This window comes from Dyadobacter diqingensis (assembly GCF_024220585.1).
Classification (GTDB): domain Bacteria; phylum Bacteroidota; class Bacteroidia; order Cytophagales; family Spirosomataceae; genus Dyadobacter; species Dyadobacter diqingensis.
This window is the reverse complement of record NZ_JAMXKF010000004.1, coordinates 1-115,343: the sequence shown is the minus strand read 5'-3', so window position 1 is coordinate 115,343 and position 115,343 is coordinate 1. Positions and strand designations below refer to the sequence as shown.

The 115,343-nt window shown below is 44.3% G+C and carries 93 protein-coding genes (1 of these 93 running past the window's edge); 48 read left to right on the top strand and 45 right to left on the bottom strand.

The window, feature by feature from the left end:
- On the top strand, window positions 1-1,074 hold the 3' portion of the coding sequence (locus M1L62_RS12995; protein WP_254560014.1) for a subtype B tannase. The gene continues 441 nt to the left of window position 1, outside the view; only the last 1,074 of its 1,515 coding nucleotides appear in the window; its start codon lies beyond the left edge, outside the window; it ends in the stop codon at window positions 1,072-1,074.
- Window positions 1,075-1,661: 587 nt separating this feature from the next.
- Here M1L62_RS12995 and M1L62_RS12990 read toward each other — a convergent pair.
- The 6 genes from M1L62_RS12990 to M1L62_RS12970 all read right to left on the bottom strand — a co-directional run bounded on the left by M1L62_RS12990 (window position 1,662) and on the right by M1L62_RS12970 (window position 10,983).
- Window positions 1,662-2,051 carry a carboxypeptidase-like regulatory domain-containing protein gene (locus M1L62_RS12990; protein WP_310589974.1) on the bottom strand — a complete coding sequence of 130 codons (390 nt, stop codon included), beginning with the start codon at window positions 2,049-2,051 and terminating at the stop codon, window positions 1,662-1,664.
- A gap of 1,488 nt (window positions 2,052-3,539) precedes the next feature.
- Window positions 3,540-3,902: a DUF488 domain-containing protein gene (locus M1L62_RS12985; protein ID WP_254560013.1), complete on the bottom strand. Its 363-nt coding sequence runs from the start codon at window positions 3,900-3,902 to the stop codon at window positions 3,540-3,542.
- Window positions 3,903-3,952: 50 nt separating this feature from the next.
- Window positions 3,953-4,078: a hypothetical protein gene (locus tag M1L62_RS29330; protein ID WP_256527689.1), complete on the bottom strand. Its 126-nt coding sequence runs from the start codon at window positions 4,076-4,078 to the stop codon at window positions 3,953-3,955.
- A 206-nt stretch (window positions 4,079-4,284) separates the two neighbouring features.
- The gene (locus M1L62_RS12980; RefSeq protein ID WP_254560012.1) at window positions 4,285-4,662 is read right to left on the bottom strand and encodes a glyoxalase; all 378 of its coding nucleotides are present in this window, start codon (window positions 4,660-4,662) and stop codon (window positions 4,285-4,287) included.
- Between the two features lie 110 nt (window positions 4,663-4,772).
- Window positions 4,773-5,408 carry an outer membrane beta-barrel protein gene (locus M1L62_RS12975; RefSeq protein ID WP_254560011.1) on the bottom strand — a complete coding sequence of 212 codons (636 nt, stop codon included), beginning with the start codon at window positions 5,406-5,408 and terminating at the stop codon, window positions 4,773-4,775.
- A gap of 190 nt (window positions 5,409-5,598) precedes the next feature.
- Entirely contained in the window at window positions 5,599-10,983 is a 5,385-nt protein-coding gene (locus M1L62_RS12970; protein WP_254560010.1) for a S8 family serine peptidase, read from the bottom strand.
- Window positions 10,984-11,234: 251 nt separating this feature from the next.
- On the opposite strand from M1L62_RS12970, the gene M1L62_RS12965 reads away from it, so the two are divergent.
- On the top strand, window positions 11,235-11,540 hold the full coding sequence (locus M1L62_RS12965; RefSeq protein WP_254560009.1) for a hypothetical protein: 306 nt from the start codon (window positions 11,235-11,237) through the stop codon (window positions 11,538-11,540).
- Window positions 11,541-11,806: 266 nt separating this feature from the next.
- Window positions 11,807-13,522: a PQQ-dependent sugar dehydrogenase gene (locus M1L62_RS12960; RefSeq protein WP_254560008.1), complete on the top strand. Its 1,716-nt coding sequence runs from the start codon at window positions 11,807-11,809 to the stop codon at window positions 13,520-13,522.
- An 84-nt stretch (window positions 13,523-13,606) separates the two neighbouring features.
- On the opposite strand, the gene M1L62_RS12955 is transcribed toward M1L62_RS12960, so the two are convergent.
- On the bottom strand, window positions 13,607-14,863 hold the full coding sequence (locus tag M1L62_RS12955) for an Hsp70 family protein (protein WP_254560007.1): 1,257 nt from the start codon (window positions 14,861-14,863) through the stop codon (window positions 13,607-13,609).
- 275 nt (window positions 14,864-15,138) lie between these two features.
- Between M1L62_RS12955 and M1L62_RS12950 the strand changes: the two genes are divergently transcribed.
- Entirely contained in the window at window positions 15,139-16,305 is a 1,167-nt protein-coding gene (locus M1L62_RS12950; protein ID WP_254560006.1) for a Gfo/Idh/MocA family protein, read from the top strand.
- A gap of 92 nt (window positions 16,306-16,397) precedes the next feature.
- Here the strand turns inward: M1L62_RS12950 and M1L62_RS12945 are convergent, their stop codons facing one another.
- Window positions 16,398-16,988, bottom strand: coding sequence for a TetR/AcrR family transcriptional regulator (locus M1L62_RS12945; protein WP_254560005.1), 591 nt, complete (start codon window positions 16,986-16,988; stop codon window positions 16,398-16,400).
- 249 nt (window positions 16,989-17,237) lie between these two features.
- Here M1L62_RS12945 and M1L62_RS12940 point away from each other — a divergent pair, with 249 nt between their 5' ends.
- Window positions 17,238-18,665: a sigma-54-dependent transcriptional regulator gene (locus M1L62_RS12940; protein ID WP_254560004.1), complete on the top strand. Its 1,428-nt coding sequence runs from the start codon at window positions 17,238-17,240 to the stop codon at window positions 18,663-18,665.
- Between the two features lie 2 nt (window positions 18,666-18,667).
- Here the strand turns inward: M1L62_RS12940 and M1L62_RS12935 are convergent, their stop codons facing one another.
- Complete coding sequence (locus M1L62_RS12935) at window positions 18,668-19,540, bottom strand: AraC family transcriptional regulator (protein WP_254560003.1); 873 nt, start codon at window positions 19,538-19,540, stop codon at window positions 18,668-18,670.
- Between the two features lie 137 nt (window positions 19,541-19,677).
- On the opposite strand from M1L62_RS12935, the gene M1L62_RS12930 reads away from it, so the two are divergent.
- Window positions 19,678-20,529: an aldo/keto reductase gene (locus M1L62_RS12930; protein WP_254560002.1), complete on the top strand. Its 852-nt coding sequence runs from the start codon at window positions 19,678-19,680 to the stop codon at window positions 20,527-20,529.
- 92 nt (window positions 20,530-20,621) lie between these two features.
- Here the strand turns inward: M1L62_RS12930 and M1L62_RS12925 are convergent, their stop codons facing one another.
- A complete protein-coding gene (locus M1L62_RS12925) occupies window positions 20,622-21,056 on the bottom strand; it encodes a response regulator (protein ID WP_254560001.1) in 435 nt (144 codons plus the stop codon).
- Between the two features lie 301 nt (window positions 21,057-21,357).
- Here M1L62_RS12925 and M1L62_RS12920 point away from each other — a divergent pair, with 301 nt between their 5' ends.
- From M1L62_RS12920 to M1L62_RS12905, 4 genes are all read left to right on the top strand, one after another.
- Window positions 21,358-21,942: an RNA polymerase sigma factor gene (locus M1L62_RS12920; RefSeq protein WP_254560000.1), complete on the top strand. Its 585-nt coding sequence runs from the start codon at window positions 21,358-21,360 to the stop codon at window positions 21,940-21,942.
- Window positions 21,943-22,041: 99 nt separating this feature from the next.
- Complete coding sequence (locus M1L62_RS12915) at window positions 22,042-23,022, top strand: FecR family protein (RefSeq protein ID WP_254559999.1); 981 nt, start codon at window positions 22,042-22,044, stop codon at window positions 23,020-23,022.
- Between the two features lie 166 nt (window positions 23,023-23,188).
- On the top strand, window positions 23,189-26,752 hold the full coding sequence (locus M1L62_RS12910) for a SusC/RagA family TonB-linked outer membrane protein (RefSeq protein ID WP_254559998.1): 3,564 nt from the start codon (window positions 23,189-23,191) through the stop codon (window positions 26,750-26,752).
- 18 nt (window positions 26,753-26,770) lie between these two features.
- Window positions 26,771-28,549: a RagB/SusD family nutrient uptake outer membrane protein gene (locus tag M1L62_RS12905; RefSeq protein WP_254559997.1), complete on the top strand. Its 1,779-nt coding sequence runs from the start codon at window positions 26,771-26,773 to the stop codon at window positions 28,547-28,549.
- Between the two features lie 108 nt (window positions 28,550-28,657).
- Here M1L62_RS12905 and M1L62_RS12900 read toward each other — a convergent pair whose 3' ends face one another.
- Window positions 28,658-29,245, bottom strand: coding sequence for an RNA polymerase sigma factor (locus tag M1L62_RS12900; protein WP_254559996.1), 588 nt, complete (start codon window positions 29,243-29,245; stop codon window positions 28,658-28,660).
- Between the two features lie 699 nt (window positions 29,246-29,944).
- Here M1L62_RS12900 and M1L62_RS12895 point away from each other — a divergent pair.
- From M1L62_RS12895 to zwf, 13 genes are all read left to right on the top strand, one after another.
- On the top strand, window positions 29,945-30,415 hold the full coding sequence (locus tag M1L62_RS12895; protein ID WP_254559995.1) for a hypothetical protein: 471 nt from the start codon (window positions 29,945-29,947) through the stop codon (window positions 30,413-30,415).
- Window positions 30,416-30,548: 133 nt separating this feature from the next.
- Complete coding sequence (locus tag M1L62_RS12890) at window positions 30,549-30,941, top strand: hypothetical protein (RefSeq protein ID WP_254413468.1); 393 nt, start codon at window positions 30,549-30,551, stop codon at window positions 30,939-30,941.
- A 26-nt stretch (window positions 30,942-30,967) separates the two neighbouring features.
- The gene (locus M1L62_RS12885; RefSeq protein WP_254413467.1) at window positions 30,968-31,474 is read left to right on the top strand and encodes a DUF5309 domain-containing protein; all 507 of its coding nucleotides are present in this window, start codon (window positions 30,968-30,970) and stop codon (window positions 31,472-31,474) included.
- 19 nt (window positions 31,475-31,493) lie between these two features.
- Window positions 31,494-31,997: a CsgE family curli-type amyloid fiber assembly protein gene (locus tag M1L62_RS12880; protein ID WP_254413466.1), complete on the top strand. Its 504-nt coding sequence runs from the start codon at window positions 31,494-31,496 to the stop codon at window positions 31,995-31,997.
- Window positions 31,998-32,026: 29 nt separating this feature from the next.
- A complete protein-coding gene (locus M1L62_RS12875; RefSeq protein ID WP_254413465.1) occupies window positions 32,027-32,440 on the top strand; it encodes a curli production assembly/transport component CsgF in 414 nt (137 codons plus the stop codon).
- 68 nt (window positions 32,441-32,508) lie between these two features.
- The gene (locus tag M1L62_RS12870; RefSeq protein ID WP_254413464.1) at window positions 32,509-33,906 is read left to right on the top strand and encodes a CsgG/HfaB family protein; all 1,398 of its coding nucleotides are present in this window, start codon (window positions 32,509-32,511) and stop codon (window positions 33,904-33,906) included.
- Between the two features lie 45 nt (window positions 33,907-33,951).
- Complete coding sequence (locus tag M1L62_RS12865; protein ID WP_254413463.1) at window positions 33,952-35,454, top strand: carboxypeptidase-like regulatory domain-containing protein; 1,503 nt, start codon at window positions 33,952-33,954, stop codon at window positions 35,452-35,454.
- Between the two features lie 415 nt (window positions 35,455-35,869).
- The gene (gene tkt, locus M1L62_RS12860; RefSeq protein ID WP_254413462.1) at window positions 35,870-37,882 is read left to right on the top strand and encodes a transketolase; all 2,013 of its coding nucleotides are present in this window, start codon (window positions 35,870-35,872) and stop codon (window positions 37,880-37,882) included.
- Between the two features lies 1 nt (window position 37,883).
- Entirely contained in the window at window positions 37,884-38,327 is a 444-nt protein-coding gene (locus M1L62_RS12855; protein WP_254413461.1) for an RpiB/LacA/LacB family sugar-phosphate isomerase, read from the top strand.
- Window positions 38,328-38,353: 26 nt separating this feature from the next.
- Window positions 38,354-39,454: a transaldolase gene (gene tal / locus M1L62_RS12850; RefSeq protein WP_254413460.1), complete on the top strand. Its 1,101-nt coding sequence runs from the start codon at window positions 38,354-38,356 to the stop codon at window positions 39,452-39,454.
- A gap of 9 nt (window positions 39,455-39,463) precedes the next feature.
- Complete coding sequence (locus M1L62_RS12845) at window positions 39,464-40,093, top strand: HAD family hydrolase (protein ID WP_254413459.1); 630 nt, start codon at window positions 39,464-39,466, stop codon at window positions 40,091-40,093.
- Window positions 40,090-41,514: an NADP-dependent phosphogluconate dehydrogenase gene (gnd, locus tag M1L62_RS12840; protein ID WP_254413458.1), complete on the top strand. Its 1,425-nt coding sequence runs from the start codon at window positions 40,090-40,092 to the stop codon at window positions 41,512-41,514. The genes M1L62_RS12845 and gnd overlap by 4 nt, the downstream gene beginning before the upstream one ends.
- A gap of 36 nt (window positions 41,515-41,550) precedes the next feature.
- Window positions 41,551-43,062, top strand: coding sequence for a glucose-6-phosphate dehydrogenase (gene zwf / locus M1L62_RS12835; RefSeq protein WP_254413457.1), 1,512 nt, complete (start codon window positions 41,551-41,553; stop codon window positions 43,060-43,062).
- Window positions 43,063-43,145: 83 nt separating this feature from the next.
- On the opposite strand, the gene M1L62_RS12830 is transcribed toward zwf, so the two are convergent.
- The 5 genes from M1L62_RS12830 to M1L62_RS12810 all read right to left on the bottom strand — a co-directional run bounded on the left by M1L62_RS12830 (window position 43,146) and on the right by M1L62_RS12810 (window position 47,362).
- The gene (locus tag M1L62_RS12830; protein ID WP_254413456.1) at window positions 43,146-43,790 is read right to left on the bottom strand and encodes an HD domain-containing protein; all 645 of its coding nucleotides are present in this window, start codon (window positions 43,788-43,790) and stop codon (window positions 43,146-43,148) included.
- A gap of 262 nt (window positions 43,791-44,052) precedes the next feature.
- Window positions 44,053-44,493 carry a PepSY-like domain-containing protein gene (locus M1L62_RS12825; protein WP_254413455.1) on the bottom strand — a complete coding sequence of 147 codons (441 nt, stop codon included), beginning with the start codon at window positions 44,491-44,493 and terminating at the stop codon, window positions 44,053-44,055.
- A gap of 27 nt (window positions 44,494-44,520) precedes the next feature.
- Window positions 44,521-45,348, bottom strand: a complete 828-nt coding sequence (locus M1L62_RS12820) for an HAEPLYID family protein (RefSeq protein WP_254413454.1) — start codon at window positions 45,346-45,348, stop codon at window positions 44,521-44,523.
- A gap of 74 nt (window positions 45,349-45,422) precedes the next feature.
- Window positions 45,423-46,688 carry a sensor histidine kinase gene (locus M1L62_RS12815; RefSeq protein WP_254413453.1) on the bottom strand — a complete coding sequence of 422 codons (1,266 nt, stop codon included), beginning with the start codon at window positions 46,686-46,688 and terminating at the stop codon, window positions 45,423-45,425.
- On the bottom strand, window positions 46,685-47,362 hold the full coding sequence (locus M1L62_RS12810) for a response regulator transcription factor (RefSeq protein WP_254413452.1): 678 nt from the start codon (window positions 47,360-47,362) through the stop codon (window positions 46,685-46,687). The genes M1L62_RS12815 and M1L62_RS12810 overlap by 4 nt, the downstream gene beginning before the upstream one ends.
- A gap of 387 nt (window positions 47,363-47,749) precedes the next feature.
- On the opposite strand from M1L62_RS12810, the gene M1L62_RS12805 reads away from it, so the two are divergent.
- From M1L62_RS12805 to M1L62_RS12790, 4 genes are read left to right on the top strand one after another with little or no spacing between them, the layout of a single operon-like run.
- Window positions 47,750-49,021 (top strand): TolC family protein, encoded by a 1,272-nt coding sequence (locus tag M1L62_RS12805; RefSeq protein WP_254413451.1) that lies wholly within the window; start codon window positions 47,750-47,752, stop codon window positions 49,019-49,021.
- An 11-nt stretch (window positions 49,022-49,032) separates the two neighbouring features.
- The gene (locus M1L62_RS12800; protein WP_254413450.1) at window positions 49,033-50,112 is read left to right on the top strand and encodes an efflux RND transporter periplasmic adaptor subunit; all 1,080 of its coding nucleotides are present in this window, start codon (window positions 49,033-49,035) and stop codon (window positions 50,110-50,112) included.
- 4 nt (window positions 50,113-50,116) lie between these two features.
- A complete protein-coding gene (locus M1L62_RS12795) occupies window positions 50,117-53,227 on the top strand; it encodes an efflux RND transporter permease subunit (protein ID WP_254413449.1) in 3,111 nt (1,036 codons plus the stop codon).
- Window positions 53,228-53,248: 21 nt separating this feature from the next.
- Window positions 53,249-53,941, top strand: coding sequence for a hypothetical protein (locus tag M1L62_RS12790; RefSeq protein WP_254413448.1), 693 nt, complete (start codon window positions 53,249-53,251; stop codon window positions 53,939-53,941).
- A 77-nt stretch (window positions 53,942-54,018) separates the two neighbouring features.
- On the opposite strand, the gene M1L62_RS12785 is transcribed toward M1L62_RS12790, so the two are convergent.
- The 9 genes from M1L62_RS12785 to M1L62_RS12745 all read right to left on the bottom strand — a co-directional run bounded on the left by M1L62_RS12785 (window position 54,019) and on the right by M1L62_RS12745 (window position 64,700).
- Window positions 54,019-55,452, bottom strand: coding sequence for a hypothetical protein (locus M1L62_RS12785; protein ID WP_254413447.1), 1,434 nt, complete (start codon window positions 55,450-55,452; stop codon window positions 54,019-54,021).
- Between the two features lie 180 nt (window positions 55,453-55,632).
- A complete protein-coding gene (locus tag M1L62_RS12780) occupies window positions 55,633-56,202 on the bottom strand; it encodes a DUF4136 domain-containing protein (RefSeq protein WP_254413446.1) in 570 nt (189 codons plus the stop codon).
- Between the two features lie 106 nt (window positions 56,203-56,308).
- Complete coding sequence (locus M1L62_RS12775) at window positions 56,309-57,823, bottom strand: Do family serine endopeptidase (protein WP_254413445.1); 1,515 nt, start codon at window positions 57,821-57,823, stop codon at window positions 56,309-56,311.
- A 183-nt stretch (window positions 57,824-58,006) separates the two neighbouring features.
- On the bottom strand, window positions 58,007-59,683 hold the full coding sequence (locus tag M1L62_RS12770) for an ArnT family glycosyltransferase (protein WP_254413444.1): 1,677 nt from the start codon (window positions 59,681-59,683) through the stop codon (window positions 58,007-58,009).
- Between the two features lie 259 nt (window positions 59,684-59,942).
- Window positions 59,943-61,196 carry a sensor histidine kinase gene (locus tag M1L62_RS12765; RefSeq protein ID WP_254413443.1) on the bottom strand — a complete coding sequence of 418 codons (1,254 nt, stop codon included), beginning with the start codon at window positions 61,194-61,196 and terminating at the stop codon, window positions 59,943-59,945.
- Complete coding sequence (locus M1L62_RS12760) at window positions 61,193-61,870, bottom strand: response regulator transcription factor (protein WP_254413442.1); 678 nt, start codon at window positions 61,868-61,870, stop codon at window positions 61,193-61,195. The genes M1L62_RS12765 and M1L62_RS12760 overlap by 4 nt, the downstream gene beginning before the upstream one ends.
- A 63-nt stretch (window positions 61,871-61,933) precedes the next feature.
- Window positions 61,934-62,779 carry a ThuA domain-containing protein gene (locus M1L62_RS12755; protein WP_254413441.1) on the bottom strand — a complete coding sequence of 282 codons (846 nt, stop codon included), beginning with the start codon at window positions 62,777-62,779 and terminating at the stop codon, window positions 61,934-61,936.
- 152 nt (window positions 62,780-62,931) lie between these two features.
- Window positions 62,932-63,837, bottom strand: a complete 906-nt coding sequence (locus tag M1L62_RS12750; RefSeq protein ID WP_254413440.1) for a magnesium transporter CorA family protein — start codon at window positions 63,835-63,837, stop codon at window positions 62,932-62,934.
- A gap of 95 nt (window positions 63,838-63,932) precedes the next feature.
- Window positions 63,933-64,700: an Ig-like domain-containing protein gene (locus tag M1L62_RS12745; protein ID WP_254413439.1), complete on the bottom strand. Its 768-nt coding sequence runs from the start codon at window positions 64,698-64,700 to the stop codon at window positions 63,933-63,935.
- A 259-nt stretch (window positions 64,701-64,959) separates the two neighbouring features.
- Between M1L62_RS12745 and M1L62_RS12740 the strand changes: the two genes are divergently transcribed.
- The 4 genes from M1L62_RS12740 to M1L62_RS12725 all read left to right on the top strand — a co-directional run bounded on the left by M1L62_RS12740 (window position 64,960) and on the right by M1L62_RS12725 (window position 70,208).
- Window positions 64,960-65,955 carry a zinc-dependent alcohol dehydrogenase family protein gene (locus M1L62_RS12740; protein ID WP_254413438.1) on the top strand — a complete coding sequence of 332 codons (996 nt, stop codon included), beginning with the start codon at window positions 64,960-64,962 and terminating at the stop codon, window positions 65,953-65,955.
- Window positions 65,956-67,809: 1,854 nt separating this feature from the next.
- Complete coding sequence (locus M1L62_RS12735; RefSeq protein ID WP_254413437.1) at window positions 67,810-68,418, top strand: 2,3-bisphosphoglycerate-dependent phosphoglycerate mutase; 609 nt, start codon at window positions 67,810-67,812, stop codon at window positions 68,416-68,418.
- 57 nt (window positions 68,419-68,475) lie between these two features.
- The gene (locus M1L62_RS12730; protein ID WP_254413436.1) at window positions 68,476-69,315 is read left to right on the top strand and encodes a universal stress protein; all 840 of its coding nucleotides are present in this window, start codon (window positions 68,476-68,478) and stop codon (window positions 69,313-69,315) included.
- Between the two features lie 95 nt (window positions 69,316-69,410).
- Entirely contained in the window at window positions 69,411-70,208 is a 798-nt protein-coding gene (locus M1L62_RS12725; RefSeq protein ID WP_254413435.1) for a TspO-related membrane protein, read from the top strand.
- A 43-nt stretch (window positions 70,209-70,251) separates the two neighbouring features.
- On the opposite strand, the gene M1L62_RS12720 is transcribed toward M1L62_RS12725, so the two are convergent.
- Window positions 70,252-72,171: an IGHMBP2 family helicase gene (locus M1L62_RS12720; RefSeq protein WP_254413434.1), complete on the bottom strand. Its 1,920-nt coding sequence runs from the start codon at window positions 72,169-72,171 to the stop codon at window positions 70,252-70,254.
- Between the two features lie 305 nt (window positions 72,172-72,476).
- Here M1L62_RS12720 and M1L62_RS12715 point away from each other — a divergent pair, with 305 nt between their 5' ends.
- The 3 genes from M1L62_RS12715 to M1L62_RS12705 all read left to right on the top strand — a co-directional run bounded on the left by M1L62_RS12715 (window position 72,477) and on the right by M1L62_RS12705 (window position 74,662).
- Window positions 72,477-73,382, top strand: a complete 906-nt coding sequence (locus tag M1L62_RS12715; protein ID WP_254413433.1) for a helix-turn-helix domain-containing protein — start codon at window positions 72,477-72,479, stop codon at window positions 73,380-73,382.
- Between the two features lie 137 nt (window positions 73,383-73,519).
- On the top strand, window positions 73,520-74,368 hold the full coding sequence (locus M1L62_RS12710) for an SDR family NAD(P)-dependent oxidoreductase (RefSeq protein WP_254413432.1): 849 nt from the start codon (window positions 73,520-73,522) through the stop codon (window positions 74,366-74,368).
- A gap of 48 nt (window positions 74,369-74,416) precedes the next feature.
- Window positions 74,417-74,662, top strand: coding sequence for an Atu4866 domain-containing protein (locus M1L62_RS12705; RefSeq protein WP_254413431.1), 246 nt, complete (start codon window positions 74,417-74,419; stop codon window positions 74,660-74,662).
- Between the two features lie 69 nt (window positions 74,663-74,731).
- On the opposite strand, the gene M1L62_RS12700 is transcribed toward M1L62_RS12705, so the two are convergent.
- A complete protein-coding gene (locus tag M1L62_RS12700; RefSeq protein WP_254413430.1) occupies window positions 74,732-75,589 on the bottom strand; it encodes a sulfotransferase family protein in 858 nt (285 codons plus the stop codon).
- A gap of 3 nt (window positions 75,590-75,592) precedes the next feature.
- Window positions 75,593-76,252 (bottom strand): adenylyl-sulfate kinase, encoded by a 660-nt coding sequence (gene cysC, locus M1L62_RS12695; protein ID WP_310589973.1) that lies wholly within the window; start codon window positions 76,250-76,252, stop codon window positions 75,593-75,595.
- Window positions 76,253-76,596: 344 nt separating this feature from the next.
- On the opposite strand from cysC, the gene M1L62_RS12690 reads away from it, so the two are divergent.
- On the top strand, window positions 76,597-77,925 hold the full coding sequence (locus M1L62_RS12690; protein WP_254413428.1) for an acetyl-CoA hydrolase/transferase family protein: 1,329 nt from the start codon (window positions 76,597-76,599) through the stop codon (window positions 77,923-77,925).
- A gap of 135 nt (window positions 77,926-78,060) precedes the next feature.
- On the opposite strand, the gene M1L62_RS12685 is transcribed toward M1L62_RS12690, so the two are convergent.
- Entirely contained in the window at window positions 78,061-78,588 is a 528-nt protein-coding gene (locus tag M1L62_RS12685) for a DUF4199 domain-containing protein (RefSeq protein ID WP_254413427.1), read from the bottom strand.
- Between the two features lie 120 nt (window positions 78,589-78,708).
- Entirely contained in the window at window positions 78,709-79,287 is a 579-nt protein-coding gene (locus M1L62_RS29520; RefSeq protein ID WP_305882362.1) for a helix-turn-helix transcriptional regulator, read from the bottom strand.
- A gap of 97 nt (window positions 79,288-79,384) precedes the next feature.
- Here M1L62_RS29520 and M1L62_RS12675 point away from each other — a divergent pair, with 97 nt between their 5' ends.
- Entirely contained in the window at window positions 79,385-80,572 is a 1,188-nt protein-coding gene (locus tag M1L62_RS12675) for an esterase (RefSeq protein WP_254413426.1), read from the top strand.
- A 20-nt stretch (window positions 80,573-80,592) separates the two neighbouring features.
- Here the strand turns inward: M1L62_RS12675 and ybiA are convergent, their stop codons facing one another.
- From ybiA to M1L62_RS12650, 5 genes are all read right to left on the bottom strand, one after another.
- Window positions 80,593-81,147, bottom strand: coding sequence for a riboflavin biosynthesis intermediates N-glycosidase (ybiA, locus tag M1L62_RS12670; RefSeq protein ID WP_254413425.1), 555 nt, complete (start codon window positions 81,145-81,147; stop codon window positions 80,593-80,595).
- Window positions 81,148-81,210: 63 nt separating this feature from the next.
- A complete protein-coding gene (locus M1L62_RS12665; RefSeq protein WP_254413424.1) occupies window positions 81,211-81,528 on the bottom strand; it encodes a DUF3817 domain-containing protein in 318 nt (105 codons plus the stop codon).
- Between the two features lies 1 nt (window position 81,529).
- Window positions 81,530-81,994, bottom strand: coding sequence for a hypothetical protein (locus M1L62_RS12660; RefSeq protein WP_254413423.1), 465 nt, complete (start codon window positions 81,992-81,994; stop codon window positions 81,530-81,532).
- A 70-nt stretch (window positions 81,995-82,064) separates the two neighbouring features.
- Window positions 82,065-82,979 carry an AraC family transcriptional regulator gene (locus tag M1L62_RS12655; RefSeq protein ID WP_254413422.1) on the bottom strand — a complete coding sequence of 305 codons (915 nt, stop codon included), beginning with the start codon at window positions 82,977-82,979 and terminating at the stop codon, window positions 82,065-82,067.
- Between the two features lie 28 nt (window positions 82,980-83,007).
- Complete coding sequence (locus M1L62_RS12650) at window positions 83,008-83,673, bottom strand: class I SAM-dependent methyltransferase (protein ID WP_254413421.1); 666 nt, start codon at window positions 83,671-83,673, stop codon at window positions 83,008-83,010.
- Between the two features lie 188 nt (window positions 83,674-83,861).
- Here M1L62_RS12650 and M1L62_RS12645 point away from each other — a divergent pair, with 188 nt between their 5' ends.
- Genes M1L62_RS12645 through M1L62_RS12635 form a run of 3 tightly spaced genes read left to right on the top strand, consistent with a single transcriptional unit; the run spans window position 83,862 to window position 86,339 of the window.
- Complete coding sequence (locus M1L62_RS12645; RefSeq protein WP_254413420.1) at window positions 83,862-85,187, top strand: cytochrome P450; 1,326 nt, start codon at window positions 83,862-83,864, stop codon at window positions 85,185-85,187.
- A 34-nt stretch (window positions 85,188-85,221) separates the two neighbouring features.
- The gene (locus M1L62_RS12640) at window positions 85,222-85,854 is read left to right on the top strand and encodes a YiiX/YebB-like N1pC/P60 family cysteine hydrolase (protein WP_254413419.1); all 633 of its coding nucleotides are present in this window, start codon (window positions 85,222-85,224) and stop codon (window positions 85,852-85,854) included.
- A 56-nt stretch (window positions 85,855-85,910) separates the two neighbouring features.
- The gene (locus M1L62_RS12635) at window positions 85,911-86,339 is read left to right on the top strand and encodes an SRPBCC family protein (protein WP_254413418.1); all 429 of its coding nucleotides are present in this window, start codon (window positions 85,911-85,913) and stop codon (window positions 86,337-86,339) included.
- Between the two features lie 82 nt (window positions 86,340-86,421).
- Here M1L62_RS12635 and M1L62_RS12630 read toward each other — a convergent pair whose 3' ends face one another.
- Window positions 86,422-89,400 carry a glycosyltransferase family 117 protein gene (locus M1L62_RS12630; protein WP_254413417.1) on the bottom strand — a complete coding sequence of 993 codons (2,979 nt, stop codon included), beginning with the start codon at window positions 89,398-89,400 and terminating at the stop codon, window positions 86,422-86,424.
- Window positions 89,401-89,742: 342 nt separating this feature from the next.
- Between M1L62_RS12630 and M1L62_RS12625 the strand changes: the two genes are divergently transcribed.
- The 3 genes from M1L62_RS12625 to M1L62_RS12615 all read left to right on the top strand — a co-directional run bounded on the left by M1L62_RS12625 (window position 89,743) and on the right by M1L62_RS12615 (window position 92,230).
- Window positions 89,743-90,612, top strand: a complete 870-nt coding sequence (locus tag M1L62_RS12625) for a tetratricopeptide repeat protein (RefSeq protein ID WP_254413416.1) — start codon at window positions 89,743-89,745, stop codon at window positions 90,610-90,612.
- 8 nt (window positions 90,613-90,620) lie between these two features.
- Complete coding sequence (locus M1L62_RS12620; RefSeq protein WP_254413415.1) at window positions 90,621-91,487, top strand: AraC family transcriptional regulator; 867 nt, start codon at window positions 90,621-90,623, stop codon at window positions 91,485-91,487.
- Between the two features lie 92 nt (window positions 91,488-91,579).
- Window positions 91,580-92,230 carry an HD domain-containing protein gene (locus M1L62_RS12615; protein ID WP_254413414.1) on the top strand — a complete coding sequence of 217 codons (651 nt, stop codon included), beginning with the start codon at window positions 91,580-91,582 and terminating at the stop codon, window positions 92,228-92,230.
- Window positions 92,231-92,320: 90 nt separating this feature from the next.
- Here the strand turns inward: M1L62_RS12615 and M1L62_RS12610 are convergent, their stop codons facing one another.
- Complete coding sequence (locus M1L62_RS12610) at window positions 92,321-93,934, bottom strand: Na+/H+ antiporter (protein WP_254413413.1); 1,614 nt, start codon at window positions 93,932-93,934, stop codon at window positions 92,321-92,323.
- Window positions 93,935-94,420: 486 nt separating this feature from the next.
- Between M1L62_RS12610 and M1L62_RS12605 the strand changes: the two genes are divergently transcribed.
- Complete coding sequence (locus M1L62_RS12605; protein ID WP_254413412.1) at window positions 94,421-99,127, top strand: ExeM/NucH family extracellular endonuclease; 4,707 nt, start codon at window positions 94,421-94,423, stop codon at window positions 99,125-99,127.
- A 61-nt stretch (window positions 99,128-99,188) separates the two neighbouring features.
- Here M1L62_RS12605 and M1L62_RS12600 read toward each other — a convergent pair whose 3' ends face one another.
- Complete coding sequence (locus M1L62_RS12600; RefSeq protein ID WP_254413411.1) at window positions 99,189-100,073, bottom strand: AraC family transcriptional regulator; 885 nt, start codon at window positions 100,071-100,073, stop codon at window positions 99,189-99,191.
- Window positions 100,074-100,229: 156 nt separating this feature from the next.
- Between M1L62_RS12600 and fucP the strand changes: the two genes are divergently transcribed.
- From fucP to M1L62_RS12585, 3 genes are all read left to right on the top strand, one after another.
- Window positions 100,230-101,483, top strand: coding sequence for an L-fucose:H+ symporter permease (gene fucP, locus M1L62_RS12595; protein WP_254413410.1), 1,254 nt, complete (start codon window positions 100,230-100,232; stop codon window positions 101,481-101,483).
- Window positions 101,484-101,527: 44 nt separating this feature from the next.
- Window positions 101,528-102,316, top strand: coding sequence for an SDR family oxidoreductase (locus M1L62_RS12590; RefSeq protein ID WP_254413409.1), 789 nt, complete (start codon window positions 101,528-101,530; stop codon window positions 102,314-102,316).
- Window positions 102,317-102,389: 73 nt separating this feature from the next.
- The gene (locus M1L62_RS12585; RefSeq protein ID WP_254413408.1) at window positions 102,390-103,406 is read left to right on the top strand and encodes a zinc-binding alcohol dehydrogenase family protein; all 1,017 of its coding nucleotides are present in this window, start codon (window positions 102,390-102,392) and stop codon (window positions 103,404-103,406) included.
- Window positions 103,407-103,481: 75 nt separating this feature from the next.
- On the opposite strand, the gene M1L62_RS12580 is transcribed toward M1L62_RS12585, so the two are convergent.
- The 6 genes from M1L62_RS12580 to M1L62_RS12555 all read right to left on the bottom strand — a co-directional run bounded on the left by M1L62_RS12580 (window position 103,482) and on the right by M1L62_RS12555 (window position 110,374).
- The gene (locus tag M1L62_RS12580) at window positions 103,482-104,366 is read right to left on the bottom strand and encodes a helix-turn-helix domain-containing protein (protein ID WP_254413407.1); all 885 of its coding nucleotides are present in this window, start codon (window positions 104,364-104,366) and stop codon (window positions 103,482-103,484) included.
- A 101-nt stretch (window positions 104,367-104,467) separates the two neighbouring features.
- Window positions 104,468-104,746 carry a Fur family transcriptional regulator gene (locus tag M1L62_RS12575; protein ID WP_254413406.1) on the bottom strand — a complete coding sequence of 93 codons (279 nt, stop codon included), beginning with the start codon at window positions 104,744-104,746 and terminating at the stop codon, window positions 104,468-104,470.
- Window positions 104,747-104,881: 135 nt separating this feature from the next.
- The gene (locus M1L62_RS12570; protein WP_254413405.1) at window positions 104,882-106,141 is read right to left on the bottom strand and encodes a PepSY-associated TM helix domain-containing protein; all 1,260 of its coding nucleotides are present in this window, start codon (window positions 106,139-106,141) and stop codon (window positions 104,882-104,884) included.
- Window positions 106,142-106,188: 47 nt separating this feature from the next.
- The gene (locus M1L62_RS12565; RefSeq protein ID WP_254413404.1) at window positions 106,189-106,626 is read right to left on the bottom strand and encodes a hypothetical protein; all 438 of its coding nucleotides are present in this window, start codon (window positions 106,624-106,626) and stop codon (window positions 106,189-106,191) included.
- A gap of 95 nt (window positions 106,627-106,721) precedes the next feature.
- Window positions 106,722-107,963 (bottom strand): DUF4374 domain-containing protein, encoded by a 1,242-nt coding sequence (locus M1L62_RS12560; protein WP_254413403.1) that lies wholly within the window; start codon window positions 107,961-107,963, stop codon window positions 106,722-106,724.
- Window positions 107,964-107,998: 35 nt separating this feature from the next.
- The gene (locus tag M1L62_RS12555) at window positions 107,999-110,374 is read right to left on the bottom strand and encodes a TonB-dependent receptor (RefSeq protein ID WP_254413402.1); all 2,376 of its coding nucleotides are present in this window, start codon (window positions 110,372-110,374) and stop codon (window positions 107,999-108,001) included.
- A gap of 568 nt (window positions 110,375-110,942) precedes the next feature.
- Here M1L62_RS12555 and M1L62_RS12550 point away from each other — a divergent pair.
- Window positions 110,943-112,262, top strand: coding sequence for a glycosyltransferase (locus tag M1L62_RS12550; protein ID WP_254413401.1), 1,320 nt, complete (start codon window positions 110,943-110,945; stop codon window positions 112,260-112,262).
- Between the two features lie 256 nt (window positions 112,263-112,518).
- Window positions 112,519-112,893 (top strand): hypothetical protein, encoded by a 375-nt coding sequence (locus M1L62_RS12545; protein ID WP_254413400.1) that lies wholly within the window; start codon window positions 112,519-112,521, stop codon window positions 112,891-112,893.
- A 1,441-nt stretch (window positions 112,894-114,334) separates the two neighbouring features.
- Here M1L62_RS12545 and M1L62_RS12540 read toward each other — a convergent pair.
- Window positions 114,335-115,063 carry a hypothetical protein gene (locus tag M1L62_RS12540; protein ID WP_254413399.1) on the bottom strand — a complete coding sequence of 243 codons (729 nt, stop codon included), beginning with the start codon at window positions 115,061-115,063 and terminating at the stop codon, window positions 114,335-114,337.
- Window positions 115,064-115,343 lie beyond the last annotated feature (280 nt).

Below are 115,343 nucleotides of genomic sequence, written 5' to 3'. Positions count from 1 at the left end.
ATGTCAAAAGGATATGTAGTGGCTTCAGCCGGGGCTCGTGGCCGAACAACAAATACCGGAAAGGCACCTGCTGCTATTGTGGACTTAAAAGCAGCGATCCGCTATCTGAAATTTAACGATCAAAAAATGCCGGGTGATGCTCAGAAAATTATATCCAACGGTACGAGTGCCGGCGGGGCGATGTCGTCGTTATTGGGCGCAAATGGTGACAATTCCGACTATGAACCTTATTTATCGGCCTTGGGCGCAGCACCGGCAAGTGACGAAATTTTTGGAGTTTCCGCTTACTGCCCAATAACCAATCTTGATCATGCCGATATGGCCTACGAGTGGCAATTTAACGGGATCAATACCTATCAAAACAGAAGGTTTGGACCGGATGCTACCAATTCTCCTACACAGAATACCCTCAGTGAACAGCAGATTAAAGTTTCATCAGAGCTTAAAACATTGTTTCCTGCCTACCTTAATAGTTTGAAACTAAAAGATAAAACAGGCAAAGTTTTAACCCTCGATCCGTCGGGTAATGGAAATTTTAAAGAATTGATTAAATCTTATGTAATTGCTTCTGCGCAAAAAGCGCTAAACCAGGGTACAGATCTGACCAAACAAATCTGGCTCAAAATAGACAATGGTAAGGTGACTGATATCGACTTCGCAGCTTACCTTAACTATATGGAACGTCAGAAAACGCCGCCTGCATTTGATGCTCTGGATGTTTCGACTCCAGAAAATCAGTTATTTGGAACATCTCAAATCGACAAACAACATTTTACTGATTTTGGGGTCAAAAACTCAACTGTCGCAGGTGCTACAAAAGCCAACCAACTTGAAATAAAAATGATGAACCCGATGAATTATATTGGTGCCTCCGCAACAAAAACTGCGGCACATTGGCGAATCCGTCATGGCTCAAAAGACAAAGATACCGGTCTGGCTATCTCCGTTATTTTGGGTACTTATCTTCTAAATAACGGGAAAGACGTAAACCTCGAATTACCTTGGGACAAGCCTCACAGCGGAGATTATGACCTTGATGAGCTGTTTACATGGGCTGATAGTATTTGCAAGTAGCCGGACAGCTTATTCAACTGACATAAGCAGATGAAACTTAAAATATGGGACAACAACAGCAGTGGAGTATGTGTCAGGAAGGAATCCCCAGGCACTAAAGCCAAAATGTGTTGAAGCGTAAATGATATAAATTAGCGCTGCAATCGCCACCAAAATAATTATTTGCAATTAACTAATAATCAAAGCAATAACTTCCGATAAATGAGGCTGAGATTCGTATACATCCTGTTGGTTGCATTTGTGGTTGGTTCGATTTTCGGTTACGTTTTACCAGCAAGATTATTTTCCAGTTTATCTTCAAATATCATCCTGATGCCAAGCCAGAAACATTACGAGCAGATCAGTCGTGTTTTATAATATGCAGAATTGAGGCGGTAGAATTAGACCATCTCATTTTTTCCACCATTATCTCTGATTCGTGAGAGGATCGCGAAAAAAGAGAACATCAATACAACGACCGAATAGTAAAAGTAACAATGTAACTTTTTAAAGAAATTCGAAATAATGATAGGGTTCAGGAATTACAAAATACAGCTCGGCATAACCCTGACCGTGTGCAGGTGAAACCATATTTACCGGCATTCCGTCTACCGTAGGCCGGATGTCGGTTCCATGTCCAGGTCAAATCCACGTAGAAATATCTGTTCTGCCCTCCCTCCCCCTGCGTGCTGGCCTATAAATAACCCAGGCACCATACGCAGTATTTCCTGTGAATTCGTTATCGGACCGAGTTTAATATCAAGATTGCCGATCAGCTGCTGGTCGTTTGCACGAACTGAAGAAACAACCACCACGCTGAGCGAAACCTCCAGGGCTATAAGCTCAATTTTCACGAAGGCCGTCTGATCATCCTGCACGATCTGACGCAGGATTTGTGATTGAAAACCCAAATGGAAAAGCTCGATTTTATACTCAGCGGCAACCAGATTATCAAACCTGAACTGGCCCAGTTCATTGGTAAATGTCGCTTTGTTCAAACCAGAAATCTGAACACTTCCCCATCAAGAGGTAAACCACTAGCGATCGTAGATTACACCGGAAAGATTTCCGTGGTGCGCATCAGCACAAAAATGTGTAAATGCCAGCAAGCATATAAATAGAAGTCTATTCATGATTAAAAGGAATAATCAGATCAAAATCAAAAATGGGCATAAGGATTTTGAAATGCTTATTCAGGTGGAAAATCAATAGCTAAAACAGTGCTGGTGATCTTCGATACTGTAAAGAAAGAGATGATCGTTTTTTCAGCAAAAACGGCTTGTATCGTAAATTCCATGTACTCGGAGAAAAAATGTGCGTCAACGCCACATATCACCAAAAAAGCATGCACTTGATTGTCATTGAAAGAATCCTTCTAGCGGTTTTCCAGTGCTTCGGACATTGTCTCGTCCGGAAATAGCGAAACTCAAACTGTATAGCTATGCAAGAAGGTACTAAAAACAATTATGTTAAAATAATATAAAAAGACTATTCGATGTCTTTTAAATTAGAAGTTGGGAAAGAGGTTGAACGTGGGGAACTGTCAATTGGAGCAACTGCTCGGAAGTATGGTATACAAAATCCTACAACCGTTACGATTTGGTTAGGTAAATACCATAAATTTGATTGAAAAAATCAAACGCCCTCGAATATGCCTAAAACTCCCGAACAAAAAATTTTAGAGTTAGAGTAAAAGGTGAAGCTCTTAGAGAAGCAAAAGGCTTTTTTGGAAAAGCAGGTCGAGAAATCAGGCAAGAAAGCGATCATATTTGACATAGTGATTGATCTGGTGTAAAAGGACGGGGCCGCCCGCGCGGTACAAAATTCCGCTAAGAAAAAACTACTCCCCCAGGCGATTTACCGGATCAGAACAAAAAGAAACACTAGTTTCTACCTGCAGATTACTCAGCGTTAGCAGACAGATGTATTATCGCAAAAGAGTTCGAAAACGAAGCATCAGCAAACTGCTTTGAAAGTCAATAACCTGGTCCTAAAAATGTCACGGATAGGAACCAGAAAGCTCTATTATCTTTTACGAGAGTGCTTAACAGAACTTGTTGTCGGACGAGATAAGTTATTTTCGATATGGAATGCCAACCACTTATACATTTATCCCAAGCAAAGTTACCATGTGACTACCGATTCGCATCACCGGTTCCGTAAACATAAAAATCTGATCGAAGGCCTACCAATTCTACGGCCAGGACAGGTCTGATTTTCAAAGACGAATTCATGCTTGAACAATTTCAAGTTGATATGAAAAGGCTTGTCAGGGACTGTATCGAAACCTACTATTCCTTACGGCCTCATTATTCATGTTTTATGTTGACATCTGATCAAATGCACAAACAAAAAGACATTAAAATACGCACCTATAAAAAAGAAAACCGTTGCAAAAAATAACGTTGCAACGGCTTACTTAATGTAAATTAAACTAATCTTAAATCTGTATCGCAATTTTAGTCCTAATCAATCCCCGACAAATCTCAGGACTCTAACAAATTATTGATAAATTTTTCAAGCACAACAACGTGGTTATATTGTTCGTCATTGGCAGCATAAAGTAAGGTAACCGTCTTGTGTTTTTTAATCCTGTCAACCAGATCGTGAACTGATGACATGCAATGCCTTAACTCGAAAGTGTAGTCCTGCCTGAATTCTTCCCACTTTTCAGGGTCATGGTTAAACCATTTCCTCAAATCCGTTGACGGCGCCACACCTTTAAGCCATTCGTCAACACATGCCTCTTCTCTTTTTAATCCGCGAGGCCATAAACGATCCACAAGTATCCTGAAGCCGTCTGCCTCATTTTTTGGTTCATAAATACGTTTAATATGTAAGGTACTCATATCATAGTTAGGGCTATATAGTTCTTAGACTAAATAAAAACTAGGTGAATTTAAAAATAGTTTCCTAAACCACCAACCTTCATTTGACCATTTTCTATTAAAACAGGTGTCTCTTTTACTTTTTGTAACCGTGATAAATTTATGGTCACAAATTTAGAAAAACGTTTTACTGCCATATTTTTAAGCACCAACCGAAACAATCTATTTATCTTTTTGAATTACAGCTATTTAAATCATCAATAATTTGACTGCAAATATCAGACTTAAAAAACTGGCAATTGCTAAGTCACGATGACCTCGTTATTATTTTTTTATTAGAATTTCAGGAATATTTTAAAAAAATCTTAAAAAGCAGCGATAAGTGGATGTCTGTCAGTAAAATTCAGCTGGATAGATTACTCACGATCCGCTGCTCAATCAGATTTGAAATACGGCGATTTATCTCCTGTTCCTGGCCAACGTATTCATTCCACTCGTACTCCGTAAAATGCCCGATCACCATTCCTTTAACCAAACTGTTGAATTTCTGGTCCTTTTTTAAGACATCGGTGATATACAGTTTCTGATCGGTCAGATTTAATTCAAAGAAGTTGCTTTTTCTTTGCAAGACATAATGCCTGAACACACGCACCAGGTTATCATTCAGTAGTTTTAATACCGGACGAAGTGTATCATTCTGAAATTTTTCCGCAGTGTTAACCGCAGGCTGGGTTTCAACAGCGGGTCTTATTGAAAGTAACTGACTGGTCGTATCAAACATAAAATCAAACTTTTAATGGCAGGACTAACGTCTTCCGAAAGTACGGCAAAAAAGAAAATCATCAACCGCTAAGCCGATGATTTAAAATTAAATGTGTAATCTATTTCTTGTTATGGCTCAGGTGTTACTTCGGGTTTCTTAGGAACTTTTCCGAAAATATAACGGATTCCGCCAGTCACAGTTACCGATTGCTTACTGTTTTTTAATAGATAAAGATCATTGTCTGGCTTTGTTGGGTCCATGTGCACCGAATTATCCGAACCCAGTGTGATATTATAAGCTGCTTCAACCATAAAACCCAGTCTTCTTCCAAGTGGCAGCACGACTCCGACTTTCGGCGCAATGCCAGGCTTTACGGCCGATTTATCAATGATGATATTATACCCTTCAATTTTTTGAATGTTGAGCCCTGCTTCCAAACCCGCATAAGGCTGTATTCCTTTTGTTTTGAAATAATATTCAGCCATCAGATTGACAGGAACGTTTGTCGCCCGGCCTCTGAGTGTCTTTAAAGATAGTTCATGATTAAGATTTTCAACAAGATATTTTGCCGATAAACCTACTGCAATATTTGGTTTTATGAAGTAACGATACTGCGCTCCTCCACCGAAGATACCCTTTGAAATATCATTCTGATTTGTACTCCCGTAAGTGCCAAGTAAAGTTAGGGATGATTGGGCTGAGGCTTTTTCAGAAAATAAGAAAGTTAACAAAAACAAAGCGGACAGGCCTAATAACTTTTTCATAAATTTTTAATTTTATTTACTCGAATGTTTTTAGGTCTGTACGCATAGAAATGTCGTTTCGTGGAAAAATAAGATGTTTTTATTACATAAATCACAAAGTCTTTCTCAGGCGCATCCGGATTTACCGACGGCCTTAACTTTAAAAAACACAAAGTTGAGCTTAAATATTTGAAACAGAATTATTTAAAAACTACAATTTGACGATACGGAAAACTTTCTTCTGATCGCTTGAAGTAACCTCCACGATATATAAGCCGGCAGAAAACTCAGACCCGGACAAATCCATCCGATGCTGCTGTCTTTTTCCGTTTGCCGTAAGGGATTGGTTATAGACAAGATTTCCCGTCAGATCATATGCTTTGATGGCCATCTGCATGCCTGCTCCCGCCTGATATTGTATTTGAAAACTGCCGGCAGAAGGGTTCGGATACGTTCTCCAATCAGCATTCGGATCAAACGAAACGGCTCTGACCGATGAATATTTGAAGCTTTCGTCCCGGTCCAGCATTTTCAAACGATAGTAATAATCGCCTGACTTTGGAGATTCCTGATCCGTAAAAAGGTATTCATTTTTAAACTTTGAATCACCTGCGGCCATAACCTCTCCAAGTTTTTTAAATCGTTTGAGTTTTAGATCCTCCGCCCCATCTGCACGCTCCACTTCAAAACGGTCGGCATTAATTTCCGAAGTCGTCACCCATTGCGCGATCACCTCATCTGAATTTTCAGTACCCGTCTTTTTACTTACATTGAAGCTGACCAGATCCACAGGAAGCGGATTACTATTATCGCCATTGGAAAACCAGAATTCCGAGAAATCCTTCACTCCTATTTCAGCATAATAACCCTTATCAAACGGAACTTTCACAGTACCCGAAGAAGTGATATACTTCCATATCCCGGCCTGATTATTGGTCAAACTGCCATCCTCCTTACTCTTGTCCGCGTCCGTATATTTGAAAACGCCAAGCTCAAACGCAGTTTTCACTTTTGGACAAGCCACGCATGTAGCTGCGCTGATCAGTTTTTCTACTTCCGTATCCAGGAAATAGATACGAACCGTTGCGTTGGCAGCAAGCGTTGCATTCGTTGGCTTTATGGTTATGTTGCGGTCAAGATAATATTGTTTCCCGTCGTCACGAATGGCTCCGCCATTGATATAAGCCTGCACACTTGTGGCTCCAATCGTTTGCCCGTTGGGATTTACCGATGCTACGAGTTTTCCATTTTGCTTAAAATCGATCCATCCGGAAGGACTCGCCGGCTGTTGCGAAACGGGTGACAATGTGGTGCTTTCGTCATAAATCCCTGAATTGTTATTGTAAATATGAATGTCATCGATGGCTATCCCCTCCCGCGTCGTTCCGGGATCAGCAAGCATCACAAATCGCAGACGGATATTTCCGTTTGTAACAGGTAGCGGGATTGTCCCTACGTGCCATCTTGTATAATCCTGTACACTCCATGCCTGTTTATCGGTTGTGGTTTTATTATACCAATTTGTTCCCTGTCCTTTGGAACCAAGCCGGGTCCAGACATTTCCATCAATAGAATATTCGAGATAAGCCAGATCGCAATCCTCATTACCGCAAAATTCGATGTCCAGTGCCAAACTAAGACTTAATGTCGGATTAGTCATACCGCTGATGTTGTAACAAGGAGAATACAAATAAGAATTTTCCTGGTTGTTGTAATTTCCATTCAAATTCGTTTTCCAAGCCTTGGTTCCACTTGCAGCCCGGTTAATTTTGACCGAAGCTGGCGTCCCGTACGACCATGACTTACTCGCTCCGCCACTGTGCCAGCCACCATTGTTATTCTCAAAGTTTTCAAGATGCGGGAAAGTACTCACCAGGGCATTGTTATAGAAAGTAAGGTCGACCATATTATTGTCGGCATAAGTATCGGTAGACAGCGTCGACCAAACCTTGATATAGTATTCCCCAAAAGCCGCCAGATTCAGTTTTGCATTAAATGTGTACTGAATTGTCTGTCTGCCATTAATCACCGGGATTATTTCACTCACTTCGTTGCCAGCTCCCAGTTTATAACTCACGGGAACATTACTAATCACGCGGTCTGAACTATTGCGGATAGTCACCGTGACAGGGTGTAAACTGCCCAGCCCACAACTGGCCGCCGTTATACTATTCAGGCTTAGCATTTGAATGTCATCCGTTTCAATTCTAAGCTGGATGTCATCGAAAGTATATCCTGCCCCGCTCGATACATCCGCCGTAATTCTTTTACCATGCTGTCCCCATCGGACCTGAGTACTTTTTGACAAGGTTTGTCCCTGATCGGAAAGAATATTGGCCAGTTCAATGCTGTTAGAAAGTTTATAACCCTGGCTGGCTGAATTCTGATTCGCAAACAGATCATAGACCAAAATCCAGTTATCGGCATAACTACCCCTTATCCAAACCTTGTTGTCGGCATGATTCGTTTGTCCATGGTTTTTATACCTAAAAACCAGGCGGATATCGTCGGCTAACGTGTAGTTTGACAAATTGAAAGTTCCGTAAAGGAAATTGGTATTTTCACTTGGGAAAAACCGGTCTGTGTCCAGCGTCAGTGCTCTGTTGCCCGAATATGCCATACCCGAATTAACAAAACTCCGCAGACGGCCGGCAGTTGAAGAATTGGTAAAATCGTAACGGTCCGCGTTATCCAGCCCCACCTGGCCTACAACAAAGGACTGGTCAGATGCCGATTCAAGGTTATCAACAAAAGGCATCGCAACAGGGTTGTTAGGCAATTGTTTAAAGATTCTCGAAAGGGTATTATTTTTTACGACAACATCTCCGGCCTTGTTGACCGTAGCTGAAATAACATAACTTCCAGGGGCAGACAAATCCTGGTCGTCGGGAAAAATGTAATCTGTAAATGAATTGGCAGCAATAGATAACGGCACACTCAGCGACTTTTTAAGAGAACCATTAACAGAATAACTAACAGCGACATTCCCTGAGGTTGCCTGGTCGTCGAGGTTCCGGACCCGGATCGTTACGGGCGTGTGATCCGAAAGGGCTGTTGACGTAAACTGCCTGCCGGAAGATATTGGTGAGACAATAGCTTCGAGTTTGAGATCGTTATCCGAAATTGAGCCGGCACAGGTTCCGCTATCGGGTTTTCTTGAAAGCGCGGCTGCCCTAGGTCCCGGATTGTTATTCAACCGCGCCCGCACAGAAAACCAGTAAAGACTGTCCTTGGACATACCTGGAATAACAAAACTGTTTGATGTTGTGGTGCCGGCAGAAACCATTTCATCACCCTGTAAAAGCATCACCTCGTAATCCGTTGCGCCAGTCACCGGCTGCCAGTCCAAAGCGATATACCCCTCACACTGCACATCCGAAATTTTAAACACCGGAGGCGGTAAGATTGTAAAGGCTTCACTGATCACTTCAAGGCCCGTTCCGCTCTGAATAATTTTCACTTTCACCTTGTCCGTCACGACATCGGGAATCACCCAGCGAAGTAAATGATTGCTGGTTACCGGATTTCCCAGTACATTACTCCATGTGGCTCCATTATTTGTCGAATATTGAACGGTAAAATTACTGGACGTATTTCCATACGATTCCCAGCTGACATAGATATCGTCTCCTGGTTTGAAACGCTCTTTCCCAACCGGGTAAGTCAGTTCTGTGGACACCGGTATAACATCATACACAAGGAAATATTCCTGCTGTGGGTTTTGTGCTATGTCAGTCCCGTTGACATATAATTTATAGGTCCCTGCACCCGGATCGTTGATAATAACCTGCTCCATATTATTAATGTGATCAGCCCCCGTTAATGCAGGTTTGCCAACATTCGCTGGCGCAGGATCGAGCAATTGCGGCAAGATCTTCTGATTTAACGGGTTTTTAACTTCAAGATCCAGGTCGTTGACCAAGGTCTTCGCTGCAAAAATCGACGCAGCGGGATCGTTCCAGTACAACATAATTTTCAGTTTTGCTGTCCCTGGCGGCACTTCTATCTCATGCAGATTATTGATGCCTTGTGTCGCCGACCCGGTCAGATAACTATTGTTTTCGATCATCTTAACGGACCGAAGCAAGTTCATCCAGCCAAATCCATATTGGTAATCGGGACCATCATTGCCGAGATCTGTGGTGCCATTACAAAGAATCGCTTTCATTAACCCGTTTTTGGGATTACTCTGGCCATGAAGTTTCCGATATTGCTGATACAACAACGCGAGCCCACCGGCAATAGCCGGAGAAGCCATGCTGGTGCCTGTCGAATTGATGTATAAATTATTTTTTGCATAGGTAGACAATACCTGCGTTCCCTGAGCCGAAATTTCGGGCTTAATTCGTCCATCGGAAACTGGTCCTTTGCTAGAACTTGACCAGATAGCACCATCCATGGTAGTATTACCGACAGTGATGACATTTTTTGCCGCCTGATATCCGCCGACAACACTGCCGAATCCTGCTGAGAAAGGCGCACAATTCATTGCTCCGCTATTTCCGGCAGCAAAAACATGCTGAAGATATGGCAGTTGAAAGGCCTGCTGATCGAGAATATACGAGTTCAGATCATATTCGCCAAAAGTAGAACAGTCCGCCACATTGTTACCATAGGAGTTATTCGTAATCACCATGCCAAAATCCTGCACATAAACCGGCGCATAAGCCAAAATATTGGAATACAACTGCGCAACAATTTTTGCCTTAGGTGCATAACCCGCGTACTTTTCCGAAACAATCCCGGCGCCTGCCAGCGTCCCCATAACGTGTACGCCATGTGTTCCTGAATCAATGGCCGCGCGATTAATCACCCGGTTGCTAAAATCAATATGCTGTAATGGATTTGACTCATCGCCCACTCCAACAACCACACCTTCACCGCGCAGATTCCTCCCCGTACCAAAGGACGAGTTAAGGATATTAGCACGCCCGTTAACAGTACTGTGATTGTTAACGGGACGGTCCTCCTTTGGTATTGGCTGTATGTATTGAATAAACGGTAATTCGGCCAAATCATTCAGTCTTGACTCCTCTACCCGAATTTCGAGCACCTGATAATCCTTGTAAACATCCGAAAGCACTTCGTAGTGGTCATTTTTAAGTGCGGTCAAAACCTCAACCGCGGTGAAAGATCTTGGAAAATTCACCCATAGGTCCACATAACCCGCTACTTTTTTAGCGTGTGCAGGAATGGTCCCATTGGCCAGAGAAGTTTGCATTTTTTGCGCAACAGAGGGAAACACCACGGCGCGGGCTCCCGATTTTTGCAGAAGCGTCTCATTGAGGGAACCGGTAACTGTTGCAGTGTAGGCATTGTTCGGAACGTAGTCCAGCAACTCGATACCATCTTTCTTCAAGGTTTGCCGCTCTGTTTCAGAAGGATTTTTCTCAAATTGAATGATTACAAACGATTTTTTATTGAAGGGAATCAGTCGGCGGTTTAAGTCTTTTATTTTGTTTACACTGACATTACGCTCAGGCACAAACGATCCGCTTTTCAGTTGCAACAAGTATTTTTTCGCGTCCTGAGCAACGGCAGAAAACGACAAAATAACGCAGAGTAAAATAATTTTCAGGTGTATAGCAGATTTCATAGATGTGTGACGAATGTGTGACTTTTTCAAGGCTAATTTCCATAAATAAATTCACATTTACATCATACTCAACCATGTAGCTTCGAAGAGATAATCCCCAAAGTGGGGTATGTAGTAAACAGTTGGTGATATTAAGCCATACAATAATCTACTGACTTTAAGTTACTTATTGGTTCTGGCACGATCCTATTAACAAAACTGTGGAAGTGCAAGGGCACAGTAATACTGATTTAATCAAATAAACACAGATTATGAAAAAGCTAATAATGTCGGCAGTAGCCTTAACTCTTATCTCTTTCGCCACTGTTCAGGCTACTCCAATCGCAGAAAACAAAGCTGCTTTGACAGTAACACAAGACAAAGTTTCGGTAAAACCGGAAGATTTGCCAGCAGCTGTCAAAGCGACTATAAATAGTGATGCTTTTGCCGGATGGAAAGTTGTTGAAGCTTTTCTGGTAACCGCAGATGACAAAACACAATACTACGATCTCTCCGTCAAAAAAGGCAAGGAAAATGCCAGAGTTAAACTTGACAAAAACGGTAAGAACGTAGAATAATTACAATACTGATTTCTTTTTACTCAACGTAGATATGGCCGGAGCTTGCTCCGGCTTTTTTGTATACATATTTAGAGGTCAGCCACCCATTGGTGATAATGCTGCACCGCCAGATCAATTCCCGGAAGCTCCACAAAAAGAAATTCTGTATATCATGCGCTTTGATAGTGGAAAAGGTTCATAATTTCGTCTTCTCAAAACCGAATGTATCGCAACGTAAATTCGGCTTTGTGTAAAACAAATCCTAAACCCCTGAAAGATTTTCTATGTACCGTTTTTTAGCTTATGCTGTTTGTTTTTCCGTCACTATTTTTTTCCTCGTCAATTGTTCATCCTCTAAGAAAACTTCCGGTTATCCTTCTGATAATAAGACGTTGGCCCAGGGAAAAGAACTTTTTAACAACAACTGCGCATCTTGTCACGCCATAACCGATGAAAGTATCGGCCCCAGACTTGGCGGTATCACCCGTTTACTTACTGATAAACAGCTGACAGATTTTATCCTGAACCCGGCGAAAGTTATTGATTCAGGAGATCCAAGAGCTGTCAATCTCAGCAAAAAATTTAAGATGGTTATGCCTTCTTTCGATTTCCTGAAACCAGCCGAGATCCATTCAATCCTCGCTTACATTGACAAGGAAACAGCGCTGAATCCGATTGAGCCGCTCGTTGTCAAAGCCGAAAACGAGGTGGCATCAACAAGCGAAAGAGTTGGTGTGCCTGTTAAAAAATCCGGGATAGAGATTGAACTGGAAGATTTTGTCCAGATTCCTGCTTCCTCAGATAAGCCTCCACTTACCCGGATTGCGAACATGAGGCCTCACCCATCTGCTGACGGGTCGTTGTTCGTGAGCGATCAGCGGGGAATTATTTATCGCGTCAACCAGGGACAGGTTACAACTTTTTTGGATATACGGCAAAAAATTGACCATTACATCAATACACCGGGCCTTGGAACCGGCCTTGGCAGTTTTGCATTTCATCCCGATTATCAAAAAAACGGGTTGATTTACATTACCCATACCGAAGAATTTACGGGCAAAAAAGCGGATTACGAATTTCCTGATTCGATCAAGGTTGCTATGCAGTGGGTCGTGTCCGAGTGGAAAATCAAAGACGTGAAAAGCACTGTTTTTGACGGCACCAGAAGAGAATTATTACGAATCAACGTCCCATCCGGTGTGCACGGAACACAGGATATCAACTTTATTCCCGGCATTGATAAAAAGGATTCGGATTATGGTATGCTTTTCATCGGCACCGGTGACGGGGGCTCAACCATCGGTAAACATCCCGAACTAACGCATCATCTCAATTCATTGCTCGGGACCATTATCAGAATTGACCCGCTGGGCACCAACAGTCCGAACGGGAAATATGGTATTCCGGGAGACAATCCGTTTGTATACAATGCTGATCCCAAAACGCGAAAAGAGATTTGGGCTTTTGGTTTCAGAAATCCGCATCGTTTGTCCTGGGATCTTAACCACGGAAAAATTATGTTTAGTGCAGAGGTTGGCGAAGCCAATTTTGAAGAAGTAAATGTGATCGTCAAGGGTGGTGATTATGGCTGGAATACCCGGGAAGGAAGTTATGGCATTTCACCTGCGGACCTTAAAAACGTTTTTAAGGTCAATGACTCCAAAAAATATATCATGCCCTACCTGGAATATGACCATAAGGACGGCAATGCCATCAGCGGCGGCTCTGTTTATGAAGGGACACTGACTGCGCTTAAAGACAAATACATTTTCGGTGATATTGTTAACGGACGCATCTTTTTCGCGAATATCAACAGGCAGTTATCGGATTCGACGGTGTATGAAATTGATATTGTTAAAGACGGCCAACCGACTAATTTACAGAAAATGTCCAATTCGAAACGGGTAGACCTGAGGATCGAATACAACTACTTCACAAAAGAAATGTATCTCACGACCAAAAGTGATGGCAAAATAAGAAGAATTTCAAAGGCCAGATAACTTCAATATTATTGATTGCTTTAAACAAGAACGGAGCTGTACGATAAATACAGCTCCGTTCTTGTTTATATATTTTGGATCTTCTCAGCCAAATTTATTCTGGCTGTCATAGGCCAAACCTAGGCCTACGCTGGAAAGTTTGTTTTCATCCGCCAACGCAGCGTTTGGAAACAATTTCTTAAATTCTGTCTGTATCAAAGGCACCTCCGTTGACCCACCCGTCAAAATCACAAGGTCGATATCTTCCTTCTGAACTTTTGCATCCGATAAACACTGTAAAGCAGAATTGGATATTTTTTCAATTTTCTGAATGATCGCCTCATCAAATTGCTCGCGGGTAACTTTGGTTGTCAGTCCGTCTTCAAGGAAATCAAACGGCGCATCGTATTCAGATTGAGACGTCAGTGCGATCTTTGTTTCCTCCGTGGCCGCCAGGAGCGTATGACCTGTTTCCTGTTCAAGCACCTGCAAAAGACGTTTGTAACGGGTTTTATCATGTGCCTCAAAAAGTATCTGCTTGGTTTGCGATATGATCTTGGTGGTGTAAAGGAAGTTAACTTTACTCCATTCGGACAAATCAAAGTAATGATACAGAGGCACTTCCAGATTTTTAGAACCATAAGTACTTCTGTAACCAAGTTCCGGCATGATCGCCGCCAGACTCAGGTCCTTATCAAAATCATTACCTCCTACCCGAATACCGGTATTCGCCAGAATGTCAGAAGTACGATCGGCCTTGTTGATGTATTTATTGGATAATCTGATTACCGTGAAATCGGAAGTTCCTCCCCCCAGATCCACAACAATCGCCAGTTTTTCTCCGGTTATATTAATTTCATGAGCAAAGGCGGCGGCAATCGGCTCGAACTGAAAATCGATATTTTTAAATCCCAACTGTTTCGCAATAGCCTTTAACTCCGCTTCCGCCCTGATATCTGCCGCGCTGTCGTTGTCAACAAAATGAACCGGCCGGCCCATCACCACGTTTTCTATTTCACGACCAGCTTCCGCGTCCGCTTTATCTTTTAAATTCTGTAAAAATGAAATGATAATCTGGTCAAAACGCATCAGTTCGCCATTGACCATCGTTCCTTGACGCATCACCGGGGTGCCAAGTACCCGTTTTAAACTGCGCATAAAACGTCCCGGATTCCGATCCAGAAACATGTTGACTGCCGCTCTGCCATAATAAGGAATATTACCTTTACGGAGAAAAAACATTGCACTTGGTGTTGTTGTGCTGGAACCCTCTACCGGAACGAGATGGACGTTACCCTGGTTTGCTATTGCTATACTTGAATTGGAAGTTCCGAAATCGATTCCGCAGGAAATACTGGTCATTATAATTTTAAAAATTTGGGGGCGCAATTTCCGATTAATTATGATACTTTGCAATTTCTAAACATACTATTCTCCATGAGACGTCAATGTTTCTCCCGGTTTTCTATTTTTCCTGCACACTGTCTTTAAATTCTTCTAAGTAATATAAAATGTTTTATGTCCGTTGTCAGTATGTTCATTTCCCGAACGACTTAAGGGTAATTAAATGAATATCCAGTCTTGTAATAACAGTACCCTTTTTAAAGAAAACGATCATTTTTGATACCAACCTGAAAATGAAAAAAGCAGAAGATAACCGACGTGAATTTATCAGAAATACAATGAGTACTGCCGCGGGACTACTCATGATGTCAGCCATTCCGGGTGAGGCCATCAGCGCACCGGTTGTTTCCGAAACAGCAAAACTCGATGAAGAAATTATCGAGCCCGGAAGAATCAAATTTGCGGTGATCGGTATGAATCACAGCCATATTTATGGACAGGTGGAGGCGGTTATCAGAGGCGGTGGCCAGCTGGTCGCTTATTACGCCAAGGAAGCCGATCTGACGGCTGCGTTTGGCAAGAAATATCCGGACGCAAAACTGGTTGCAACTGAAAAAGCGATTCTGGAAGACAAATCCATACAACTTGTCCTCAGCTCGGCAATTCCCGATGAGCGGGCACCGATAGGAATCCGTGTGATGCAGCATGGCAAAGACTTTATGGCCGACAAACCCGGTATAACCTCACTGGAACAATTGGCGCAGGTTCGTAAAGTGCAGAAAGAAACGGGTCGGATTTATTCGATTATGTTCAGCGAACGTCTTGAAAACCGAGCTACTGTGAAGGCCGGTGAACTTGTCAAGGCCGGAGCTATCGGAAAAGTGATACAGACGATCGGGCTGGGACCTCACCGCATGTCGGCAAACTCACGCCCGGAGTGGTTCTTCGATGCGAAACGATATGGCGGCGTTATCTGCGACATTGCCTCTCACCAGTTTGACCAGTTCCTTTTCTTTACGGGCTCAAATAAAGCAGAAGTAGTAGCTTCGCAGGTGGGAAATGTGAGCCATCCGCAATACCCTAAATTTGAAGATTTTGGAGATTGTATGATTCGCGGAAACGGTGGTACCGGCTATATTCGTGTAGACTGGTTTACACCCGACGGCCTCAAAAGCTGGGGTGATGGCCGCCTGACAATTCTCGGAACAGAAGGCTTTATTGAACTTCGTAAGAATGTCGATATCGCTGGCCGTGACGGAGGCAACCACTTATTCCTGGTTACACAAAAAGAAACGAAATACATTGATTGCAGCAACGAACCATTGCCTTATGGTAAACAATTGGTTGATGATGTGATCAACAGAACGGAAACGGCAATGTCCCAGGAGCACTGCTTTCTCGCCACCGAATTATCACTGAAAGCACAGAAACAGGCTCAGATCGTGAAACTGACCGTCTAATCTGTTTTAGGCTCAAAAATAAAAGCCGCATAAGATTCTGCAAAAGGATCTTATGTGGCTTTTATTTTTGCCTTACAAATTCAGAATTTCGGTTACACTTCCAGGTCGTTTATTATTTTTTCAACCGACTTCATAATCAGTTTCAGATAATTCAGTTTTCCTGTTGTCTGCGTAATCATTACGGCACCTTCGATGGTCGCGATTATCGTCAGCGCAATTTGCTCAGGGTTTACAGATGCTGAAAACTCTTCTGTTTCAATACCCGTTTCGATCAAACCGGATATTGTATTTTTCCAATTCACAATACTGTTCAATACTCTTTTCCTTAGTTCCGGATGCGTGTCATCTGCCTCTGTCGCCGTATTTAAAATCGGGCAGCCTCCTACCGGAAAGGGATGCGAAAGAAAATTGACATAAACGTTTACAAAAACCAGTAATTTCTCTTTTATTCGATCCTGCTTCCCCAGCTCTTCACGAAAAATCGTATTGACCTTTTGAAGATTATAGTCGAACGCAGCGAGCGCTACTTCATCCTTATTCTCAAAATTCCCATAAATACTCCCGCGTGTCAGCCCTGTCGCGTCGGTCATATCATTGATTGAAGTGCCCGCGTATCCTTTTTTATTAAAAATCGGCGCGGTTTTTTCAATAATAAATGCCTTGGTTTTTTCAGCTTTTGACATATCAAAAAGTTATATTTGTACAAATATATACCATTCGGTATACTTTAACAAATTTTGCTCATCGTGTTGTGTAGGCCGTTTGACAAGCTTAATAAACAGATTTTCGGAAAAAACAGATTGACAAATCATCACGAATGTTGTACATATCATCGCAAAACATCCATTGTTAGAATTATATTACTTATTTGCAGTTTGAATATCCGATACGGAATTCACCAGTAGACACACCCCTATTCTAAACCCGTTAATATGTGCAACAAAATCCTGATCGTAGAAGATGAATACATTGTAGCCGGAGATATCCGCGTAACCCTGGAACGGGCCGGTTACAAAGTTTGCGGAATCGCGTTTTCCGTGCAGGAAGCTCTGGAAATGATCGAAGCCGAAAAGCCCTGCCTCGTTGTGCTCGACATATATTTACAGGGCGACCGGACTGGCATTGACCTGGCCGGTATCCTTAACGAGATGTCCCTGCCTTTTATTTATCTCTCTGCCAATTCCAACCAGCAGGTTCTTCAGGAGGCAAAGGCAACAAATCCATATGGTTTTCTGGTAAAACCGTTTCGCGAAAAAGATTTGCTGGTTACGTTAGATATCGCACATTACAGGCATCAGTACAATCAACAGCAAAAAGAGAGGCAGTCAAACGTCGCACAACTTGAAAACACTTTTAAATCACAGGATTCTGAAAAGGCACCGTCAGATGAAACTCAGCCAGACTTTGAAGGGATTATTGGAAAGAGCCTTGCGATGAAAACCGTTTTTGATCTTGTCAAACAAGTTGCTCCCAGCAATACTTCCGTACTGATTCTCGGAGAAAGTGGTACTGGGAAGGAAGGCATTGCCACGGTTATTCACAGGCTATCACCCAGAAAAAACAAACCATTTATAAAAGTAAACTGTGCGGCACTTCCGCCCAACCTCATAGAATCTGAGTTTTTCGGACATGAAAAAGGCTCTTTTACCGGAGCTTATGAAAGACGGATCGGGAAGTTCGAGCAGGCAGCGGGCGGTACCATTATGCTGGATGAAATCGGAGAAATGCCGGTTGATTTTCAGGTCAAACTGCTTCGCGTTTTACAGGAAAAAGAGATTGAAAGAATTGGCGGAAAAAATACGATCAAAGTAGACGTCCGGGTTATTGCCGCCACAAGCCGGGACCTCGAAAAAGAAATTTCTGCGGGACGGTTCCGCCTCGATTTGTATTATCGTTTGTTTGTATTTCCGGTTTCCCTCCCTCCGCTCCGCGAACGCCGTGAAGATATTCCACTGCTCGCAAGCCATTTTATGAGGCATTATTCAAGACTTTCTAACAAACCAATCCGGGCAATTTCCGAATCTGCGATGAAGCAGCTGCGTCATTACAACTGGCCAGGAAATATCAGGGAATTGCAGCACCTGATCGAAAGAAGCATACTTCTGACAAACAATGACTGTATCGAAGAAATTGTATTGCCTTCTATTTCAGAAAGTATAGCCGAAGTGCCTTCCGGCGATTCGGATTATCCGGTAAAAACTTTGGAAGAACTCGAACGTGATCACATTCTTTCTGTATTAAAAAAATGCAATAACCGCATTTCCGGCCCCAATGGCGCAGCGGTTTTGTTGAACTTACCGGTTTCTACAATGGTCAGCAAGATGAAAAAACTAGGTATCGTGAAAACCAGCATGGCCTGACCTTATAAACTAATGACGGCATTTCCTGTTTTCCTGAAATCACTTGGGTTTACACCTTTGTATTTTTTAAAGATCCTGTTCAGATGACTTTTGTCTGTGAAACCCATTTCATCGGCAATTTCCGTGATGCGCATATTGCTGTGGAGCAGCCGGTTTTCGATCAATTTTAGTTTATAATTTGTAATATACTGCTGCATCGTTTCATTGGCATGTTTTTTAAAATAACGTCCCAAATAAGTTTCTGAAATGCCAAATTGCCGGCTAATCTCATCTGTGCGTATTTTTTCAGGAGATAAAATATTAGTTTGGATGTATTGCAGAATATCCACCGCTTTTTCCTCCGTGCCTTCATTAATTGCCGCAGGCATTCCCTGGGAGATATTTCTCGCCATAATTACAATCAGCGTTTTTACATACTGGCGGATCAGCTCTTTATTGTACAAATCCCTGCTCACCGACTCCCGCATAATCGCTTCGATGATCGGCCTGACGATAAGTTTGTCCGAATCATTTTTCAGAATACAGCCAGGTTCCCGGTTGGCATTCTTCAGGATAAATTCCAGTCGCTGCTTTGCGTCCGTTTCAAGATTATTCGATTTAATGTAAAAATCATTAAAACGGATAAAGAAAAACTGACTTGGGCTATCCACATCAAAATGGTGCGAGTCGTCAGGGGTCAGTAAAAACAAATGGCCGGCACGATAATTAAATGTGCTGTCGTTGATAAAATGCTGCCCTGTTCCGGAAACGATGTACACAACTTCGAAAAAGTTATGCTTATGCACCGGCCTCGGACATTTTTCTAAAAGTTCTTTAAGCACGATTTGAAACGGCTCATGGAGATTATCTTTGATCATACGAACGAATTTACCCATTTTAAGCAGAATTATACAACACAATCCAACAGACAGTTGTATAATTTTACATTACAATTGAAACAGTAACCAGAAACAAATTGGTTCGCAGATCACATGGTTCAGACCTTTTTAATCACAAGAAATAACCGTATAAAATGGCAACAGAAACAATAAAATCATTCTCGACATACAAACTAGGAAACGATATTGAAATTAACCGTCTGGGATACGGTGCCATGCAGCTGACCGGCCACGGCGTATTTGGTGAAGTTGCGGACCGCGAAAATGCAAAAAAGGTATTGCAGGAAGCCGTCGTTTCGGGCGTAAATTTTATCGATACCGCCGACGCGTACGGACCGCATTTCAATGAATCACTAATTGCTGATGCCTTACATCCTTACAAAAAAGGACTTGTCATTGCAACGAAAGGTGGCTTTAAGCGTCCGGGACCAAATCAATGGGTTGCTAACGGGGATCCGAAATTCATTCAGGAAAATATAGAAGGCAGTCTTAAAAGACTCAAAGTCGATGTAATTGACCTTTGGCAACTGCACCGTTTTGATCCGAATATTCCTGTGGAGGAAACACTGGCACCGGTAGCCGATGCAGTCAAAGCGGGGAAAATTAAACACGTAGGATTGTCAGAGGTTAACATTGAGCAGATTGAAAGAGCTGAGAAAATCTTGCCCATTGTATCCGTGCAAAATTTATACAACCTTGGCAACAGGCAATGGGAAGAAATTGTGGATTATACCTCAAAAAAAGGACAGGCATTTATACCCTGGTTCCCCCTGGCTTCGGGCCCTCAAAAACTTGCGGATAAATTGGGGAAAATTGCAGCGGCACATAACGCAACCACGGCACAAATTGCCCTGGCCTGGTTATTAAAACGCTCACCCAATATATTGCTGATCCCCGGCACAAGTTCTATCGCGCATTTGCACGAAAATCTGAAAGCTAGTGAAATCGTATTAACCGACGCAGAATTTGATCAATTGTCAAAATAACGAATCGCCATTATTGAAAAGCCGTTTGATCACCTCAAACGGCTTTTCAGCAGTTAACCCTGCTGTATTGGGTGTCAAGTTATACTAAAATTTCAATTACTCGATTTGAAATGATTCGGGTGCAGGCATGCTTTCCAATATTCAATAATCAGTTCAATTTGCTTTCTGAACTCACTGAAACCGCTTTCCTTTTTGTAAAAACCCTGAATGGTTGATTCATAAGCCGTTTCTACCAAAGCGGCATTACCGGAGGTGCTAAGGAAGACAAACGGAATTGCTTTCTTTCTCAGATATTCGTTCCCGTCGATATACTGGCGCAATTCCAGGCCATTCATCACAGGCATATTGATGTCGCATAAAATCAAAAAAGGTTGTTCCTTCGTCTCTTCGAGGTATTTCAACGCTTCCAATCCGTTCTCAAAAAACCGGATCTGATTTGGGATATTCATTTCTTCCAGCACACTTTTCAGCAGAAACTGATCATCTTCATCATCCTCAATGGAAATAATGGGGCCTTTTAACGACATAAGCGGTTATTGATTAACTTTTAGACCAAAGATCATAACTAATTTTCATTACAGCAATTTTGCGTATCACCCAAAGCGTAATATACAGGCTGCGCGACACAGACGGGAAATTGCACAACAGACACGTGCAAGCACAAACCGAACAAAACATTATTTTTCATAGTATAACTATTAACTTTATTTGGACATATAATAATTTAACCAATTAAAATATCGCCCAATAACAAATTTATACTGCTTCAAAACTATTTATCATATATTTGAACACTTAAACTAAACTCTTGCTAAATCATTGATCAACATGGTAGATTACGACGAACTTGCCGACGACGACCTAGCTACTTTGTTAAAAAATGGAGAAGAGGCAGCTTTTGAGGAAATTTATAGCCGTTATTGGGACAAACTGTTCTACATGGCGCATAAAATTGTAAAGTCCTCCGAAATTGCCGAAGAAATTACGCAGGATACCTTCATGCTTTTGTGGGTAAAAAGGGAAACTTTAACCATTGTTTCTCTGAAACAATACCTGGCCGCCATGCTGCGCTATGAGGTTTACCGGTATCTTGCCAAATCAAAAAGAGAGGTGGCTTTTGAAAAAGAATTACGGGAGCAAATGTCAGTATCCGTATCGATCGAAAAGGATATTGAAAATAAATTACTGCTTGAAATCATTACCACGGTCACCAATAAGTTATCAGAAAAATGCCGGCTTGTTTTTCAATACAATAAATTACAGGACAGATCTCTGACCGATATCTGCGAAGAGCTTCAAATATCGCCAAAAACTGCCGAAGCACACCTTACCAAGGCCTTAAAAATTGTCCGCGCGAGCCTGAACGGCTCAATGCATTTTATTTTGCAATTAGCACTAATGACCCAATTTTAAGCTGCTTTTAAAAATAAATAAAAAATAATTGATCGCCGACTAAGGGGTTTTATTCACTTCCTTACTCTAAGTATTGCAAAGGGTAAATCCTAAGCAAGCATGAACCAGGCGCATTTAAAAATATTGGCACAAAAATTCCTTGACGGTACCGCCACAGAGGACGAAAAAAAACAGCTTCACGGCTGGTACGAAAAAAGTGCATTATCGGACGAGGAACCCGAGATCGTATTCTCTGATTCATTGGGAACATCGGACGAGTTAAAGCAAAAAATCCTTCAACGTCTCAGAGAAAACAGACAGCGGGATTCAGAAATCGCGCCACTGAATTCGGGGTTATTCCGTCGTTTTATGGTATGGACTGCATCGGCTGCTGCGGTGTTGCTATGCGCTCTCTTTGCCTGGAACAAAATGCATATGATTCCAAAAGAAGAATTCAAAACGGTGCACGCGCCTTTTGGGCAGACGGTCTCCATCCAGCTTTCCGACGGTTCTCAGGTTTGGCTAAATTCCGGGTCCACCATCACTTTTCCGGTTACTTTCAAAGACAAACTTCGCGAGATTACGTTAACCGACGGGCAGGCATTTTTTGATGTGGTTCATGAAATAAAACGCCCGTTCATTGTTCGCACGAAAACAGTCAATGTAACGGTTTTGGGAACCTCCTTTGATGTAAAGGCATATGACAACGACCCTCAGGTTAAGGTTTCGGTGAAGACCGGAAAAGTGGGTGTAACGCTGATCAACAAACCAGACCAGCCAGCCGTGATGCTCCTGCCGGACAAACAGATTGTTGTACAAAACAAGAAGTCTGAGATAAAAGTTAACGAGATCAGTGCGCCTGCGATTGCGCCCTGGAAAGACAATAAAATTATACTGGAAGATGAAATGTTGTCAGAAGTTTTTCATGCGCTGGAAAGAAAATTCGACCAGCATATTGTTGTCGAAAACGCAGCATTGGAACAGGAGAAAATTACGATAACACTTGATAATCAACCACTAACCGACGTATTGAAGGTAATGAGCTTTTCGAAGAAATTTAACTATTCACAACTAAACGACAGCACCATCGTAATCAGATAAAAGACACCAGAACCGGGTTGGCTTTCAAGGAAAGTACAATCAAAAAAAACCGGGAACACTGCAAATGCTCCCGATTTGAGATCCTCTCCTGCTGCGCAATGCTTCGAACCATCAACAGACAGAAGGGGGAACGTTTAACATGTTAATCATTAAACATCAGACAAATATGGTGAATTATTACCGTAAGGGAATACCCTTATTGAAAAAATGTATGCGCATTTCTACGCTAATTCTAGGCATTAACCTGTTAAGTGCGGCATTGCTGATGGCCAGTCCCAGCGAAGCCCAGCACGTCAATATGGATGTCAGGCAGACAAGAGTCAAAAATGTCCTCCGACAAATTGAGCAGCAGGCACACGTCACTTTCGCCTTTGACGAAAAACTGATCCGGAACGCGCCGCAGATCACGCTTTACGCCATGGGGCTCCCGCTGCACGATATTTTGAACCTCATCGAAAAACAGACCTCACTGGAATTCAAGCAGGTTGGTAACATGATCGGTGTGACTGAAAAAACCAGGGCTGAAAAAATCCGTGACGCACAAAATCTCACCTCCGAGGTTAGCGTCCGTACGATTAAGGGTAAGGTGACCGACGAAAAAGGTGAAGGACTCCCTTCCGTGGCCATTCGTCTGAAAGCTTCCAACGAAGGCACCATGACGGATGTGGAAGGAAATTATCAGATTAATGTCCCAGGCGATGAGTCAATCCTGATTTTTAGTTTCATCGGATTTATGGCGCAGGAAGTCATGGTGGGCACAAGGTCTGTCGTCGATATTCAGCTAAAACCGGATGTCTCCACACTTTCTGAGCTTGTTGTAACGGGTTATAGCTCGCAACGTAAAAAAGATTTAATCGGCGCCGTTTCTGTTGTCGATGTGGACCAGCTGAATCAGACGCCGAGCGGCCAGGTAACGAGCCAGTTGCAGGGACGAGCGTCAGGCGTTACCATCCTCGGTTCCGGACAGCCCGGCGAAACACCGCAGGTCCGTATCCGCGGGATCAATACCTTTGGAAATAATGCCCCGCTTTATGTCGTCGACGGCGTTCCTACGACATCCATTTCGGATCTTAACCCGAATGATATCGGTTCTATGCAGGTGCTGAAAGATGCTGGTTCCGCTTCCATTTACGGCTCTCGTGCTGCCAATGGTGTGATCATTATCACAACAAAAAAAGGAAAAGATAAGGTAAAAGTAAACTACACGGCCTGGTATGGCGTTCAGACACCTCCGGGTGGCAACGTCTGGAACACCCTGACTCCGCAGGAACAGGCACAGCTGAAATTCCAGGTACAGAAAAATTCGGGTTTGAAAGTGGGCGATGATCAGTATGGTTATGGCGCATCACCGGTTCTCCCCGACTATATTCTCCCGACGGGTGCTAAGGAAGGTGATCCAAAAACAGATCCGTCGCTTTATTATGTCAATCCCAACTATACCTCTGTTGATGATTTTAACAGTTTCAACCAGATCGTGAAAGCGAATAAGCAAGGTACAGACTGGTTTCACGAAATCTTCAAGTCCGCTCCATCGACCAGCCATAATGTTTCGCTAAGCGGCGGCAGTGATCAGGGCAATTATCTTTTTTCGCTAAACTATTTTAATCAGCAGGGCGCGCTAACCAACACGTATCTGAAAAGGTACACGCTGCGTTCAAACAGTCAGTATAACATTGGCAAACACATCCGTATTGGTGAAAACCTGGCATACTCGATCAGTGACAACCCAAGAACTACATTGTCTGACGGCGGATCGGCCATCGCATTTTCATTCCGTTTGCAGCCGATTGTACCTGTGCACGACATCATGGGAAACTATGCGGGAAGCCGCGCGGCAGGCATGGGTGATGCTTTTAATCCGGTCGCGATGCGTGATCGTACACGCTATAACAAAGGACAGGATAACCGTCTTTTTGGAAACATTTTTGCAGAATTCGATTTATTTAAAGATCTGACTTTCCGCACCAGTTTCGGTGGAGAAAACTATTCAGGCCGGTCCACTTCATTCGATTTCCCGCAATACGAAAACAAGGAAAACAGCAATACCAACACGTACCGGGAAGATGCTTACTCCGGCTATAACTGGACCTGGACCAATCTCGTCACTTTTCATAAAAGTCTTGGTAAACATGAACTGACAGTTGTAGGCGGCACCGAAAGCTACAACAGCAAAGGTTATGATTCCGGCGGGAGTACGCAGGGTTATTTCTCCTTCGACCCAAATTACATGAACCTGTCGACCGGCTCAGGAACGAGAAGCAATTACAGCAGCCGCTCCGCAGATGGCTTATATTCTTTGATCGGTCGCGTTGATTATATTTTCAATGATAAATATCTTTTCGGAGCCGTGATCAGACGCGACGGATCTTCGAAATTCATTAACAAAAGATATGGAACATTCCCTGCTGTAAGTGCGGGATGGCGGATTTCTCAGGAAAATTTCATGAAAGGAATTTCCTGGCTCGATGACCTGAAACTCCGCGCCAACTATGGTGTGATGGGAAACCAGATCAACGTGGGTTCTTCGAATGCTTTCACCACCTACGGATCAAACCGCCGCAGTTCCTATTATGACCTGAACGGAACCGGCGGATCGGGGGCGTTGGAAGGTTTTGAAAAAATCCAGATTGGGAATCCTTCCGCAGTTTGGGAGAAAAATGTAAGTACCAACATCGGTATCGACGCGACTTTCTTCAAAGGCCGACTTGATATCATCGCTGATTATTACGTCAAGGAAATCAAGGACCTGCTTTTCAATCCGTCATTGATTGGCACAGCCGGCGGTGGGACCGTTCCTTTCGTTAACATTGGTCAAATGAAAAACAAAGGGATTGACCTGCAAATTAATTCCAAGTTCGATCTTGCTCAGGATTTGAAACTGAATGCCACATTAACGCTGACCACTTACAATAACAAGATTCTTAAAGTTACCAACAGTGCTAATTATTTTGACCTGGAAGGTCGCGGTTTCGACGGCGCCTCGATTGTCAGAAACCAGGTTGGCAACTCCATCGGTCAGTTTTTTGGATACAAGGTTACCGGATTCTGGAACTCTCAGGAAGAAATAAATCAGGCTAATGCGCAGGCTGTTCAGCAGACCGGCAATGCGGATGCGGTGTATCAGGAAGGTGCCGCTTTGGGACGATTCCGCTATGCCAATACAAACGGTGACGGTATCATTTCCTCCGCCGACAGAACCATGCTTGGCAATCCGAACCCTGATTTCAGTTATGGGTTAAACCTGGGTTTCAACTACAAAAACTTCGATTTCAGCCTGTTCCTTTATGGTGTGCAAGGCAACGAAGTCTGGAACCAGACTTTGTGGTGGACCGATTTCAACTCATCGCGCTCGGGTGCAAAAAGTAAAACGGCTTTGTACAATTCGTGGACGCCCGAAAACCACAATGCCAAAGCGCCGATCCAGGAAAACGCAAGTTCTTTCAGCACCATCAATGTGCCTAACTCTTATTTCGTGGAAGACGGGTCTTATCTGAGAGCAAAGAATGTTCAGATCGGCTACAATTTCTCGCCGGGCTTATTAAGAAAGATCAAAGTTCAGCAGTTCAGACTTTATCTGCAGGCGACCAACCTGTTTACCGTTACAGGTTATTCCGGTCTTGATCCGGAGATCAGCAGAAACACAAACAACAGTCAGACAATTTTTGGTATTGATGAGGGCTCCTACCCTTCGTCGCGCCAGTACACCGTTGGTCTTAACCTTACTTTTTAATCTCAAAAGCGACAGGACATGAACAAAATGATCAGATATATAAGTGCGCTCTGCCTTGCCACAACTCTTTTACTTTCGCAGGCTTGTCAGGATGATTTTTTAGACAAACCGGTGCAGGGTGCGCTGGGTGACGATGTTTTGGCCAACGCCAAAGGCATTGACGCACTGCTGACCGGTGCTTATGCAGCATTGGATGGCCAGGGTGATTTCACCGGCGGAAGCGGCTGGGAGTCTGCTCCCGATAACTGGATTTATGGCGCCGTAGCCGGCGGCGATGCGCACAAAGGAAGTGACGGCGGCGACCAGACACCGATCAGCGCCATTGCCACATTTAACACAGGTGCTGATAACGGATTTTTCAACACCAAATGGAAGGCGTTGTACGAAGGAGTGACCCGCGCCAACACCGTTTTAAAAGTGTTGGCACTGGTGAAAGAAATCTCCGAAGATGACAAAGCAAAAATTGAAGCCCAGGCCCGTTTTCTTCGCGGACACTATTATTTTGAGTTGAAGAAAATGTGGAACATGGTGCCCTGGATTGATGAAAAAACCACCGACTTCAACCAGTCGAACGACGTCGATATCTGGCCGATGATCGAAGCTGATTTCAAATTCGCCTATGAACATCTGCCTGCCACGCAGTCGCAGGTGGCCCGCGCCAACAAATGGGCGGCCGGGGCTTATCTGGGGAAAACGTATTTGTATGAGAAAAAAGACGCGCTGGCAATTCCGGTTTTCACAGAAGTTATCCAAGGCGGCATCACTTCCAATGGACTGAAATACGGTTTGGTTGATTTTCAAAACAACTTCGACGCCTCCACCAAAAACAATGCAGAATCTGTTTTTGCGATCCAGATGGTTGCCAATGACGGAACGCTCGACATTACCAATGCCAACATGGGCGGTATGTTGAATTTCCCATACGGCACCGGCGCGCCATTCAGTTGCTGCGGATTTTTTCAGCCAACGCAAGACCTCGTTAATGCATTCCGTACCGATGCCAACGGCCTTCCGTATCTGGATGAAGCCAACGCACACGCCGTGAAAAGTGATATGGGCCTTACTTCCTCCGCCGCATTTACACCAGACGAAGGCACGCTGGATCCTCGCCTGGACTGGACGGTCGGCCGAAGAGGTATTCCTTACCATGACTGGGGACTGTATCCCGGCATGGACTGGGTGCGTGACCAGGCTTATGCGGGCCCCTATGCCCCAAAAAAGAATATCCACCGTCAAAAAAATCAGGACCTTTATGCAGATCTGAGCTCATGGGCCCCGGGGAACGCGATCAACGTGCTGGTAATCCGTTATGCCGATGTTCTGCTGATGGCGGCGGAAGCGGAGGCCAATGCAGGAAGTTTGTTAAAGGCGCAGGAATATGTGAATCTGGTACGCGCGCGAGCGGCAAAACCGGCCAGCTGGCTTTATCAATATCTTGACAAAGCAAATCCGCTAGGTGGTTTTTCAGCAAAACCGGCGGCAAATTATGCCATAAAAACGTACGCAGACGGCAAATTTTCGGCAGAAGGCAAAGCCTTTGCATTGAAGGCTATTTATTTCGAAAGAGGTATTGAGCTGGCGATGGAAGGCCACCGGTTTTTCGATCTGGTACGCTGGGGTCTTGCCGACAAAGAACTGAACGGATTTTTCAGTTATGAATCAAAAATCACGACGGATCTGAACGGCGGGAAATTTACCGCCGGAAAAAACACCTACTACCCGATCCCGCAATATCAGATCGATATGAGTGTGGTAAACGGCGTCGCTAAACTGAAACAGAATCCGGGTTATAATTAAACGTTTCAGCATCCACAATAAATAATCGTTTGGTCAGGCCCAAAAATTGAGCCGGCCAAACGATTTTGTTTTCAGGCATTCCTGATCAGCAACATCCGTTATTCCGACTCAGACATTTTCAGCCTGTTTGTTCCATAATTTTTTCAGTTTTTCTATGCAGCCATACTTGATTTTTGAAAATTTAACCGGATCATCTTCACCTATCCGCTTGGCAATTTCCTCCGCCGAAAACCCCCAGTAAGCCCAGTCCATGATAATCTGCCGGCAGGGTGGACACATGTTATCGAGCAGACGAATCATTCGCCCAATGTCCTCATCCACCTCAACCGCTTTGGCAATGTCTTTCGAAAAATCCTGGGAGTCAGGAACGTCATCCCGGTAGTCAATTTTATTTACTGAGGTTTTACGGATAAAATCGATCGTTTTGAAGTAAAAAATACGATAAAGATAAGTTGACAGCTTACTCTCGCCTTTAAACGAACCATCCTCAATCTTTGCGATGATTACGATAATCGTGTCAATGTAAATGTCCCTTAAAATATTCTGACTAACGTTGGTCTGGATATGTAACTTGTGAATATATCCGTGATAATCTGCGATCATCTTCTTGACTGACTTCTCCCTTTCCACGCCTCCTTTACGGATGGAGACAATGACAGGATCGTCAGCGAAACTAATTTCATTGAGTAAATACATAACCTTTGGAAAAATTTCAATGACTTCCGGATAACCGGCAAGCCAGAAGCTGAGTAAATTGTTTTGTTCCGGGATGCGACAAACCTTACGTATACCAAAATACGTTCAATAAAAAAGCAGAAATTTTCTAGCTATGTCCTGAAAAATCCAGGGCAACTTCAATAAGAGCAAACTTTTAAGTAAACAGCCGGGACTGCCTTACTTTTCAGATCGTCTTAAACGAAAAAAGTGAATGAGCATATTTCTTTCATATTCATTTTGAGAGGGATAAGTGAAAATGATAAGAACGACGGAGTAGCTAGTGCAGTTCAAATATATTAGTATTATAAAATAAAATAATACTATTTCTACACTGACTTATTTAACGGTAATGACAAAATAAAGCAACAAGGAAATGGTTTAAAACCGGTACTGAAAATTCAGTATAACTTTCTTTAAAATCTGTCGGGATACCCATTTTTAAGTATTTTTTCTAATTAGAATAGAATTAACTTATTGATAATAAATTAGTTAAATATTTTTAGTATTTTCTAATCTTCTCAGCCCGAGGAGAATGGCGGATTGGCTTCGACTAATACAGCAAACAGCATTTCCGGAAAAACGCCAGTCTATTTGCGCAATCTTATTGGCATTATCTAAAAACCTTATTCATTCCGATTGACAGTCCACTTTTTCTCACTTTACTAAACTTTCTATTCTATGAAAAGAATTATTCTTACGTTCGTCGCTGTACTAGCCGGCACGTACCTTTTCGCTCAAAACACTTCTTACATTCAACAGTACAACGACAATAGCCATGCTGACGTAACTCAGGCTGGATATGCAAACTTTTCCAATGTTGAGCAGCATGGATATCACTGGTCAGAACCACGTAATGACGCCTATGTTAAACAAATCGGAAAATGGAACAGCTCGTACGTGACACAATGGGGAGAAGGAAATAAATACGAAACCACTCAGATGGGTAAAAATAACTCGGCCCAGGGAACACAATCCGGCGACTTAAACTCTGCCAAAGTTTCGCAAGACGGTGAAATTCTGCAAAGTTACACGCACCAATACGGATACAAAAACTGGATTGAAGTGTACCAATCCGGTAACTGGGGCCAATATTCCTACATCTTTCAGGACGGAAGCCGAAACGGAGCGGTGGTGCGGCAAACCAATTAACAAAACCATCAGCATACCAAATTTCCCTATTTACCGGAATGGATAAGGAAATGGTACAGGCGTTCGAAAACAATACTTTCCGGACGCCTGCACTGTAAACAGTCCGACCAAAAATGACAATAAATCACTTGTTATGAAACAGTTGTACTTAATATCATTGTTCGTCATTTACGGTACTAGTAAACTGTATGGACAAGACGTGGTGCCTGTACAACCGGGTCATGAGCCAGCTGTCCGTAGTCAAACAAATGAAATTATTATTGACCAAAAAGACTCCTCCCCAAAACCGTTCAGAATTGATACCGTCATCACAACAGGACGATCCGGAAAAAGAAAATATACCCGGGTCTATGAAAAAGACGGAAACAGCATTGTGATAACCACATTCACCGATGGCGACTCCTTGCGGAGACAAAACGTCATTTCGGTTACGCAATCGAATGGCGGGAATTACGTGAGGGTAATCCAGGGCGGTCAGGGGAACAACGTTTCTGTTTCACACTATTCACAAAAAAAAGAACACTAAAATTCATCGCGTTTAACCTGGCCGATATGAAAAACATTTTATACTATGTAGCCCTATCCATGCTATTTCCGGCTACTGTCCTTGCGCAACAAACACAGGGTCAGGCCAACTACGCCGGCAATAATGTGACGACGGGTGAAGCAATTGTCAGGCAAATTGGTGGATTTGACAAAGCAAATTTTCGGGATGCCGACATTTCAATTTACCAAAACGGGAATTCCAACAACCTGTATCTAGACCTGAAAGGCACCGGAAACAAAATTACCGGGCGCCAGAACGGTAACGAAAATACGTTGGGCCTCAGTGCCAAAACTTTGAACAGTCAATACTGGCTTGAACAAACGGGAAATGGCAATATGCTTTCTCTGACAAACCTCACGAGTAACGGTATAAACTTTCAGGTAAACCAGACGCAAAACTACAACAGTCTAACGCTCGATGGAGCCGGTTATGGCCAATTGCCTTCCTTGAAAATTGAACAAAGTGGCGGGATGCGGCTCAGTATTCAATCGAATACATTCCCGGTAAAATAACCCCTTAACCTGATGTCCGGTGAAAACAATATTCATGACCCTGTTTCTTTTGATAACCCCGGCACTGACCTATGCACAGTCAGAAAACGACCTGTTAGGGTCCAACGCCGACGATTTAAATGAATTGTTAGACGAAACAATGTCCGACGAAGAAGCGGTTTCGGCATTTATTCTTGACAATACCAAAACCAAAATAGGCCGGGATCTTTACGAAACATTTTATCATGAATGGAGCAGTATCCAGCTGGATACCGCTTCGAAGAGACAGTTAAAATTGAGCCTGGCCGCTAATCCGGAGCTGGTGATTGAAATAGAGGAAATCCCCTCACCCGGTCTGAATAATATTGCTTTGATAAAAGTAGACGATGTAACAATCTGGCAGGATTTTGCCCAGCCACGCCCCGATGCGCTCGCCATTCAGGTTTCCGAGGCGGTAAAGCAGGTCATTCAATATTTTATCAGCTTTCAGGATATCCAGAATCAGCTCGGGTCGCAGGATCAATCGGGCTCCGGTATTCGCTGACAGTCTAAAACGAACTTCATCTCAATTCTATGAAACATTATTTACTACTCCTTTTGTTGGTAACGACATGCCAAACCGGCTTAACCCAGGGACTGGTTTATCGTCCGGTGAACCCGTCATTTGGCGGCGATACGTTCAACTACAACTGGCTGATGAGCTCGGCGCAGGCTCAGGACAAAACCAAAGATCCCGACGCAGCCAAGCTGTCGTCCGCTGCGAATCAGGATCCGCTGGCCGATTTCACCAATAGCTTAAACCGGCAGCTGTTGAATTCAATCTCCCAGCGCCTGTTAAAAGACCAGTTTGGCGAAGAAGGCATCAAGGAAGGGACCTATCAGTTTGGCGGATTTGTTGTGGACGTCAGTCCGGGATCCAACGGTCTCATTGTCAGGATAACCGACGGGAAAGGCGGCGAAACATCGATCACGGTGCCCTACTATTAGTCTGTTGACAATCAGATTTCCACAAGAAAACAGATTAAAAACCTCCTAAATGCTTAGCGCCGATCATTATGAAAAGAATACTCAACCTCAGGAGTTTTTCTTGCCTGACACTCATCATTATTTCGCTCATTTTCCAGGGATGCAGTCCATACTTTAACCAGCCAACCCGGCCACGTGAAGCCCGCATTGGGGAAGAAACCAGCGTTACGCCGGGGCTCAGGACATTGCCTCCGCCGTCAGACAAACTGGCTGTTGCGGTGTATAAATTCCGCGATCAGACCGGGCAATACAAACCCTCCGAAAACGGCATCAACTACTCCACGGCGGTGACACAAGGGGGAACCAATATCTTGCTCAAAGCGCTGGAAGAAAGCGGCTGGTTCATGACCATCGAGCGCGAAAATGTAAGCAATCTGCTGAATGAACGTAAAATCATCCGGTCAAGCATAGCTCAGTACAAGCCGGAAAATGAGAACCTGCCCCCCCTGCTTTTTGCCGGGATTATACTGGAAGGAGGTATTATTTCGTACGACGCCAATATCATCACAGGCGGTGCCGGTTTAAAATATTTTGGCACCGGTGGCTCAACACAATACCGGCAGGACCGTGTGACTGTTTATCTGCGGGCCGTGGCTACGAAAACTGGAAAAATACTCAAAACCATTTACACATCTAAAACCATTCTGTCGCAATCCGTGCAGGCCGGTGTTTTTCGTTTTGTCAAGTTTAAACGCCTTTTGGAAGCGGAAACGGGATTTACCGTGAACGAACCCTCACAAATGGCGGTAACCGAAGCCATTGAAAAATCAGTACAATCATTGGTCATCGAAGGGATCAGGGATGGGCTCTGGACGGCGGAAGAGAATTCAAAAACACGGGTCGCGACTTTGCTGGAAGAATACAAAAAAGAAGAGACGGAATCACGGGAAACGGATATTTACGGAGCACGCGATAATACCGAGCGTCTGCGTTTTTCACTGATGCCAAACGCTTCCGTCCTACGTTACACGGGAGATTTTGGCCCGTCTACGAGTAAAGCCGGTCTGGGCGTGGCGGTAAACTTCGGCTTATCCCCACACTGGAACGTTCAGGCGAGTGGCACTTTCGGCAACTTTGCCGCACAGGAGTACTTTAAAAGGAAAGTCAAAATCGGAGAGCTCAACGTGCAATACCGTATGCTTCCCTATCAGAAAATAAGTCCTTTTGTCCAGCTGGGTGCCGGTTTCGTTTCCGCCAGCGAAAAATCCTTTTTTGACTCCCAAAGCAAAACAGATAAAATGGCGAATGCCGGTTTCGGGCTGGAATATATGGTTTCCAAAACAATAGGTGTCAACCTCTCGGGGCAGTACAATTATTTTTTTGAGGATAGTTTTGATCTGGCTTCCAGGGGCAATCATAATGATGCTTTCTGGAAAGCGTCGGTTGGGCTTTCCATTTATCTGGGTGGGCATTACACCAAAAAGTAAATTCACAATCATCAACCTATTCTCTCACTTACTAACGATATAGCCGTGAAAACGCTTCAACCCTATCACGCCCGCCTGTTAAAGCGTTTTGCTTTACTCGTTTTGCTGACACACCTGCTCAGTTGCGCGGAAGAAACCTATGTAGAGCCTACCCGTTTTGGTACGATTAAAGGACGGGTGCTGGCGTTGAAGGATAAAAGTGTCATTAAAAATGTCCTGGTCCGGATAAACCCCTCAGGAAAAACCATCGAACCTGATGAATCCGGACGTTTTGAGGTGGCCGAATTACCAACGGGAAGTTACACGGTGCAGACCTCGGCAGATAAATTTAAGACCGATATCACCTCGGTCCAGGTTTTGGAAAGCCAGGCCACCGACATGGCTATTTTTCTAACCATGGACAGGGATCAAAACAAATCCCCTCTTCTGCCTTCGGTTATTAAACCTTTGGATAAAAGTACGGGTATCGCCAATTCCACAACACTGGCCTGGAAATCCTCCGATGCTGATCAGGATTCATTATGGTATAGCGTTATCCTCTTCAAAGAAGGCCAAAATACGTCGATTCCCATTGCGAGCGGGCTTCGTTATGATACGCTGGCTGTCAGCAATCTCGATTATGAATCAACCTATTACTGGCAGGTAGTCGCGACCGACAGCATCAGCAACCCGGTTTACAGTGAAATCTGGTCTTTCAAAACGCGGGAAGTGCCGGATTTGCCCTATATTTTCACCCGAAAAGTAGACCAGCTGTATCAGATATTCGCAACAGACGGCAAGGAAACCATCCAGGTGACCCGCAACGGCTCCAACTGGCGGCCAATGGTTAGCCCAAACCGTAAAAGACTGGCTTTCATTTCCAACATCAATTCGGATCCGCATATTTATACCGCCGATCTGGTGGGTAAAAACCCACAGCGCGTCACCGTGGTGCCCGTTGGAGGTGTCTCACTGATGGAATTATCTTTCTGCTGGTCACCCGACGGAACAGAGATTCTTTATCCCAATTACGATAAGCTTTACGCAGTGCATCCTGACGGGACCGGGTTACGTGTCGTGGCGAAAGCTCCTGTCGGGCGTTTTTTCGCGGGCGTAGACTGGACCGCTCAGGGAAATCTGATTATTGCAAGACTGACAGGCGGATCCGTTTATGACAACACCATCTACCTGATCAATGCCGCCACCGGCGTCCTCAGCGAACTGATCACAGATAAGCCAGGGAAAATCGGCAATCCGGCATTCTCCGTCGATGGCCAGTACGCGGCTCTGACGATTGATATCAGTAATTTTCAGAATAACGAAGGTCGCCAGTTGAACGCCCATATTTTTCTGGTTAAAGTTTCAACGGGGGAACTGACCGATATTTCCGGCGGGAAATCCGATGGCACGAACGATCTCGACCCCCGATTTTCGCCAAACGGATCCCGGATTATTTTCACCAATACGAGCAATGATGGTTTTTCTTCAAAGAATATCTACACCAACAGCGCATCCGGTTTCGACCGCACAGAGCTACTAAAAGACGGAGAATTGCCCTACTGGCGGTAAAATTAACCAGTCCGTCTCCCGCAATTTTAACCCCGCACAAAAAAGTTATCGCAGCCCCGAACCTGCCGATAACTTTTTTTGTCTCCCACCCCTATGCCCATTGCCCCAACCAAAAGAGAATATATACAACACAATCCTTCAAAGAGCTATTTCATTCAATCTTTTTAAACATCAATTTTGAATACGAGAAAACCATCCATTGCCGGTATAAAGGCCAGCGGTTTATCCTGTTGGCGTACAGAATGTAATCATTGTAACAAAAGTTATATCGCAAGTCTTTGCCGGATATGATAGGAATTCCGTAACAAGTCTGGTAACTTGATTTTTTTTAGAAGATTTAAGCAGGCAAAATGCTGCTTCTGAAAGGCAGGTTTATCGGTTTACCAAAATAACTAATCTAATAGAATAGCTTAAAATGGGATCAGATACAAAGGAAATTGAACAATCAGGCATTAACACCGCGCGATTATTATCAGTGGATGCCGTGCAAAAAGCCAACTCGGGGCATCCGGGAATGCCCATGGGCGCCGCGCCGATGGCGCATGTTTTGTGGGCGCATTACATGCACTACAACCCTAAAAATCCCGACTGGCCAAACCGCGACCGGTTTATCTTATCCGCCGGCCACGGCTGCATGCTTCAATACAGTTACCTCCACCTGACAGGTTACGATCTGTCACTCTACGACCTCAAAAATTTCAGACAACTCAACAGTAAAACGGCGGGTCATCCGGAATACGGACTGGCTCCTGGTATCGATGTCACGACGGGTCCGCTTGGACAAGGATTTGCCAATGGTGTCGGTTTTGCGATTGCGCAAAAACATTTGGCCGCCCGTTACAACAAACCCGGTTTCGAGCTATTCGATTATAACATTTACGCGATTTGCAGCGACGGCGATATGATGGAAGGCGTTACCTCGGAAGCCGCTTCTCTGGCCGGACATCTGGAACTGGGCAACATCATTTACCTGTACGACGACAACCACATATCCATCGAAGGCCCCACCGACATTGCGTTCAATGAGGATGTCGGCAAGCGTTTCGAAGCCTATAACTGGCACGTGCAGGTGGTTGAAGATGGTAATGACATTGAGGCGTTGATTATTGCCGTACGTAATGCAAAGGCAGAAAAAAATCGTCCGTCACTGATCAAAGTCAGGACACAAATAGCCTACGGAAGTCCTAATAAAGTAAACACAGCAGGGTCGCATGGATCTCCGCTGGGTGCGAATGAAGTAAAACTGGTCAAAGAGTTTTTCGGTTTTGATCCTGAAAAGTCCTTTGTGATTCCAAAGGAAGTCGCTGCTTACTATAAGGCGGTCGGAGAAAAAGGCACAGAACTTGAAAAAAAGTGGACAGAACTTTTCAAAGAATACAAGGAAAAGTATCCCGAACTGGCTGCTGAATATGAACTGGCTCAAACGGGTGCTTTGCCCGAAGGCTGGAAAGATAACTTGCCAGTGTTCGATGCTTCGGATAAAAAAATGGCTACCCGGCAAGCTTCGGGAAAAGTATTAAATGCCATCGCGGCAAGTTTGCCAAACTTTATCGGCGGCGCGGCGGATCTGGCACCGTCAACAGATACCAACCTGAAAGAATTTGATTCTTTTACTCCGGAAAAAAGAGACGGCCGTAATTTTCACTTTGGCATCCGGGAGCACGCCATGGGGTCAGCCTTAAACGGTATGGCACTGACAAAAGGCGTCATTCCTTTCGGCGCGACTTTCCTGATTTTTTCTGAATACATGCGTCCGCCTATTCGCCTGGCGGCCGTTATGAAAATCAGGCCTATCTTTGTTTATACACACGACAGCATCGGTCTCGGAGAAGATGGCACCACTCATCAGCCCATAGAACAGCTGATTTCGCTTCGCTCGATCCCCAACATTCTGGTAATTCGCCCGGCAGATGCCAACGAAACAGCACAAGCCTGGCGCGTGGCAATTGAACATCAGGACGGGCCGGTTGTACTGGTTTTCACACGCCAGGGGCTGACCATTCTTGACCAGAAAAAATATGGCAAAGCAACACAGTTAGAAAAGGGTGCATATATCCTTTCTGATTCAGAAAAAACACCGGAGATTATACTTATTGCAACCGGATCGGAAGTAGAACTTATTTTATCCGCACAGGTTAAACTGGCAGAAGAAGGAATCGCCGCAAGGGTTGTCAGTATGCCGTCCTGGGAGTTATTTGAAAAGCAGGATGCGACTTACAAAGAGAAGGTATTTCCTGAAAAAATAAGAAAAAGACTGGCTGTTGAAACGGGTTCTCCGCTGGGATGGCATAAATACGTTACCGACGAAGGAAACATCATTGCCATGACTACTTTCGGGGAATCTGCACCGGCAGAGGAATTGTATAAAGTTTTTGGTTTTACGGTTGAAAATGTAATTAATAAAGCAAAAGCGTTGTTAAATAAATAAGATGAAAATAGGAATAGCAGCCGATCACGGCGGATTTGAGTTAAAAGGAGTAATCAGAGACTACATCGTTTCGCTTGGGCACGAAGTAACAGATTTCGGTGCTTATCAACTGGACAATCAGGACGACTACCCCGATTTTGTAATACCGCTGGCAAAGGCAGTGGCATCCAGCGAATTAGACCGCGGAATAGCCGTTTGCGGCAGTGGCGTAGGTGCCTCGGTGGCAGCTAATAAAGTTGCTGGCGCACGCGCAGCCCTTATCAACGACCATTTTTCGGCTCATCAGGGTGTGGAAGATGACGACCTGAATATCCTTTGTCTGGGAGGCCGGGTAACCGGTAACAACGCCGCTCAGGAACTGGTTGGTGCATTTTTAAATGCAGAGTTTACAGGGTTAGAACGGCACTTACGTCGTCTTGGAAAAGTTAAATCATTAGAAAAGTAAATTAATAATTCAAATTAAAGTTGGTTATGGCAAGTAACAAAGTAAAACAGATACACGAGTTCGGTCAAAGCATCTGGTTGGATTTTATCGACCGCAAGATTATTAATACAGGTGAACTTAAGAAACTGGTTGAAGAAGACGGCGTGAGAGGCGTAACTTCAAACCCTGCAATTTTCGAAAAAGCTATCAGCAGCAGTTCTGACTACGATGCGGATATCAGCGCGTTGTCGAAAGGAGATAAAACAAACGAAGAAATATTTTTTGGTCTTGCGGTGAGCGACATCAAACTGGCTTGCGATTTGTTGAGACCCGTTTATGATGAAGCCCCCAAAGGCGGTGATGGTTACGTGAGTCTTGAAGTGTCCCCTTTCCTGGCTTTAAATACGGAAGGTACGATCAAACAGGCCATCGAACTATGGAAGGCGGTTGATAAAGAAAACGTAATGATCAAAATTCCGGGAACTGAGCCTGGTCTTCCTGCTATCCAGAAAGCCATCAGCGAAGGAATTAACATCAATGTTACTTTGCTTTTCGGGCTGGACCGTTATGAGGCCGTTACAGAAGCTTACATTTCAGGTTTGGAAGAAAGAGCCGCAAAAGGTCTGCCGGTTAACAACATTTCTTCCGTAGCAAGTTTCTTCCTGAGCCGCATTGATGTGCTGGTTGATCCGTTGCTTGACGAAAAAGGTCTGGGCGAGCTTAAAGGTGAAGTGGCTATTGCTTCCGCTAAAAAAGCCTACGAAATTTATAAAAGAGTTTTCAGCACGGACCGTTGGAAAAAACTGGCAGAAAAAGGTGCCGTTCCACAGCGTCTGCTTTGGGCAAGTACCAGCAGCAAAAACCCAGCTTTCAAAGATACTAAGTATGTTGAAGCACTGATCGGCCCGGATACTGTGGATACTATTCCTTTGGAAACACTGGAAGCATACCGCGACCACGGTGATCCTGCAAGCCGTTTGGAAGATGATCTGGATACAGCAACTGAGATCCTTGAAAAAATCAAAGCAGTCGGAATTGACATCGACGCGATCACAAAACAGTTGGAAGACGAAGGAATTGACAAATTTAATAAGCCTTTTGAAAAATTATTGCAGGCTATTGAAGACCAAAAATCCAAAGGCAACTAAACTGGAATAATGGAAAGTACTGATCTTAAAATACTGTTTTTTGATATCGGTGGCGTGCTCCTCAGCAATGGCTGGGGGCACGAATCACGTCAGATCGCAGCGGAAAAATTCGGGCTTGATTATGCCGAAGTGAACGTTCTTCACAATTTCATATTCAATGTATATGAGATCGGTAGTATAACCCTCGACGAATATCTCGACACCGTCATTTTCAATCATCCCCGCGATTTTGCCCGGGAAGATTTTAAAGCCTTTATCTATTCGCAGTCGTTAGAGCTGCCGGATATGCTGAAATGGCTTAAAGAATGGAAAAAAGACTGCGGTTTTCGCGTCATTTCCATCAACAATGAAGGAAAAGAACTGAACGACTACCGTGTCCGCAAGTTCAAACTGCACGAATGTTTTGACGCCTTTATCTCTTCCTGTGAAGTGAAAATGCGTAAACCTGATCCCGGAATATTTAATCTGGCCATGGGTATTGCACAAGCTACCCCATCGCAATGCGTCTATTTCGACGACCGGATCATGTTTACGACCACGGCGCAAAAGTTAGGCATACGTGCTTTTCATCATACCGATTTCGAGTCTACCAAAAAGATACTTGAAGGTCTTAAAAAAGAAAAATTCAGCCAGTTATGAGTGCAAAACAAAAATATAATTTTGGAATGATAGGCCTTGGCACTATGGGCCGGAATTTACTTCTCAATATTGGTGATCACGGCTTTGCGGGAGCGGGTTATGATAAAGATGCCGGCAAAGGCGCATTGCTTGAAGAGGAAGGAAAAAACATCAAAGTAAAAGGTTTCAGTGACATCAAGGCGTTTGTGGCAAGTCTGACAACGCCACGCGCAATCACCATGCTTGTGCCGGCAGGGAAAATTGTTGACAGTGTAATTGAAGAATTATTACCGCTGCTCGACAAAGGCGACATCCTGATCGACGGAGGAAACTCTCATTTTGTGGATACCAACCGTCGTGTTGAATACCTGGAAAACCTTGGCTATCACTTCTTTGGCATGGGAATATCCGGCGGAGAAGAAGGCGCCCGCCGGGGACCGAGCATTATGCCAGGCGGCGATAAGCAGGCTTATGCAGTGATGAAGCCAATTCTGGAAGCGATTGCTGCGAAGGTAGATGGCGCACCGTGTGTCACGTATATAGGACAAGGTTCAGCTGGCCATTTTGTCAAAATGGTCCACAACGGAATTGAATACGGCCTGATGCAGCTGATTTCCGAAACGTATGAAATCCTGAAAAACGGGTTGAAGCTGGATAGCGACTCCATCCAGAAATTGTTCACAAAATGGAACGAAGGACGGTTGCAGTCATTTTTGATTGATATAACAAAAGACATATTTGCCTATAAGGAACCAGGTGCAGATCACTTGCTTCTGGATGATATCAAAGACGAAGCAAGGGCCAAGGGAACGGGCAAATGGACTTCGCAGGCAGCGATGGATCTGCAATCTCCTATCCCGACGATCGATGCGGCCGTGGCCATGCGGGATTTGTCAAAATACAAAGCGCTCCGCGAACAGGCTGCTACTTTGTACAGCACTTCCGAAACTGCAAAACTGGGCGTGGATCAGGAAACGTTTTTGGCAGAACTGGAACAGGCATTTCATTTCAGTATGATCATCACGTATGCTCAGGGGATGCAGATGTTGTCCAATGCCTCGGCTGAATATGGGTATGGTTTGAATCTGTCTGAAATCGCGAAGATCTGGCGGGGTGGCTGTATTATCCGTTCATCGTTTTTGAACGATATTTACAACGCCTACGAAAAAGATAACGGTCTGAAGCATTTGTTGCTGGATGAAAATGTCGCTCAAATTGTGAACGAAACCATCCCGGGCGTACGGTCTGTCCTTTCTGCTTCGGTTGCCAATGGCATTGCCATTCCTGCCTTCGCTTCTTCATTAAGTTATTTTGACGCGTTCCGCAGTAAAAGGATGCCATCCAACCTGATTCAGGCACAGCGCGATTTCTTTGGCGCTCACACCTACGAACTGATTGGCAAGGAAGGTGTTTTCCACACGCAATGGGTTCCAAAAAACTGACCGGAAATATAAAACGTTCTGTAAAACAACGACATCATGTATTCAACATTAAAATCACAGCCGACTATATTCATCATTTTCGGCGGTACCGGTGACCTGAATTCCCGAAAACTGGCTCCGGCTTTATATAACCTTTTTCTGGAAGGCTGGCTTCCTGACGATTTCTCCATTATCGGAACCGGCCGTACACCATTAACTGACGACGATTTCAAGGGCAAAATTCTTGAAGGAATCAATTCTTTTTCGCGAAGCGGCAAAGCGGCAGACGATAAGTGGGCTGAATTTTCAAAACATTTGTATTATCAGGTTTCTGATATCAAGGATGCCGAAACGTACAAGGAATTTGGGGTTCGTATTGATAACCACAATGCTGAATGGGGTACCAAAGCCAATGTAATCTACTACCTGGCTGTATCGCCTAATTTCTTCCCGATTATTGCTGAGAACATTTCAAAAAGCAATCTTCAGGATCCGGAGAAAACCCGGATTGTTATTGAGAAACCCTTTGGCCATGATCTGGATTCGGCTGTTGCACTGAATAAACTGCTTTCAGGCATTTTTGACGAAAAACAGATTTACCGTATCGACCATTATCTTGGGAAACAAACGGTACAGAATATCATGGCTTTCCGTTTCGCAAACGCGATCCTCGAACCGATCTGGAACCGGAATTACATTGAGCACGTACAAATTTCCGTGACCGAGCAATTGGGCGTTGAAGAGCGTGGCGATTATTACGACGGCTCAGGCGCAATGCGCGATATGATCCAGAATCACCTTTTACAGCTGCTTTGTCTGGTTGCGATGGAGTCGCCGGTAAGTTTTGATGCCGACGAAATCCGTAACAGAAAAGTAGACGTGTTGAAAGCCATGCGGAAATTTACCCCCGAGGACGTACGCTTGTCGGCGGTAAGAGGCCAGTACGGAAGCGGATGGATGAAGGGCAAGGAAGTTCCAGGGTACCGGGAGGAGCCAAAAGTTGATCCGGAATCGAACACCGAAACCTTCGCAGCCATTAAGTTCTTCGTGGATAACTGGCGCTGGCAGGGCGTTCCGTTCTACGTTCGTACGGGAAAACGTTTGCACCAGTCGGCTTCCGTCATTACCATCCAGTTTAAGGATGTTCCTCACCTGGTATTCCCGACCGAGGCAAATGAGAGCTGGCAGCAAAACAGGCTCATTATCAGCATCCAACCAGAAATGAGTATACGTCTGCAAGTTCAGGCCAAACGCCCGGGGCTTGATATGTACCTGAATGCGGTGGATATGGTTTTTGATTATAAAGGAACTTACACCACCGAGGCACCGGAAGCATACGAAACCCTGCTCCTGGATACCATGCTTGGTGACCAGACTTTGTTTATGCGCGGCGACCAGGTGGAAACGGCCTGGGAATTGATCATGCCGATTTTGAACGCATGGCAGGGCAGAAAAAGCCTGAACTTCCCGAATTACTCGGCAGATTCATGGGGTCCTGAAATTGCAGAAGCATTGATCGCAAGAGATGGTTTTCACTGGTTTACCTTACCGATCAAAAGTAAGAAGTAGACCTGCTGATCTATAAAATCAAAGGGGAGAAGTCGCTATGACCTCTCCCCTTTTTATGTTTTATCATTCCCAAAAGCCGGAATTTATTCACCCAGACAAGAATTTGGAATGTGCGACTTTCTCATCATCCCTCTTGTCTCTTTTCGTTTCAACCGTTCCAGATTTTTCTTTTTGCCATATTCCAGCAATTCCCGACCATAACCGGTTTTGAAAAAGTGTGATTCCAGCAAGCAGATCGTAGCCTTCCGCCAGTTATTGTTGTCAATTTTACAACCGGTTTTCCGTTCTACTTCTTCCTGCATCAGCATATTCCGCTCCGAAAACTGTTCAGTCCCAAAGTGGTACAAGTCTGCATCACACATGATTTGCTGCAAAAGATTCTCAGGTTTCTGAGGCATGACTGTAGCCATGATACATTTTTGAACCTCCTGAATCAGCTCTTCTTTTACTCCAAGATTCTTTAAAAATCCGCCGGCCATTTCAGCCCCTCTTTGCTCGTGCCCGTTCGCCTCGCCGGTGTAATAACCCGTGTCGTGAAACCATGAAGCCGTCGTAACAACAAAAGTTTCCCTTTCGTCCAATCCGTAATGTTTCGCCATTTTCGTCGCGTGTGTTACCACATCATGCGTATGCGCAAAATTATGGAAGGTCAGCGTCGAATCTTCTTTGGCGTCGTAAAACTGCTCAATATACTGCCGAACCACTTCAAGAATTTCAGTATACTTCATACTCTGGAAATAATAATTGACACTTAACGACATAATCTTGCTACACTATCTTACTACAAAACCTGTACCAAGATATGGGTGAATTTGGAATACATTTTGAATTTATAAATACAGAACGGACTTTTCAAGAAAAAATTTTTCTATTTCTGCTTTATACCCCAAAATTTCGAAAAAATGCACTTTTACCTGAAATTCATTTTGCAATATCCCTTATAATCTTTCGATATGGAAGTAAAAAAGAAAATTGCAATATTTTCAGGTACTAGTCGTCGGCCTTTTTGCTAACCACCTTTCCTGTTTTATCAAAAGTGACGTGCATTTCGGAAGTTGCCGTTTTCAATTCAACCTTATAAGTCACCACACCCGCATTATCGGTTTTCTTAGGATCATGGATTTTATACCCCTTGTAATCTTTGTTGATCGCCGCTACCACTTCCTTGGGCAATTGTTCAGCCTTAATTTCCTCCTTATGTTTTATAACCTTCCCTGTTTTTTCAAGCCAAAGTTCATGATCGTCCTTGCCGATCTCAAATTCCACTTTGTACAAACCTGCCTTCAATTTCCATTCCACGTCTGTGGCCTTGGCATACTGCTGCTTGAATGTATTTAAAACAACCGAAGGCACCTCTGTTTCCTTGATGTCCTGGCCATAACTTACCGCAGCATAAAACATGCCGCACATTACAAAAATTAACTTTTTCATAGGATTCAATTTAGTTTTAACAAAATGCTATTTTCTTCTTTTTGGCGGTTCGAAAATGACCCGCGCTAAAAAACTGATGCCACGTTCCTTTAAATTTAATGGAATTCCTGTCACTAATCCTAACGCAAGGTTGGGACTGATTACCAATTTGACCTGCGGCCTGACGACCGTCTCCGCTTTCCAGCCAAGATATTCCTGATTGACTTCAACACCCAGCAAATTTCCGCCGTTTTTCAACTGATAATGTATACTGGCGTTCAATTGGTAGTATTTTTCAGCTTTTTTTTCACCTGCTGTAAATTCCCATTCCGGACCGGTGTAAATCATGGAATGAATCCGTTTCCCCCACCTTTTAGCCACTACAAAAAACGGACTCATGCTATGGCCTTTCAGCGGAACGGACCCATGGCTTAACGAGTAAAAGGAATGCGTCCGGAACTCATGCATATAACCAACGGCCATCGACATGTTGTATTTCGGCGAAACAAGGAAAGTGTACTGTGACGCCAGTTTAATCCCCTCCATCCGGTTTCTGGGTGCTTCCTCTCCTTCCCTGTGTTCAAATGCCGGTTTGTAAAATGTAAACGGAACTTCCACTTCAAGCCCCAGTCTGTTGACCGGTGAAAACTCATACTCGAAAAACCCTGTATTGGCAACATAACCATTCTGGCTTTCCATCCCCCAGCCTACATTCAGCTCCTTTTCTCCCCTACGTGCTCCCAGGTCACGAATAAGGTCAATGAACAGCGGTTCCGCGTGATGAATCTTGACGGGTAATGTCGGTAACGAGTCCGTTTGTCCGAATACTGCCGAGCAGGTAATGGCCAATACGAGTGTTCTGATGATGTGTTTCATACTTTTAACGTTTGATACCACAATGTTAAAAGTCAAAACCGGAAAGAATTGGTAATCCGTTACCGGATTCTTCCCTATTCAAAAGAAACCGTCATATGATGTCCGTCTTTATAGGAATAGGCCACCGAAATCCCGTACAAATCCGAAATCGCCTTCACAATGGCCAGTCCGAGACCTGTTGTGTTTTTCTCGTTTGACTTCTTCTGAAAACGCTGAAAAACCTTGTCCTTGTCGAGCGGCACATCACTTCCAGAGTTTGTGATCGTGAATGACGTCGGGTTTACGGTAATCTGTACCCAACCGTTCGAAACATTATGAACAATCGCATTCTTTAAGAAATTGGTAACGAATATTTCAGCCAGGTTTTTGCTCATATCAGCATACAGCTGGCCATGTTCCTGATACGAAATGGTTACGTTTTTATAATCCGCAAAATCGGTAAATTCCTCAATCAGATTTTTAAAAACAGCATTGATATCAACCCTTTCATTTTCCTGAAATTGTTTGTTTTCAATTTTTGACAACAATAAAAGAGACTTGTTCAGCCGCGTCAGCCGTTCCAAAGTCTGAATCACCTGCCCGATCGCCATCAGATTGGCCTCATCCATATCTTCCTTTTCGGTAAGCAGTTCAAGCTTGTTGATACTGATCGCCAAAGGTGTTTGCAGTTCGTGTGAAGCATTTTCGATAAATTGCTTTTGGCCGTGATAGGTTTCCAGCGAACGGTTAATCAGCAAACTCACGGCCTCATTCAGTTCCTTGAATTCTTTCACCTTGGTCTCCGCGGGGGTGAGCATCGGATCTTTCCCCAGTTTAAAAACCCGCAGTTGTTCCAGCAAAACATAAAATGGCTTCCAGGTTTTTCGCAGCAGGAAATTATTGACGAGCAGGATGCTGGCAATCATCGCCAGATAAAGCCATATCAAGGAATACAGTAAATCTTCGATCAGGTCATCCTCTTCCACCATCGACGCAATCACTTTCAGCTCATAATACCGGTTGTTCATTCGGAAAGCAGAAGTAAGCATCCGGACCGGCTCATAATCCTCCTCGTTGACCATATACATCAACGTGTCAACGTGCGTATCCTTCCGTTGCAACGCAATGGCTTCCGGGATTTCACGTATCTCGTAATTGCTTTCGGCAAATTCAGTTTTGGAAAGAATCGTAGAGTCTTCCCCGGCTTTGTTGATGATCAGCAGCTTGTAATTATCCAGGCCGTCGTCGAGGCTGTCATAAACTTCATCCAGCATGTTGATGTAAAAAATCGCCGCCCAGACGCTGATGATTACAAACAACGTGATTGAAAGATACTTTAACGTATGATTCAGAAGTTTCATAGTATCACCAGTTTATAACCGAGCCCATACACCGCCTGGATTTCCACACCCGCACCGTGATCCTTCAATTTCTTGCGCAGGTTTTTGATCTGCGAGTAAATAAATTCGTAGTCATCTGCCTCATCCATGTGATCCCCCCAGACACGTTCAGCCAGCGACGTTTTATTGACCAAACGATTTTTGTTAACAACCATGTAAGTCAGTATATCGAATTCCTTGCGGTTGAGAATCAGCGGCTCGTTGCTGATTAATAAGGTGCGATCATCCAGATCGAGTTTTACGTTCGCGACTTCAACTGTATTTTTACCTCCAAAGGATTTTCTCCGCAAAACAGATTTAATCCTCGCATTCAGCTCTGCGATATGAAATGGCTTGGTCAGGTAATCGTCGGCACCTAGGTCCAGGCCGGTCAATTTATCTTCGAGAGAATCCTTGGCCGAAATGATGATTACGTTATCCGACTTATCCAGATTTTTCAGCTCCTGCAAAATATCCAATCCGCTCCCACCCGGAAGCATGATGTCCAGTAAAATACAGTCATAGTCAAAGGAAATTACCTTATCCAGTGCACTGTGAAAATCCGAAGCACTTTCCACCAGAAAATTTTCTTTTTCCAGCGACTGACGAATCACTTCCATCAGCTCCGTTTCGTCTTCAATTATCAGTATTTTCATAATCGGTAAAGGTCAAAAACAAAACTGGAAAGAATCTGGAATAACTTACCGTTTTAAGAATTAATCCGGTGTGATGATAAAAATAAATAAAGGCTCCGGCAATTGCTATGTGCCTGTCGTGGCTGCGAAATATCACAAAAACAAATCCTGAGCTATTCCGGACGTATTTTCAAAGTAATTATATTTAACAGTGTTAGAAATCGACTAAATCCTACTGAACCCACACTTTTGACCGACACTTATCTCTTTGTCTGCAAGCAGATAACAAAAAAACAACCTCCGTTTATTTACAAAATGGGAATCTCGTAAATAAATATCCCCGGCAGATTATAAGCAGCAAATAATTTTTTATTTTAGGTTCAAAATAATTCGATAATCTCACCTCATATGAAACACACTTTACCATCACTTGCACTATCCTTACTAACTTTTCTTCCGGTCCGCGGGCAGGATACGCTGAGGTTATCACTGGAACAGGCTCAGGAAAGATTCGTTCAAAAGAATTTCGTGCTCATCGCGCAAAAATTCAATGTGAACATTGCCGAGGCCGGTGTTGAACAGGCAAAACTCTGGTATAACCCGAACCTGTTTGTTGAGACCAATCTTTATAACGGTTACACACACAAATTCCTGCCCTATGGCAAACAGGACGATCTGGTTAACCCGACAGGCGGCGTATTTAATATTCAGCTTCAACAGGTTTTGAGCCTGACGGCAAGCCGCAGCAAACTCGTGAAACTGGCGCAGTCTAATGTCGCCTTGCAGCAATCTGCTTTTCAGGATGTGATGCGGAACGTCCGTTTCACACTCGCGCAAACTTTCGGCAATCTCGTTAACGGCCAGGCCAAACTGAAAATGCTGAATGCCGAAAGAGGCAGGTTGGAAACGCTACTGGAAGCTTTTCGGGCACAACTGAGACTAGGGGTAATAGCGCCGTATGAGGTTACAAGGCTTGAACTGGAACAGAAAAACTTTGAGCGTGACCTCGCAAACCTTAACACACAAATAGCACATGATGAATCGGTTATGCGTGTTTTGTTAACAGAAAGCGGAACGGTTTATATTGTTCCGCAAACCGGTCAAACGACAATCCCCACAACACCCGGCCTCCCCCAGCTTCTTGACCTTGCCTATGCAAACAGACCTGACCTTCAGGCTGCTCAGTTACAAATACAGTACAACCAGAACAATCTGACTTATCAAAAATCACTGGCCGTACCCAACCTTACCCTTGGGGCAGACTACCAGCGCGTTGGTTCCGCATTCCCACATTATGTGGGTGTGCAGGCACTTATTGATCTTCCGGTAAGAAATAAGAATCAGGGTAATATCCAAAGCGCGAAAGTGGGTATTGATCAATCAAAAGTTACTTCTGACCTCACCCATTTGCAGGTCGAACAGGATGTGATTGCAGCATCGCAGCAATATCAGCAGGCCTTGATCCAGCAGCAAAAACTGACACCGGCCTATCTGCAAAGCATTGAAGAAATTTCAAAAAATGCGACAGAAGATTATGCCAAACGGGTGATCGATCTCGTCAGTTTTATTGATAAAATCCGCGCTCACCGTGATGCACAGCTAAACCTGATTGACCTGCAAAACGACCTGTTCCAGTCTCAGCAGCAACTCAACTTTGTCACCAACACGAAAACCTTCTAAAAAACGAACCCATGAAAACAGTATTACGACTGGTTCCGCTTGCCTTCCTGTGGCTGGCCGCATGCAATCGATCCGAAAAACCCAAGGAGGCTGAGACAAAAGATACGGGCTCCGCTTTCAGAACCGATACCGTGGAGTTACGGAATTTTGAAGAAGAGTTACAATTTACTGGTGAGGTATCCTTCGACCAGAAAAAAGTGGACAAAGTTTTCCCGATTGTGAGTGGAACCGTTCTTGACGTCAAGGCTGATTTGGGTGCTTACGTTAAAAAAGGACAGATCCTGGCGACTTTGCAGAGCAGTGATATCAGTGATTTTCTGAAAGATCAGAATACGGCAAAGGCGAATTACGATATCGCGAAACGGAACGCAGAAAATGTCGAACAGCTTTACAAAACCAAATTTTCATCCGAAAATGATCTCGTCAATGCACGAAAACAGCTCGAAATTGCAAGCTCCGAACTGGAACGGTCTAATCAGGTTTTGAAGTTATACGGTGGCGCTGGTCCGGGAAAACAGCCTGTTTTTACGGTGAAGGCGCCGCAGGACGGGTATGTCGTTGAGAAAAACGTTAACCCGGATATGCAGATCCGTTCGGACAATTCCGACCCGTTGTTTACCATTTCAGACTTAACAGACGTGTGGGTTTTAATCAATGTTTACGAGTCTGATATTCAGTCTGTAAAACAGGGATCGCAGGTAAGCATTACCACGCTGGCCTACCCCGACAAAGTTTTTACGGGCACAATTTCTAACCTCAGTCAGGTGATCGACAACGACAGCAAGGTTTTACAGGCCCGGGTCGTACTTGCTAATCCGGGTGGCTTATTAAAACCGGATATGTTCTGCAATATCAAATTACATATCGAAAAGCCTGAAAAATTACTGGCGGTCAGCCCGATTTCTGTGATATTCAGTCAGGACAGCTACTTTGTCATTAAAGAAGTGAAAAATGGTGAATACAAGGCAGTGCCAGTTCAGGTCCTGAAAAACACCTCAAAATTCATGTATGTGAAAGGGGAACTGGCGCATGGCGACAAGGTCGTAACCGAAGGGGCATTGATGTTATTTAGCGAATTAACCAGCAATTGATACGATGGACAAGCTCATAAAAAGTATCATTGGATTTTCGCTCAAAAATAAAGCCATCATCTTTTTCATCACGCTGCTTGTGGTGGTAGCCGGTGCCGTGAGTTTTTACTTTACGCCTGTGGAAGCCTATCCGGATGTCACGAACACGGAAGTGGTGATTATCACACAATGGCCCGGACGGAGCGCGGAAGAAGTGGAACGTTTTATTTCCATTCCGATCGAAACGGAGATGAACTCGATAAGCCATAAATCTGCATTACGGTCGATTAACCTGTTCGGACTTTCCTTCATAAAAATTGTTTTCGAGGATGGAGTCGATGGTTTTAACGCCCGAATGGAAGCCTCTCAAAAACTTGCAAACATCAATCTGCCGGAAGGTGTCGACGCCGAAATTCAGCCGCCCGCTGGCCCGACAGGAGAAATTTATCGGTATACCCTTGAATCAAAGACGAAAACAAATACCGAACTGAAAACCATTCAGGACTGGGTGGTTGAAAAAAACCTGAAAGCGGTGTCGGGTGTAGCAGACGTGGTAAGCTTTGGCGGGCATATCAAAACATTTGAGGTGAGCGTTAACCCTAATTTGCTGGCGAAGTACAGTCTGACCGCTCTGGATGTTTACAGTGCTTTGCAAAGAGCGAATGTCAATGTGGGCGGTGATGTCCTGCGACAGGGACAGCAAGCGTTTGTGGTCCGCGGCATCGGGATTGTCACCAGCGTTTCCGACATTGAAAAGATCATCGTAAAAAACCTTAACGGTGTTCCGGTGCGTATGACAAACATCGGAACTGTCCATGAATCGGCTTTGCCTCAGCTGGGTATTGTCGGGCGGGATAGCCATGACGATGCCGTGGAAGGTATTGTGCTGATGCGAAAGGGGGAAAATCCCGGGGAGGTTTTACCAAAACTAAAAGCGAGAGTAGATTATCTGAATAATACGGCGCTGCCCAATGATGTCTACATTAAAGTGTTTTATGACCGTACCGAGCTTAATAGCCACACGCTGAGCACCGTAGGAGAAAACGTTGCGATGGGTATTACGCTGGTGACGGTGATCCTGCTGATCTTCCTCGCTGACTGGCGCACCACGGTGACCGTAGCACTGGTTATTCCGCTTGCCCTATTGTTTGCCTTTATTCTGATGCGTGCCAAAGGCATGAGTGCCAATTTGCTTTCCATCGGTGCGATTGACTTTGGTATTATCATTGACGGTGCTGTGGTTATGGTGGAAGGACTTTTCGTGATGCTGGCACACTGGGCCGAAAAGGAAGGCATGGAAAAATTCAATAAACGGGCAAAACTGGGTAGAATTCTCAAAACTGCCGTCGAAATGGGCAAGTCGATTTTCGTCTCCAAGCTCATTATTATCACAGCCCTGCTGCCTATTTTTTCGTTTCAAAAAGTAGAAGGCAAGTTGTTCAGTCCGCTGGCTTTCACCATGGGCTTTGCACTTTTGGGAGCTCTGTTGCTGGCACTGACCTTCGTTCCGGTGATGAGCAGCATTTTGCTCAATAAAAACGTCCGCGAACGTCATAACCCCATTATCGAATGGCTGAACAGAAATTATTCACCACTGCTCAACCACGTCATGTTGCACCCTAAAAGGGCTGTTGTTACCGCGGTGGCGGCATTGTGTATTGCCATTTTCTCGTTTCGCTGGGTCGGTTCCGAATTCCTTCCGCATTTGAACGAAGGCTCAATTTATGTCCGGGCCAGTATGCCGCTGTCGATAAGCCTGGAAGACAGCTATCATTACACCCGCAAATTCCGCCAGATTTTCGAACAATTCCCGGAAGTAAGAGGTGTAATTTCACAAACCGGCCGGCCTAACGACGGAACCGATGCGACCGGTTTTTTCAACCAGGAATTTTTCGTCGACCTTTTCCCGAAAGAGGAATGGAAACGGAATATCACCAAAGAAGAGCTGATAGCCGAGATGCAGGCAAAACTGGCTGGTTACAAAGGCATTGACTTCGGTTTTTCTCAGCCCATTTCGGATAATGTAGAAGAAGCCGTGTCAGGGGTAAAAGGTTCTATTGCCGTCAAGATCACAGGAGACAATCTCAATTTGCTTGACAAAAAGGCCGATCAGGTTTTTGCTCAGTTGAAAACCGTACCAGGTGTCGAAGATCTGGGCATTTTCAGAAATCTCGGGCAACCCGAATTAAGAATTACGCTGAATCCGGATAAAATGGCACAGTACGGTGTTGATGCCGCGGATGCCAATGCGGTTATCGAAATGGCTATCGGCGGAAAAGCCGTAAGCCAGGTGTATGAAGGCGAGCGCAAATTTGATCTCCGGTTACGCTACGATCTCCCCTATCGGTCATCCATCGATCAGATTGGAAACCTGCTCGTTCCAACGCTTAATGGTGGAAAAATTCCGCTGAAAGAAATAGCAGGCATTAGAAATCAGGCCGGCCCTGCTTTCATATACCGGGAGGACAACGCCCGTTTCATTGCCGTCAAATTTTCGGTACGGGGAAGAGATTTGGGAAGTGCCGTGGACGAAGCGAGACAAAAGGTAAAAGACCATGTGAAACTGGAAAAGGGATATGAAATAAAATGGAACGGGGAATTCGAAAACCAGGAGCGTGCTGAAAAGCAGTTGATGGTAGTAGTTCCGATCAGCATTCTGCTTATATTCTTTATTCTGTTTGCATCATTTGGCAACACGCTTGACTCTGTACTTGTACTATTGAACGTACCTTTTGCGTTGATAGGTGGAATTTTGGCGTTGCTGCTTACGGGTGTCAATTTCAGTATTTCAGCCGGTGTTGGTTTTATAGCGTTGTTTGGGGTGGCAACACAGGATGGCGTCATTCTTGTGAACAAATTCCGTCATAACCTGCAGGCGGGAATGCCGCTGATTGAAGCAATCAAAGACGGTGCAAAGTCACGTTTACGGCCAGTTATTATGACAGCCCTGATGGCATCGCTTGGCCTTTTGCCCGCAGCATTGAGTACGGGGATTGGTTCGGAAACGCAAAAACCCCTGGCTATCGTGGTAATCGGTGGGTTAATGACAGCAACATTATTGTCGCTGTTGATTTTACCAACGATTTATGAATACATTTACAGCAGCAGAGAAAGAAGAAAAAAACTTTTAAAATAACAGATTCAGGAAGTATCTACTATGAAAATCAGCTTGCGCAATACAGTATCTTTTAACGGCGTAAAATCCGTTGTTTTGTGCATTGTTTTGATGTTGATTTTCAGCACAGTCCGTGCACAGAAAGATAGTACTGCCACAAAAAAAGCTGCATTTTTATTTAACCTTGACTCCCGCAATACTTTTATTGACCACAAACATATCAATATCTGGGGCGTCCGGGCCGGTGTAAGTTTTGGCAAAAAACTGCATCGTCTGACACTGGGTTATTACTGGCTGGGATACAATGGCTCGCACAATCTGATCAGGTTCCGGAAAATGTTCTCGCCGACCATTCAGTTGTCGGGTATCAAACAAACGGATGTGCAGTTTGTGAGTCTCGCCTACTGGTATCCGATTTTAAAAACACCCAAATGGATTCTTTCGGCTCCGGTTGAAATTGGTCTGGGAAAAGAATCCGCGCATTACAAAGATTTCTTTGAAGACCTGATCATGAGAAGACGGGAGCGGTATTTCCAGCCCTTCCAGCTCGGTGTTTACGCCGAACATCGTCTGACACCCTGGGCCGGTTTGAACGTACAGGTTGGTTATCGCAATGCACTTTCCAAAGGGAATATCCGGCAGGGATTTGGCGGCGTCTATTACAGTTATGGACTTACCTTATATCCCGGAACGATTTACAGGGATATAAAAAAATGGAGAGCCGGGAGGAAATAAAATATAGTATTGGATAATCAAAAAGCGGCATTCTGGTTTGAATACCGCTTTTTGATTATTTGAAAATCTGATGTGAATTACCGGCGTCCTCCGCGGGAACCTCCGCCACCGCCACTTCTGAAACCGCCGCCGCTGTATCCACCGCGATTGTAACCACCTCCGTAAGAGGGTGCGCTTCTGAAACTGCCGCTGTTGTAGCTTCTTCCGCTATTGTTATAACTCCGGTTGTAAGAACCCTGGTTGGGCGCCGTACGGAATCCCTGAGACTGAACGCCGGGGCGGTTATAACTGCGGGGTGATGACAACCAGTTTGAACGTGCGCTCATTTCCGGATTGTAATGTCTTCCGGCTGCACCGATAAAGCCATTACGGGGAGAAATGTATTGGCCTCTGCTGATATAGCGGTTACGATAATAATTACCGTAAGTGCGATACAAATGAGGATAATACCGGTAGGCACCTCCAAAAAACCAGGTTGAAAAACCCCAGGTCGGGAAACCATATCCGTATAAACCGGCTCCGTAATACAATCCGCCACTGAAACCAAATGCGCCAGGGTACCACATGGGTGAGCCATACCAGTAAGGATAACCGAACCAGTAAGAATACGGATTATTGTAATAATTGATCACTTTATCCCCTGTTGGCGCAGGATAACTATATCCGCCGGACGCTGCATACTGCTGGGAAGCCTGATCATATTCTTTTTGCGCTTCCGGATCCTGTGACAGATCTCGTTTGTAGTTAGCAAGATCTTCTTTGTTTTCAGCTTCTATCTTATCGTGCAGCGCCGCAAGATTCTGGCGTGTTCCGTCCGGGTCGTTTCTAAAGTCTTCACCAAGTCGCGCTGTAAGGTCTCTGTGATCGTTCAGGATCGACAATACATCGGGCATTTCCTGCAATGACTTAAATGCTTCTTGGGCATCGCCGTTTAACGGGCTGATCAGATCCTGAAAAGAATTGATCGCCTGCTGGTTCAGATTATCGACCGTCACTAGATCTGCATGGTGATTGTTATACAATTTCCACGCAGCTTCCTGCAATTCCTTTGACGGATTATTCAAAAGTCCGTTAACCTGGTCTTTGGATTGTCTGCGGGGCAATGTTGCCAGATCATGCATCAGGTCGGGATACCGCGAAATTTCATAAAACCAGGTTTGCTTTTTTTGAGAATAATCCTGGATTGTCCCCTGAAAAGCTTGCGTGGTATATTCCCGGATACGGGCGAGTTTCTCCAAAACATCAGGATACTGTGTCGCGATCAGGATATTATTTCTGATCTCCTCGCTATACGGAGCCACGGTTGGGGCAATGCTTTGCTCAACAGGTCGCGACGGACGGTTGGAATAGGACTGCTGCGCACCGTAATTATTCTGATCGTTTTGGCCATAACCTGTAATGGAAACGGTTACCAGGGCTATTGCTGCGAAAATGGTTGTGAATGAGCGGAATTGAAAGGTTTTATCTCCGTCATAACGAATATCGGGATTACCTTTTTTAAGCGATTTCATGTGCTTACCTGTTAAAATTTGAATTACTTTTTAACCTTTAACTGATCAAATTTACACAGACATTCTGTTGAAATATTGTAGTTTTGATCGGTATTGAAAGGAATTTGCTTTTATTTTTATTACGCATAAAACAGGCATCTTTGTGGACACCTGTTCATGCTTTTTGGCTTTTTTATTTGCTCAGCTCTGACGTACGGGGAAATCCTTCATCAGTTTTTTCACGCCCTTATTAATTCTTTTTTCCAGATGATTCGGATTGCTGACATCGCCGGAAATCGCTTTCTGCCAGATAACCTCGCCGGTTTTTGCATCCACCACATCCAATATCAATGTCCCGTCGGTATTGTTGCTTGAAGAGGGATAACCGCCGTAACCATAGCCATATCCGCCGTAGGGCATTCCCCAGCCGTATCTTCCCCAGCCCATCATCGGATAACCCACCATGGGATAACCGCCATAATAATTCCTGCGAACGCGTTGGGTGTAGGTATGAAATTGCAGCAACAAATCCGGATTCTGGGTTTCTCTTACCAAGCCTCTGCCGTTCAGCGCCTCGTCAAAGGCCTTTTGTATCCGCTGGCGGGAATACGTGCTGCTGTACATCGGGTTTTGATTTTTTTTCATATCCGGCACAATCCAGTTATAGGTGCGGGCCGGTGCACCTTCTGCCACTTTGGAACGAGGGTTATTCGCAAAAACCACACTGCTTAAAATGCTAAGCACTCCCAACACAATCAGATTCTTTTTCATTTTTACGATGATTAAATTTTTAATACTCAGAAAACAGTTTTCCTTAAAAAAATAAACATGGCATCTGTGGAAGGGCGGGCACGAAACCCGCCCCTACGGATTTTCATCACAAACCAATCGCATAATATTGTGTTTCCTGACTTCCCGGATAAACACCTTCGATCATGACCCCACCTTTTTTACCTTCCAATGCTTTCATTGCCTGCTGCACGCTCCCCACGGGTGTTTTATCTATTTTTGTAATAACGAATCCGTCCTGCATATCCGTATTCTGACGGACTTTTCCAGCATTAATCTGGCTCACTTGTACGCCGTGTTCCACGTCCCAGGCTTTTTTCTGCTGAGCAGTCAGATCCTGCAATTCAATTCCGAGGTTATCGAGCGTCTGTGCGGATTTCTCTGCGACCATTGTGCCGGCGCTGCTCTTTAAGGTTACGGTAATCACTTTTTCGGAACCGTCGCGGTTGACGTTGACCACAACCTTGTCGCTCGGTTTATGCTGTGCAATCGCCTCTTGCAACTGGGCTACACTTTCTACCGTGTGCCCGTCGATTTTAGTGATTACGTCTCCTACTTTGATCCCCGATTCGCGGGCTGCACTTTGTTCAGCGAAATTTTCAACGCGGACGCCTTCATCTACTTTAAGATCATAAGCCTTCACTTTTTCGCCGTCTACCTCACTGATACCCACACCCAGATAACCGCGTTGCACAGAACCGAATTTTGAAATATCTTCGACAACTTTATGCGCGATACTCGACGGAACGGCAAAAGAGTAACCGGCAAACTGACCCGTCGGACTCGCAATGGCTGTGTTAATCCCGATCAGGTTTCCATTCAGATCCACCAGCGCACCACCCGAATTCCCGGGATTTACTGCTGCGTCCGTCTGGATAAATGACTCGACCGGCGCTTTTGAATTTTCACCCAAAATATTGATACTGCGTCCTTTTGCACTCACAATACCTGCCGTAACGGTCGACGTGAGGTTATAAGGATTTCCAACCGCAAGCACCCACTGTCCTACCTTGACATTCTCCGAACTGCCGAAAGAAAGGGCCGGAAGGTTTTTCGCTTCAATCTGGATCAATGCGATATCCGTGTTAGGATCCGAGCCGATCACCTTGGCTTTAAAGGTACGTTTATCGGCAAGAGTTACTTCCAGTGACTCAGCTCCCTGAACCACGTGATTATTGGTGACGATATATCCGTCCGGATTGATGATCACACCCGAACCCGAAGCCTGCGGTTTTTCGCCCCTGCCCCTTCCCTGCGGCGCATCTTGTCCAAACGGATTTCGTCCGCCAAAGAATTCTTTCAACTCATCAGGCACTTCCATCTGGCTTACCGTCCTTTCTGCTTTGAGGGTGGATTTGATATGCACGACGGCGGCCGTTGCTTTTTGAGAAGCAAAAGAAAAATCCGCCGGGATCATCGCCACATTGGCACCAGTACTTTTTTCGTCCAGCCTGGCCTTTACAACCGGCATGTTGGATTCCACCCAGTTTGAGATGGTGTCTGGTTTGCTCAGGTGCTCATAGGTGGCGTAAGAAGTACCGCCCAAAAATGCGAAAGCCAGTGCGGCAGGAGCTAATTTCTTAATATTTTGTTTTTCGAACATGACTACAAAAGATGATAAGTTGAAAGATGAATTAACTCACAAGAGAGACTTTTCGGGAAAGCCAGCTGAACCTTGCCGCCGGCCTCTCTTGATTGTTATTTCAAAATTGCACTACGATCCTGTTGTAATCTTGTAGGAATTCTGAAGAGATTCTGAAGTTTTAAAATTTTTCGTTTTGTTCTCTCAGTTCGCCTTGAATCCGATTTTATCGTTGATAAAAAGCAGATAACGGGTTTGCAGTTTTGAGCTCCTCTTGTAGTGATCCAGAAAACCCAGTTTCAATTTTGTAATATGAAAATTCCGTGGCGTCGCCAGAATTTCAGCGTCCACCCCGGCTTTGAGCAGACTATCCCCGACTGCGGCTGTGGTATACAGATAACAGGGATTGTTTTTAATGAAATGCCCGAGCTGTGCATTACTTTTTATAAGTCTCACATCACCAGGGGAATAAAATTCAAAAGAGTACGAAAACGATTGATAGGAAGCCACCGGAATCTCATCGTCATTTCGTGCATCGATCAAACGGGCGGCCTCCGTACCCGATTGATACCGAAGTAAAAATGGATAAAAGAAATAAAACAAAAATACATAGAGCATAACCGACGTCGCATATCCTTTAAAAAGCAGCTGACTTATCGGAGCGCGCAACCTGACAAAAGTAGCACCAAGCGTCAGCGTTACGGTGAAAATCGCACCCGCCATGGCATACTGCAATTTGGTAAAAAACAGCAGCCAAAGGATTAACACGCACAAAACATACATCAAAATGGTTTGGAAAGTGACAAGTCGTTTCAGGATTGGATCCTGTGCTTTTTTGTATAGAAAATAACCTGTGAGTATTGAAAAATAAGGGAACTCGATCACGATATAATGCGGCAGCTGAAATTTAGACAACGAAAACAGCACAAACGTGATGATGGTGCTGCCATAGATAGTCCACCGCACCGGATTCGGTGCCCTGTCAAACCTGACCATATGGATAATTGCCGCAATCAGTCCTATGGACCAGGGTAGAAACGCCCATAATGTGGTATGCAAAAAGAAGGTAAGATCACCCTTTCCCTTGATCGGACCGGTATTAAAAAAGCGCCCGAACTGACTGTCCCAAAAGAAAAAACGGAGACCAGAAACGTTGGTCCTACCGAAAACAACTTTTTCGGGATGAAGGTCAAATTGCTGATACAAACAAAACAATTCTGGAAGAATAAAAACGAAAGTCAACGCAAGAAAAAGCCACCAGCGATAATTGAGAAGCTGTTGCCACTGCTGCGTAATAGCCCAAAATATCAGCCACCCGCCACCCAGCGTGATTAAAACAAAAATGCCCTTTGTCATGATCGCACAGGCTGAGAACAGGGCCGCCGCAAAAATATGAATCCAGTGCTTCCTTTCATAAATACACAACATATGCCAGATCGCGGCAATAATGCAGGTAGTCAGATACGGTTCTGCGCGGACATCAAAATTAGCCAGCGTGCTGTGCAAGGCGACGGTATAAATCAACACTGAAATTCTAGCAACGGTATGATTAAACAAATCCCTCGCCGTCAGATAAGTATACAAGAGACTCACCAGCCAGAACAGGAAAGCAGGTAGCTTGTAAGCAAAGCCGTCGATCCCCAGAAACTTGTAACTGATAGCTGCCATCCAAAATGGAAAATGCGGTTTGTCAAGCCAGTCGTGCCCATCACCATAGAGATTAATCCAGTCGTTATGCTGCACGATGTGTTTGGCAATGGTTGCGTAAAGAGCGCCGTCGGGCTCCATCACGTCCAGCCATAAACCCGGCACATTCAATAAAATTCCAAGCATGAGCAGCCAGGGGAAGTAGCGCTGCAAAGAGATTTCCAGTGTATTCATAGTTGAGCCTCGATGAATTATGACACATTTTAACCCTTTGCCAGAAATAAAATTTTCGTCCCGGGCAATGATTACAAAATGATAATATTCACCTATATCGCAGAGCGTGCGATTTTGATGCAAAACGGGGACAATTATTTCGGAGGAGAGGAGGTGTACTTACTACGGCTTTCTTCCGAAGGTTGAAGTTTTTGCATAAAAAAAGGAAGGTTAAAAACCTCCCCCTTTCCTTTGTTATTAGCCATGAAAAATCTTTATGTTACCAACTCACGGTCAAAGAATGCCATTCGTTGTCAATATCATATTTTAAAGTTTGCCCGTTTACCTCGCAGATGGTTTTTACCAGCGCAAGGCCCAGACCCAACGAAGCAGATAACGTACTTTCTTTACGAAAACGTTCAAACAACTGCTCAGGGTTCGCGTTCAGGGTTTTTCCCGTATTTCGGACGGATAAAAATCTTTCGCGTAAGATAATAATAATCTTTCCTTTTTCAACGTTATGGCGTATCGCGTTTGTCAATAAATTATTTACAAGAATTTCAGCAAGCGCCGGATGTATCACAAGACCAACGGGTTGCAATTCTGTCTGAATACTTATTTCCCTTTTCACGATCAAATCTTCCAGATCTCTTAATTTCCCATTGATGATCGGAACCAGGTTAACCGGCTCCGTTCCCGCCAGAAACTGCCTGTTTTCTATTTTTGTCAGCAATAATAATGCCTGGTTCAAACGCCCCAGCCGGTTTGCTGCTTCACTCACGCTTGATAATGTAACAAGTTGTGACTCAGTTAAAGTTTCATCCTGGAACAATCCTTCAATTTTTGAGAGGATAACCGCCAGCGGAGTTTGTATCTCATGCGACGCATTTTCAGTAAACTCTTTAAGGTTCTGATAAGCCGTTGCGATCCTGCTCGTGAGCTGGGTAACGGCCTGATTCAGCTGGTCAAATTCAAGCGTTTGTTCACGCTCAAACCTCAAAGTTTCGTGCTGCTGAATCTGGTATTGATCCAGCTTGCCCAATGTTTTGTAAAATGGTTTCCATAAACGTCTTGACAACCAACTATTTAACAACAACAAAGAAACCAGCAGCAGTGCCACAATAAAGGTCACGGTCATTACAACCGCCTCCATAAGTCGTTGTCGTTGAAGCAATAACTTGCTGATCGTTACCCGATACCACTGTCCCAACGCTCGTTCATAAAACACGAGCTGGCGGTAAGGCTGGTATTCGTTTTCTGCAAGATTTAACATAAAAGTTTCCCTGACCAGCATTTTTCCGGGATACCGAACCTCTTCCATCTGCAAACTATCACCAAGCTGCAAAATATAAACCGGCAAAGTTTCCAGATGCCGCAACTGCCAGCGCACTTTTACCTGACTTTGAAACAATTCTTTATTAACCTCACGATCAATAAGATAACGAACTGACACATAAAACAGCCCTGCTCCCAGAAACAGGACCAGCATGGATGTTACCAGTTGGTAGCGCAGGATCTGTACCAGCAGTTTCATTGTTCACTGAATTTGTAACCCACCCCATAAATAGATCTCAGATAATCGGGACAATCTTTGTCCATCAGCTTTTTTCTGAGGTTTTTAATATGTGTGTAAATAAAATCGAAATTGTCCATCAAATCCGCATCGTCGCCCCACAAATGTTCCGCGATCGATTCCTTTGTGAGCACGCGGTTTTTATTAGCGATCAGATAAATAAGCAGGTCATACTCCTTCCGTGTAAGAATAATTTCCTGCCCTTCGACGGACACAAAATGTTCCTGTGGTTCGATGACGATTTTCCCAAAACGGATCTGCTGATTACCCTGAAAACTTCTTCTCCTGATCACTGCCTGCACGCGCGCATTGAGCTCGGACAAGTGAAACGGTTTGGTCAGGTAATCATCGGAGCCTAGATTTAATCCCTCGATCCGGTCGTCAAGCGAATTTTTGGCTGATATGATGATAATCCCGGTCTGCGGAAATTTCCGCTTCAATTCCTTTACCGCATTCAGTCCGTCGCCGTCAGGGAGCATGATATCTACCAGAACGCAATCGTACTGATAGATGTTTATTTTTTCAATGGCCGTTTCATAGTCCGCTGCCCATTCACATATGAAATTTTCCCGCTGGAAATAATTCTGGATACTGGTTGCCAGCGCTTTTTCGTCTTCTATGAGTAATAGCTTCATGCCCTGATATTTTGTACAAAAAAAGCCATGAATTCTGGTGCAATTCTGTACTTGGCTTAAAAATTATTTCTTACCTGTACCGAGCCACAACAGCCCGTCGATCACAAGCTTATTCTGTATCTCATTATCAAAGGTATAGGACAGCGTTTTATTGGTTTTACCCTCATAGTCGATATCGTTATGCCCCATATTAAGATACAGCATTTTGTAATTTTTATTGGTCCAAACGACAGGGTAATAACCACTATGCCAGATTTCATGTTTTTTAGGGCCGGTTCCTAAAGGAAAACTGGTCGAATCGATGGATAGTAATATTTTTATATCCGGGTTTTTACGGAGATCATGTTCCCACCGATACCATTCGTTTGGCGACGCCTTAAAAGTTTCAGGGAGATTTTTTGTTGCCGGATTTTTACGATCCTCTACCCGCAGCACGGCAGAAGTTGGCCGCCAGGTATTACTGGCATACTGCCCCGATCCCAGGAATTTTTCATGATACCAGTCCCAGTCCTGATTAAAAGCGGAAGGTGTTAAAGCAAATGCGGCAAAGTGAAAACCCATCCAGGCTCCTCCGTTTTCCATATACTGCTGAAAAGCGGCCCGTTGTTCTGGTGCCTCCGGCCTCGTATCCAGGAACAAAACCACCTGATAATCCGACAAAAACTTCGCATTCAGTTTACTCCAATCGGTTGTTGAGTCGTAGGTGAAATTATTTTCAGCGGCGATTTTCGGGAAAAATTTATTCGCTTCGTGCATATAACTGATGTGCGCCTGATCATTTTTTCCGGTATAAAACGCGATCACCTTAAACTTCGGTTTTTTGCTTTGCGCATCCGCAGTTTGTAATAATCCGGTTAAAAAGATGGCGAATAAGCATAACGGTAAGGCCTTTCGGAGAAAGCAGAACATGGTTTAGGGGTTTAATAGATTAAGGTTTAGAAATTCCGGCTGCATCCGTCCCTTGGGACCGTTTGGCTCGGTTTTGCAATATAGAAGATTTATATCAATACTTGCTTTCGAGTAATCCAACGGTACAAAATACGGGCTATTTCTTTAATGCATTACAACCAGTCCTTTTTCCTGAACCAGTAGTAGATAAAACCTGTGATAATGGCCATCAACACCATTACACCGGGATATCCCAGCCTCATTTTCAGCTCCGGCATGAATTCGAAATTCATCCCGTAAACACCCACAATGAAGGTTAACGGCATAAAAAATACCGAGAAAATAGTCAGCACCCGGATAATTTCATTGGTCCTTTGTGACGACAAGGAGAAATAAATCGTCATCAGGTGGTTGGTGTTCTCAAAAAGCGAATCGTAAATATTGTGAAGTTTCACGTACAGGTCGCGCGTATCCCGCGTGTAGGTATTACCCGGTTCATTATCAATTTTATCCACAATCTCAAAAGTCAGAATGAGAATGCGACGGGTCACATCCACCTTCCTTTTTAGATAGTATAATCCTTCGAGCAAGGATTGTTTTCTATTTTTTAGAAACATATTGGTCTCATAAAACTCAATTTCACGGGTTAACCGCATGGCGTGGTCATCATAGGTCGCCAAGCCCGTTTTGACAATTTCGTTTAGAATATGGTACACCGACTTGCAGTTTTCCGAGTGAATGTACTCATCCCTGATCTTTTCAACCTGCGGCCAGGGTTTCTTATGAATGGTTATAATTCTGTCGTCCTTAATAAAAACCGAAACCTTATCCGTGAGCTCCCTGACCGTATCCGCCTGATCGACAACATCCGCCGTATGCAGTCTGAAAATAATAAAGATATCACCGTCACTGCCCACAGTTTCATATTTTGGAAGGTGGTCGGGCTGAAGACAGTCATTGACAGACGATTCATGCAGTTTGTATTTTTTTGCGATCGTGTGAACCTCTTCGGGATCAGGATCGGTAATATCCAGCCACTCAAACGGATGTTCCTTTTTCTCGGCAATTATCTGCACCATAGATTCAAAAGTTTAATACAAAAAAATCAGGCAGATCTGATGTTTACACACCTTTTCCCGCCTGATTTATTTATATACAACTTTTGTTCCAGTGGTTAAAAACCTTTGAAATTTGCTTTGATCGATTGTAATTGAATTTTCGCCGACGCCTTCATCGTCTGAATGAGTGGGACGGAAGTTCGTAAGCCGCCAGCCGGATAAGGATTATACAAAGCAACAAAACCTATGGTTTCGTCATCTGTCACTACGACCACAACTTTGTTATCGGTGTAAAAATAGAATCCGTCCTCTTCACCTAACTCTTCATATCTTTCTGCTAAGAAAAGAGCGGCTTCGTCAAGAACAGGCTTGGTTTCTGTAAAAATAAGTGCTGACTGGATTAGTGCATTTTTTCTAAACCCGTATGCCACGCCTCTCAACTTTGCATTCTCCGCCTTGTAAACAATGGTGGCTGTGTCTTCCTGCAACACAGTCCGCTTTTCTTTCGCTTTTACAGCCGCCTGGTTTGCCTTAAAATCCGTAACCGGTTCCACACACAAAGTGCTATAAGGGTCAACGGTAACTTTCGACTGAAGTGTTGTTTTGCCATCCGTGGAGGCAGCCTTGATGGTGGTGGTTCCTATGCGCCGTCCGGTAAACTTACCGTTCTGGTCCACTTTCCCAACGATTGTATCGCTGGATGTCCATTTAAAAGTGGTGGCACCAACCGCCTCGGTACCTTTTGTTAAGGCAAACTGATGGGTATCGTCGTAGTGCAGCTTCAAATCGCTATCGCTCAAAACAATTGCCGGCTCTGCTTCTTTGTCCTTCGAGCAGGATACAGACAGAGCAGCGAGGAATAAAAACAGATATAGTTTTCTCATAATGTAAGTGTTAGGAAGTGAAGAAATGTAATGATAGAAATTATTTTACGCAAAAACTAGCCAGTTACTAACTGGAAACGATATTTCCCACCAACGGCCAGGAGATTATCCGGTGCTGCTATTTAGTTACCCCAAAAACGAAAACTTTTACTCCATTACACGACAATATGTTGTACAATTTTGCAAAACAAATACGGAACAAATTCTCATAGAATTTACGGATAACTAATCAAAAAATCACCTGTTTCAATTAATAATCATGAAAGCAATCATTTTAGAAGCTTACAACACGCCCCTTAAAGTCGTTACAACGGATAAGCCTATACCGGGGAATGGAGAGGTTTTGGTGCGCGTTAAGGCCAGCGGAGTAAATCCTCTCGATCTCAAAATAAAAGCCGGCCAGGCCGGACATGCCCAACAACCGCTTCATAAAATTCCCGGTATCGACATGGCAGGAATTGTGGAGGCCGTCGGAGAAGGTGTTTCTAAATTCAGCCCTGGTGACGAAGTCTACGGAATGATTGGCGGTATTGGCGGAAACCAGGGATCACTCGCAGAATACGTTGCGGCAGACGCCGATTTGCTAGCAATCAAACCCCGAAATTTTGACATGCGTGAGGCCGCAGCGCTACCGTTAATTTTCATAACCGCATGGGAAGCACTCGTGGACAAAGCACATATAAAGGCGGGGCAAAAGGTACTAATTCATGGCGGTGCCGGCGGAGTCGGGCATATTGCCGTACAGATTGCGTTGGCCAGCGGAGCAAAAGTGTTTACCACTGATTCTCCACTGAAACATGACTATATCCGCTCCCTGGGTGCCACACCGATCGATTACACAACCAAAACCGTCACACAATATGTTGACGAACTTACCAACGGCGAAGGATTTGATGTGATTCTTGATACCATTGGAGGTGAAACACTGGACCAGTCCTTTCAGGCCGCGAAAGTGTATGACGGTCATGTGGTGAGTATTCTAGGCTGGGGTACCCATGCATTGGCTCCGCTGTCCTTTCGAGCCGCTACGTATTCAGGGGTTTTCACGCTTCTCCCCTTACTGACAGGTAAAGGTCGCGCCCATCATGGTAAAATTCTGGAAGCGGCGAGCAAAATGGCGGAAGAAGGCAAGCTGATTCCTCTGGTTGATCCACGCCGCTTTTCTATGGATTCGGTTGAAGATGCATACGAGTCTTTAAAAAACAAAACAGCCAAAGGCAAGGTTGTGATTGAAATTCCGGATTACAATCTGTAAAACATAACAATTGGAGGAATTTGAGTTGTCCACTTCCTTAATTGAATAAGCCAAATCGGGAATAAACCAAAATCCCGGAGAAATGAAATTATTATAGAAAACATAGAGAACAATCAATTCCATAAAGTATCCACTAGCCAAAATCCCGAAGGGGTGAAATCATTGTAGAAAACATCGAAAACAATCAGTCCATAAAATATCCACTAGCTAAAATCCCGAAGGGGTGGAATCATTGTAGAAAACATCGAAAACAATCAGTCCATAAAATATCCATTAGCCAAAATCCCGAAGGGATGGACTTATTGTAGAAAGACGTCGAAGATCCAAATCTGAACCCTGAAAGCGTGACATAGGTTTTGCATCTCGTTCCGTTGCCGGTCTCAAAATCTGCCACCCCGATGGGGTTTTGATCGGAGTCGGGCATTTGTTTTCTACAATAATATCATCCCTCCGGGATTGTTTCTTGGCTATTGGCACTACTGAAAAGTCATCACAACCGATAAGTCAAACTGATACAAGAATTTGAGTTGACTACCCCCTCAATTGAATAAGCCAGATCAAAAACAATCAGTCCATAAAATACCCGCTACCCAAAATCCCGAAGGGATCGATTTATTGTAGAAAAGACATCGAAGAACCAGATCGGAACCCTGAAAGGGTGACATAGGAATTGCATCTTGTTCAGTCGCTGGTCTCAAAATCTGCCACCCCGATGGGGTTTGGATCGGAGTCGGGCATTTGTTTTCTACAATAAATCCATCCCTCCGGGATTGTTTCTTTGCCATTGGCACTACTGAAAGTCATCACAACTGATAAGCCAAACTGATACAAGAATTTGAGTTGACTACCCCTTCAATTGAATAAGCCAGATCAAAAACAATCAATCCATAAAATATCCGCTAACCAAAATCCAGAAGGGGTGGAATCATTGTAGAAAACATCGAAAACAATCAGTCCATAAAGTATCCACCAGCCAAAATCCCGGAGGGATGGCATTATTGTAGAAAAGACATCGAAGATCCATATCGGAACCCTGAAAGGGTGACATAGGAATTGCATCTTGTTCCGTCGCCGGTCTCAAAATCTGCCACCCCGATGGGGGTTTGATCGGAGTCGGGCATTTGTTTTCTACAATAATTTCATCCCTCCGGGATTGTTTCTTTGCTATGGGTATTCTACTGAAAAGTCATCACAGCCACTAAGCCAAACTGATATAAAAATTTGAGCTGACTACCCCTTCAATTGAATAAGCCAGATCGAAAACAATCAGTCCATAAAATATCCACTAGCTAAAATCCCGAAGGGATGGACTTATTGTAGAAAGACGTCGAAGATCCAAATCTGAACCCTGAAAGGGTGACATAGGAATTGCATCTTGTTCAGTCGCCGGTCTCAAAATCTGCCACCCCGATGGGGTTTGGATCGGAGTCGGGCATTTGTTTTCTACAATAATTTCATCCCTCCGGGATTTTGCAAATTGGTATTCTACGGATAGGAATGATTTTCCGATGTGGTCTTTCTGTTATTCTTTGTTCGCAACATCGTCAATTAGCACCCGACGAGACAGACTGACAGAAATGTTACAATTCATTAAACATAACCCAAAAAAGCGTTCACATGATGATAATTACTGCCGGTAGTTATGACAATCGTCATATGTTTCCCAGCCGTATTTCACGAACTTTAAACTAAAAATAAAACCCTGATTTACAACAGAAAAATAAATAAACACGCCATACCGATTTTAAAACAAAACCTTTGAAGGAACTGCGGTGTTGCATGAACAGGAACTCACGGTTACCCTGAAAGCCCGGATTCATCAGCATTCAGACCTGTAACATATCCTCTTTTATTATGTCAAATTTGATTATTGTTCGCCACGGCCAGTCTGAATATAATTTAGAAAACCGCTTTACAGGCAGCACAGACATCGAGTTAACCGACGAAGGGATCGTTGAAGCAACAAAAGCAGGAGCGCTGATCCGGCATTACCCGTTAAACGAAGCCTATACTTCGGTACTTAAAAGAGCAATTCACACGCTCAACATTATTTTGAGAACCATTAATCAGCCGTCTCTGCCTGTCACGAAAACGCCTGCGCTGAATGAACGGAGTTATGGGGATCTGCAAGGACTGGATAAGTTGGAAATGACAAAAAAATACGGGGAGGCGCAGGTGCTTTCCTGGCGCCGGAGTTATGACATCATTCCTCCTCACGGCGAAAGCCTGAAAGATACCTACGACCGCGTTGTCCCCTATTTTGAAAAAGAAATTAAACCCAAGCTCGCTGCCGGCAAAAACATCCTCATTGTCGCGCATGGGAATAGTTTACGTGCGCTTATGATGTATCTTGAAAATATTGGTCACGATGAAATTTCTGATATAAACCTGGCGACCGGAGTTCCCAGACTTTATGAATTTTCGTCTCAGATGGTCGTTAATAAAGTCGGATACCTTGAATGAATTCCGACAAATATTTCGTAAATCTGATTCATTGAAATGCCCTTAAAATAGAATGTTATGAAAAAAATACTGGTGCCATGTAATTTTTCCGCATATGCAGAAATGGCCATACAGTTTGCCACGGAGCTGGCGAGAGTTAACAACGCCGAAATTTTGCTTTTGACTGTTTTACAAAACCCGGACCCAGGAATGCCGGTTGATACTGAGGAAATTGCGTTGTCAACCGAGGCTCAGAAACAGAAATTTGTCCACTTTATGAAGAGCGATAACCATCCGTCGGTGGCAGTAAGTCACCTGGTACGGCATGGTCAGATTACCCCCATCGTGCTTGAAGTGATTGAAAAGAACCAGATCGATATTGTTGTGATGGGAACGCATGGTTCGAGAGGCTGGAATGAGTTTTTCATGGGATCCAATGTTGAAAAAATTGTCCGGACCTCACCGGTTCCCGTTTTTGCGGTCAAGAAAAAAACAACGATGAGGTCGGTTCACAATATTGTTTTTCCGACCAATCTTAAACTAAATCAAAAAGATGTCGTTGAAAAGATCAAAGCCATACAGGAAATGTTCCGTGCGAGACTGCATCTGTTGCGCATCAATACAGACGAAGAGCAAGAGGAAAGCGAAGTACAGACGGCTCTGGAAGCATACGCATCCCATTATCAATTAAGCAATTATACGATGAGTGTGAGAAATACCGACGATGTCAGACAGGGTATTCTGCAATTCGCCCGTGAAATGAATTCGGATATGATTCTGATGGCCACGCACGGGAACAGGGATCCGAAGGATATGTACAAGCAAAGTATCACGGCCGATGTGGTCAATCATGCCAACCTGCTGGTATGGACCTGTTGTACAGAAAAAAGGGTACATCCGGTCGATGACCTTGTTTAGATTATTTTGGCACAATAATTTTATATTTTTCCCAGGACAAAAAGGTACATCAAGTACCTTTTTTTGATTCATCAATCAAATTAAAAAGGAAAAAAATGAAAGTCAATCGTTTTGGAAGATATACGACGGCCGCCATTGTGATCGGCGGTATTATCGGTACCTATTTTTTCAGCCGTCCCCGCAAAAACACGTTGAAAACGCCACTCGATAAAAAGCGACAGGATAAAGTTGACCGAAATCTGGTTACGCCTGCAAACGCGACTTTCGGCATTGTGTGGTCTGCGATTTATGTGGGCACCGTTGCTTTGGCCATTCATCAGGCCATGCCGTCACAACTGCAAAACCCTAGATATCACAAGGCACAATCCTGGTTACGGCTTAATTATTTGTCAACCGCCATTTTCGGATACTTTTTTGCTAAATCAGATAAAAAGAGTCGTATCGGTGCAGCGATTACGACCATCAGCATGCTGCCAGCCGCGATCGGTCTTCACCGGGCGCTGGAAATTGGTCAGACCGACGTGAAAGGAGCTGAACACATTTTACGGAAATTTATCAGTTTGTATACAGGCTGGCTTACTGCTGCCACCGCTGTCAGTGCTACTACACTCGTTCAGGAGGCTGGTTATGCCCGGGAGCCGGACGAAGCGAAAAAATGGGCGTTGGGCCTCCTACCGGTTACAACAGGGATTGGAGCTGCCGTTTCAAACCGCCTGAATGATCCGTACTATTTAATTACCCTCATTACGGCATTAACAGGAATAGCGGTGAAGCAAAAGGACCAAAACCGGGAAATCAGCGTGCTTGCCGGTACTTTATCCACGTATCTGCTCGGTATTTTTGCGAAGAAAATCAAAGAGGAGTCCAGTTATTTTCAGGCAGAGGTTGTCTAAAAAACGATCCGCAGTATTTCAGCACTGCGGATCGTCATTCTAATTATATATCAGCAAACTCCCAGGCACTCTGGTAGGCATTCAGCGCTTCCGCATAGGCCACAAAATCTGAATAAAACGGCAGCTGTGAAAGCGTGCCGCTATCGCCGATCACCACCAGTTTTTTCCTGGCCCTTGTCATCGCCACGTTCATTCTTCGGATATCAGACAAAAACCCGATTTCGCCTTCTGTGTTACTTCGGGTCATACTGATGTAAACAATATCCCGTTCCTGCCCCTGAAAACTATCAATGGTATTAACCGAAATTTTGTCACCGTACTTTTGAAGCGCCGGTGAATGTGCCAGCTGCTCTTTAAGAATGTGAATCTGCTGTTTGTACGGAGAGATAACCGCAATGGACGGAAAATTATCCGTACTGAAACCTACCTCCTTATTGTCGGTCAGCTCAGCCGCCAGATAGTTCAGATGCCTGAAAAGGAATGCCGCCTCTTCGGGGTTGGTTGAGCTTGTGCCTTCCAGCTTTTCGTCAAAACCACAGCCCGACGTATCGATGAAAGCTAGCGGCGAGTCTCCGGGAAACAACAAATGGCCCGCCACCGAACGGTGCGCGCGAAGTTTGTTTTCATAAAACACTTTCGATGAATAACCCATAATGGCCTCGTTCATACGGTATTGTTCTTCGAGTAATACCACCGCTTCCGGATGCATGGATGCACATTTTTCGAGCAACGTATTGGCCAACCCCTTCCTGGCAGCCTCACTGGATTTGATCGTTGGCGACAACTGGCAGTGATCTCCGGCCAGCACTACCTTTTGTGATTTCAGTATCGGGATCCAGCAAGCCGGTTCAAGCGCTTGCCCAGCCTCGTCGATCACGACGGTGTTGAATTTCAGATTTCTGACGGTGTAATGATTTGACCCGACCAACGTTGCCGTAATCACCTGCGCTTTCGAAACAAGGTCATCAATGATATACTGCTCCGCTTTGCCCACGTCTTTCATAATTCTGTGTGCCTCGTCGAACAACGCTTTCCGCTGATCACGTTCCGACTTCCCGAAATTCCGCTTATACTTATGCGCCATATTTTTGAACTCATTCGCCTGCTTTTTCAGGGTCTTGATTTCCTTCATACTGGCGTGCCCGGTCATTTTACTATCCAGTGTCAAAGACATGAGACGCTCCGAAACACGGGCCGGATTTCCAACCCGCAACACATTTAATCCCTGATCTGACAGCTTTTCACTCAGCAAATCAACGGCCGTGTTACTGGGTGCCACCACGAGAATCTGTTTATTATCCTGTTTGATCAGCGCTTTGATCGCTTCCACCAGTGTGGTGGTTTTTCCGGTACCTGGCGGGCCGTGGACAATAGCCAGCTCATTGGCCATTAATATTTTATTTACGGCTATCCGTTGCGAATCATTTAATTTCGGGGCGTTATAAAAAGGTACATCCTGCTTAAAAGTCGGTTCTTTTTCACCTGTGAGGATTTTGACCAGGCGCCCTTCGGCATCCTTTTCATCCAGATTACCCGCTGTTTTAAGCGCATTTTGCATTTCGTCGTAACTGTTGTCGTCGAAAAGCAGGTCAATACCCAATTTTCCATCTCTGGACCAGTCGGGTAATTCATCCGTCCGTAAAGTAATTTTCAAACGGTTTCCGCTCTGATGCGTTATCGTCCCCTCTACCCTGTCCTTTTTGGGTTCATGATTTGAAAAAAGCACAGCCGGCATACCAAACCGCAGCTGATGCGAAATATCCTGATGGGTCGTCCTCTCGACTTCAACCGTCAAATAATCTCCTCTGCTCATTTCTGAGCCTCTTATGGCAATCGGATACCAGGCCAGGCCGTTGGCCCTGCGCTCTGAAACCGAACTTGATTCTGTAAGTTTGAGATAAGACTGTCGGTCTTCTTCCCGTTCTATTTTGAGTAATTCAAGCAGCTTTTTAAAATAATCCATGCTGCAAAGGTAATCAATAGGAAAAGTTTTGTCTCCATTTTCAGACAGCCAAAAAGTAATGTTTGCATAACGTAAACATCCTGGAACAAAAATCAGTAAAGCAGTTTCAGTGATTTCTTGCTCCCATTAGATCACAGGTACCACCAACGCAGCAGATAATTGTTTGAATTTTGCAATCATCCGTTTGTTTTTTGTAATTAAAATGACAACCGGACTGCTAAATTTGTATCGTGACATCACCTGAACACTACCCTTTCCTAAACCACGAAAGAGACTGATCAGGAATTAAACTAGCCATTTGAATCATGAAATCGAACGTAGAGACAATCCAGGAATTTTATAACAACAAGAATTTACCAGTCAACCTGCAACAGGAACCCGGGCAATTTAATGTTTTCCGGATCGAAGATTGCGTAGGAAAGAACGGCACACCGGCAAAATACAGCCGGCGCGATTTTTACAAGATCAGTTTGGTCAGAGGAAGCAATATTTATCATTATGCGGATAAAAGTATTGAAACCAAAGGGAGCACGCTGATTTTTTTCAACCCGCAGGTCCCGTACACACTCCATGCGAAAGATGACTCCGACGATAACACAGGCTTCTTCTGTATTTTCAAAGAGTTCTTTTTTACGGAAAAACTACGCGGCGGCATCGGCGACCTGCCCATGTTTATGCCGGGAAATAAACCCTCCTATTCGCTAAGCACGGAGCAGGACAAACACGTCAGCCAGATTTTTCAAAAAATGATCGATGAGCTGAATTCTGATTATCGTTTCAAATATGACCTGATCAGAAATTATGTCACAGAACTGGTGCATTATGCGCTGAAAATGGAAGCGACAGAAACGCTCTATCAGCATACGGATGCCAACACGCGTATTGCATCGATATTTGCGGAATTACTGGAACGGCAGTTCCCGATCGAATCTCCTTCGCAGCGTTTTACCATGCGCTCGGCTCAGGATTTTGCAGAGAAGTTATCGATTCACGTCAATCATCTTAACCGTGCTTTGAAGACTACAACCGGCAAAACCACGTCGCACCATATTGCAGAACGCATTACCAGCGAAGCAAAAGCTTTACTGAAACATTCCAACTGGAATATCGCCGAAATAAGTTATTGCCTCGGATTTGAGGAGGCTGCTCATTTCAACAACTTCTTTAAAAAACAAACAGAAACAACTCCCACGGCATTTCGCTCGGCTTAGGTTTTTGCTGTACTTTCCTCTTTGTAACCTCGCATATAATTTGATTGTTTGAATTTCGCAATCATCCGTTTGTTTGATGCAATAACGCCCGCTCAAATCCGCCATACCTTTGTTCTACAAAACTAAATGAACAAAAAATGGACAATCAACAAGTATGGTTTGTGACGGGAGCTTCCAAAGGTCTTGGTTTGACCCTCACACAGCAATTATTGGCAGCCGGGCATAAAGTGGCTGCAACATCAAGAACAGTAAATGCGCTGACGGGAGCTGTTGGCATTTCAGCAAGCGAGAATTTCCTGCCGCTTGAAGTAACCCTGACCGACGAAGAAAGCGTCAAACTCGCCATCCTGAAAGCCCTTGAAGCATTCGGCAAACTGGACGTAGTTGTAAATAACGCGGGTTATGGTCATTTCGGAACACTGGAAGAATTAACCGACAAAGAGTCCCGCCAGAATTTCGATATCAATGTTTTCGGATCTCTGAATGTGATCCGCCAGGTCATGCCCTATCTGAGAGCACAACGGTCCGGCAAAATTTTCAACATTTCATCGATTGGAGGTTATACCGCCAATTTCGCCGGGTGGGGAATTTATTGTGCTACCAAATTTGCTGTCGCCGGATTCACCGAGGCGCTGGCAGCAGAGGCAAAATCGTTTGGAATCAGTGCAACGGTCGTTTATCCGGGTTATTTCAGAACCAGTTTTCTGACCAAGGAGTCAATGATCGGCCCTGCCTATTCCATTGCTGCGTATGAAGATGCGAGAGCGAGCCAGCAAGCGCATGCGAACGACATCAATGGCAACCAGGCAGGAGATCCTGAAAAAGGGGTTGCGGTTTTGATAGAAGTCGCTGCTCAAACCGAGGTTCCTGTACATCTTTTCCTCGGACAGGATGCCTACGACCTTGCCGCCATGAAAATCGATGTCATTCAACAAGATCTTGAAAGCTGGAAGACACTCGCCACCGCGACAGACTTCGATACCTGATCACCTGTTTTATTTACTCTTTCCAAACTGCATAACCAACACAGAAAAATGGCAAACGAACCGTTTTATCTCGGGACGTGGGTAACCAAAGACGGCCACATCCGGCACAAAATCCTGCCTGGCGGTCGTTATGACGAATCCCGTTGGCACAGAAAAAGCGCTTACCGGGGAAGTTATAAAATCACCGGAAATCATATTGATTACAAGGATGACACCGGTTTCATTGCCGACGGAAAGTTTATCGACGGCATTCTCTACCATGCCAGGATGATCTTATATAAGGAAGAAAATTAGTGCAAAAGGATGCGTGTACTTTTCAAAGCTGCGCATCCTTTTACTTATTTATGGCTCATCCGGCCATTTTCAGGCCTGTTCCGCCAACGGATAACGGAAGTTTGCGGTCGCTTTTTGTTCCAGGATCCTTTCAAGCCGGTTGGCTTCCTCGATCAGTTTTTTGTCTATAAACCGGCCAAAATCAATCTGTTTGCTCAGCAACCCCGGTTTGTAAATGTCTTTGAAAGCAAAGTAGTCCAGCGCAAATTGCCAGCCATCTTTAAGTTTTGTAAACAGCGCCTGGTCCGATTTCAGCAAACGGCCAAAATTGATAATGGTATAATTTTCTTCGTTAATACCTGAAATACAGCTTAATATCTCCTGGTTATAAAAAGTCCAGACCTTGACAAAATGGGACGCGTGATCGGCACAAAGCTGTTTGATCCGCTTGTTGTAAGTCCGCCTTTTTCTCAATTCTTTAAACAAACCTTTTTTTACAATTTCCTGATCCTTAAAATCCACTTTATAAGTCCGGCTGATCAACGAACTTACCGTTGTTTTCCAATCCCGAAAAACAACCAGATAATAGGCTTCCGGAATCAGTTCCCGATATTCTTTTAAAAACAGGCAGGTTCTCGGATCCTTCCATCCCCACTCCCCGACCGCCTTATTCCTGCGTACAATGATCTCCCGAAGTTTTTCTTTTTCCTCCACGCTTAGTGAGTCTACCGGGTGGTCAATAATTCCTGAGTCGTGCAGCTGCATATTCCGCAGCGCCTGGACCTGGAAATTGTAAAATTCCAGATCTTCATAATGTCCGTCTTCATTGCCGATACCGGATCCCAGCAGATTTTCTCCTACATGAAGGCCGCAACGGTATAACCATTGCGTAATTAACGAAGTGCCGGACCGATGCATTCCGGCAATAATCAGCGTTTTATTCTGCATAAATTATGAGTTTAGGATAATATTGTCTTTCGGAATTGGTTGCAACGGGTCGCTCACGCTAAGCTGAGCCAAAATGAAGCCGCATAGGCTTTCCGTGCATTCCTCGATCGTTTTAGACTCAGTATTGATATATAAATCAGGACTTTGCGGATTTTCGAACTGGTCGTTCACTCCGCTAAGGTTATGAAGTTTCTGAGGGTCGCCCTCGGGCAGAAGCGTTCTTTTATACAAACCCTTCGTATCCCTTTTATAGAGCGTTTCAACAGGGCAGTCGAGATGGACCGTTTTAACGTCGGGATAGGAATTGACGAGTTCTCGACGGGTTTCCTCATAAGGATTGATCACACTCATGATGGCAATCATACCGTAGCTTGAAAAACGGCTCGCAATGAAACCCAGTCTGCGTATATTTTCCTGTCTGTCTGCCTTCGAAAAACCGAGATCCTTACATAACTTGCTCCGGTAAACGTCGCCGTCGATAATCTCCACAGCAATTCCTCTCAGGTTCAGCTGCATTTTGGTTTGGGTGGCCAAAGTTGTTTTACCAACTCCGGATAAACCACAGAATTGAATAACCATATTTTCATGAATTTTTATCGATATCGTTCTCAGGTATGTCAAATATTTCTTCGGGGAATTATAGATGATATTGACAAAATCCACCCCCGAATTCTACATTAAAAACCGACCGCCGAGCGTATCTCACTAGTAATTATTGGGCGCTATGCAATTAATACGTCCGAAAGTGATGAAATGTTGCAACGACATTTATTAAGTATCTTTAAAGATACTTGAAGTACAACATCCTTAAAGCCAATACTATGCTGACAAAAAAGCTAAATAACTATTAGTTATTTACTGATAATTAGCTGATTATCGTCATAATTTGAGCATATCAAAGTCATAATCAGCTTCACATGAAAAGGGGAATTTTACATCATCATTTTTTTCATCCTGTAAAAAAAATAGCAGAGGATTGGATAAAAGTCCACTTAACGAATACTTATATGAACACGCCAGTTTACATCACAGCCGACGAAGCTGTCAAACATATCAAATCAGGAAATCGCGTATTTATCCATGGAAGCGCGGCAACGCCGGTCCGCCTGGTAAAAGCGCTTCAACGCAGACATTGGGAACTTAAAAATGTTGAGTTTATCAGCATCACGACGCTTGGTGACCTGGATTTTAATAATCCTGCGCACCATAACAGTTTCTTTTTTAACTCGCTCTTTGTTTCAGCTAATACGCGTTCCGTGGTCAATAGCGACTACGGCGACTACGTTCCGATTTTTCTGAGCCAGATTCCTCAGCTTATCAAAAGCGGGAACATGCCTGTTGATGTAGCATTAATACAGGTATCCCCACCGGATGCCCATGGTTTTTGTTCGCTTGGCACGTCAGTGGATATTGCCCGTTCGGTTGTTGACACAGCCAAATTCATCATTGCCCTCGTAAATCCGAATATGCCAAGAACGCATGGTGACGGTTTTGTTCATAGCAGCAAAATCAATGCGATGGTTTGGTGCGACGACAGTCTGCCGGAGGTTGATTATGCCCTCAACGTAAAAATTGCGACTGTTCAGATCGGTGAAAATATTGCTTCGCTTATCGAAGATGGCGCCACGTTGCAGGTAGGTATAGGCGGGATTCCTGACCAGGTCCTTAAAAATCTGAAACATCACAAACACCTGGGATTACATACCGAAATGTTGTCCGACGGCGTTATCCCGCTCATTGAAAGCGGTGTGATCGACAACAGTTTAAAAAAGCTGAACCGTGGAAAATCGGTCACTTCTTTTATGGTAGGCACGAAGAAATTGTATGATTTTGTCAACGACAATCCGGCTATTCGGGTAATGGATATCGGATATGTCAACGACACGAGCATTATCCGTCAAAATCCAAAAGTTACTGCGATCAACTCTGCTTTGGAAGTTGATTTAACAGGCCAGGTTTGCGCCGATTCCCTCGGTACCTATCAATACTCCGGCATTGGCGGGCAAATGGATTTTATTCACGGGGCTTCACTTTCGCAGGGCGGGAAACCGATTATTGCATTGCCATCCGTTACGTCGGCCGGCGCTTCTCGGATTGTTCCATTTTTGCGGGAAGGTGCCGGCGTTGTCACAACCAGAGGACATATTCACTGGGTTGTCACAGAATTTGGCGTCGTGGATTTGTTTGGCAAAAGTCTGAAACAACGGGCTCGTGCGCTGATCAGCATCGCTCACCCCGATCATCGCGAATCACTGGAAAGGGCATTTTGCGACCGTTTTGGAAGTTATCACCGCCCCGCAATCACGGGTATTTCTGACCGTATCTTTCATCCATGAGGTTTAGGGGGTAGCAACCGCAGCATGTTTTTTACCCGTCGGATGGCCGAAAAAGCCATCCGACGGGACGCCCGGTCCGACGGCTCTTCCGGCTGTCGGACCGGTAAAAAACAGAAACTTTTAACTATATCTTACTCAGAAAACCTCTGCCGCCTTTCGCTTCAAAACAAAAGCACTGATGAGCGACACAACCACCCCGACCGGCACGATTTCCGAATAGGACATCACCACCACCACCAATGGGTTTTTGTACATATCAATCCAGCCTGCCATTTTCTCGGTTTCTTCTTTGATTTCTTCCTGCGTGCCGCCATTCAGTCGGATTTGATCAATCATGTGACTGGAATATTTGTCCATAAAATCCGGGACAAAGAGGTAATATTCAAACAACCAAGCGACTACATACATGGTTGAGGCTACCAGTGTAATGTAAAGACCTATTTTAAAAGCAGTCCCAAACGTGACATGTCCCTGGTTATATTTATCCCTGAAGTTTTTCACACCGACAAAGATCATTGAAAAAGCCAGAACCATGGTCGCATACCCAAGAAGCATACTCCCTTCAAAGTTCTTCGTGGTGTAACAATGGATCGTAGAGGCCAGCATCATCGCGGTGACAATCGCACCTGCAATAAATCCGCAAACAAGAACAATTCTTTTCATTTCAGGAGTAGTTTTTGATTTGACATGAAGCAAAGGTGAACGTTAACCCACGGTTTCCACTCATACTTTTGGGTGATTTTGCAAACTTCCCCGGTTTTCACCTGAAAGTATGACCATAAATCAGGCAATGATTTTCAGCCTCTTGGCCTTGTCGATGGCCTGCGTCCTGCTTTTGACCTCCATTTTGTAAAAAAGATTAGAGGAGTGGGTCTTCACCGTATTCAACGAAACGAACAGTTGCGAGGCGATCTCCTGATTACTTAATCCGTCTGCAATGAGTTGGAGCACTTCCAGTTCCCGTTTGCTTATTCCCAGTTTTTCAAATTCGGTTTCATTAAGCACGAATGCCGGGTTTTGTTCAACGAAAATCTGCTTTTCCACAACAATGGTTTTCATTTCAGGCTTGCTTAGCTTGTGCGCCAGCCATATACCCAAAGCCGTAAAAATTACCGCTATCGCCCCGGCATAAATTTCAAAAGCATGATCGATGATGATAAACCGAAGTTCAAGCCATTTCAGCAAAAACAGCAGTGCAGCCAGCGAAACGCCGTATCCTAATGTCCGTTTATATTTTGCCGGAAAATTCAAGAGCATCTGAACATCGGTTTTCGTATAGTCAAAAATATAATATTTTACGATTTCCCTGACATCCCGCTGTCTTTTCTGATAAGCTGCCTGCTTTATTCTGAAATTTATCATCGCTATGTTGAGTATTTGCAGGACAAGTACGGGCTTTTATCAGCATAACAGATCCAGTTCCCAGCATTTTCAGCATCGAATTTTATCCTTTCAGAATATGTCGCACATCCAGAATTTTTCGATTTCGTCGTTCCTGTTTTTTGCAGCGACTTCGCTGTCTGTGGCACAGCAGGCCAATGTAAACCTGGACTGGAACCCGCAGAAAAACACAGAAAACCTGGTGCCTTATGGTGGTAATGTGGTTTCTCCCGAGGTGCGCGATGACCAGACCATTACGTTCCGTTTGAAAGCGCCCGATGCGCATGATGTCCGTCTGACCGGCGGCCCAATTTTGCTGGCACTGGGTGTAAAAGATCCCGTCCCGTTCAAAAAAGGGGATGATGGTTTATGGACTTTAACCGTTGGACCGGTAAAACCCAATATTTATGTTTATCGTTTGTTACTGGATGGCGTGCCGGTCGTCGATCCGAACAACACGATTACCGGCTCCTCGAATCAGCCAGGATACAGCAGTGTGGTCGTTCATGGCAGTGCACCGGCTTATTACGACGCGCGTAAAGTTGCTCACGGAAATGTCGTGAGGCATATTTATCACTCCGATGTGCTGAATGGAGAACGCGAAATGTTCGTGTACACGCCTCCCGGATACGATAGCAGGAAGAAATACCCGGTGTTGTATTTGTTAGGTGGCAGTGGTGAACTAGCGTCGGGGTGGAGCCTCGATGGCCGTGCCAACTTTATCGCTGACAACCTCCTTGCCGAGGGGAAAATGGTTCCGATGATTATTGCGATGCCTAACAATCAGGTACTGCACCGGAGCGACCCCAAACATTTGGAAAAAACATATGTGTTGTTTGAAAAAGAACTCCGGGGGCAAATCGTCCCTTTTGTTGACAAGAATTACAACACCATAACCGATCGCAAAGGCCGGGCCATCGCCGGGTTATCCATGGGTGGGCGTCACACACAGATGGTCGGCATGAACGATCTCGACCTTTTCAGTTCATTCGGGATCCTCAGTGCCGGCGATCTTGGAACCGAAAAAATGAATGCGGCTTTCTTCAATGACCCAAAAGTGAAAGATAAGGTTGACTACTTATTGATCGGCCTGGGCAGCGGTGAAATTGATTTCGTAGGAAAGCGTTCGGCATCCACGCATGAAACGCTTAAAAAACATGGTATCAAACATGAATATTTCATCGGCGGCGATGGCGCACACGACTGGGGTACCTGGCGACTTTTACTGCACGACAAATTACTACCAAATCTCTGGAAGAAGAAGTAAGAGACGCAACAGATAAGAACTTATCTGTTTTTTAAAAAGTTATCACGTGTTTCCATCAAGGCAAAACCCAAGAGATTAAGCCCGTTCCATTGGTTCGGGTTTTTCGTTTTTTCATCGGCAGCCGCCAACCCTATGCCCCAGATCGTATCCACGGGACTAGCCTCCACCAGGATCCGGTCATTCGTATTGATCAGAAACCTTTTCAGATCAGGATGCTGGCCAAACTTGTGCATGGAACCTTCGACAACGATTTCAAAGCGTTTTTCCAACCAGATATTTTCGTCAAAATCACGGACCAGCCTGCCCAGTTCTTTGGCTTCGGCAGGAGATTTGTCACCGACAATTTTCTCGAAAATATCGTGATTATCAAATAGCAAAGCCTTTTGAGCCATCATCCAGTGTTCAGCCGTCTTATAAATTATGCCATCCACAACGAAAGGTGCTACCCACCACTGACTGAAACACGACGATGTGATAATACCGTTGCGGTCGGGCTGATGCCCCCAGAAAAATACAAATTTGAGACGATCTTCAAGTTCAAAACGTTCAACAAGCCAATTTAAGTTATACTTCACGCGTCAGTTACGATATGGTTAGAATGGCGATTTTCTTTTTAGCACAGACAACCACTACAAAAATCACTTGCCGCGCTCCGCTATTTTACTTAGAATGGTATAATCGACATAAAACGTTCCAAATGGTATCAGACAAGCCAATAAAACCTTCCAGGTGGTCTCTTCGAATTTCCATTTGTACTCCAAACCGACGCTCAGTGTGTTGATTACAAACAACAGAAACAATATACCATGAACCGGTCCCATGGTTTTAACAAGCGACGGATCATGATAAGCGTATTTCAACGGCACTGCCACACCAACCAAAACAATCAGCGATAATCCTTCCAGTAAGGCCACCAGACGCAGCCTCCCGATTTTTGTTTTAAAAAATTTCATCATGTTAAAAAGATCTGAAAAGAGGTCTGTTGGCCAAAGGTGAAAACGGCCAGGGAATAGCCATGAATATGATTAAAAGGGCAATACCAAAAAATAAGGTCATGGTTTGAAACTTGGCCGCGTCGGTCTGCTTGCGTTTTGCCACTGACGATCCGATGGTGATAACGAAAATGGCAATCGTCATCAGGATAATGTGTATCATCCCGAAAAACCTGAAATCAATCTGTTTGACCGCCTCATGATAATTTGTCCGAAAATAAGCGATGATCGGGCTGTTGAAATACAACACATATCCGATCGTGAGCTGGATATGGGATATCGTCGCGGTAATGTGACGGACGGTATCATCAGTTTTACTGAACGCACGTTTTCCAAACCAGCCACGGACTCCACAGAACAACGCATACAAAAGACTGATCAGGACTAACCACCTGAAAAGCGAATGAAAAAATAACAAATAGGGATACATGCACATTTAAATTTTACCTGACAAAGGTCATCCTTAATGATGTTTTGCGTTAGGACAGACGAGGGTACTTTTAGGATATTTCAATCCCCTTCCGGAATTCACTGGGTGTCACAGTTTCATATTTTTTGAATAATCGGGTAAAATACGACTGATCTTCGAAACCAACTTCCATAGATACTTCGCTGATCGACAGGGCTGACTGACACAACAATACCTTAGCCTCCGAGATAATCGCTTCGTCAATCCACTTGGTCGGAGATTTCCCGGTAATCGTCTTAACGGTTTTATTCAGATGATTGGGTGAAATATGGAGCAGTGACGCATAATCGGAAACCAGGTGTCTGGCTTTGATATTTGAAAAAATCAATTCCTTAAAACGGTTCGTGATGTGCACCGCGGCAAACTGATTGCTGCCTGATAACGGCTCGTAAACGCTTTGTACTTCACAGAAAAGCGCATGCAGATAGGTCTGATAGATCAGTTGGTTTTTTAAACCATGATGGGTGTACTCGAACAACAGCCGCTGAAAGAGGTTCAGCACAAAGCCGGAAGTTTTGACATCCAGTTTTATGTGCGGATTTCCCCAAACCCTCAGAAATTCAAATTCCTTCCAAAGATCATTTTTAGCAAATTTGCCAAGCAAAAAATCGTTGTGAAAACCGGTGATATAACCCTTATTTACATCACCGGTTTGAAAAGAAAACACCTGCCCTGCCGGAACAAAAAGCATTTCATCTTTTGCCGCCGTATATTGCTCGCTGCCAATTTTCATCACCGCTTCGCCCTCCGTAACGTACAGACAATTGTGGATTGTAGATCGGGAAGCCGGCACGGGACGTGTCACCAGTTTATACATTTCTTCCAGTCTGGTCACAAAAAAATTATCGGTTTCTATCTTCGCAATGGTCTTTAATTCCTCCGGCTGCATAAATTTGCTGGTGAAGGCGCGCGTATTGTAAAGCTTAATTTTATCCGTATCTGCCATAATTTCTCTGTCAGGTTCCCGCCGAAACTTACTTTGTCGCGCGCATGATTACAATCGGGCGATCCACAAATTCACCTAAATTGCTCTGTGTCGTCTCAATTTCTTCTATCGTTTCACTCACTGAAAACCCTGACTGCTTCAAAAGTGTTTCAGCCAGATTTTTGTCATACAACTGAAAACCAAATTTTGTAAAAGGCAACTGTTCCATGAAACTTTTGTCAGAAAACACCAGGCTAAAAACGCCACCGGGTTTCAGAACTCTGAAAATCTCCTTCGCATAAGCAACAGGATCCTGCCAGAAATACACGGTATTGACTGTAAATATCTTGTCAAAAAAATCATCCTGAAAATCCAGTTTATTACCATCGGATAAAGTAAAAATGGCTTTTCCGCTCGCCACCAAATCCTCATTTGACTTATTGGCTTCTAATATCATGGTTTCGGAAATATCGATACCATGGTAAATAACCTTTTCCGCCACCCCGATAATGGAACCGACGTGAGAGCCGTTGCCAGGCCCGATTTCCAAAATCGTTTCACCTGTTTTTATATCCAGTGATTCAACACCACGATTAATCATATTTGCATTGCTGAGGTTCATGCGCTCACCGGTTTTCACGCCATTGGCACCATCAGGATTACCCAGTTGTCGGGCCACTTCTTTCAATTCTTCTTCACTCCATTCTTTTTTCATTTTCAATCACAATTGTTTTCGCAGACAATTTAATCAGGAATTTGTCGGAGTGAGCATTTCTTTTCATTATTTTACCTGAGAATTTGTTTAGCCGTCCGACGGTGAAAAACCGTCGGACGGCATTCCCGGCCATTTGAAATTTTTCAATTGGTTCATAAACAAAAGCGCACTGAAATAAAACATTGCTCATGTCGAATATCCCTGAATTTAAAATTGCCAGGTTCAACATCCAGGCGCCCTTTATTTTTGCAAAAGATCCGCTGCTGGCAATCAGAAGAGGTTTTGATGCCTGTGGCGATACTTTTAGATTGAAGCTGTTCAGGGAATTTGCCGTCAGTCGCGACCCTGCCTTTTTCAAACAGGTTTTGGTAACAAATAACAAAAACTATAAAAAGGGAAGCTCATCAAAAATGCTGAATCCGGTTCTTGGAAACGGCCTGGTCACCAGTGAGGGAGATTTCTGGCTTCGTCAGCGGCGACTTGTGCAGCCGGCTTTTCACCGTGAAAGGTTGCAGGAGCTATTCGTTACGATGGGGCAAATCACGACGGACTTTTTGGAGGAAATGGAAATTTTCCGAGGAAAGAAAGCCATTGATATCGATGCCAAAATGATGGGCATTACCGCCGATATCGCATTAAAGACGCTGTTTGGCAATATTTCCAATGAAGACAAAATGCAAATCTACCACCAGGTCAACAGGACCCAGCGTTATCTTGTCACCCGGGTGCGCAGACCTTACCGGATCCCTCTGATGCTGGTGAATGGAGAACGATCGCGTTTCAAAACAGACCTGGCTTACTTTAACAAGCTGGTTTTTGAATTCATACATCAGCGTCATGGTATGGTTGAAAAACCCAACGATTTGCTTCAACTATTGCTGGACAGCCTCGATGAAGAAACGGGCGCGCAGATGAACGATCAGCAGATTCGTGACGAGGCGATCACCATGTTTGCGGCCGGTCATGAAACGTCTGCCACCGGCCTCAGCTGGCTGTTATTGGAGCTGGCCAGACAACCTGAGATTGTCGCCCGCATACGTAAGGAAGCCGAAATTTTTGATACGGTCCCGACTTTCGACCAGCTGTTAAAACTTTCCTACACCCGTCAGGTTATCGAAGAAGGCATGCGACTTTACCCACCCGCCTGGACCATGACCCGGGAATCTTTGGATGTGGATGAGGTCGATGGACAAATCATTCCCAAGGGAATGTCCGTGTTTATGTCCATTTATGAACTGCACAGGAACCCTAACATCTGGCAAAACCCGCTTATTTTTGACCCGGAAAATTTCAGTGTTGAAAATGTAAAAAACCGGGCCAAATTTAATTACCTACCTTTCGGCGCCGGCCCTCGCCTGTGTATCGGTCAGCAATTTGCCATGATGGAAATGCAGCTGATTCTGGCGTCACTCATCAAACGATTTGACTTTGCGATTGATCCGTCTCATCACGTGGGCATATATCCGCAGATCGTTTTAAAATCAACGAATGGCATTAAGCTGTTCGTCAAATAAACTTATTAAAATCAACATTTTACAGTTTCATAAAGTGAAAAACACTCTGATCTTCGTATGGCTCATTATCTTTTCGTCCATACATTCACAGGCACAGATCCCGGCCGGCATTAAGCTCAAAACCGGAGATTTCATTTTCCAGGACCTCGACTGCGGGCCGTTATGCGATGCCATTGAGCAGGTTACAAAAAGTTATGGCGGTAAACATTTTTCGCATATCGGTCTTGTTTCGGTGCAAAATGACGGCGTTTTTATCATCGAAGCCATCGGAACGGAAGTTCAGCTTACCCCTTTAAAAAAATTCACGGACCGGACCACCAATCCCATGCTCGTGGGGAGGGTAAAAAAACAATACGCCGGTGTCGCTGCCAGGGCTGTTAACTATGCGCTCGCAGAAAAAGGCGTTCCGTATGACGACGAGTTTTTATACAACAATAAAAAATATTACTGCTCCGAGCTGATCTATGATGCTTTTAAACGAGCGAATGGTGGAAATGACTTTTTTGTGCTTGAACCAATGACCTTTAAGCAGCCCGGCAGTAATCAGTTCTTTCCTGTCTGGATTACGTATTACGAAAAACTGGGTATTCCCATTCCGGAGGCCGAGCCGGGAATTAACCCGGGAGGTATCTCAACTTCGGCAAAAATAGACATCGTGCAGCCGTAATTGTCGGCAAACCAAAGATTTATGCAGGAACACTTTATCTGAATTTTGGGATAAAAATGAAAATAGAGCAAACAGTACCCCTGGTCGTTGAAAGAACCTACCATGCGCTGGTCGGGAAAGTATGGCAGGCCATAACCGACAACGCAAAAATGAAACAGTGGTATTTTGATATCGCAACATTCGAAGCGGTAGTTGGGTTTGAATTTGAGTTTTACGGAGAAAACGAAGGGGTAAAATTTCGTCATCTCTGTAAAGTTACGGCAGTTGAACATGAGCAAAAACTGGCGTACAGCTGGCGATATGATGGCTATCCCGGAAATTCTATCGTAACGTTTGAACTTCTGCCCGAGGGAGATCAAACCAAAATCAAACTGACACACGAAGGTCTTGAAACCTTTCCCGATTTGAAAGATTTCAGACGCGAGAACTTTGCGACTGGCTGGAATGAAATCATCGGCAACATTTTGAGAGCATATGTCGAGTAACGTCCGGTCGTGTTAATAAAAGCCAGATTCCGTTCTATTCGTAATCGAAAGAAACAGAATCTGGTTTTATCATTTCAAAATACTATTCGGCGTCGCTGCTGTACAGATTGAACGCCAGTAAATGTTTTCTGAAAATTGCTTCGTATTCTCTGGCAGCCGTGTCCTGTTTTGCCTGCTTACATTCCTGCACGATTGTTTGCAAAATGTATAGATCCGCATTAATATCCCGGCTTCCCGAAACCTGATTCTTTTTGGCGAATTCCAGATTTTCATTGGCACGTAAGGCCATGGTTTTGGCAGTATCCAAAGCTTTTTTGTTTTCGCCGAGATCAAAAAGCATCCCGATATAATTTGACGAAATCTGATCGTAAGGAATGCTGTTGTCTGGCATTACCGCCAACGCCTTATCCATTACTTTTCGGGCATCTTCCTTACGATTTTCAGCCAGTAATTGATTTGTAAGACGTAAAAACGCAATTCTTGCCGTCGCGACCGGGGCGCCCAGATAGGTGTTATCGTAATATGTTTCTTTGTTACTCAACTCCCGCCACGACATTTTATTCATCAGATTGTCGTACATCACATCCGAATTCACATAACCATCCGAAGCACCCGGCACACGCACAGGCAGCAAGCGATAAGTATATCCTTCGAGCTGCATATACTCTTTCAGCCCCAGGTTATTAGAACCACCCATCGTACTGGAAAAATAAACCGGCCTTTTCCAGTTGTTGCTCGCAATGATGTCAAGCATCACCAGATCAGCCTTATACAAATCATTTTTGCCGATTGTCCAGCTCATGGAATCCGCCAAAAGCGGCAACAGCTCCTTTTTGACAATGTTCATCTTCTCTACCTCTTTCGTATTTACAGGGAGAAAAAGAACCGACGACGGCAAAATTGAGGCCATATCACCACTCGTCAGCGGCACCTGAATCGCCTTGTTTTCCTGCCCGATGAGTTCGAGGTATTCTTTGAGATTGATACCGGATTTTACACCCGGAATCTCGTAAAACGGTAGATAATCATTTTTCCCGAATGCGTAACTGTTGGTATCCAGAGACAAAGGCAGGCCTTCTGACTTATTGGTTTTCCTTTTCAACTGATTGATATACCAATCTGTACCCAGAAAAGTCTGCACACAAACGCGCACATCGGTCCGAAAACCCTCTACCTCCTGCGCATACCAGAGCGGAAAAGTATCATTATCGCCGCCGGTAAACAAAATGGCATTGGGAGCACAGGAATTGAGCAGGTTTTTAGCAAAATCGACAGCATGATAACGGTTGCTTCTGTTATGGTTGTCCCAGCCCTTAATCACCATGATCACCGGAATTGCCAGACTCACTACACTTGCAAAAACAGCACTTTTTGATGCATTACCCGACCATTTCCTGACGCCGTCGGCCACCGCGACAACGCCCATCCCGATCCACATACAGAAGATGTAAAATGACCCAACGTAAATATAATCGCGCTCCCGGGGCTCCACAGGCGGCGAATTCAGGTAAATCACCAACGCAACTCCCGTCAGTAAAAAGAGCAGGCCTAAAACCAGTAAATCCTTTTTGTTTTTGAAATAAAGCGCCACTATACCAGCCAGTCCAAGCAGCAGCGGAAGCATGAAAAAGTTGTTATGCGCTCTGTTCTGAGCAATGGACGACGGATACGTTTTGACAACATCCCAGGGCAGCATCGCTCCCGCCCCTTCCACATCACTCTCACGCCCCACAAAATTCCAGAGAAAATAACGCCAATACATATGCCCTAGCTGATGCGAAAACATAAAAGAAAGGTTCTGTACCATCGTTGGTTTTTGGCCCTCTGCCAGCCCCGTCATCTGCTGATAAAGCTGTGGATGCCCCGGTTGAGTGCTGTACAAACGAGGCAAAAGCATACTGCTTCCCGGTTCGTAATCATAGTCGTAGCGATAACCCTGAATCACATATTTACCGTCTTTCTTCTGATAAACCGGTGTGTCACGTTTCTGGCTGACCGGTCTCGAAGTGAAGGATGGCCCGTAAAGCAACGGACGACTTCCATACTGCTCTCTATTTAAATACGAAACAAAACTTAACACATCACTCGGGTTATTCTCGTTGATCGGCGGATTATGCTCCGACCTAACCAGAACAAGCAGATAGGAAGCATAACCGATAAGCACAAAAGCAAATGACAACAGGCAGGTATTGAGCAGTACTTTTCCCTTTTGATGCGCATAACGGATACCCCAAACGAGGGAGCCTAAAAAGAGAAAGATAAAAACAATAATCCCTGATTTGTAAGGCAGCCCGAACGTGTTAACAAAGAATATTTCGAATTTCCCGGCGAGTGTGGGTAGGCCGGTAATTATCCCCGAATTAATAATCCCGAGAACCACCAGGCCACCCATTAAAGCCATAACACCTCCGAAAAACCCCGGTCTGGGATATTTTTTGAAATAATATACCAAAGCCAATGCCGGAATGGTAACAAGGTTTAACAAATGAACACCGATAGATATACCCGTGAGATAGGCAATGAAGATCAGCCATCGGTTTTCCTCAGAAGCGTCTTCTATTTTTTCCCATTTGAAAACCGCCCAGATCACAATCGCTGTAAAAAAGGAAGACATCGCATAAACTTCCGCTTCAACGGCTGAAAACCAGAATGAATCGGACCAGGCATAAGCCAGAGCGCCTACAATGCCCGCTCCCATGGAAAGTATCACATCACCTGGCGTCATCTCGTTGTCCGGTTTTCCGATCAGCTTTCTTGTCAAAAGCGTTATCGTCCAGAATAAAAAAAGGATCGTGAATGCGCTGCATAACACCGAAAGCATGTTAACCCAGAATGCAACCCGGGTAACATCACCCAGGGCGAACATAGAAAAAAGTCGGCCGACCAATAAGAAAAACGGAGCGCCTGGCGGATGCGGGACCTGTAATTTAAACGCACAGGCGATAAACTCGCCACAGTCCCAGAAACTGGCTGTTTGCTCGATGGTCAGCCGGTATGTCAGCAAAGCAATTGCAAAAACAATCCAGCCGGTGAGGTTGTTAATCCTTTTGAAAGTCATCATGGGTTTTGTAGTGTTTGATACCGATATCCGTTGTCATTTATTTTAGTAAGGCACTTACAGTGAGCAGCAAAGAATTTTACCATTCAGGTTCATCGGTCAAAACTATGGAAATGTATAGTCAGGCATTGACTGGTTTGTCTTAAAAAAAGTTAAGCATTTCGGGTCAGCTGCCGGGTTTAACTTTCTTTAACAATAAGTCCCTTAGTCAGGCACTTTTCCGGCAAGTTTTGGCTTTCCTTTACAGGGTGTTTCCTGAAAAAGGGAAATTTCCGGAATACGGAATGATTGCCCGAAGCATTTTATAAGTAATATTGAACCCTGTATCAATCCGAGTGCCGAAAGATGGAATTTTTAGTTGTGCTGGCCGTATTTGGCTATATATATTATTTGAGAAACTACGCGGATCTGCGTACCAAATCGGAAAAGGAAGCCGCCAGTCTGAAAGACGGCATCAAGCTTTATAACGACGCGCAGATACAGTTGGCCTTTGATTATTTTGACGCAAAAATAAAAGCCAAACCTAAGTCCAGCGTCGCCTATCTGTACAGGGCGCTTTGTTACAAAAAGTTGGGAAATACGGATGCAGCCAGGAAAGATCTGATCAGCGGGTTAAGCTACGACGGAACATTGGCCGAGCTGCATCTGGAAAAAGGAAAACTGGACTATGAAAACCGTATGCTGAAAGACGCGCTGGAATCACTGGACAAGGCTGTTTTGTATGACGGAGATCAAAGCCAGGCTCCTTATCGCTGGCGGGGACTGACCTATCAGGCACTTGGGCTCGATGCGGAAGCGCAGAAAGATTTCCTGAAAGAAAGTGATATCCTGAAAATGAAGCTCGCTGGTGAAAATCAGACCGTGCAAACGAAGACACCGTTTCTGGATAAACGACTGGCGGCAAATTCGGTATTGATTGTTGTAACCAGCGCCATTATTATCGTTGAAATAAAAGGGGCCGAAAGCATCCACCTCCCCTATTTCCTGGCGGTCATCTCTGCCATTTCCATTGGTTTTGTCGAGCCTGTGCGAGGTTGGCTGCTGGCCATTTGCCAATGTGTTTTTCTGCTGGCCGGGTATTTTTTGTTTACGGACATCCCTGAAAACGCGGGGCGACAGGAAATTGAAAATTTCAGTCTCTATGGCAGCTGTATTCTCACATTTGCAGGCAGTTTCATCGGCGGATTTTTTAAAAGAGCTATTAACGCAGGATAACCAGCCACATGATGGACCAGACCGGAACCATTTCTTTTGAAACACTAATTGATAAGGAAATCCGGGATTCCTTTTCGATTAGTCTGTGGGATGCGCACGTGGTTGAAACAAGCACGGTTTTACGCATTACCTACAACCGTATCTTTCTGATCCGCAAAGGTTCGGGCACCCTGTTTATCGACGACAAAACCTACCCGGTCGTGGAAAATGAAATGTTTTTGCTGGGTAAGGGACAGGTATTTTCTTTCGCCGTGGGCACCGTCGTTTCCGGGTACGAGCTTTGTTTTGGTGATTGTTTTTGGGAGAAAACACCTGCCAGCGCCAATAATTGCAAGGCAGTATTGTTCAATAATATTACTGCCAACCAACACCTTCCCATTCCTGATTTTCATGAATTTTCATCACTTTTTCAAACATTGCTTCTGGAATATTCGAGTGATGATTATCCAAACAAAGTGGATGCGCTGGCCGCTTACCTGAAAATTATCATGATTAAAACGGGCAATCTGAATGACTCGTTGATACAAGCATACGACAGTCACGAAAGTCAGCTTTACCAACAATTTATGGCGCTGGTTGCAGAGCGGTATCAAAGCATGCATGACGTCTCAGAATTTGCAGCCCTACTTAACATTCCGACCAGAAAGCTGTCTGATATCTGCAAAAGAAACAGCGATAAAGGCCCGAAAGACATCATCAACAGCCACATCATCACCGAGGCGAAACGGGCTTTGCAGTTTACCACCAAACCGGTGAAAGAGATCGCTTTTGACCTCAATTTCTCTACTGCGGAACAATTCAGCCATTTTTTCAAAAAATACACACAGTTTTCACCGCAGCTTTACCGGATCAGCTTTGTAAAAATTGGCATGTAGTCGACCGGGTTTGACATTCCCTGGCCTTCATGGCTTAACTAGTTTTGTGCATCAGTTTTTTATCACAATCCATTCGTTAAACCATTTAAAACATGTCAGTTAATCATCTAAAATCTGTTGCGGGGATAACCATACCCGACAGTACGCTCGCAACACAGGCCACCGAATTACTGCTCGAACATGGCACCGAATTTATCTATAATCATTCCCTTCGTGTTTTCCTGTTTGCTTCTTTGAACGGGCAACAGAAATCCCTGCGTTATGATCCCGAATTATTATATGTAAGCGCTGTCTTTCATGATTTGGGGCTGGTTCCGCATTACAGCAGTCCGGACCTGCGGTTTGAGGTAGATGGCGCCAATGCAGCAAGAGATTTCCTGAAAAGTCATGGTCTGCCAAAGGAATCGTTGCAGCTTGTGTGGGACACCATCGCCTTGCACACGACCATCGGTATCGCTGAACACAAAGAGGCGGAAGTGGCACTGATGTACGCTGGTGTGGGGTTGGATGTAATGGGTGAAGGTTACGAAAACCTGAGTGATGCAAACCGCGAAGAAATTATCCGCGCTTTTCCACGTAACAACTTCAAAAAGAATATTATCCCAACATTCTTTTCAGGATTTGAACATAAAACCGAGACCACTTTTGGTAATATCAAAGCCGATGTTTGTGCTTACATGATCCCGAATTTTCACCGCAAAAATTTCTGCGACTGCATTTTGCATTCACCGTGGAGTGAGTAATTTGGATTATAAAATGAATGTGCCAGAAGGTTTCCCGGCACATTCATGATTTTCGAATTTGCAGTCAATGAAAAATATTCGCCCTTTGCATTAATGATATACGCCATTAATTTTTGCCTCGTCAAAATCCAGCTGTCTCTCCATTTTCCGGAGCTCTTCATCACTAAAATGATTGCCTTTTTTCATCGCAAATAATTCTGCCCGCTGCACTGTAAACAGATGAAGAAGAACTTTGTTATACAGCTCAATTTCTTCCTTCTCGGTATCATCACATTCAAGCGATTCCAGTCTTTGATGTACCAGGGAAATATCATTTTCCAGTTGATTTTTAAGAAAACCAACCAGCTCATTATCCCTGATCTCAAAAGCGTATTTCTCGTTCAGTTCTTTCAATGCCACACGCATTAGCCTTAGACGGATCGCTGCATCCTGCTCCTCCTCGGGTGCGAAATCTTCAATATCTTTTATTTTGATGAGTCTGATGAGGATAGGTAAGGTCAGTCCCTGAAAAACCAGCGTTACGAGAATCACAATAAATGTGATAAACAGGATCAGGTTACGATGTGGGAACGGCGTTCCGTTGGCTAAAAGTAAGGGAATCGATAACGCCGAAGCCAGGGAAACCACCCCGCGCATGCCCGCCCAACCCACGACAACCGGCCCCTTCCAGGGCGGATTCACAGGATCTCTTCTGACGGTATTACCCAGCCAAAGCGGCACATAGGCAATGGGAAGCACGTATAAAACACGGATAGCGATGGCTATTAAGCTGATTACCAAACCATACTGAATGGCCTGAACCGTCGAGTAATCCCCAAGGTTTTCGATAATAGCCGGCAGTTCCAGACCGATCAGAATAAATACCAGTCCATTCATGACAAACACAACAGTCGCCCAGACACTTGTCGCCTGCAAACGTGCATCACTTTTTGTAAATATTTCGTGAGACCGATATGAGAGAAAAAGTCCTCCGCTTACCACTGCCATCACACCCGAAAAGTGAAAGTGTTCCGCCGCCACGTACATGATGTAGGGCGTCATCAATGTTAACGCAGCATCGATACTCGGTGTGGTGGGCAGGAAACGATGAACCAGGTACATGAAATTGGCAATCAGCAACCCAACGGCGATACCCATCAGTGAAACAATGAAAAACTGACCAACGGCCTGCTGCAAAGAAAACTGCCCCGAAATAACAGCGAGCAGCGCAAATCTGAAAACGATTAAGCTGGACGCATCATTGATCAGACTTTCGCCTTCCAGGATTGCGGTAATCCGTTTGGGAATCTTAACGTTTTTCAAAATGGAGGTTGCCGCTACGGCGTCGGGAGGAGAAATAATACCACCCAGCAGAAAACCCAGCGCCAGTGTAAAACCCGGGATCATGGCGGTAGAAACATATGCGATGATCATGGCCGTCAGAAACACGAGGCCAAAAGCAAGCATACCAATGGGTCGGCGCCATTTCCAGAAATCGTTCCAGGAAGTATACCAGGCAGCCTCGTACAGCAGCGGAGGCAGGAATATCAGAAAAATCAACTCAGGCTCCGTTTCGATCTGTGGCATACCAGGTACTATACTAATCCCCAGTCCGGCCAGCACGAGAAAAATAGGATATGAAATATTAAGTTTCTGCGCCAGCATGACCAGCATAAAAACGGCAAAAAGAAGCACAAGAATAAGCAGTAGATTTTCCTGAAACATAACGTATCGTTTAATATTATTAAATGCGTGGAGCAATCGGTCCGTAAGCAATCATATGCGAGAGAATAAAGAAAACCATTTTCCGGTTTGTTTTAAAACCCTACGAAAAATAATTACTGTAAAGCGCTGATCTTCAAATTTACTTCTTCAACTGTTCCGGTTTTTGGTGTTGTGGGTGCTCGTCGGTAACCTGTTATTAAACCATGACCATTTATCAAAAAAAGGTAACATAATCTTCATCGGTAAACTTCGCGTTAATCAGGATAATAGCCAGAATTTTGAAGTGCATTAAAGAATAAAATCCGTGAATAACCTGCTTGAAGAGAAATTAACACCAAGACCTGCACGTACACACACTATTCTCTACAAAAGAAATACAGATTTAAACTCCTGTTTTTCAACACGATAAAAAACCCTTCACCTGTTTTCGTAATCTCCAACCCATTTACATTCTGCATTACTTTTAAACAATTAACAAAAACACAAATGATGAGAATTTTTACAAGGTGGAAGGCAAATCTTGCTTTCCTTTTTTTGCTCACTTTGATCACGGCGACAGGCAATATACATGCCCAGAACCTGACCCAGGCAGGTTTCACGTCGGTACTCACACCGCTGTATATGTCCAGCGGCGGCAGTACCCGGTTGCCGGTTATGTTCAGAGCAACAGTTACCGGGCTGACGGCCAATACATCCTATCGCTATTACACCCAGGCGGCCATTACAACGGACTTCACTTCCACTAATTCGGGAGCCGGAAACCCGCTTTTAATTAATACCGCGGGAAATTTATACACCTATACTTCGGGACCTGGTTTATCAACGGCCAATGGCTATGAGACCTTCACGACCGACGCCAGCGGAAGTTATACTGGTTGGTTTGGCTTTGTCAATACCGGGAATGCGCGGTTTACCGCCGGTAATATCGTTTACCCAAGTATTGTTATAGGCACCACCACAGGTACAATTCTATCCCGGCGGGCGCTTGATTCCGGTATTACGGTACTTGGATACAGCAACGCCGCCGGAGCAAACAATGGTTCTTTCTTAAAAGAAGTTTCCAATGCCACGGCGAAAAATCTGGTGGTGATATATGATAACACAGCTGGCTCAGGAAGACCGCTTTACATAGCACCCGTTGAAGCCATGGAAGCAGTCGGAGCAGCCGTATCCAATTTGGTTCCCGCCTACTCCACGGCGGCAGGATCATGGAACGCGATCATCCCTAATTCAAATGCCAACGGAATCCGCAGAATAGAGCAGAGAAATTCCATAACCGGCCTGGTGGTTGGATGCGCAACGGACGATGATGGTGTCTGGGGCACTGTAAGTACCGTCAACCCGACAGCAAGCAGCACGGGACTGACCATTGCCGGAGCAGATGCTCCGCTTAACTCCTGTGGTCCGGTTGGCCCCAACCCAAATCCGCCAGTAATCCTTGCAGATAACGAAACAATTATTGACGCCGAAAAAACGACAACCTATCTAAGTATTCCTGACAATAGCCCGGTCGCTAATCCCGCGGCTTTTGTTAGCGGTGTCCTAGGTGACCCTACGGATCCTGCCCGCACGATCGGTCTTGAATTTAATGTCAGCGATATTGAAACCGCGGCAGGTTCACTGATTGTGACGGCACTCAGCAGCAATACTGCCGTTGTTACCAATGCCAATCTTACACTTACAACGGGAAATACCAATAGCCGTAATCTGAAAATCACACCGAGCAGTGCCGGGTATGCTGATATTACCGTTACAGTCTCTGATGGCTCTCTGACAAGCTCTTATGTAATCAAGTATGCGGCCTCTGCTGCGTCAACCACGCCTGCCTCAACACGTTTCCTGACACAGGCCAGTGATGCATCCACGGCGCAGGCAGTAGATGCGGATTTTATGCTGGTAGCGGATGATGAAGACCAGATTCTTCGCCTCTACAACCGAACGAATTCAGGTCTACCTGTTGCGGGTTTTGATTATACTACCTCACTGGGACTTACGGATTTGTCTGGCGGACTGCCCCGCGAAGTGGATATTGAGTCTTCTGTAAAAATTGGCAATCGAATTTACTGGCTGGGTTCTCATGGAAATGCCTCAAACGGAAACAGCCGTCCGAACCGCAGCCGCCTGTTTGCCACCGATATCACGGCCAATGGCGCGTCAACTACATTAAGTTATGTGGGAAGATATGACGGGTTAAAAACCGATTTGCTTGATTGGGACAATGCGAATGGCAACGTTTTAGGTTTTGCAGCCAGTACGGCGATAGGCAAAACGCCGGAAGACCCAGCTCTTGACGGGTTCAATATTGAAGGACTTACCGTCGCGCCGGACGGGACAACCGGTTTTATCGCATTCAGAGCACCGAATCTTCCTACCAATGCAAGAACCACAGCACTGATTGTGCCCTGGACGAACATGACTACATTGGTTAGCGGCAACCCAAGTACTGGTCCGGCGACCTTTGGTACACCTATCCAGCTTGATCTGGGCGGACGCGGAATTCGTGAAATTCAGCGCAATGCGGCGGGAGAATATTTAATTCTGGCTGGACCTGCCGACGTTGCAACCGGAACGGCCCCAAAGGATTTCAGACTTTTCACCTGGACGGGTATCGCTACCGATGTTCCTGTTTTACAATTGGCCGATCTTACCTCGCTGAATGCAGGCGGAAGTTTTGAGTCCATCGTTGACCTTCCGTCTCCACTAACCGGAGCAAGTCAGGTGCAGCTGCTGGTGGACAATGGAGATCAAGTTTTTTACGGTGACGGAATTATTGCCAAAGATCTTGGTGAAAACAATTTTCAGAAATTCAGCAGCGAAATCGTCACATTAGGCACTGCGCCGGTAGCAGCAACTTTCATCCATGACATTCAGGGAAGCGGCAATACAGCGACTTTAACAGGGGTTCAAACGATAGAAGGAATTGTTACCCGCACGTTTTTAGGAACAAATGGTTTGAACGGATTTTATGTACAGGAGGAAGATGCCGACGTGGACCCCAATCCTGCAACTTCGGAAGGGATCTTTGTCTATAATGTCACGGCCGATCCGGCTGGTTTGGTTACGGTCAGTCAAGGTGACAAAGTCCGTATTACCGGAACCGTTGTTGATTTCGTAAGTACAACCAGCGGCGTTACCACAAGTTTAACGGAATTAAAAACGCTGACCAGTGTCATTAACCTGGGTACCGCTCCGCTTCCGACCGTTACCGAAGTTAAGCTGCCTGTCGCAAACGTATCAGATCTTGAACGTTATGAAGGCATGCTTGTAAACCTGAGTGCTGCAACAGGCAACCTGGCTGTCACGGAATACTTTCAGCTGGGCCGTTACGGTCAGGTTGTTCTCGCGGCCGAAGGGACTAACAATCTGGCCGGAACCGATGCCAGACTTGATCAGTTTACCCAGTTCAATACACCAAGCGTCGCCGGATACGCTGCATATCTGGCTGAAAATGCAAAGCGAAAAATCATCCTTGACGACGGCAGCGGAAAGCAAAACCCGGATCCGGTTATTTTTGGTCGGGGCGGAAATCCGTTAAGTGCCGTCAACACCTTGCGGGGTGGTGACCAGGTAAGCAATGTTACCGGAATTCTTGACGAACGCCTTGAAGGGTATAGAATTCAGACGGCAACAGGTGTTAACTTTACGGCGGCAAATGTTCGCCCGGTATCTCCGCCGAGTATTGGGGCTTCCGCCACGTTAACAGTAGGCAGCGCCAATGTTTTAAATTATTTCACATCGCTGGATCTTAACGTGAGTGGCACTGATTTCCGTGGCGCCAATACCGCAGAAGAATTTACAAGACAGCGTACCAAAGTGATTAAAGCAATGGTCGGTTCCGGAGCAGACGTACTGGGACTTATGGAATTGCAGTCCAACGGTGCAACACCTACTACCGCCCTTCAGGATTTGATCAACGGACTTAACGCAGAACCGGGCAGCAGCGGAACCTATGCCTTTGTTGACCCTGCCGCCACCGGTTCAAGTATTTCTACGGATGCGATCTCCGTCGGTATTATTTACAAAACCGATAAAGTTATACCCGAAGGCTCGCCGGCTACCTTAACCACCAGTGCAGCCTTTGATCTGGTAGGCCGTCGCCCATTGGCGCAAACATTCAAACAGATTGCTAACAGCGAGCTATTCACTGTGGTTGTAAATCACTTTAAGTCAAAAGGATCAAGCGCTGGCGCAGCCGGCGATGCGGACGCTGGCGACGGACAAGGCGAATCAAACGGAACACGTACACGCCAGGCGCAGGATTTGGCAACCTGGCTTGCAACCAAACCAACGGGTACTGCGGACAGCGACTACCTTATCCTGGGTGATTTAAATGCCTATGCGAAGGAGGAACCGCTGACAAAACTGGCTGCTGCAGGCTATAACAATTTGCTTCCGCAAACTTCGTATTCCTATGTTTTTGACGGACAGGTTGGCTCACTGGATCATGCGCTGGCCACCAGCACACTGACCTCCCAGGTAACCGGCGCAGAAAAATGGCATATCAATGCCGACGAACCGAGTGTGCTGGATTACAACACCGAGTTTAAATCGGCAGGACAAATTACCAGCTTTTACAACGCCGACCACTTCCGCGCTTCTGATCACGACCCGGTTCTGATCGGATTAAACCTGACCAAACCATTGCCTGTGAATTACATATCATTCAGTGGAAGTTCCGATCATAAAGGGGTTTCGTTGAAATGGGAAACATCCGAGGAAAAAAACAATCAGGGATTTGATGTGTTAAAAAGTAATAACGGCTCTCATTTTGAGAAGATTGGTTATGTAACAGGCAACGCAACCACGTCTGCCAGATCAACTTATACGTTTACAGATACAGATGTTCAGGATAGTAAGGTATTCTATTACCGCCTGGAACAACATGATTTTGACGGTACTTCCGAGTTGTCAAGAATTATCGGCGTTCTGGTAAAATCTGATAAAAACGGGAACTTCGTTTATCCAAATCCAAACCAGGGAAATTTCACGGTTAGAGCTGCCAATCAGGATGCTTCATCGATGAAACTATTCAATAATTCCGGAATTGAAATCCCTGTCAATATCAGAAAAACAGAATCATCGGATTCGTTCTCGGTTGAAGCAAATCACGTCTTGCCGGCGGGTGTTTATTACCTGCAACTGCAAACACAAGGCAGTAACGAGAAACAAGCGATAAAGGTTATTGTGAAGTAGGGCTGGATACAAAAAAACCGGGCATGATATCAAGGTATATCATGCCCGGTTTTTGTATATCTTAGACCATCCTGGGCTGTTTATTTCGGTAAAGCTGACGATAACTTTGCGGACTTAGCCCAGTGGTTTCTTTAAATCTTTTGTGAAAACAGCTAAAATTCATGAATCCACTTTCAAAACCGAGTTGCTTTATGCTCACACTGTTATTGATCAAAAGTTTGCAGCAATGCCCTACCCTGATCTCGTTTAAAAACTGAGAATAGGTTTTTCCGGTTCTGGATTTAAAATATCTGCAAAAAGAGTTAGGCACCATACCCGCCACCGAGGCGATCTCTTCCAGACTTATTTTTTGCTTAAAGTTCGACAGCGTGTAATCATAAATCGCGTTGATCCGGTCATTTTCAGATTCTGAAAGATCATATTGAAAACCGACCGAAGACAGCATCACATATTCCTCGGACCTGGCCACCGCAATCAGACATTCCATCAGCACGATAATACGGTCAGGGCCCTCGGCGAATCGCATTTTTTCCATCAGCTCAGCAATCCTGATTTTTAGTTTCCCGGTCAGCAGCAGGCCACGCTGAGCTTTGTCCAGGATTATTTTCAGGGGTTTGTTTTCCGTTAAATCCAGAAATTTCTCTCCCCAGAAATGACTGGTAAAATGCACAACAGTGGAATAAGGCGAGCTCGTAGGCTTGTACAAAATTTCATCGTCATCATCCCGCCAGTAGTGGGGTAGATTTGAACCTACCAATACAATATCATCCGCACCAAATCGCTTGATACTATCCCCGACAAACTGCGTGCCCGTACCTTTGTGAAAATGTATCAGTTCAATTTCAGGATGGTAATGCCAACGGTTATTCAGGTTCGGAACCAGGTCCTGGCGAACGCTGAATGAATAAGCCGGTGCCGTCGGGACTTTAAGAAGCTGTGGTTTCATGCCGATATTTATACATCAATAAACATATCAAATAAAAAAACATGTTAATATATCTTATTACTTGGATAAATACGATTCTCTTCTTTATAATAAAATATAATTCCTTTGCATTGTTTAATTTTAAGCTCCTTAAACCACTAAACTTATCTTAACCTTATGACAGATCGCAAAACCCGTCTGGCTATTATTCTTATCACTTCACTTTTCTTTTTGTGGGGTTTTGCACTCAATCTTAATCCGATTCTTATACCGCATTTGAAGAAAGCCTGCCAGCTGACCGACGTCCAGTCCGCATTGATTGACTCGGCCTCTTACATTGCTTATTTTCTTATCGCATTGCCGGCAGGACTTTTCATGAAAAAGTTTGGCTACAAGGCGGGGATCACGCTCGGGCTCATTTTGTTCGCCTTTGGTACATTCCTCTTTTATCCGGCTGCGGAACTTCGTCATTTTGGCTTCTTTCTGATTGCGCTTTTCATTATTGCCAGCGGACTAACCTTGCTGGAAACGGCCGCAAATCCTTATATCACCGTTCTTGGAGACGCTGAAACATCCACTCAACGACTTAATTTTGCCCAGTCCTTCAACGGTTTGGCGGCATTTCTGGCCCCGTTGATGGGAGGCGCATTTATTCTTTCAGGAAAAACACTTTCGGCGCAGGAGCAACAGGCCATGAGTGCACAGCAGTTGAATAACTATCTGGCAGAAGAAGCTGCGTCCGTAAAAATACCGTTTCTGCTAATAGGCGTTATTGTTCTCATCGTCGCAGTTTTGATCTGGCGCACCCAGCTTCCCGAAATTGTAGAGGAAGAAGATACAAGCGAAAAAGCATCCGGTTCAATCCTCGGCGAGAAAAACCTTATCCTGGGTACATTTGCACAGTTTTTCTACGTTGGCGGACAGGTTTGTGTCAGCAGTTTCTTCATTCGTTTCTCCGATAAAGTTGCCGGAATCGATGAAAAAACGGCCGCTTATCTGCTATCAGGGGCATTGCTCAGCTTTATGGTGGGCCGTTTTATTGGCACGTATCTGATGCGTTTTATCGCCCCTCCCCGCTTGCTGGCAATTTACAGTGTGCTTAACATTACGCTGCTGATCGTGGCGGTGGTAACTTCCGGGATGGTATCGGTTTATGCCCTGGTAGGTGTCGAGTTCTTTATGTCCATCATGTTCCCGACGATCTTCGCATTAAGTATCCGCGGACTTGGGGCCAAGACAAAAATCGGCTCTTCCCTTGTGATTATGTCCATCGTCGGTGGCGCTATTTTCCCGGTGATCATGGGCTGGGTTTCGGATCAATCATCCATCCAGACCGCCTATATCGTACCGGCATTGTGTTTCCTTGTGGTGCTTTACTTCGCGGTGAAAAACAGTTCGGTAAAAAATGTGACCCTGGGTGTTTCACATTAACTAATTAAAAATCTGAGTGAGTTATTACCTATTATTCTTAAAAAATGGATTTACAGCTTAAAGATAAAGTCATAATCGTAACGGGTGGTGCGAAAGGTATTGGTGAGGGAATTGTACAAGTATTGGCAGCAGAAGGTGCTGTCCCGGTGATCGTTGGCAGAAATGCGGAGGACAACCAAACAGTGGTAGACAATATTACATCCAAAGGATTGAAAGCTTTTCAGATTGCAGCTGAGTTGACCCAGCCTGAGGCATCTGAGCGTGCGGTTAAAGAAATACTCGCTCAGTTTGGCAGGATCGACGGGCTTGTAAACAATGCGGGTGTGAACGACGGTGTTGGCCTGGAAAATGGGAACTATGAAAACTTCATTGCTTCGTTGCACAAAAACCTGGTCCACTATTACCTGATGGCACAATATGCCTTGCCCGCTTTGAAAGTATCCAAAGGTGCCATCGTTAACATTACTTCCAAAACGGCTGATACCGGACAAGGTGGAACTTCGGCCTATGCTGCGGCCAATGGAGGAAGAAATGCGCTGACGCGTGAATGGGCCGTTGAATTGTTGAAATACGGCATCCGCGTAAACGCCATTGTGGTTGCGGAATGCTGGACGCCGCTTTACGAAAAATGGATCCAGACTTTACCAAATCCGGAAGAAAAATTAAAATCCATTGTGGCGAATATCCCGTTGGAAAACCGGATGACAACCGCAGAAGAAATTGCCAATACAACCGCGTTTTTGTTGTCAGGCAAATCGAGCCATACCACCGGCCAGCTTATTTATGTGGACGGCGGTTATGTTCACCTGGACCGCGCATTGGCTAATTCCTGAAAATAAAAACCGCCCTAAATTACCAATGAGCAATTTAGGGCTCATTTTTAAATCCTAATTCTCAGTACACACCATGGAAACGCTTGTTTGTACAACGCCCGGCCATTTTGCTTATCAACAAGCTGAAAAACCGGAGCTGACGCCCGGACATACCCTGATCAAAATAAAAAGAATCGGCATTTGCGGTACAGATCTTCACGCTTTTGAAGGAACGCAGCCATTTTTTAATTACCCACGTATTCTGGGCCATGAACTTGCAGGCGAAATTGTGGCTCTCGATGACGCACCTGGTTTTGAAGTTGGTGAAGCGGTAACTTTTGTTCCTTATTTCAATTGCGGAAAATGTGTTGCCTGTCGCGCCGGCAAGCCGAATTGCTGCACCAGTATAAAAGTATCGGGTGTGCATATCGATGGCGGAATGGCAGAATATATTTCCGTTCCTTCCTACTCGCTTGTGCACGGCGATGGTTTGAGCTTCGACGAACTGGCACTGGTAGAACCATTGGCGATTGGTGCACATGGTGTCCGCAGAGCCGGCGTCCAACCCGGTGATGTGGTGCTTGTAGTGGGTGCCGGCCCTATAGGATTGGGAACCATGGAATTTGCCAGAATCGCGGGCGCGACGGTTATTGCACTGGATATCAATGATTCACGATTAGCGTTTTGTCGTGATCGCATTCGCGTGGATCATACAATTAACGCACTGACTGAAAATGTTACGGAGCGGTTGAGTGAGTTAACAAACGGTGATATGCCGACGGTAGTCATGGACGCAACGGGAAGTTTAAGGGCGATCAATGCGGGTTTCACCTATCTGGCACACGGCGGACGATATGTTCTGATAGGTTTGCAAAAGGGCGAAATTAATTTCAGTCATCCGGAATTTCATAAACGGGAAGCTACGCTGATGAGCAGCCGGAACGCGACACGCCAGGACTTCGAACATGTGATCAGCAGCATGAAAAACGGCCTGGTCGAACCGACCACCTACATTACCCACAGGGTTCAGTTTGATGAAGTAATGGATCAGTTTGAGAGCTGGCTTGATCCGCAAAATGGCGTGATCAAGGCCATGGTTGCGATCAACTAGTACTGTGTTACAGCGGTCTAAAAAGCCATAACCTCGGACTCGCGGCTATGGCTTTTTAGATGACATTCCTAAATTTCAGTTATACATAATTCCCATTCTCTTTCGGAAATCCTCCGGTGAAAACCCGGTTTGCTTGCCAAAAAAACGAGTGAAATACGACGGCTCCGTAAACCCCAGTTCGTAACTGATCTCCTTGATTGGTTTTTCAGAGCAACTTATTTCCCTTTTCGCTTCCAGAATAAGCCTGTCGTTGATAATCTGACTGATCGTTTTGCCAAATGTTTCCTTCGTAAGCTCATTGAGTCTCTTGGCGCTCAGCGACAACTCGCTGGCATAAAAAGAAGATTTCCGCTCATCTTTGAAATTCACCTCAACCGATTCAATCAGCGACTGCATCCTGACATCCGGCCTGTCGTCACGTTTTACCTCCTTTTCCAGTTCGATACAGTGCAAAAACCAGCTCCGTAAGTAGGATTCAAGGATTGCCGGCCGTTTGTCTGTCTGATTTTCGAGTTGAATCAATTTAACAAGCGTCCGGAAAAGATCAAGCTTTGAATCGGGAATCACAACCGAAAAATTGACCGAGTGATAGAACAATTTGAAGATATCCGCAGCGATCAGACGTTCGAAAAAGTCTCTTGACATTGCAAAAACAAATCCTGTTTTATCGCCCCGGTCCATGCTGTGAACCTGGTCAGGCAAGAGTAGAAATAGTTGATTGTTGGCTATGGGATGTTTAACAAAATCGATGTAATGCGCGTGACGGCATTTTACATCCGTGAACCAAAGCACCTCATAAAAATCATGGCGATGAACGCCATTGAAAAAATGCTCGTCACCGCCTTCAATGGTTGTAATCGCAAAAAAATCTTCACCCAGGTCATGCAGGGGAAATTCCGAATTGTGAGCTAGCGTAGTATCATGTGTTTTTTGTATTATTCTTGTAGTATTATATTTCATGGCTTTTTTATTCATTCAGACATAAAATACTGCCTGAAACAGAAAACTTTTGCTAAATTATTTATTTTTATTTAGAATGAAAATAAATAATTCTATTTGTGTCACTTTGCTACCAGGTCCAGGCTACGTACACAGTACATATTTCGTCGGTTATTCCCTGGAACGCGTTCGACAAATCCCTGTTTAACCATCCAGTCAAGCATTTGATAAATCGTCGCCTGGCTAATTCTCACAGAATTTTTTCGGAACATCATATACAACGTTTCAGCCTCCGCCCTTCCTTCTTCTTTTTGTAAAAAATCGGCAAGCATCAGTCTTTTGTTGGTGCAGCGTAGTCCGTTCGACTTGCAGTACTGTTGGATTTCATTTGATAATATCATTACGCATAAATTTTATGGATAACCTATTATTTAAGGAGTTCGGCCGATCCTGCGCTCCGAACAAAACCAGCTAAAACAGACCGAGATTGAGTTTCCTCAATCCCGGCTCTTATGAAGATGAAGTGTAAATGCTGATCAGCCATTGACCGGTGCCTTTTTCATAGCCGGCTGGAACTTTGGCCTTGGTTTGGAAACCAGGTTTTCGTCCGGACTGCCGCCTGCCGACTTGTTTGAATTCTTTGGTGTTTTCTTTTTGTCCTTTTTATTTCTCTTGCCCCACCAGACCAAAAATCCGGTAACCGGAAGACTTGCCCCAATTAAGCTGGAAAGAAATGCCAGTACTTTACCCGGAAAACCAAGAATGCTTCCAACGTGGATATCATAATTCATTTTCCGCAATTTGGTACCAAACGGTGCCCCGTCATAGGTTGCGCCATACACCTTGTCTCTCGGCAATTCCTTTAACGTATGCTGGTCGAAAGTGTAACTCTTGTTGTTATAAAACTGGCCGCTGTTAGGGTAAATCGTCACAAAAATCGCCGACTTCGCCTTGGCAGTATCCGGGAAACTGTAATAAAATCCTTCGGATTTCGGATGTTTTGCAATCACCGTAGTCCAGGCCTTATCGATAGCCTGCTGCGGCGTATAAAATTTGTGAGCCATCAATGAGTCAGAATTGGCCTCTCTGTCTCTGCCCGGAAGTGATTCACCACCGGAAGTAACCCAATAAAGCCCTTCACTATACCATTTGATACCATAAACCATCCCGGTCATGGCAATGGCAAGAAGAAACAACAGGGAGTAAAAGCCCAGCACATTATGCAAATCAAGGTTTACACGCTTGAACGAGCCATCCCATTTGATTTTAAAACTTTTATCGCGTGTGCTTTTCGTCCATTTTTTAGGATACCACCAAACAAGGCCGGTGATCAGCAGAATGACAAAAATCAGCGTTCCATAGTTTACGATCGGCCTGCCGATTTCAAACGGCATCCATAGGAAACGATGTCCGTTCAGCACCCAGCGAAAGAAATTCGTTTCGCCCTTTTTATGTACTTCCTTACTGATGACCTCACCTGTGTAAGGGTTTATTTTTAGTGTGATATTGGGTCCGCGACGTTCACCCAAACCAAGGTTAATAGCCCTGCCCTGCTGGTAATTTGCATAGGAAACTTTAACGTCGGGGTATAGCGTACTGCCAATCTTCATCAACTGAGATGGCATGATCACGGGCTTATCCTGACGTTCGACACGGGTTTCCGGCTCCATCAGTCCGGTGATCTCTTCATTAAAAACCCAGATACAGCCAGTCACGCAAACAATAAATACGATGATTCCTGACGCAAGCCCCAGCCATAAATGCAGCCAGTTATTGATTTTTCTGAAAGTTGACATAATAACTATGTTCAGTGAATAGGTTAAACAGAAAACACTTGGTTTGTTTATTCAGCAATTTTGGTAAACCGGTACACGGAGCCGGCATGGACGGTAGTCAGTAATGTCGCAATGAAATAATCCTGCTTCCGATCCTCGTTATTGATCCGAAACTGACGCTCGATCCCGTTGACCATGTTAATTTTCAACACATTACGATCCGAATCATATTGCCAGTCCTGTCGGTATTCCTTATCAGATACCGGATAAATAAGCATCGGAAGATCCAGCGAAACCTTGCCGCTGTCGGATAATGCAACGGTATAAGGTTCATTGGGAGGAATAATCATATTGGGTTCCGGAGTGACCGCAAGCACCTTCGTTTCAATATCCACCTTCCATTTGGCCTTAAAATAATTCTCAGGGTCGGTCTCAACTTTGTCTTTTGAGCAGGAAAAAAATACAGTACTTGTCAGGATGATCAGAATGGTCAAAAATGATTTCATAGCGAAAGGTTTTCCAGGTTGAAATTTAAGTAAAGACAAATCCCTGCCTTCCTTTTCGGGGTCGACAGGGTTTGTTTGCTGAACCTGATTCGTTATTATTTTACTTTTACGATGGCTGTAATTGCGCCACCTTCCACTTTCAGACCTTGCTTGGCTGTCGCAGTTGCGATATCGATGTTGTAAACCCAGCTTCCGGCATCTGTGTTAATACCTACAAATACTGTTTTTCCATCGGCACTGATTGTGTTGTTGTTGTAAGAAGCTGAACCGGAAGTAATGCTTTCCGGAGCGCCCGTCACCCAGGTAAAGGTTTTGTTGTAGATATCAGAAATCGCCAGACGTTTCGCGCTGTACTGATCATTAGGATCGGTCAGCATGTAAAGCAATGATTTTCCTTTTCCAAGATAAGTCTGCCCGATTACCTTTTTGCCACCTGCTTTTTCCTGCACATTGAAGTAATAGGTCTGATCAAACTCGGTCGTACCTTTTTTGATTCTCACGAATGCGGAAGGTTTGGTTGAAGTTTGCTTGCCGCTATTAGACGCCACAGCGGGAGAAAACGCATAAGTATCTCCGTTTTCATCCACGGTAAGCCCGTTGTTGAAGTAAGAACCAAAGAAACTAGTTCTGTTATCTTTGATAACTTTTTCAAGCTGCATGCTTGGGTAAGCAAAAACGGCAATCCAGCTGCTGTCAGGATACGCAGTTCCGAAAACATCCGGTGCTGCACCCTTGATGCTCATGTACGGAGCGAAAATTTTGTCGCCAACCTGTGTTGCCCAGGTAAAGTGCGCGCGCTCACCGTTTCCGGCCAGTTTTACGATATTAACCTGACCTTCCGCTACAATTTTAGACTGGTCCGCATTAATTCTGAACCAGGAAGCACTTTCATTACCACTTCTTGGCACTTTAATCGTCAGGATATCATCGCCTGCAGGCGCAAATACCTGTACCGTCTCACTTTGAAAATCAGACGTTTTTTGCAGCTCCCCTTTGTCGTTCATGGTGTAGGTTGTCACTGCACCAGGATTTCCCTGACCGTATAAAAGGCTAAAAAACTTGCCTTTATGCGTCAGATAATAGCGGTATGATCCATCCTGTTCAATCCCTTTTCCTACGGTGCTGATTGTTCCCTGCGACAGATCACTTGTGGTTAAAAGATAGTCCGCTACGCCCGAAGAGCCGATGGGTGAAGAAGCAACGACATATCGTGATACAGTTGTTCCCGGGTCTGTTCCTGGGTCCGTTCCCGGATCCACGGTTTTATCATCACTGCATGCTCCTAAAAACATTCCCATCCCTAACACCAAAAACCAGTGTAAATATGACTTTTTCATTGTTGGTTTATTATAATTATTGAATTGATTTTAAACTATTTACTAATAAAATATCTTAGCTTGACGTAGAAACCTCTGCTCGGCTTTTGCAGACTGAAATTGTCATACAGCTTTCCGTCAAGCATGTTTTTACATTCCAGCGAAACATTGTATTTCCCATTGGCCATGGCATAAACCACGTTCACATCATGGCTCAGCTGGCGTGGAATATCCAGTTTATCACTTCCCAAACTTGGCCAGTACAGGTAATAGGCGTGCACAAAAAGAAGGTTATAACCGAGCGTCAGCGTATTGCCCTTGTGACCAAAATCTTTCAGGAAAACAGCCGCATCAGCATTTCCAAACATGAACGGCATATTAGGAATGCGGTCACGATAAAGCGGACTTTCAGTCGTGTAACCGTCCTCAAATCGCGTGTTGTTACGCAGGTCCTGATACGTCAGGTTTACACCAGCCGTGAACAATTGTCTGAATGAATACCGCACCTCACCGTCCACACCGAAGTTGGTCACATCGGCGAGGTTATCCATCACCTGTTTCGTTTGGTTTGCATTTAACTTAGGGCGGATAAAACCCTGTGCATCACGGTAAAGGACATTGGCATCGATACTGAACCGGTGGATCTTGTTGATATGCGTCTGAAAACTGACCCCGAGGTTGTAGTTATTGCTTGTCTCAGGATCCAATTCAATATTTCCTTCAAGATTCAATAAATCTCCAAAGAGCTCATCCGTTTCCGGCAAACGGTAACTTTTTTCAAATGAACCTTTTAACTGCAAATTTTTAGCAAGAAAATAGGTCGAAGCCACACCATATCCCAGTTTACTGAAACTGTTTTTCTGCTCTTTGTAGGCAACATCGCCATAGTTTCCACTCGGGTTATAGGACACCGAATACTTGTTATGCTGCGAGAAATGCTTGACAAAAAGAGAAGTATTCCACCGCTCACTATAATCATATTTGTAACCCAGGCCAAGTACATTTTTTGTATTAATCCGAGGCTGCTCATACTTGTCAGCATCCGGATACAGTTCATCCCGTCCTTTACGGTTGAAGGTATTGTAAACATTATTGATCGTAACCGAATATTTACTGTTGATTGTATAACTGGCGTTGGCGGTCGCCAAACCATTGTTATTGCGGTATTTATACAGTGACCGCTCTCTTTCGCTACCTAAACCTTCGTATTGTTTAAATTGCTGAAACCAGTTATAACGGCGGTACACGGTGTCAATATTCTGTTCCTGTCCAAGGTTGTAATTGGCAGAAATATTCACATTCAACCCTTTTACAAAAAGATCCTTCTTCTGATATTTCAAACTTGGCATCACGATATTTCCTCTTCGGTGCCATTGGCCAAAAACACTTACCATTCTCGCACCCGTTTGTATTTCCGCCTTGTTTTGTCCCAATGTTATCCCGACCAAAAGTTTGTCAGCAAATTTCTTTCCGACCACACCCACATTGGCGATCAGCGTTTCATTGTGGTAGGTGTCATGAAATCTTCTCAAACGCTGGTTTCTGAAATATTCCCCGGTATTAACGTCCGCTACATCCACGTTGATCCAGTAGTTGTTGTCAGAATAATTCTGAAAAGCGTTGATTTGAGCTGTAAACCCATTTTTTGAAGTAAAACCCGCGTTGATTCCCGTGCGATGGGTATTGAATGATCCGTAGGAATAAGATGCGTCCAGATAGCTGTTTTGCTTCGTATTCGTAACGATATTCACCGCGCCACCCAGGGCATCCGAACCAAGCCAGATCGGCACAACACCTTTGTAAACTTCGACCCTTTCAGCCAGGTTGATCGGGATATTATTAAGCTGGAAAGAAGAACCAAAATTGTCCATCGGCACACCATCCAGAAAGAATTTAACCTGTCTGCCGGTAAATCCATTCAGGGAAAAATTCATGTTGGAGCCTACCCCACCGCTTTCACGAACCCGAACGCCCGATACGCGGTCCAATGCGTGTGATAAATCCAGCGTCGAATTTTGAAGTTTCTTAGCGTCAATCGCCGTAACGTTATAAGCCTGACGATTGATTTCCTTGGTTTCCGTCCTTCCGATCACTGAAACCGATTCGAGTTCCTTGGTATCAGAAGTCATACGAAAATTCAATTTCGTATGCTCGCCGACCTTTACCGTGATTTGTCTCGACTGTGATTGGTACCCAAGAAAGGAGACGATCAGCTGGTAAGATCCGGGATGCACGTTTTCCAGACTGAACCGGCCATCATTAGCCGAAAATGTTCCGATTGCAGTGCCTTTCAGCGCTACTGCCGCGCCGGGTAATGTCTCGCCTTCCTCCGTTTTGACGTGCCCGGAAATGGTAATTGAAGAATTTTGGGCAAAAGTGATGAATGAGAGGGCACAAAGAATCCCTGTATGCAGAATTTTACTAATTTGCATTGCTTTAAAATGTTTCAGCGTTTATAAGCATTGCGCTCCTGCGCAATGAGCCGGGTTGGTTCCAGCCATCCGGCTTTTTTACTTTCAGTTACTTCGTATTAATGTAGATTGGATAGCGTCAGGTCATACGTTCATTTTTATTTTATATTTATTGAAACAGTTTAACAAGTAGTAGCGTAATGAAGTCAGAACCACAGTAAATTTTTTCAGTCTTTTGATAACTGACTGGATTATACATAAATAGACTTATTCTAAATAAGATCACAAAAGTACACCCCGCAGCATAGATACACTTATACAATCTGCCGGTTGAGTTGGACAATCTGCACATTTCTTTCAATCAGCGGTAAAATATACTTTCGGAAAGGATTCTTATCCTCACCTCGTCCCACCACGCAGACATATATGCTTATCCGGTAATAGACTGGACATACTCGCATAGCAGATTTGCGTATAAGTACCTATTAAAATGGGTAAAAGCTCGTATTTCGCGGCAATCTTAATACTGGTAATTTTGTCGCATCTATTAGCGTATGAAAAATTAAACAGCCAGTACAATCAATTAGCCATGAAAAAAATTCTTTTTGCAAACATTCCATTTGATGGACATTTTAATCCGTTGACCAGTATCGCCATGCATCTTAAATCGTTGGGGCATGACGTTCGCTGGTATTCGGGTAGTATTTACCAGCATAAAATCGAAAAACTGGATATCCCTTATTATCCTTTTGTCAAAGCCGTAGATTTTAACCAGCACAATGTAAATGAAATTTTTTCCGAACGGCTCAAACTGAACAGCCAGGTCAGCAAACTGAAATACGATATTGAGCATTGCTTTATACGCAGGTCGACAGAATTTTATGAAGATATCAAAACGATTGATGAGAGCTGGGATTTCGATCTGATGATCAGCGACATCGCTTTTACAGGCATTCCTTTCATTAAGGATAAACTTCATAAACCGGTCATTTCAATCGGCGTATTTCCGCTTACAGAAAACTCCCGTGACTGTCCGCCGGCGGGTTTGGGACTTCATCCATCCTATACTTTCTTTGGAAAAATAAAGCAGCAGTTTCAACGGAAAATGGCTGACCAGATGATCTTTAAAGATTTGAACAAGTTATACAGGAATCTCTTCGCTCAATATGGTATGGAGTCAGGAACCGGTAACGTTTTTGATGTGATGGGCCAAAAATCCGATCTCCTTCTTCAAATCGGTACACCAGGGTTTGAATACAAACGGTCTGATTTAAGTAAAAATATCCGGTTTATCGGTGCGCTGTTGCCTTACGCCGGTACTAAAAAACAGACCGACGATCTTGGTGAGATCCTTCAAAAATATCAGAAAGTGATTTTAGTAACACAGGGAACCCTGGAAAAGGATCCTGAAAAAATCATTGTTCCAACGCTGGAAGCTTTTAAGGCCAGCAATTATCTGGTGATTGCGACCACCGGTGGTTCCAAAACGCAGGAATTGACGCAGCGATATCCACAGCAGAATATCATCATCCGGGACTTTATTCCTTTTGATGAAATCATGCCGCATTGCGACGTATATGTAACGAACGGTGGTTATGGCGGCGTTATGCTTGGTATTGAAAACAAACTGCCACTTGTGGTCGCAGGAATTCATGAAGGGAAAAATGAGATCAATGCGCGGGTAGGTTATTTCAAGCTCGGTATCGACCTGAAAACCGAGTTTCCGAGACCGGAACAGATTAAGCAAAGTGTAGAAAAAGTGCTTTCAAACAGTGTTTACAAGATCAATGTCAAAAATCTGAGCCAGGAATTCAGCAGCTACAATCCAGAATTGCTTTGTGAAAAATATGTAAATGAGGTTGTAGGCATTACGCAAAAGATGTATGCAAGTCATCCTGAATATATTTAGGAATTGGAAAGAATCAGGAATAAAAAGCATTGGAGATGATATTAAAGTAATAAGTCCGGGAAATGGACTACCACTCCGGATGATTTTTAATCCTGGTCTTTCAAGCTGTCTTACCGGCAGAAGGTTTTGTGGAGATGAAAGAAGGCCACCTGATACTTTCATCAGGCTTTTATTCCGTTCATGTATAGAATTGTGCAAAAAACAATTTGGTACTATATATTGCATAGTACTATGTTTTACATTATTAATTACAGCCATGAAACGTTCCTTACTACCCGGATTATCAGCCATCATTTTACTGATGTATTTCACATCCTGCAAAAATCCTGACAATTTAAGTATATCAGTGAAGGACTCCGAAGATGTTTATAAATTCTCCGCGCATTATGACGAAGAGAAAACGGAGCGGGTTCAACATCTTATCAACGAAGGCATAGCCCCAAATCACATAGAATCTACCGAGGATTGGGATTTCACTACGGTTCTAAATGACAGGACTCATGTAAAAATCGAATCAGCGCCGGGTGATTTAATCATAAAGCTGGACAAAGAAGAAAATGACAAGGCTTCGTATTTGCAGGTAAAAAGAATGTGTGAAGAAATCAAAGGGGTTTTGGCAGAGAAGAAATAATTGCATTTCTGCTAACTGGTAGAGTTCATAGACCGATAGAACGCATCGGCGGAACGAGTATTGCGATCAGATCAAGCTCAAAATTTGTGGAGCAACTTGGATTAAGCATATAACTGAGTTTATCTGTACAGCAAGAATTCGACATTCCGAACCCCTCGGAATTGACTTCTAATGGCTTTGATTTTGCTAGGTCCGCCGCACGTCTATCGAAAGTTGAGAAACCCGATTTTCAGCATACAAAAGCTCACCTTGTAGCCTCGAATCGGAAAATCTTGCAGAGTAATGGCAGGAAAATATCCTTTGGAGAGTAAGTCTGTTTTCTTCGATCATCTTCTGAATAATTTTTCTCTTCCAAATAGAGATGATAACGTTCTACTGACTTCTCACATGAGTCAGTAAGTAATTATCAATTATAAACTCCGGTAAGATTAACTCGATAAGCGGCAAGAAACTCTCCAAAACAATTGGTTTGATTAAAAGCACAAACCCGGAAAAATCCTATGCACTACACAAGGTTTGGATCTGACCCGAAAAATCCTGTACACTCCACAAGTTTTCAACTTAATCTTTTTTTGTCAACTATGCTGAAAATCAATACATTTTAAACAACAAAGGCACACTTTCGCGTGCCTTTTGTGATCCCTATAGTACAAATCTCGAACTTTTTGCTTCAAGATTTAAGGAAGCTGGCAAGCATTTTTTCTTCCTAGGAGTATATTTATTTGAGGACATAATTTTCTTATAACAGCTTGAGACAATGTCGCGAATTTATGAAAGTAAAATAAAAAATACAGCACCACTCTAAATTCAGTAGTGGTGGTTTCAATTTGAATAAGGTGAGCAACTATGCCACTTGCACTACTATACGAAAGTACAGTGGGCAGCTGAAAATTGGTATGTGAGGCGTATCCTAATAAGAACCTTGATTAGCCTTAATATTTTTAGCAATCGTTTAGTTTTTCTTTGAATACATTTGACCTATTCTTTGCTAAATGCTTTCATTTAATGGCATCTGATACATTGAACAGTCTTACTGATCCTTCGATTGCATCAAAAATAGAACTAATTAGAGAATTGATCCCAGAGAATGCCTTTTCCAAGCCTTTTGCTATCCAGTAACATCAGAGGTTGAGAATTGAAAACTAAAATATTGTCCCATTCAAATTTGCCTCGCAATTTGGGTCGTTCATGATAAACTCGTCAAAGCATTTCATCAGTATGCCATTGTTCCATTTTAGAGGTTGGATAAAATCATCAAGTATATCTTCCCTGAAATTGGCAAATGGCATTTTGTTTTTCTTACAACGTAAGGTGTGTTTACTTACTATCCGATCTTTCCATCGATAGCTATCACCTGCAATCTTGGCCTTAAACCGGCCTTCAATATTATAGATTTCTAGCCACCGATCTTTTTTGCGTACGTTAGCGGCGGCGGTACAATCTATGGATAGCGACCAGCTATCAATGTCTTTTTTAGGTCTGTGGTACTAGCATTGATAGTTAGCTCAATGGCATGGGTAGGATAGGCAACACTATAAGGATCGTAAAGCTCATCTTGTACCTGTAGGTTTGTGCCAGGTTGGAAAGGAATATCCTTTTGACCTTTGTTGCCGGCTTTATTGCAGTAATCGCAAACGGGTGTAAGGTTATTGAAGTTGATGCTATAAAACGGATAGTCGCCTTTTGAAAGGTAATGATCGTATTCATTTTTGGTATCATCGTAATCCGTCAACAGGTTTTCCATGCCGCAAAAGGGACATACCGATAAAGGATTGTGTACACGAAAGCTTTCAAAATGCCCTTTTAGTGACCCGCACCTTTTCTTTACCGCATCATAATTGTCTTTGGCCGTTAGCATCTGGTACAAAACCCCTCTTGATCCATATAATCCCTTTAGCGGATCTCGTATGCCTACCGGCAGTTCATCAAATTTTACCGGCCTTATAGCATTGTTGCATACCTGCGCGATGCTGTTATTGTTGCCGTAGGCTTGTTGCACCTGCACTTTTTCTGCTACAGCGAGGCCCATATACGCTTCAAATAGCACTTGTAATCTCTGATCAAGTACGTCGTGATGGTCTATAATAGTTTGAAAATAGGGAAGTATTAAACTGCCGTGATTATAGACGAGGCTGGCTTCTGCAAACAACTGCTTAAAAAAGTGATGCATGTAGGCATGCATGTTATTGATAGGATGGGTTATTTGTTTATAGAAATATAGCATACTATTCTCCTCTTTGTTCTATTTCATTTTTAATGGTTCTTAGCCTGCTAAAGAGGTCAAACTTTTCTACCGAGTCGCCAAAATCTGTGTTGAGGCGGTCTACTATTTTTCTCAGCTCATCAAGCGTGGTTATGTTCTCTACCTGGATATTTCGGAGAAGTTGGGCTCTTCGTCACTTTTGATGGTGGGCTTATCTGTTTTTAGCCAGTAACATTTTTGTAAGCAG

Coding starts and splice junctions, on each gene's coding strand:
- M1L62_RS12985 (WP_254560013.1), bottom strand. CDS start 3,902: ATGAGTACCTTACATATTAAACGTATTTATGAACCAAAAAATGAGGCA.
- M1L62_RS29330 (WP_256527689.1), bottom strand. CDS start 4,078: ATGGCAGTAAAACGTTTTTCTAAATTTGTGACCATAAATTTATCACGG.
- M1L62_RS12980 (WP_254560012.1), bottom strand. CDS start 4,662: ATGTTTGATACGACCAGTCAGTTACTTTCAATAAGACCCGCTGTTGAA.
- M1L62_RS12975 (WP_254560011.1), bottom strand. CDS start 5,408: ATGAAAAAGTTATTAGGCCTGTCCGCTTTGTTTTTGTTAACTTTCTTA.
- M1L62_RS12970 (WP_254560010.1), bottom strand. CDS start 10,983: ATGAAATCTGCTATACACCTGAAAATTATTTTACTCTGCGTTATTTTG.
- M1L62_RS12965 (WP_254560009.1), top strand. CDS start 11,235: ATGAAAAAGCTAATAATGTCGGCAGTAGCCTTAACTCTTATCTCTTTC.
- M1L62_RS12960 (WP_254560008.1), top strand. CDS start 11,807: ATGTACCGTTTTTTAGCTTATGCTGTTTGTTTTTCCGTCACTATTTTT.
- M1L62_RS12955 (WP_254560007.1), bottom strand. CDS start 14,863: ATGACCAGTATTTCCTGCGGAATCGATTTCGGAACTTCCAATTCAAGT.
- M1L62_RS12950 (WP_254560006.1), top strand. CDS start 15,139: ATGAAAAAAGCAGAAGATAACCGACGTGAATTTATCAGAAATACAATG.
- M1L62_RS12945 (WP_254560005.1), bottom strand. CDS start 16,988: ATGTCAAAAGCTGAAAAAACCAAGGCATTTATTATTGAAAAAACCGCG.
- M1L62_RS12940 (WP_254560004.1), top strand. CDS start 17,238: ATGTGCAACAAAATCCTGATCGTAGAAGATGAATACATTGTAGCCGGA.
- M1L62_RS12935 (WP_254560003.1), bottom strand. CDS start 19,540: ATGGGTAAATTCGTTCGTATGATCAAAGATAATCTCCATGAGCCGTTT.
- M1L62_RS12930 (WP_254560002.1), top strand. CDS start 19,678: ATGGCAACAGAAACAATAAAATCATTCTCGACATACAAACTAGGAAAC.
- M1L62_RS12925 (WP_254560001.1), bottom strand. CDS start 21,056: ATGTCGTTAAAAGGCCCCATTATTTCCATTGAGGATGATGAAGATGAT.
- M1L62_RS12920 (WP_254560000.1), top strand. CDS start 21,358: ATGGTAGATTACGACGAACTTGCCGACGACGACCTAGCTACTTTGTTA.
- M1L62_RS12915 (WP_254559999.1), top strand. CDS start 22,042: ATGAACCAGGCGCATTTAAAAATATTGGCACAAAAATTCCTTGACGGT.
- M1L62_RS12910 (WP_254559998.1), top strand. CDS start 23,189: ATGGTGAATTATTACCGTAAGGGAATACCCTTATTGAAAAAATGTATG.
- M1L62_RS12905 (WP_254559997.1), top strand. CDS start 26,771: ATGAACAAAATGATCAGATATATAAGTGCGCTCTGCCTTGCCACAACT.
- M1L62_RS12900 (WP_254559996.1), bottom strand. CDS start 29,245: ATGTATTTACTCAATGAAATTAGTTTCGCTGACGATCCTGTCATTGTC.
- M1L62_RS12895 (WP_254559995.1), top strand. CDS start 29,945: ATGAAAAGAATTATTCTTACGTTCGTCGCTGTACTAGCCGGCACGTAC.
- M1L62_RS12890 (WP_254413468.1), top strand. CDS start 30,549: ATGAAACAGTTGTACTTAATATCATTGTTCGTCATTTACGGTACTAGT.
- M1L62_RS12885 (WP_254413467.1), top strand. CDS start 30,968: ATGAAAAACATTTTATACTATGTAGCCCTATCCATGCTATTTCCGGCT.
- M1L62_RS12875 (WP_254413465.1), top strand. CDS start 32,027: ATGAAACATTATTTACTACTCCTTTTGTTGGTAACGACATGCCAAACC.
- M1L62_RS12870 (WP_254413464.1), top strand. CDS start 32,509: ATGAAAAGAATACTCAACCTCAGGAGTTTTTCTTGCCTGACACTCATC.
- tkt (WP_254413462.1), top strand. CDS start 35,870: ATGGGATCAGATACAAAGGAAATTGAACAATCAGGCATTAACACCGCG.
- M1L62_RS12855 (WP_254413461.1), top strand. CDS start 37,884: ATGAAAATAGGAATAGCAGCCGATCACGGCGGATTTGAGTTAAAAGGA.
- tal (WP_254413460.1), top strand. CDS start 38,354: ATGGCAAGTAACAAAGTAAAACAGATACACGAGTTCGGTCAAAGCATC.
- M1L62_RS12845 (WP_254413459.1), top strand. CDS start 39,464: ATGGAAAGTACTGATCTTAAAATACTGTTTTTTGATATCGGTGGCGTG.
- gnd (WP_254413458.1), top strand. CDS start 40,090: ATGAGTGCAAAACAAAAATATAATTTTGGAATGATAGGCCTTGGCACT.
- zwf (WP_254413457.1), top strand. CDS start 41,551: ATGTATTCAACATTAAAATCACAGCCGACTATATTCATCATTTTCGGC.
- M1L62_RS12830 (WP_254413456.1), bottom strand. CDS start 43,790: ATGAAGTATACTGAAATTCTTGAAGTGGTTCGGCAGTATATTGAGCAG.
- M1L62_RS12825 (WP_254413455.1), bottom strand. CDS start 44,493: ATGAAAAAGTTAATTTTTGTAATGTGCGGCATGTTTTATGCTGCGGTA.
- M1L62_RS12820 (WP_254413454.1), bottom strand. CDS start 45,348: ATGAAACACATCATCAGAACACTCGTATTGGCCATTACCTGCTCGGCA.
- M1L62_RS12815 (WP_254413453.1), bottom strand. CDS start 46,688: ATGAAACTTCTGAATCATACGTTAAAGTATCTTTCAATCACGTTGTTT.
- M1L62_RS12810 (WP_254413452.1), bottom strand. CDS start 47,362: ATGAAAATACTGATAATTGAAGACGAAACGGAGCTGATGGAAGTGATT.
- M1L62_RS12805 (WP_254413451.1), top strand. CDS start 47,750: ATGAAACACACTTTACCATCACTTGCACTATCCTTACTAACTTTTCTT.
- M1L62_RS12800 (WP_254413450.1), top strand. CDS start 49,033: ATGAAAACAGTATTACGACTGGTTCCGCTTGCCTTCCTGTGGCTGGCC.
- M1L62_RS12795 (WP_254413449.1), top strand. CDS start 50,117: ATGGACAAGCTCATAAAAAGTATCATTGGATTTTCGCTCAAAAATAAA.
- M1L62_RS12790 (WP_254413448.1), top strand. CDS start 53,249: ATGAAAATCAGCTTGCGCAATACAGTATCTTTTAACGGCGTAAAATCC.
- M1L62_RS12785 (WP_254413447.1), bottom strand. CDS start 55,452: ATGAAATCGCTTAAAAAAGGTAATCCCGATATTCGTTATGACGGAGAT.
- M1L62_RS12780 (WP_254413446.1), bottom strand. CDS start 56,202: ATGAAAAAGAATCTGATTGTGTTGGGAGTGCTTAGCATTTTAAGCAGT.
- M1L62_RS12775 (WP_254413445.1), bottom strand. CDS start 57,823: ATGTTCGAAAAACAAAATATTAAGAAATTAGCTCCTGCCGCACTGGCT.
- M1L62_RS12770 (WP_254413444.1), bottom strand. CDS start 59,683: ATGAATACACTGGAAATCTCTTTGCAGCGCTACTTCCCCTGGCTGCTC.
- M1L62_RS12765 (WP_254413443.1), bottom strand. CDS start 61,196: ATGAAACTGCTGGTACAGATCCTGCGCTACCAACTGGTAACATCCATG.
- M1L62_RS12760 (WP_254413442.1), bottom strand. CDS start 61,870: ATGAAGCTATTACTCATAGAAGACGAAAAAGCGCTGGCAACCAGTATC.
- M1L62_RS12755 (WP_254413441.1), bottom strand. CDS start 62,779: ATGTTCTGCTTTCTCCGAAAGGCCTTACCGTTATGCTTATTCGCCATC.
- M1L62_RS12750 (WP_254413440.1), bottom strand. CDS start 63,837: ATGGTGCAGATAATTGCCGAGAAAAAGGAACATCCGTTTGAGTGGCTG.
- M1L62_RS12745 (WP_254413439.1), bottom strand. CDS start 64,700: ATGAGAAAACTATATCTGTTTTTATTCCTCGCTGCTCTGTCTGTATCC.
- M1L62_RS12740 (WP_254413438.1), top strand. CDS start 64,960: ATGAAAGCAATCATTTTAGAAGCTTACAACACGCCCCTTAAAGTCGTT.
- M1L62_RS12735 (WP_254413437.1), top strand. CDS start 67,810: ATGTCAAATTTGATTATTGTTCGCCACGGCCAGTCTGAATATAATTTA.
- M1L62_RS12730 (WP_254413436.1), top strand. CDS start 68,476: ATGAAAAAAATACTGGTGCCATGTAATTTTTCCGCATATGCAGAAATG.
- M1L62_RS12725 (WP_254413435.1), top strand. CDS start 69,411: ATGAAAGTCAATCGTTTTGGAAGATATACGACGGCCGCCATTGTGATC.
- M1L62_RS12720 (WP_254413434.1), bottom strand. CDS start 72,171: ATGGATTATTTTAAAAAGCTGCTTGAATTACTCAAAATAGAACGGGAA.
- M1L62_RS12715 (WP_254413433.1), top strand. CDS start 72,477: ATGAAATCGAACGTAGAGACAATCCAGGAATTTTATAACAACAAGAAT.
- M1L62_RS12710 (WP_254413432.1), top strand. CDS start 73,520: ATGGACAATCAACAAGTATGGTTTGTGACGGGAGCTTCCAAAGGTCTT.
- M1L62_RS12705 (WP_254413431.1), top strand. CDS start 74,417: ATGGCAAACGAACCGTTTTATCTCGGGACGTGGGTAACCAAAGACGGC.
- M1L62_RS12700 (WP_254413430.1), bottom strand. CDS start 75,589: ATGCAGAATAAAACGCTGATTATTGCCGGAATGCATCGGTCCGGCACT.
- M1L62_RS12690 (WP_254413428.1), top strand. CDS start 76,597: ATGAACACGCCAGTTTACATCACAGCCGACGAAGCTGTCAAACATATC.
- M1L62_RS12685 (WP_254413427.1), bottom strand. CDS start 78,588: ATGAAAAGAATTGTTCTTGTTTGCGGATTTATTGCAGGTGCGATTGTC.
- M1L62_RS29520 (WP_305882362.1), bottom strand. CDS start 79,287: ATGATAAATTTCAGAATAAAGCAGGCAGCTTATCAGAAAAGACAGCGG.
- M1L62_RS12675 (WP_254413426.1), top strand. CDS start 79,385: ATGTCGCACATCCAGAATTTTTCGATTTCGTCGTTCCTGTTTTTTGCA.
- M1L62_RS12665 (WP_254413424.1), bottom strand. CDS start 81,528: ATGATGAAATTTTTTAAAACAAAAATCGGGAGGCTGCGTCTGGTGGCC.
- M1L62_RS12660 (WP_254413423.1), bottom strand. CDS start 81,994: ATGTATCCCTATTTGTTATTTTTTCATTCGCTTTTCAGGTGGTTAGTC.
- M1L62_RS12655 (WP_254413422.1), bottom strand. CDS start 82,979: ATGGCAGATACGGATAAAATTAAGCTTTACAATACGCGCGCCTTCACC.
- M1L62_RS12650 (WP_254413421.1), bottom strand. CDS start 83,673: ATGAAAAAAGAATGGAGTGAAGAAGAATTGAAAGAAGTGGCCCGACAA.
- M1L62_RS12645 (WP_254413420.1), top strand. CDS start 83,862: ATGTCGAATATCCCTGAATTTAAAATTGCCAGGTTCAACATCCAGGCG.
- M1L62_RS12635 (WP_254413418.1), top strand. CDS start 85,911: ATGAAAATAGAGCAAACAGTACCCCTGGTCGTTGAAAGAACCTACCAT.
- M1L62_RS12630 (WP_254413417.1), bottom strand. CDS start 89,400: ATGATGACTTTCAAAAGGATTAACAACCTCACCGGCTGGATTGTTTTT.
- M1L62_RS12625 (WP_254413416.1), top strand. CDS start 89,743: ATGGAATTTTTAGTTGTGCTGGCCGTATTTGGCTATATATATTATTTG.
- M1L62_RS12620 (WP_254413415.1), top strand. CDS start 90,621: ATGATGGACCAGACCGGAACCATTTCTTTTGAAACACTAATTGATAAG.
- M1L62_RS12615 (WP_254413414.1), top strand. CDS start 91,580: ATGTCAGTTAATCATCTAAAATCTGTTGCGGGGATAACCATACCCGAC.
- M1L62_RS12610 (WP_254413413.1), bottom strand. CDS start 93,934: ATGTTTCAGGAAAATCTACTGCTTATTCTTGTGCTTCTTTTTGCCGTT.
- M1L62_RS12605 (WP_254413412.1), top strand. CDS start 94,421: ATGATGAGAATTTTTACAAGGTGGAAGGCAAATCTTGCTTTCCTTTTT.
- M1L62_RS12600 (WP_254413411.1), bottom strand. CDS start 100,073: ATGAAACCACAGCTTCTTAAAGTCCCGACGGCACCGGCTTATTCATTC.
- fucP (WP_254413410.1), top strand. CDS start 100,230: ATGACAGATCGCAAAACCCGTCTGGCTATTATTCTTATCACTTCACTT.
- M1L62_RS12590 (WP_254413409.1), top strand. CDS start 101,528: ATGGATTTACAGCTTAAAGATAAAGTCATAATCGTAACGGGTGGTGCG.
- M1L62_RS12585 (WP_254413408.1), top strand. CDS start 102,390: ATGGAAACGCTTGTTTGTACAACGCCCGGCCATTTTGCTTATCAACAA.
- M1L62_RS12580 (WP_254413407.1), bottom strand. CDS start 104,366: ATGAAATATAATACTACAAGAATAATACAAAAAACACATGATACTACG.
- M1L62_RS12575 (WP_254413406.1), bottom strand. CDS start 104,746: ATGATATTATCAAATGAAATCCAACAGTACTGCAAGTCGAACGGACTA.
- M1L62_RS12570 (WP_254413405.1), bottom strand. CDS start 106,141: ATGTCAACTTTCAGAAAAATCAATAACTGGCTGCATTTATGGCTGGGG.
- M1L62_RS12565 (WP_254413404.1), bottom strand. CDS start 106,626: ATGAAATCATTTTTGACCATTCTGATCATCCTGACAAGTACTGTATTT.
- M1L62_RS12560 (WP_254413403.1), bottom strand. CDS start 107,963: ATGAAAAAGTCATATTTACACTGGTTTTTGGTGTTAGGGATGGGAATG.
- M1L62_RS12555 (WP_254413402.1), bottom strand. CDS start 110,374: ATGCAAATTAGTAAAATTCTGCATACAGGGATTCTTTGTGCCCTCTCA.
- M1L62_RS12550 (WP_254413401.1), top strand. CDS start 110,943: ATGAAAAAAATTCTTTTTGCAAACATTCCATTTGATGGACATTTTAAT.
- M1L62_RS12545 (WP_254413400.1), top strand. CDS start 112,519: ATGAAACGTTCCTTACTACCCGGATTATCAGCCATCATTTTACTGATG.
- M1L62_RS12540 (WP_254413399.1), bottom strand. CDS start 115,063: ATGCATCACTTTTTTAAGCAGTTGTTTGCAGAAGCCAGCCTCGTCTAT.